Raw genomic sequence first — 113,130 nt, 5'->3', positions numbered from 1 at the left:
ACCTGCTCGGCGGCCTCCTCCGCGGCCGAGGCGGCGACGTCGATCGGGGTCTCCTTGGTGCGGCGGATGCCCAGGATGCTGATGAACAGCGCGGCGAACACCGTCTGAAGGCTCATGATGAGCGCGGTCGCCGAGGGCACCACCAGGCGCAGCGACTCGCGCGGGTCGAGTTCGCCGAAGCTGCGCACCTGCCAGTGGACCAGCGAGGCGACCAGGCCCGCCAGACCGGCCAGCGCCAGCAGGCCGCCGACCACCAGGCCGCGTTCCAGGGTGATCACATCGACCAGCCGTTTGATCCTGCGGTCTTCCGGCAGGAACCCCTCCTCGGCCGCGTACACCTTGGTGAACAAGGCGAACAGCACCGCCTGGAAGCCGATCACCACCATGGCCGACGCGCCGACCAGCGTGTCCACGTCGAAGGCCAGCTCGCCGATCCAGACCGGGCCGAACGCCAGCGCGGTGCCCGCCACCACGCCGAGCACCATCAGCGCGAGGCCGGGCAGGAAGAACAGCCAGCGCGGGCTGTAAAGGAGCAGGAAGCGCAGGTGGCGCCAGCCGTCCCGCCAGGAGCGCAGGTGCGGCGGGCGGGAGCGGCCGTCCGGGGACAGGGTGGTCGGCACCTCACGGACGTCGAGGCCCTGGAGGGTGGACTTGACGACCATCTCGCTGGCGAACTCCATGCCGCCGGTCTGGAGCCCCAGCCGGAGGATCGAGTCGCGGCGGAAGCCGCGCAGCCCGCAGTGGAAGTCACCGATCGCGGAGGGGAAGAACAGCCGCCCGACGAACGACAGCACCGGGTTGCCGAGGTAGCGGTGCAGCGGGGGCATCGCGCCGGGGGCGATGCCGCCCTTGAAGCGGTTGCCCATGACCAGGTCGGCTCCGTCGCGGAGCTGCTCCACAAAAGGGAGCAACGCGGTGAAGTCATAGGAGTCGTCGGCGTCACCCATGATCACGTAGCGCCCGCGTGCCGCCCGGATGCCGCCGATCAGCGCGTTGCCGTACCCCTTCTCCTCGACGTGGACGACACGCGCGCCCGCGTCTCTCGCAAGTTGCTGAGAACCGTCGGTACTGCCGTTGTCCGCGATCACGACCTCGCCGTCGATGTCGTGTTCGCGCATGCACGTCAGTGCTTTGCGTACGCAGGTCTCCACGGTCTCCGCCTCGTTCAGGCAGGGCATGACCACGGTCAGTTCCACGTCTCAACCCTTCGTTCGCGGCACGTGCAATTTCACTATGATGCCCTCTGACCGGCCGTGTCCGGGTCAAGACCGCCAAACGGCTGGCATCCTTTAACTCATGGTGGGCGTTGTTGAAAGGCCGCGGTTGAAGATGCCCGCGGTGGGCAGGGGCATGCGTCTGCTCGCCATACTGCGATGTCATCGATGGTTCGCGGCGGCGTTCGCGCTGGGCGGGCTGCTGCGCCTCGTCGCCATGCTCGGCTACCGGCCGGCGCTGTGGTTCAACGACTCCTACGAATATGTCTCGGTCGCGCTGCACCCCTACCGGCCGCACCCGATCCGCCCGAACGGCTACGGCTTCTACCTGATGGCGCTGGAGCCCGCGCACAGCTTCGGGTTCGTCGTCTTCACCCAGCACCTGATGGGGCTGGCCACCGCGGTGCTGGTCTACCTGTTGCTGCACCGCAGGTTCGGGCTGCCGGGCTGGGGGGCGACGCTGGCCGCGGTGCCGGTGCTCTTCGACGCGTACCAGATCCAGCTCGAACATCTGATCATGTCGGACGCGCTGTTCATCCTGCTGGTGGTCGGCGCGATCACGCTGGTGCTGTGGCACCGCCAGATGTCCTGGCGGATCGGCGCGGCGATCGGGCTGATGCTCGCGTTCACCGTGCTGACCCGCAGCATCGGGCTGGCCATCCTGGGCCTGGTCGTGGTCTACATGCTGATCAAGCGGGCCGGGTGGCGGCCGATCGCGGCCATGGTGCTGGCGTGCGCGGTGCCGGTGCTGGCCTACATGGGGTGGTTCGCGTCGACGTACGGCAAGTTCGGGATGACCAGCAGCGACGGGCCGATCCTCTACATGCGCACGGCGCTGTTCGCCGACTGCCACAAGATGGGCGTGGACAAGCGCGACCTCGATCTCGCGCTGCTGTGCATCGTCGTGCCGAAGGACAAACGAGGCATCTCCGGGCAGGGCTTCCTGTGGTGGAACCAGCAGGGGCAGAAGTTCCACATCTTCCCGGCGGGCAGCAAGTTCAGCGTCGAGATGAACGAGAACGCCAGCCGGTTCGCGATGCGCGCGATCACCTCGCAGCCCGGCGACTACCTGACGGTGGTGGCCCGCGACTTCTTCCGCGCGTTCCGCTGGGACCGCCCGGTCTACCCCGACGCCAACACCTACATGCAGTACGAGTTCCCCCGCGCCGAAAAACCGCTGCCCAACTGGGAGCTGTACCGCGGCCGGGCCGACTCCGACGCGTTCAAGTACGAGCACGGCTCGGCGGCCACCCGGATCGTCGCGCCGTGGGCCGACTTCATGCAGGGCTACCAGCGCGCGATCCATCTGCCCGGCATCGTGCTCGGCGCGGTCATGCTGATCGGCCTGTACGGCGCGGCGGTCCGCTGGCGCAAGCTGGGCGGCCCGGTCCTGCTGCCGTGGCTCGCCGCGGTGGGCCTGATCCTGGCCCCCGCGGCGAGCGCGGAGTTCGACTACCGCTACGTGCTGCCCGCCGTGCCGCTGGCGTTCCTGGCGGCGGGGATCACGCTGCGCCACGGCGTACGGCTGCCGCGCGCGCTGCGGCGGGCTAGTGGGCGACCCAGCTCTGCAACATCATCCGCGCCTGCCACTGCTGATACGTGATCAGCTCGCCGGTGAGCACCGGGTGCAGCCAGCCGAAGTTCACCACCACGAGCAGCGCGAACGCGCCGACCGCCGCCGCGCCGACGGCCTTGCGGCGGGGCGGCGCGTCCGCCGGGCCGATGATCAGGCCCGCGGCCAGCACCAGGGCCAGCACCATGAACGGCAGCATCGGGGCCATGTAGAAGTCGTACATCGTGCGGTTGTCGGCGACGGCGTAGTAGAACCACGGCAGCCACCCGGCGGCGAACGCGCCGAGCACCGCCCCGGCCCGCCAGTCCCGCGAGGCGACGTACCACGCGATCATGGCCAGCAGCGCGATGAGCGCGCCGAACCAGATGATCTGCGTCCCGGCCGCGTGGATGGCCTGCGAGCAGGGGCCCTCGCCGCACTTGCCGTCCGAGCCCTGGTAGTAGAACAGCACCGGGCGGATCAGCAGCGGCCACTCCCAGGGTTCGGAGGAGTAGTCGTGCTTGGTCTGAAGCCCGGTGTGGAAGTCGAGCACCGACATGTGGTAGCTCATCAGCGAGCGCACCGAGTCGAACAGCCAGTAGAACGGGCTGCCCTGCGAGGCGGCCTGCGCCCAGTTGCGGCCGTAGCCGTAGGGGGAGGCCAGCCAGCCGCTCCAGGTCATCAGGTAGGTGACGGCCGGGGCCAGCGCCATGGCGGTCAGCGCGGTCGGCACGTCGCGGCGCGCCACCCCCCGGTACGGCCGGCGCAGCCCGGCCGCCCGCCTGGCCCCCGCGTCCCACAGCAGCGACATGACCGCGAAGACGAGCAGGAACCAGATCCCCGACCATTTGACCGCGCAGGCCGCGCCCAGGCACAGCCCCGCCGCCAGCCGCCAGGGCCGCGGGCCCAGGTACGGCCCGTCCGGCGAGAGCGGGTTCGCGGCGCGCCAGGCGGCCAGTGCCTCCCTGGATCTGTCCCGATCGACCACCAGGCAGGCGAAACCGGCCAGCACCCAGAACATCAGGAAGATGTCCAGCAGCGCCGTGCGGCTGAGCACGAAGTGCATGCCGTCCAGGGACAGCAGCAGCCCGGCCAGGCAGCCGAGCAGCGTGGAGCGGGTCATCCGGCGGGCGACCCTGGCCAGGATGAAGATGGACAGCGCGCCGGCCAGCGCGGCGACGAACCGCCAGCCGAGCGGGGTCATCCCGTACAGTTGCTCGCCCGCGCCGATCATCCACTTGCCGAGCGGCGGGTGGGCCACGTACTCGGCGCACGGCGAGGCTTCGGGCGGCGTGCACCGCTCCCAGATGTTCAGGTCGCCACGCAGGATCATCTTGTCGGCGATGGGGTCGGTGACGGTGCCCAGTGCCTTGCGTTCGACGCCGAAGTTGACCAGGGCCCAGCCGCCCTTGGCGTAGTAGGTCTCGTCGAACATGAGCGAGTGCGGCAACGCGAGCCCGGCGAACCGCAGATAGGCGCCGAATAACGCGACACCGAGGGGGGCGATCCAGCCCCAGCGGTCGCCGCCCGGCAGGGGCGGTATGAGACGCCGGGGAGAGATGTGGGCGATAGACACGAAACGCACCCTATGTGGCGTTGATCGTTCAGGCACGGTGAACGACGTCGTAAAGCTCCCGTTTCGGGACGCCCGCCGCCTTGGCCACGTCGGCCACCGCCTGCTTGCGCGGCACGCCGGTCGCGGCCAGCCTGGCCACCTCGGCGGCGAGCGCGGCGAGGTCGGGCGGCCCGGCCGCGGCGGTGTGCCCGGCGACGACCAGGGTGATCTCGCCCTTGACGCCCGCCTGCGCCCATTCGGCCAGCTCGCCGAGCCCGCCCCGGCGTACCTCCTCGTAGGTCTTGGTCAGCTCCCGGCACACGGCGGCCGGGCGCTCCGGCCCGAACGCCTCCGCCATCGCGGCGAGCGTGGCCGCCAGCCGGTGCGGGGCCTCGAAGAACACCATCGTGCGCTCCTCGGCGGCCAGGGACGCAAGGCGCCTGGCCCGCTCCCCCGGCTTGCGCGGCGGGAAGCCCTCGAAGCAGAACCGGTCGCTGGGCAGCCCGGACACCGCCAGCGCGGTCGTCACCGCCGACGGGCCGGGCAGCGCCGTCACCGGTACGCCCGCCTCCACGGCGAGCCTGGTCAGCCGGTAGCCGGGGTCGGACACGCCCGGCATCCCCGCGTCGGTGATGACCAGCACGGTCGCGCCCGCGCGCAGCGACTCGACCAGCTCGGCGGCGCGTTCGGCCTCGTTGGCGTCGTAGTAGGACACCACCCGGCCGCCGATCTGCGCGCCCAGGTCGGCGGCGAGCCGGCGCAGCCGCCGGGTGTCCTCGGCTGCGACCACGTCGGCCCCGGCCAGCGCCTCGGCCAGGCGCGGCCCGACGTCTCCCACCCGCCCGATCGGCGCGCCGGCCAGCACCAGCTTCCCTAGCTCCGTCACGCCCCCTATCCTCGCAGGCCGTTCACCGCAGTCCGGAACGGACGAACGCGTCCAGCACCTGACGCTGCAACAGCACGTACACCACGAAGATCGGCAGGCAGGTCAGCCCGGCCGCGGCCATCAGCGCCCCCCAGTCGTCGCCCTCCGCGCCGAGGAAGGCGCGGATGCCGACCTGCACCACCGAGTCGGCGCGGCGCAGCACCAGGGCGGGCCAGAAGTACTCGTTCCAGGCGTTGACGAACATCAGGATCGCCAGCGCGGCCAGCGCGGGACGCAGATTGGGCACCACGACCGTCCACAGCGTCCCCCAGGAGGAGCGCCCGTCCATCCGGGCGGCGTCCAGCAGGTCCTTGGGGAAGGCGCGCATGTGCTGGTAGAGCATCAGCACGGCGAAGCCCCCGGTGACCTGCGGGACGATCACCGCGGCCAGCGTGTCCAGCCAGCCGAACTGGGACAGCGTGACGTAGTTGGGGATCATGCTGACCTGGATCGGCACCAGGAACGTGCAGGCGAACATCAGGAACACCAGCCGGTGCCCGGGAAAGCGCCAGCGGGTGAAGGCGTAGGCGGCGAACAGGCTGACCAGCAGTTGCCCCAGGGAGACCAGGGCGGCCATGACGAAGGTGTTGACCAGCATCCGGCCGATCGGGATGGTCTGCCACACGTATGCGTAGTTGCCGAAGGTCAGCGCGGCGGGCAGCGGCGACTGGTCGTACACGTCGGAGGCCGGGCGCAGCGAGGTGAGGTACATCCAGGCGATCGGGAAGACGCTCAGCGCGCTCACCACGGCCAGTACGGCATGGCCGGTCACCACCTGCCAGCGGGGCCGCCGTTCCAGCTTGTCCATCGGTGTCCCTAATCGTCGTAGAAGCTGAAGCGGTTGAGCAGGGCCAGGAACGCGGCGGCGACCACCCCGAACCCGGCGAAGAACAGCACCGCCGCCGCCGAGGCCACGCCGGTGTCGAAGTTGCGGAAGCCGAACTGCCACAGCAGGTAGTAGACATTGGTGGTGGCGGTGCCGGGCCCGCCCTGGGTGAACATGTCGATCAGCGGGAACGTCCACTGGGCCGACAGCAGCACCGTCATCAGCACCATGAACAGCAGCGACGGCGACAGCAGCGGCAGCGTGATCATCCGGGCGGCCTGCCAGCGGGAGGCCCCGTCCAGGGCCGCCGCCTGGCCGTACTCCGCGTTGATCCCGGCCAGGCCCGCCGACACGACCAGCATCGAAAAGCCGAGCAGTTGCCAACCGCTGATCAGGATCAGCGCGGCCAGCGCGGTGCCCGGCTGGCGGAACCAGTTCGGCCCGTCCGCCCCGAACACCCCGAAGAGCCGGTCCACCACGCCGCCCTCCGGGTGCAGCAGCCAGCGCCACACGGCGGCGGTGGCGACCGGCGCGACGAGCATCGGCACGAAGATCAGCGACCGGTACACGTCCCGGGCGCGGCCCCGCACGGCCCGGGTGAGCAGCGCGAACGCCACCGGCAGCAGCACTGAGAAGGGCAGCAGGCCGAGGGTGTACCAGAGCGTGTTCAGCAGCGCATCGCGCATCTCGGGCAGGCCGAGCACCTGGGCGTACTTGTCGAGGCCCGCCGGTACGGCGGGCGTCGTCGGCAACAGGTTCCAGTCGTAGAAGGAGAGCTGCACGGTCTGGGCGAGCGGCCGGTAGACCCACATCACCAGCCCGGCCACGGCGGGGACCAGGTAGAGGTAGGGCGGCAGCGCGCGGACCAGCCGCCGCGCCAGGCCCGGCCGGGCCGCCGCCACCGCCCCGGTGGTCCGGGGCGAGGCGGCGACCTCGACGAACATGCCGGTCAACACGGTCAACGCGGGTCAGCTCTGCGCGGCGGCGGCGGACTGGGCCATGTACTTCTCCAGTTGCTCGGCCGTGATCTCATAGAGCGGCTGCACGCTCTGCGGGCTCACCGGGACGACGGTGGCCACCGTGTGGTCCTCGTAGAGGTCCACACGGGTGAAGGTCGCGCCGGGCAGCCCGCGGAAGGCCCCCGCCGGGGCCAGGGTGTCGGAGCTGTAGGCGACGGCCCCCGCCACCCACACCGGCACCCCGGCCAGCGTGCCGGCGCTCGCGTGGTGGGCGTGCCCGGCCAGGATCATCCGGACGTCGCTGCCGCGCACGGCGTCGGCCAGTTCGGCGGCGCTGTTGAGGCCGACCATGTCGAGCAGCGCGAGCGGGGAGGGGATCGGCGGGTGGTGCAGCGCGACGATCGTTCCCGCGGGGGCGGGGGTGGCCAGCTCGGCGCGCAGCCAGTCGAGCTGGGCGGCGGACAGCTCGCCGTGGTGGTGGCCGGGGACGGTGCTGTCCAGCACGATGATCCGCAGGTCACCGGCCATGTGGACGTAATCGACCGCACCCTCTCCGGGCAGCAGCCCGGCCCGGAAGGCGATCCGCTCGTCGTGGTTGCCCATCGCGTAGAGGACCGGGCAGCCGATCCGCTCGGCGGCGGGCTCGACGAGTGCGCGCAGCCGCGCGTACGCCTCGGGCCGCCCGGTGTCGGCCAGGTCGCCGGTGAGCAGCAGGGCATCGGGCGAAAGGCCCGATTCCTGGAGGGCGGTCAGCACCGCGGCGACGTGCTGGATGGTGTCCTGGGAGCCGTGCAGCAGCTCCCCTTCGGGGACGATGTGGGTGTCACTGAGCTGGATGATCGTGTGCAGCGGGGTCGGCATGGCGCTTCCTTTCAGCGGTCGGTCAGGTGGGCGCGCAGGGTGGTGATCCGGTCGTCGGACACGCCGTGGTGGCGCAGGTAGCCGGGTACGTCGCCGTGGCGTTCCCGGATGCGGGCGAGGGTGCGGGTCATCTGCTCGGCCGGGCAGGCGAGGTGCAGTTTCATGACGGCCTCGTGCATGGCCCGCTCCAGGCCGAGCCCGGCGAGCCGCGTCCTGGCCTCCTCGGCGAACTCCTCGCCCAGGTAGTCGCCGGTCAGCGCGTAGTCCTCGGCGATCACCTCGTCCGGGACCCCGGCCACCGCCAGCGCGAGGGCGATGACCAGGCCGGTGCGGTCCTTGCCCGCGGTGCAGTGGACGAGGGCGGGCAGCGCGTCCGGACGGCCGAGCACGGCTATCGCGCGGGCCAGCGCCGCGCCGCGCTCGTCCACGATGTGGTCGTAGAGCGGGCCGAGTTCGACCTGCTCGGGGGGCGGGCCGCCGGCGAAGACGGGGATGTGCGCGACCTCCACGGAAAGGCCGTGCAGCGCGTCGGGGGCGGCCCGCCGTTCGCCGTCCTCGCGCAGGTCGATGACCGTGCGCAGGCCCGCGTCCGCGAGTTCGGCGGGGTCGGCGAGCCGGTGCAGGGCGTCGGCGCGGAACAGCGTACGCCAGCGGGTGACGCCGCCGCCGGCCGTCGGGTAGCCGCCGACGTCGCGCACGTTGTAGGTGCCGGCCAGCGGCAGGTGCCGGGAGTTCGTGATCGTCATGGCCGGCCCTTCGGGAGCAGTGCGGAGGCCCGGTCCTGCGCCTGGGCCATGGTGGCCTTGGGGTCCTTGCCGCGGTAGACGACCTCTTGGGCGGCCTTGTCCATCAGGTCGCGGATCTGGAGGTAGCTGGGGCCGGGGAAGGACACCCACGGCTCCAGCCGGTCGAGCTGGGCCAGGTTGGGGGCGAACAGCGGGTTCTTCTCGGCCCAGGACTTCAACCCCTTGGGGTCGTCGATCAGGCCGGTGCGCAGCGGCAGGTACCCGATCCTGCTGGAGATCAGCGTGTAGGCGCGGTCGCTGGTCAGGAACTTCATCAGCTCCCACGCGGCCCGTTGCTTGGCCGGGTCGGTGGCGAAGGTGAACAGCGCGGAGCCGGAGTTGGTCGGTACCGCCTCGCGGCCCTCGAAGCCCGGCATCGCGGCCGAGCCCAGCTTCCACTTGCCCGCGCTGGCCTGCTGCATCATCCCTTGCAGAGCGCTGGAGTTGAGCAGCATGCCGAGGTCGCCGCGGGCGAAGGACTCGGTGGCCTCGTTGGTGCCGAGGTCGGGGTGCGCGCCGGAGGTGACGAGGTCCTGCCACATCGCCAGCGCCTCGGTGGCCTGCGGGGCGGCGAACGTCAGCTCCTTGCCCGACTCCGCCAGCACCCGCCCGCCGTTGGAGCGGATGATCGCCTGGAGGCACCAGTCGGCCGCGCCCTGGCCGAGACAGCCGAGGTAGACGCCCTGTTTGCCGGACTTCTTCAGCGCCAGACCGGCCTCCTTGACCTCTTTCCAGGTCTTCGGGGGCTTGGCCGGGTCCAGCCCGGCCTTCTCGAACAGGTCGGCGTTGTAGAAGAGGGTGGGCGTGGAGAAGACGTACGGCACGCCGTAGGTCTTGCCGCCGAAGTCGGCCAGCGTCCGCGCCCGGGGGTGCATCGGGTGCCCGGCCTCGAAGTGCTCCTGCACGGCCTGCCTGCCGGCGACGTCCTCGATCGGCTTGGCGCGCAGGCCGTTGACGATGAAGTCCAGGTCGCCGAAGGTGAGCTGGGCCACGTCCGGCGGGGCGCCGGCCACGATCTGCTGCTGCACACCCGCGGTCAGGTTCTCGATCTGGCCTTGCGGGGGGCGCGCGGTGACGGTGATGTCCGGGTGCTGCTGCTGGAACTCCCTGACCAGTTGGGTGACCGTCTCGGTCCACACACCGGCCTGCATCAGGTTGTAGCTCTCGAAGGTGATCGACACCTTCTGTCCCGTCTTCAGCTCGGGCGCGGGGGCCCCGGCCGAGACCTGCTGCGCCGCCCCGGGCGGTCCGCCACAGGCGGCGAGCGTCGCCACGGCGAGCACGGCGAGCGTGCCTTTGATCCTTTTCACGGTGGTTCCTTCTTCCGAGGGGAGGTCAGGAGGCGAGGGCGGCCGGAACCGGTTCCTGGCGCCAGAGCAGGCGCTGGCCGCTCGCGCGGTCGAAGAGGTGGACGTGGGCGGCGTCGGCGGTCAGCGTGACCGGTTCGCCCGCGACGAACCCGGCGGGACGCGGGGCCCGTACGGCGACGCTCTGCCCGCCTGCCAGGCAGAGCGCGACCTCCTCGCTGCCCAGGTTCTCCACGGCGGTGATCGATCCGCGCAGGCCGGTCGCGCCGGGGCGCAGGTGCTCGGGGCGCACGCCGATCAGGACGTCGCGCGGCTCGGTCTCGCCCGGCCACAGCGGCAGTACGCCGCCGTCGGCGACGGCGCGCAGTTCCCCGGCGGCGCTCTCCACGCGGCCCGGGATGAGGTTCATCGGCGGCGAGCCGATGAAGGAGGCGACGAAGGACGTGGCGGGCCGGTCGTAGATCTCCTCGGGCGTACCGACCTGCTCGACCCGCCCGCCGTCCATCACCGCGATCCTGGTGGCCATGGTCATGGCCTCCACCTGGTCGTGGGTGACGTAGACGAAGGTCGCGCCGAGGCGGCGGTGCAGCGCGGCGAGTTCGGTCCTGGTCGCGGTGCGCAGCCGGGCGTCGAGGTTGGACAGCGGCTCGTCCATCAGGAACGCCTTGGGGTCGCGGACCAGCGCGCGGCCCACCGCGACGCGCTGGCGCTGACCGCCGGACAGTTCCTTGGGGCGGCGGGCGAGCAGCGGGGTCAGTTCCAGTTGCTCGGCGACCTCGGCGACGCGGCGGCGTACCGCCTCCTTGCGCACGCCGCGCACCCGCAGCGGGAAGCCGAGGTTCCTGGCGACGGACAGGTGCGGGTAGAGCGCGTAGCTCTGGAAGACCATCGCCACGTCGCGGCGTTTGGGCTGCTCGTAGGTGATGTCGGTGTCGTCGAGCAGGATGCGCCCGCCGCTCGGGGACAGCAGTCCCGCGATCATGCGCAGCAGCGTGGTCTTGCCACAGCCGCTCGGACCGAGCAGGACCAGGAACTCCCCGTGCTCGATGTCGAGCGTGACGTCGTCCACGGCGACGACGTCGCCGAAACGCCTGACCAGGCCGTCCAGCCGGATACGCGCCACGATGCCTCCACGTACTCTCGTTTCGGAGACATGACGATCTCCGTTACGTTGTTACATGGGGAGCGTGACGGAGCCAGGTGAACGCCTGGCGACACGATTTCGGTTGGACGCTAAACACATTCCGGACATAAGTCCGTTAGTGGGGCGGGATCAGCGCGGGCGGCGGGTCTCCACGACGTCGCCCAGCACCTCGTAGAGCGCGGCCTCCCTGGCGGCCTCCGCGCCGTCGCCCCCCTCACGGTGGCGGACCCGGCGGGCGACGGCCATCTCCAGCGCGTTGAGCAGCAGTACGTGCGCGATGCGGCTGGTCACGGCGTCCAGTTTGAGCGACAGATCGGGCAGCCCGACCACCAGGCTCACGTCCGCCAGGTCGCACAGCGGCGAACGCGCGAAGCTGGTCACCGCCACCACCGTGGCCCCCGCCGCCTTGGCCGCCGCGGCGGCGGCCAGCGACTGCTGGTTGACGCCGCTGTGGCTGACCACGACGCAGGCGTCGGCCGGGCTGAGCAGCCGGGCGGTCAGCGTCTGGGTGATCGCGTCGATCGGCGCCTCGGCCGGCCGCCCCGCGCACACGAACCGCAGCGCCGCGTCCTGCACCGGCGGATTGGACCCGCCGGCCCCGACCAGCAGCAGCCGCCGCGCGTCCGCGACGACCTCCACGGCGCGGTTCAGTTCGGACTCCTCCAGCGTCTCCAGCGCCGGTCCGAGCGAACCGGCCGCCGCCTTGAACACCGCGCTGACGATCCCGGCCGGCGCGTCCTCGGGCGGCTCGCTCGGCGCGCCGAGCTGCGCGGTGTCCCTGGCGAGCATCAGCCGCAGGTGCTGGAACCCCTTGAACCCCAGCGTCTTGCACGCCCGCACGACGGTCGCGGTGGACGTGCCCGCGGCGGCGGCCAGCTCGGCCACCGACCACTCGATCACCGCCGCCGGCCGTTCCAGGCACACCTCCGCGACCCGCCGCTCACTCGGCACCAGCGAAGGCAGCAGCGCCCGAATCCGCGCGGCGGCACCGCCGGGCACGAGTTCACCCTTGCTCACGCCTGGAAGCTACCGCACTCTTGTGCAATGAGTTCCGGGAAGGCATACGGCATGACGTTCTTCGGCGAACCTCCCTCCGGGAAGGACATCCCCGAGGACGAGATCCCCGGTCGGCTGCTGTTCGGCCGCACCCCCGCCCACGGCCCTCGGGCGGCGGTCTACGTGGACCAGATCAACGTCCACTCCACGGGGCTGGTGATCCACATGGAGTGCCGCACCCCCGGCGTGGAGGCCGATCTACAGCAGATGGTGCGCGGCGCGTTCCGCATCGGCGTCCGGGCGGGCGGACCGGCTCCGGTGATCGTGGAATACCGGGCGGCGGGCCGGGGAGACGCCCGTTCGATCGGTTACTGGGCGACGCCCCTGCCGGCCCCGGGCGAATGGCACCTGTTCGCGAGGTGGCCTGACCAGGGGATCGACCACTGCGAATGGCACATCCCCGCCGCCGCCTTCGAGGCGGCGAAACAGGAGATCCGGCCCCTTTGGGGGGCGTGAGCGTCAGGCGGTGAGCGTCAGGCGCTGTCCAGGGCGACGGCCTGGGTGATGTAGTCGCGCAGGGCGGCCGGGTCGATGTCCTCGGGCTTGGTGATCTTGACGTGGCGGGTGCGCTTGCCGACGCCCTTGAGCAGGCCGTGCGGGTCGGTGAACTCCGCGCCGCGGTCGAAGGCCAGCGTGAGGTGGGTCTTGGCGGCGCTGATGATCGCCAGGTTCCTGGTGCCCTTCCAGGCCAGGGAGCCGTAGGCGATCACTTCGCTGGCCTGCGGGGCGTGCTCGCGGACCAGGTCGCGCAGGGTCGCCACGAGGGGCCGGTGCTGCGGCTGGACCTTGGTCTGGACGTACTCCTCGATGGCGGCGGCACTCATGTCCTGTCCCTTCTCAGCTTCAAGAACTAGACGGTACAGTACTAGCGGCAGTACTAGACTGTCCAGTACCCACGCAGGGGCAGGTCAGATGGCCTGGGAGCGGGCGAGGCGGTGGAACAGCCCGTCCGGGCGGGCCAGCAGTTCGGCGGGGGTGCCGATCTCGGCGATCCGCCCCCCGGACATCACCACCACGCGGTCGGCCCGCAGCACGGTGGACAGGCGGTGCGCGATCACCACGCGGGTCGCGTTCAGCCGCCGGGTGCTCTCGGTGACGATCGCCTGCGTCTCGTTGTCCAGGGCGCTGGTCGCCTCGTCGAAGAAGAGGATCCTGGGCTGCCGGATCAGCGCCTGCGCGATCATGAGCCGCTGCCGCTGGCCGCCGGACAGCGTCGGCGCCCCGTCGGCGAGCGGCGTGTGCATGCCCATCGGCATCCGTTTGATGTCCTCTTCCAGCCCGGCCGCGCGGGCGGCGGCCCACGCCTCGTCCACCGAGTACGACTCCGCGCCGCAGATGTTGCTGAACATCGTCCCCGCGAACGGCTGCGCGTGTTGCAGCACGACACCGCACTGCCGCCGGACCTCGGCCAGGTCGAGCCGCCCGAGGTCGGCCCCGTCGTAGCGGACCGTGCCCGACGTCGGCCGCTCGAAGCCGATCAGCAGCCGCAGCAGCGTGGACTTGCCGCACCCGGTGGCGCCGACCACGGCGACGAACTCACCCGCGTTGATCTTCAGTGAGACGTCGTCCAGCACGAGCGGCCCTTGCTCGGAGTACCGGAACGAGACCCCGGCCACCTCGATGTCGCCGCCGAGCGCCTCCGGCACGACGCTCGCCGCCGCCACCTCGGGCGGTTCCACCAGCAGCGGGCGGACCTTCTCCAGCATCGGGTAGACCTCACCGGCCGAGGAGACCGCGGTCACCACCTGGGTCATCGCGGTCAGCATGGCGGTGAACGCCATCAGGAAGGTGACGAAGTCGCCGAGCGGCATGGACCGCGCGGCCGGGCCCGCCAGCAGCAGGAACAACAGGAACGTGCCGGCCGGCACGGACACCGCGTTGATCACCGTGATCACGATCTGGCTGCGTTCCAGCCGCCGGTACAGTTCGCGGCTCTCGGCGAACACCGCCGCCCACCGCGCGTACGCGTAGGTCTCCGCGCCCGCCACCCGCAGCTTGGGCAGCCCGCGCAGGGTGTGGAACACCTGGTCCGACAGCCCGTACTCCACTTCGACCAGCCTGCGCTGCCACCGCAGCCGCCGCACCGCGAGCCGCGCGAACACGGCGGCCTGCGCCCCCGCGAACGCCACCGCGAGGAGCCCCAGCGGACGGCTGTAGGAGATGAGCAGGCCCAGATTGACCAGCCCGAGCAGGGTGGCGTTCAGCACGACGGTGGCGATGCCGGTCAGCCGCGCCCGGATGGCGTTGATCCCGAGCGCCGCGCTCGCCAGCTCACCGGTGGAGTAACGGGCGAAGAAGGAGGTGGGCAGCCGCAGCAGCCGGTCCCACACCGCCGCCTGCACCGTGGCGTCCAACCGGCCTTCCAGCCGCAGCATGGCCACGGAGTTGACCGCCGCGAACGCGGTGGCCACGATCCCGGTCATGACCAGCGCCAGGCACGCCTGCACCACCAGGTCGGTACGGGCCGCCGGGACGTACTCGCCGATCACCCGCCCGGTCAGGACCGGGACCGCCAGGCTCAGCGCGAACGCCGCCAGCCCGCCGGCCAGCAGCCGGGCCAGGTCCGCCCCCGCGCCGCGCAGCCCGAACCACAACAGCCCCGCTCCCCCCACGCCCTCGTGCGGCAGCGAGCGGTAGAACATGACAGCGTCGGAACGCAGCGCCCGCGCGCCCTCCTCGGTGGCCCGCACCCGGCGGCCGTCCGGGCGCACGACGTCGTAACCGCCGCGCCGCCACAGCAGGGCGACGGGGCCGCCGCCGTCCGCCCGGTGGGCGAGCAGCGGCCCCGCGTCGGACCGCCACCAGTCCCCGGCCAGGCGGACCGGGCGGGTGCGGATGCCCGAGGCCACCGCGATCCTGGTCACCGCGTCCACCCGGCTGTGCGCCGCGCCGGGCGGCGGCGGCCGAACATCGGTGATCCCGGCCGCCCGGCCCACCATCCGGCACACGGCCAGGGCGGCGTCCACGTTCCCGTGCGGTACGGCGGGCCGGCGGGCGGGCGCGGTGTGCATGTCCCCGGCCGGTCGGGCGGGCGCGGCGTGGGCGACATCCCGCAATGCCGACACCGCCTCACGCATCGCGCCCTCGCCCGCGTGGCGTCCGGCCTGGAGGCGATGGTCATCGGCGCGGCGTTTGCGCTCGATCCAGCGGTCCACCGCGGCCATGTACTCCGCGTGGTGCCGGACCAGGAGTTCCCACACGACGCCCTTGGCCAGCAGGTCACCGGTCCGCCGCAGGACCACCTCGGCGTCGGTGACCGCGGTGATCAGGTCGCCGGGGGCCAGGACGACCAGCTCACCGGCCACCCGCTCCCCCGGACCACCCCGACCACCCGCACCACCTGGACCACCGGGACCACCGAGACCACCGAGACCACCGAGACCACCGAGACCACCGAGACCACCGAGACCACCTTGGCTACCCCGGCCTCCAGGACCACCTGGGCCACCGCGACCACCCTGGCCATCTGGGGCGCCGGGGCCACCGGGACCACCGTGACTACCCCGACCACCGGGGCCGCTCGCGTCGGGCGTGTCGGGCAGAAGTACCCGGCCGGAGTCGATCACACCCCAGGCCACGCCGTCCCCGGCGCGGGCGGCCTCGCCGGCCGCCAGGCGTATCGTCCGGCCTTCGGCGTTCATCGGCTCGGCTTCGGCGGCCTGCGGCCGGATGCCGTCGTGCAGCAGCGTGATCCCGTGGTCCACCGCCGCCGCCAGCGCGTCGCGCCGGTCGGCCGCCGGACCCGAACCAGGCGAGCGGCCGAGCCGCCACAGCGGCACCCGCCGTACCCGGCAGCCCGGCTCGGTGCGCAACACCAGCGCGTACCGGGTCGAGCGGGCCGCGCCAGGGATCACGGCGTCGGCCGTCACCCGGCCGACGAAGTGCCAGGCGCCCCGGCCGACGGGATCGACCGCGAACAGGTCGGCGGGCCCTCCGTCGATCACCCACAGGAAGTGGGCCCCGCCGAGCATGACGTGCCGGGCCGCGCCGACCTGCACCTCCTCGCCCAGCCCGGCCAGCAGTCCGGCCTCCCCGGTGGGAACGGCCTGGCGCTGGGGAGCGCGGATCCGCCGGGTTCCTCCAGGATCGTCGGACACGGTCAGCTCTCCCGGATCAGGGCCGCGTAGGCGCCGCCCAGGCGTACCAGGCGATCGTGCGTACCCCGTTCGACTACGCGTCCCGCGTCCAGGACGAGGATCTCGTCGCTGTCGCGGACCGTGCTGAGCCGGTGGGCGATCAGTACGCACGCGCAACCGCGCCGCCGCAGCCCCTCGATGATCCGGGCCTCGGTCTCCGCGTCCAGGGCGCTGGTCGCCTCGTCGAGTATCAGCAGGCCGGGCGAACGGACCAGGGCCCGCGCCAGTTCCAGGCGCTGCCGCTGCCCTCCGGAGAAGTTGCGTCCGTCCTGTTCCACGAGGCTGTGGATGCCGCCGGGCCGGGCCGCGACCACCTCGTCCAGCCGGGCGTCCCGCAGCGCCGCCAGGACGTCCTCGTCCGGGATCGACGGGTCCCACAGGGTGACGTTGTCGCGTACCGTGCCCTGGAACAGGTGGATCTCCTGATCGACGAACGCCACCGACGCGGTGAGCAGGTCGCGGCCCAGTTCCCCGCGCGGCCGGCCGTCGATGAGGATGCGGCCCTGCCAGGGTTCGCCGAAGCCCGCGACCAGCCTGCTGACGGTCGACTTGCCGCTGCCCGAGCCGCCCACCAGGGCGATCTGCTCTCCTGGACGCACCTCGAACGACAGCCCGTGCAACCTCGGCGGCGAGAGCCGGTCGTACCCGAAGGTGACCTCCTCGAAGCGCAGGTGGCCCGCCAGGCGGCCGGAACCGCCGTGGGCGGGCCGGTTGAAGACGGCGTCCTGCTCGGTGCTCTCGACGTCCCGGAGCCGGGCCAGGTGGGCGGCCGTGTCCTGCATCCTCGGCACCAGGCCGACCAGTTCGCCGACCGGCCGGTTGAAGCCCGCGAGGAGCGTCTGGGCCGCGACGAGGGCACCGATCGCGATCCGGCCCTCGATGGACGCCAGACCGCCGAGCAGCAGGACCGCAACCGCGGACAGCGTGGTCAGGAACATCCCGACCGCGGAGAGCACGGCGAGCGGCTGGGACACGCGTTGCTGTTCGGTGAGCAGGGCGGCCTGCCGGTCGCCCCAGCGGCGGAAGTAGCCGCGTTCGCCGCCGGTGGCCTTCATGGTCTCGATGAGCTGGAGGCCGCTGTACGCGACCGCGTACAGCTTGGCCCGTTCCACGTTCAGGCGGGCGACGGCGGTACGCCGCATCCGCAGCACGGTCCGGATCAAAAGGACGTTGAGCAGCGACACCGAGATCCCGGCGAGCGCGAGCAGCGGATCGTAGATCCACAGCAGCACGGCGTAGCAGCACACCATGATCACGCCGGTGACGGCGGGTGCGACGCTGCCGGTGAGCGCGGCGGCGACCGTGTGGTTCACGGCCAGCCGTTCGGCGAGGTCGGCCGGGCTGCGGTGGCTGAAGAAGCCGATGGGCAGCCGGAGCAGGTGCCGCATGAAACGGGCGCTCGACACGGTCGAGACGTACATCTCGACCTGGAGCAGCCCGGTCTGTTCGAGCTTCAGGAGTACGGCGGTCAGCAGCAGCGTTCCGGCCATGAAGGTGAAGAACGGCACGGCCTGGCCCGCGCCGCCGCCGCCGGCCATCATGACGGTGTCCACGAAGCCCCGGACCAGAGCCGGGGACACGACGCTGAGCGCGGCCAGCAGCAGGCTCGCCAGCAGTGCCGCCGCCAGGGCGGGATGAACGGCCCTGAGCCGGTCCCGGACGTCCGCCCAGACCGACGGGCGGCGGCCACCGGGCCGGAAGTCCGGCCCCGGGGTCATGGTCAGCACCACGCCGGTGAAGCCGTCGCCGAACTCCTGTTCCGTCAGCACCCGGCGGCCCTGGGCGGGGTCGTTCACGTACACCACCGGCCTGCCCCGGCGGCGTCCGTACCCCTCCCAGACCAGGTAGTGGTTGAACTCCCAGAACAGGATCGCGGGCGGGCGCAGCCGGGCGAGCGCGGCCGGGCTCATCTGCTTACCCGCCGCCACCAGGCCGAACGTACGGGCGGCCCGCAGGAGCTGACCGGCCTTGGAGCCCTCGCCGGAGACCGCGCACAGCACGCGCAGCCGCTGGAGATCGACGTGCCGGTGGTGGTGGGCCAGGACCATGCCGAGCGAGGCCGCCCCGCACTCCACGGCCTCCATCTGCAACACCGTCGGCGTCCGCACCGGCCGGTGTCCGGTGGAGCCGGTCACGGGAGTGTCCGGCCGACCAGCCGTACCGGGAGCCTGTGGAGCGCGGCCGGTCACAGGAGTGCCCGGCCGACCAGCCGTTCCAGGGGCCTGTGGACCGCGGCCGGTCACGGGAGGATCCAGTCGATCGGCCGCATCGCGGGGCCGTGGATCGCGCCGGTGACCGGGGTACGTGAGCGCGGCCCCGACGGCGGCCCCGAAGCCGTGGACCAGGCGTAGCCGCTCGCCGTGGCGGAGGACCGGGTCAGCTCCACCGTCACCCGCTGGACGGGACCGGGACCGGGACCGCCGACGAGCTGGGCCATGCCCTCATCGCCCACGAACGCCGCCACGTCCTTCAAGGTCCAGATGGCCGGATCGACGGCCTTGACCCGGCCGCGCAGCACCCCGTACCGCCCGGCAGCGGCGGCCGACTCCACCGTCAGATCGACCTGCCCGCCCACCCGGACACCGGCCGCCCTGGCGGCGGGCACGAACAGCGCCGCCACCAGCCGGTCATCGGGCCCGTCCGCGTACTCGGCCACGGCCAGCGTCTCGCCCGGCCGTACGACCTGCCCGTGGCGGACGGGTACCGAGAAGACCCGCCCCCGGGCGGGTGAGCGGACCTCGACCGTGACGCCGCCGCTGCGGACGGCGGCGATCCGGCCGTCCGGCGCTACCACGCCGCCCGGTTTCACGAAGACATCGGAGACCTGGCCGCCCTTGATCGCCTGGATCGGGAAGCTGCCCCGGGGCAGGGTCAGCAGGCCGCGGGCGTCCACGGACGTGCGGAGGGTGCCGGTGAAGGCCCAGACCGCGCCGACGATGACCACCAGGGCGAGGGCCGCCAGCACGAGCCAGGTGCGGGGGCTGGTCAGCCGGACGGGCTGATCGAGGACATCCGGGGCCTGGGCGCGCGCCACCGCCTCGCTACGAAACTGGATCATCGTTGGTGAGCCTTGCTACCGCCGGTCACCGTGCACGCGGACGGTGGACCCGGCACGGTGACCGAAGAACGGGTCCCTCAGCTCAGACGTAGTGCCGCAGATTGTCGTTCTGGACGCGAATCACGCGCGGGTCGATGACGTTGTTCTCGGCCACCTGCATCCCTGACCAGGCGCCGCTGACGTTGTCGAGTTCCTCGTCGGAGAGCGGCGCTTCCGCGATGTCGTCCTGCTTCGCCTGCTCCGGCATTGCCGACATGGCACGTTCCTTTCGTCACCGGCGAATTCATCGCCGGGCGTCTCACTCAGACAGGGCCGACAGTAGCCATGGAGCACATGTTGATCGTCAGGTGCGATCTGAGCCTGCCCTCAGGACCCCATCTCTTGCCCGAAAGTCTCTGTCTGCCGCCTTAATGGCAAACAATTCGATCAAGACGGCGTGCTCGTGGTAATGGGAGGGATGGGACGCGGCACCGCGATACCGGTGACGCAATACAGCAGGCTGGAGTTCTGACCTACCCCCCTGCCGTACATTTCCGGACCGGGGGGAGGATCGCGCCTGCGGGGTTGCGCGGTGCTGGATGATCTGCTTATGCAGACGTCACAGAGCGCTCGCCCGCAGGGTGCGGCAGGCGTGGGCGCGAAGCCGCTCCGCGTCGCCGTACGGGCCGACGACCCGCTCAGCCGGGCCGGCCTCAGGGCGCTGCTGCGCTCTCCCACTCCAGGGCACGAGGCCGTGCGGGTGATCGTGTTGCCGGACACGGCACCGGAACGTCCCGATGTGGCGGTGGTCGCCGCGACCGGGACCCAGGTGGAGCGCCGTGACGTGCTCGGCCGGGCCGCCCGGGAGCTGGGCGCCCCGATCGTGCTCATCGCCGACCTGCTTTCGCCGGAAGACCTGCTCATGGTGGTGCGCTACCAGGTCATGGGCGTCGTACCGCGCGCGAGCGTGAGCGCGGATCTGCTCGTGCGCGGCGTGGCGGCGGTGGCGGAGGGCAGCGGCCTGATGTCGCCCCGGCTGGCCGGCGGCCTGCTCGGCCGGCTGCACCGGTCGCAGCTCGCCCCCCGCGACCCCGCGCCGGACGCCGCCACCGGGTTCACCGAGCGCGAGATCGAGATCCTCCGGCTGCTCGCCGACGGCCGGGACACCGGCGAGATCGCCGAACGCCTCTGCTACTCCCCACGGACCGTCAAGAACATCATGTACGCGATCAACCGCCGCTTGAACCTGCGCAACCGTGCCCACGCGGTCGCGTACGCGATGCGGGCGGGTGTCATCTGACGGCGGATCGCCCCTCCAGCATCTCCAGGTAGTGCGGGTTGTACATGATCCCCAGCACGTTCCCGAACGGGTCCAGCACGGACGCCGTCGCGAACCCCGACTCCCAGGTGGTGATCGGCTGGTACTCCTTGGCCCCCATCTCCAGCAGCTTGGCGAGGGTGGCCTCGATGTCGTCCACGTGCCAGTACATGACGACCCCGCCCGGCTCGCGCGACGCGCCGGGAGGCCCGTAGCGGCGGTCCAGCAGCCCCAGTTCGGCCTGACTGTCGCCGATCCGGAACTCGATGTACGCGGGCGGCCCCTCGACCGGGCGCACGAAGTACGGCTCGACGCCCAGCAGCTCCTGGTACCACTGCCGCGCCGCGTCCATGTCGTCGGCCCAGTAGTTGATGGTGGTGAATCCTCGCAGCATCGGTGGTCCTTCTTCCCTCGTTCAGTGGGTTATGAGACCAGTCTGCGGATTAAAGTGCTCACCAACTGACTACTTTTATGGTGAAACTTGGAGACATGCGTGCCGATCGTCTCGTCGCCGCCCTGCTGCTCATGCAGTCCCGGGGCCGGGTGACCGCCGCCGAACTCGCGAAAGAGCTGGAAGTCTCCGTCGCCACCGCCCGCCGCGACCTGGAGGCGCTGTCCGCGGCGGGCGTCCCGGTGTATCCGCAGCCGGGGCGCGGCGGCGGCTGGTCGCTGCTCGGCGGGGCCCGTACCGACCTCAGCGGCCTGTCGGCGACCGAGGCGCAGGCGTTGTTCCTGCTCGCGGGCCCCGCCGCGGCCGTGTCCGATGAGATCAAGGCGGCGCTGCGCAAGCTGGTGCGGGCGCTGCCGCAGACCTTCCGGGCCGACGCCGAGGCCGCCGCCGGGGCCACCATGACCGACCCCACCCGCTGGGGCGAGCGAGATCGGCACCGCCCCGGCACGGTCGGCCTGCTCCAGACCGCCGTGATCCGCCGCCGCAAGGTCCGCCTGACGTACCAGGGCCGCGACCGGCAGCGTACCGAGCGGCTGATCGACCCGTGGGGCCTGGTGGACAAGGACGACATCTGGTACCTGATCGCCGGTACCGAACGCGGCAAGCGGACCTTCCGCATCGATCGGATCGTCCAGGCCGAGCCCACCGAACTGCCCGCGGACCGCCCCGACGACTTCGCCCTGGCCGCAGCCTGGCAGGAGGTCGTCGGCGAGGTCGAGCAACGCCGTTCCCGCACCTGGGCGACCGTGCTCATCGAGCCCAGGTACGTGCCGATCCTCGCCGACCAGTTCGGGCGGCACTGCGAGGTCGAGGCCACTGAAGACGACCGCGCCCGGGTCCGCCTCGCCGCGCCGACCGCGCTGGACATCGCCCGGCATCTGGCGGGCTGGGGCGCGCTGGTCGAGGTGGTCGAACCCTCGTCGGTCCAGGCCGAACTGGCCCGGATCGGCGCGGAACTCGCCGCCCGGTACGGGGCTACGGGGTGAAGACGATCCTGCCGAACACCTCGCCGGAGTCCATCTTGCGGTGCGCCTCCTGGGCCTGGTCCAGCGGCAGTACCTCATGCACCACCATGCGCAGCTCGCCCCGGCTCCCGGCGGCGAACTGCTCGGCCTGGACGGCACGCCAGTCGGCTTTGGCGACGGTGAAGGCGCTGAAGGTGGCGAACGACCGCGACTTCTGGAACTCCTTGAACAGTTCCATGCCGAAGTCCGCCGGGGGCGGGCCTGCGAGAAATCCGACGGCCACCAGCCGGCCGTTCGGGTTGAGCCTGGAGAAGAAGGACGGCATGTCCGGACCGGCCACGATGTCGATGATGACGTCGTACCCGGCGGGAGCATCCGTGCTCTTACCGGAGCGGTCCAGCACATGGGTCGCGCCCAGTTCGCGCAGCCGCTCGCCGCGCTCGGCCGACGACGTCGTGACCGCCACCGCGGCGGCCCCGGCCTGGGCCGCGAGCTGGATCGTCATGATCCCGATGCTGCCCGCCGCCCCGCGTACGAGTACCGACTCACCGGGCTTGAAGTGGGCATGGGCGAGGCCGAAGTGGGCCACCATCCCGGAGGAACCTATCGCCATCGCGTCAATCGCAGACAGGTCGGCAGGAAGAGGAACGATCGTCTCGACCGGGGCGACCGCCTGCTCGGCATAGCCGCCGCCCAACCCGGTGAACCCCCACACGCGCCGGCCGACCCACGACGGGTCCACACCGTCGCCGACCGCCGCCACGGTGCCCGCGACCTCCCCGCCGAGGACGTGCCCTTCCTTGAACCCGTACGCGGCCAGCTCACCACGCCGGACCAGGGCATCGGCACCGCCGATGCCGATCGCCTCCGTGGTGATCAGCACCTGTTCGGGGCCGGGAACCGGGTCGGGAAGGTCGATGACCGCGAGTCCCTCGGGACCTCCGAACGCCTTGATCGCGACTGCCTTCATGTCGTCTCCTTGATGGACGGTGACCAGCGGTTTCGGACACTAACCGCCGCCTCCGCCCGTCCACCTCAAGTGAGAACGACCCCAGCCCGTTTGCCTCACATCCCGCGCCCGCGCGCCAGCGATTCGTGCATCTGCCGTACCCCCAGCGCGGCGGGCGGAGGCAGCGGTTTTGCCTGACCTGCCTCGAATGCCTGAAGCAGGTACCCGACCAACCGGCGCGAGGCCGCGTACGACAGCGGCGCTGCCTCCTCGGCCAGCGCGCAGTTGGCGCGCAGCAGCAGGAAGACATCGGTGGGGTCGAAGTCGGGGCGCAGCCGCCCGGCCTGCTGCGCCCGCCGTACCAGGACCGCGATGTCCCGCTCCGCACGGGCCCGGACGCGCTCATGATCGAGCTGGGACGGGAACCGGGACATGAACGCGGCGGTGAAACCCCGGTCCGCGATCTGCATCTCGGCCACCTTCTCGATCAGCGAGCAGAACCCGCGCCACGGATCAGGGTCCGCCAGCGCATCGTCCAGCGTGGCCGCACACGCGGCGAACTGCTCCGCGAACGCCTCCGCAATCAACGAGGCCCGCGTCGGAAACCGCCGGTACAGCGTGGCCACCCCCACCCCGGCCCGCCGCGCGATGGCACTGATCGGTACGTCGATCCCCTGCGCGGCGTACGCCTCGCGGGCGGCTTTCAGAATGCGTTCGCGATTGTCGCGAGCATCGGCCCGCAGGCGGCCGGCCTTTACCGCGCCGTTCTGAGAAGCCTGAGCAGGCATCTCTCTCACTTCCCCTCAAGTGGAGGGCATCGTCCACTTAGCAAGCTAGCGTGAAACGGCGGATCGAGCGACAGAGAGGTTCGACAGCATGCAACGTCCCGATATGCGCGCGGCGCTCTTCGACGCCTACGGCGGCCCGGAGGTGCTGTACGAGGGCACGGTGCCCATTCCGTCGGTCGGCCCGGGCGAGGTACTGATCAAGGTCCACGCGGTCAGCGTCAACGGCGGCGAACTGGCCGGCCGCGCAGGCCGCCTCCGCCTGATCACCGGCCGCCGCTTCCCCAAACGAATCGGCATCGACTTCACCGGCGAAATCGCCGCCATCCACCCAAGCGTCGCCCCCACCGTACGCGCCCCAGGCAACCGGCTCACCACCGAGACCACCGCCGCTGACCCCGGCGTACGCGGCCCACGGGTGGGCGACCGGGTATGGGGGGCGCTGCCGCGCGGCCGGTTCGGCAGCGCCGCCGAGTACGTGGCCGTCCGCCCCCGCCAGATCGCCCGGAGCCCGGCGAGCCTCTCCCCGGCCGAGGCCGCCTCCCTGCTCGTGGGCACCACCGCGATCACCGCCCTGCGCGACAAGGCCCGCCTCCGTCCCGGCGAACGCCTCCTCGTACGCGGCGCCTCCGGCGGCGTCGGCAGCATCGCCGTCCAGTACGGCAAGGCCCTCGGCGCCCACGTCACCGGCCTCGCGGGCCCCCGCAACCTCGACTTCGTCCGGAGCCTCGGTGCCGACGAAGCCCTCGACTACACCACGACGCACCCTGCCGACCTAGGCTCCTTCGACGTCATCCTCGACACCGTAGGCACCGACCACCCGGCCTACCACCGCCTGCTACCCCGTGGCGGACGCATGGTCGCCATCGCCTTCGACCTCGCCAACCTCTGCCCCAGCATCGGCTACATCGCCGCCTCCACCCGCCACGGCCCCCGCCGCATCCGCTTCTTCAGCGGCAACCCCAACCACCCCGACTTCGCCGACCTCACCCGCTACGCCGAAGCCGGCCTCCTCCGCCCCGTCGTCGACACCATCCACCCTCTGTCCGCCATCGCCACCGCCCACCAAGCCCTCGAAGCGGGCGGCGTCCGCGGCAAACACATCATCCAAATCACCTAACCCACACCGGCAACCAAGCAGCCCCCGCCCACTCCCACAACCAGAACCCCAAGGACGCAGTACATCCCCCTCCGGGGCGATGCCCCCGCCCCCGGCGAAACCCCGCGCTCCACGCAAGAGCCCGCGCTCCCGCGCGAAGGGTCGCGCTCCGCGCGCACAAAGGGCCTCGCTCCGCTCGGACGATCTTCCCTAATGTCGGGCTCCGCCCGACGCTGGCCCCACCGGCTCACCCCCGTGACCTCCACTCAACAACGAACACACGCACCACCAGACCACCTCCGCGCACGCCGGGAGCGTCTGCGGAGCGCCGTCAAGACGGACCCGGGCCAGGGGCCATCCCCACGCGCGGACGTGTGCCTAGCCGCCCCGCCCCGCGCACGGGGAGCATCCTCAAGATCGGCGTGAGCCAGCGGAATCCCGGGGACCATTCCCGCGCGTGCGGGGAACATCAATCGCAGGTGTACCGGGAACGGGCGTGGCGAGGACCATCCCCGCGCGTGGGGGGAGCATATCAAGGCATCCCGGTCGGTCGGCCTGGAAGCGGGACCATCCCCGCGCGTGGGGGGAGCATACTTACTGACCTGCGGGTTCTTCTGGCCAGAGCGGCGATTTTGATGACTCTCGCGAGTACGGACATTTCGCCGGCAGTGGGTCTAGTTCAGCTTGTGGTCAGCGCGCGTAGCTCTTTGGCGGCCGGGGATGAGGCCGCCTGGGCAGGCAGGGCGGTGACGACCTGGCGCGTCCATCCCTTCACAGCCGTCGTCCGATGCTCGTCGGGCAGTGCCAGTGCCCCGTACGCCGCTGCGATCTCGGCCATATCCTGCCTCGTGTCGCCCGCCCACACCAGGCACAGCCCCCTGCTCATCTTGAGCGTGGCATGCATGCAGGGATCGAGCCTGCTCGGCCTTGATTGATCAGCAGATCATAGGTCTCCATGTCGCCCATGAGCACCCGCAGGCTGGTACGCGACTTCGCATGACGCCGATCGGACCACCCCAGTTGACCTTGTGGGCAGGCTCATCAAGCCCGCCAGCAGGCCCGCTCCGTGGCCGATGTCAACCTGCCTCACCAAGAGATCGGCTGAGCATCCCACCTATCCTGCCGAAGGACTCACATTCGGCAAAAGCGATCAAACGCGCCCGCATACAGCCGGGTGACGAACGCCCGCCAGGAATCCACCGTGGTCACCACTCGTCCAGGACGTTCCGGGTCGGCATCGCCCACCGTGACGACGATCAGTCGGCCATGCGCCACCGGTACCAAGTGCCCTGCCCGCACCTCCCTGACGAACTCCGCGAACGCCGGCCTGGACACCAGGACCCCTGAACTGGTCGTGTCGGCTCTCTCCCAGAACCGCAACCATCCACCGCCCAGCCCGGACGGCTCCACCTCCAGGCCCGCACAGTTCACACCGTCCATGTCGCCTTCTCCCTTCCCGCTCTCCCAAGAGCGCGACTACACGTGGTCGAAACGGCCGCGTCTGACCGCATCCTCGAACTCTCTCCAGTGGTCCCAGGTCGTCAGTACCGGCAGCCACACCCCCGGCACGGCGTCACCGACCCACACCGCGACCAGGTCCGTACCGCCGACCGCCACCTCCGGCACGACCCCGCCCGACTTCACCTGCGAGACGAACAGATCCCATCGGCCCCGGCTCACCCACACCGCCGTGCCCACCGGCGAGGTGTCGCCCACCAGCACCCAGGCGCCATCACCAGGCTCGGCCCACTCGACGGTGACCTCACCGTCAGACCACCAGCGACGCCACTGAACGGCGTCCGTCACGCCGGCCACTTCAGCTCCAGATCGGCCCAGACCGACCGGCCCGCCGCGATCTCCGCTACGCCCCACTTCGCCGCGTACTCGTTCACCAGGGCCAGACCCCGGCCATTTTCGCTGTCGCCGTCCGCATCACGAAGTTTCGGCAGACTCGCTCCCCCGCCATCATCAATCACAGTGACGTGCAGTACCGGGCCGACCAGCTCAAAGGCGACCCGCACCCGCCCGTCCGGCATCCGCCCGGAATCGGAGTGGTGGACCGAGTTGCCGACCAGTTCACTGACCACGAGCAGCACCGGGTAGCCGTCTTCGGTGAGCCCATGGACGGCCAGCAGTGCCTGAGCGAACGCCCGTGCCAGCGGTACCGACGTCTCGGCCCCGGGAAGCATCACCTGAGCGAGGAAGCGCGTCACCAGCCCACGTCCCTTCCGGCGGCCGACGACACCAGACGGCTGACCAGATCGGCGGGCTCGGGGGAGCCCGTGGTCATGGGCAGGTGGACCGGCCACCGCTCAGGGCGTGCCAGGTGCCGGTACTGCTCAAGATCGGGCATAGGGGAGTCACCCACCCTTTCTCTCTGCTCATTCATCGTCACTGTGTGTGTGCGAGCGCGAGACCAGTATGAGCAACTGCCATGCGGATGGCAACTGCCAGTATCGTGTCTCGTTAGATTTTCCGTTGACTGCCAGCTTGTGACTGGTGTGGCTGGTGTCGTGGGAAAATGACCCGGCCAAGGAAGAGGTGATGACGTGGCTCCAGGTCAGAGCCCTACCGTGCGCCGCCGCCGTCTGGCCGCTGACCTGCGGAGGCTCCGAGAAGAGCGCGAACTAACGATCGATCAAGTAGCACAGGCCACGTCCTGGCACCCCACCAAGGTCAGCCGCATCGAGACCGGCCGCCGTAGCGTCTCGCCAGGGGACGTACGCACCCTCGCCGACCTGTACAAGATCCCTGAAGACGACGCGCGATCACTTGTCCGCCTCGCCCGCGCGGCGCGAGAGCGAGGCTGGTGGGAGGCGTACCGAGACGTCCTTCCCCCGCGCTACAGCACGTACATCGGACTGGAGACAGATGCGTCCTCGCTCCAGGTGTACGAGGGCATCTTGATCCACGGACTGCTCCAGACAGAGCAGTACGCCCGGTCCGTCATCAGCGCAGAGCTTCACCAGGCATCAGACGACGAAGTGGATGCCCGGGTGGCTGTCAGACTCGAACGAACCTCCGTGCTCAGGTCCGGCCTCAATCTCGACGTGATCCTTGACGAGGCCGCCATCCGGCGACAGGTCGGCAATGCATCCATGCGCCAGAAACAAGCCCAGCACATCGCAGAATTGGCCGAACTTCCCAACGTCTCCGTCCGCGTGATCCCGTACACTGCCGGCGCTCACGCGGGCATGTCGGGAGCCTTTTCGATCCTCGATTTTCCAGGCGACCCCAAAGTGGTGTACGTCGAGTCCCCGGCCGGTGACATCTTCGTCGAACGAGAACCCGAGGTGAACCGCTTCGTGGGTTTGTTCGAGCGGCTTGCGGGGGTCACACTCTCTCCAGACCGATCTGTACGCCTTATCCTCGAAGCAGCGCGTGAGTGAAGGGACCAGCCATGTCCAACCCCGACTTGGGCCTCTCATCTGCTCAATGGAGGAAGAGCACGCGAAGCGGAGCCAACGGTTCGTGTGTCGAAGTCGCCATGCTGCGGGATCATGTGGCCGTCCGTGACAGTAAGGCTCCTCGTAGCGGCACACTGATCTTCACCGCTGCGGAATGGCGAGCATTTATCAAGGCGCTGGCCCATGGGACGCCTTCTGCACCATAGGCCCATGGGACCCTGACGATCAGATGTCCCGCCCACCCATCATTTTGCCGGAAGGACTTAAGCCCCTCAGCGGCAACAGGGAAAAGTGAACTTCCTCCTTCGTGCCCCTCACGCCGATGATTCGCCAGGGGAAGTCCTTCATCCTGGCCAACGCCGAAGCGGACAGGACAGGGTGATAGTTCACTTACGCCGCACCCGGGCCAACCGCTCCTCCCAGTCGGGAATCGCCTGCCCCATCGGCACGACCGCGCCCGTCCCCTGGGCGGCGTCCTCGGCTCGCTCGTCATAGGCAGGTAACGGCGGGAAACCGATCAAACGCCGCGATGGCCCTGGAAAGCCTGCCCTAGGAGTGGGTGGTGGAGCGGCGGGGTACCACGACACACGCGAAGCCCCGGGACGCAAGGGTTCAACTCAGCAGGTGAGGCGGCGAGCACCGCCTGTGCCGTACACAATCCAGCCCTCGACGCGGCAGACGATGTACGCGGGCGAACGTGCGCCATCCAGGTCACCTGCTCATAGCGTCCACGTGGTCGGCGAAGTCGGCCGCGTCCAAAGCGCCCGCCGCCGTGATGCCGGGGTAGTACTCGGTGATGTGCTCGGCGGGCACGCCGTCGCGGAGCAGTGTCGCGACCTCGTCGTAAGGCACTCGGGTGCCTTCGACCACTGGAATACCGCCCCTGATCGATGGATCTACGGTGACATGCCGGCGCGGCCGGAGGAGGTCCGGGATGTACCGGCCATCATGGCGGAAGGGTCGTAGCACGTCGATCAGGTCGTGGACGACTACGTTTGCCTTCCCCAGGGCAAGGTCCGCTGCCTGCCCCGACTCCGCCAAGTGGTGCTCGCGTTCCCGGAGTTCATCGGGGAGCTTGTCCAGCGCCTGCCGGATCCTCTGCACGAGGCATCGGTACGCAACCTCACGTATGCCCGTAGGGCCACGACATCACGGAACGAGTAGAGAATCGGGCGCTGGGAGATTTCGGGTATGAGTACCGCTTTACAGCTCGTGCCCATCCTGCGCCAGTGGGCAAGCTCGCACAGTGTCGCGCCTGAGAGGGCGACGGCAAGTTTGGGAGGATAGGTCATGAACTTCACCTCCCTCGGTTTACGGCGCAATCATGACTACGAGAGCCATCATCACAAGTCGCCGAGCATCCTCATGTTCAAGATCATCCCTGCGTATCCCCGCGTGCGCAGGGAGCACGACGGGCCACGCGAGCCGGTTGCCTGGGATGAGGGACCATCCCCGCGTGCGCGGGGAGCACCCTGATTGACCTGCGGGGTTACTCAGCATGGGTGGTGAAATCGAGCACTTTCTTGGAAACGGACATTTCGCCGACCCGCTGTGGGACTCCATGACGTGGCCGTTCTGGTCTCGGATGAAGAGTGACTGTATGGGGAGGAACGATAGCTCTCCGCCGCTCTGTGTGCCCTCCTGTTGGTGTCACGCCTTGGCCTGGTGGTGCGTGTGCTTGTTGTCGAGTGGAGGTCACGGCGTGAGCCGGTGGCGTCAGCGTCGGGCGGAGCCCGACATTAGGGAAGATCGTCCGAGCGAAGCGAGGCCCTTTGAGCGCGCGGGAGCGCGACCCCTTGCGCGGGAGCGCGGGGTTTCGCCGGAGGCGGGGGGTGCCGCCCCGGAGGGGCGGTGGGGGTGGTGGGTGGGTAACGGCGCGCAACTATCGAACGGCGCGGTGGTCAGACGGCGGGGTGGGCTGACGCCAGGACCGAGGTGGGGCCGGGGCTCCGGGACAGCTCAGGGGGTTGTCCGGTTTCGGACAGGGCATACCTGGGGGAGTCGGGGGCGCTGTCAGGAGTCCCGATGCCTGTCGGGGCACGCTGACCAGCCAAGACCCCCACCCGGCCGCACCCCCCAGCGGGTCTCCGAATTGTGACTTAGGTGGTGTTTCTTATCCGCGCGACACTGGCGGACCCGTAACATGGCCGGGTGGCGGTGACGGACTTTTCTTACCAGGCTGACGACCACCTCAAGCGGGCGTCCGGTGAGGACGTGCCGCAGCCGTCGCTGCGCGACCGGCTCGTGCCGCCCATGCCCGGCAACCCCATGTGGGGCTGGCTGGCCCCCCTCGCGGTGATGCTGTTCGGCGCCATCCTCCGGTTCAGCCACCTGGCCCGCCCCCGCGACATCGTCTTCGACGAGACCTACTACGCCAAGGGCGGCTGGTCCCTGGTCAACTTCTGGGTGGAGCGCAAGGCGCTGGGCACCGGCGAGAACCCGATCGCCGACAACATGCTCCGCAAGGGCCAGACCGACATCTGGGAGAAATGCACCCCCGCCACGGCCGCCCCCTGCCCCGACTACGTCGTGCATCCGCCGCTGGGCAAGTGGATGATCGGCCTGGGCGAGCAACTGTTCGGCATGACCCCGTACGGCTGGCGGTTCGCCGCAGCCCTGTTCGGCGCCCTGTCCATCTTCATCCTGGCCCGCGTCGCCCGCCGGATGACCCGCTCCACCCTCCTCGGCTGCCTGGCCGGCCTGCTGCTCGCCCTCGACGGCCTGCACTTCGTGCTCGCCCGTACCGCGCTTCTCGACATCTTCCTGATGTTCTGGGTACTCGCCGGCTTCGCCTGCCTGGTGGTCGATCGCGACCAGTCCAGAGCCAGGCTCGTCACCTGGTACGAGTCGGGCCCCGCCTCCCAAGAGGGCCCCTGGCTGGGCTGGCGGCCCTGGCGGATCGCCGCCGGGGTCTGTCTGGGCGCGGCCTGCGCGGTGAAGTGGTCGGGGATCTGGTTCCTGATCGCCTTCGCCGTCATGGCCCTGCTGTGGGACGCGGGGGCCCGCCGCGCGGTCGGCCTGCGCAGACCGTACGTCGGGACGTTCCGCCGCGACCTGCCCACTGCGCTGGGCGCGATGACGCTGGCCCCGGCCATCACCTACACGCTGTCCTGGACGGGCTGGTTCGCCTCCCCGCTCGGCTACGGCCGCAACTGGGACCAGGCCACCTCCAGCGGCCCGTTCTACTTCGTCTTCGACTCGATCCGCTCGTGGGTGTCCTACCAGCTCCAGGCCCTCAGCTTCCACAGCGGCCTGAAGTCCACCCACCCGTACCAGTCCGAGCCGTGGGAGTGGCCGCTGCTGCTGCGCCCGGTGGCGTTCTTCTACGAGTCGCCCAAGCGGACCTGCGGGGTGGAGAACTGCTCTCAGGCGATCCTCGGCGTCGGCACGCCGGTGATCTGGTTCGGCGCGCTGTTCGCGCTGGTCGGCATGATCGCCTGGTACGTCGCTTCGCGCGACTGGCGGGCCGGGGCGGTGCTGCTGACGTACGCGGCGGGCTGGCTCCCGTGGTTCTACTACGCGGTCATGCACAACCGCACGATGTTCATCTTCTACATGGCCCCGCTGATCCCCTTCATGGTGCTGGCCCTGGTACTGGCACTAGGCTTGATCATCGGCCCGGCCACGGCGTCGCAGCGGCGGCGCACGGTCGGGGCCGCCGTGGCGGGCGGGTTCGCCCTGCTCGCCCTGGCCAACTTCTGGTGGCTGCACCCGGTGCTGAGCGCCGAGGTCATCCCCTACACGGAGTGGGACGCCCGCATGCTGTTTGGGAAAGGCTGGATCTGACCTGAATACGTCGTCTTTATATAAGGGTTCCTAGGGTGGGCGGCGCGGGCGAGCCGATACGCACCGGTTTCGGTCATCGTCACGGCTGGGGTCCATACGGCAGACTTCGAGGCATGCCTGCACCGGACGTCGCCGCGCTCCTCACCGAGCTGGAGCGTTCCGCACCCGATGTCGTCGACGACGCCAGGACCGCCGTCGAGTGGCTGACCGGCGGTGAGCCGCTGGAGTCCGTCACTCAGCTCGACGTGTGCGAGTTCCTTTGGTACACGCTGCCGCTGAAGGTCAGCGGCGACGAGCGGGAGCACGCGGCGATAGCCGCCGCGCTCGGGCGGCTGCTCACGCTGGGCGGCCTGGACCGATATGCCGCGCTGTGCCGTTCGCACACCACCGCGCACATCCTGCGCACCTACGCCCGCGAGGGCGAGGAGGCGGGCGCGGCGGCCTACCAGACGGCGCTGGACGCGACGGGCGTACTCCCGCCGGACGTGTCGGAGCTGCGGTGGAGTTCGATCATGGGGCCGGAGGAGCTGGGCGCGCACCTGGCGTGTTCGGCGGCCCTTGAGCTGGCGATCGTGTCGGGTGAGCTGGAGCCCGCCGCGCCGACCTGGAAGGACCAGCGGGAGGCGCTGACCCGCCGCTGGCTGACCGAGCCGCGCGGCGACCTCGGCGGTGACTGCTGGCTGCACCGGGTCCACGGCGAGCGGCTGAACCGCTGGGTGCTGGGGCGCGGCGCGCAGCGGCGGGAGCTGGCCCAGCCGTTCGAGGTACGGCTGCACGCGCCGGTGCCGCTGCCGCCGGGCGACGTGCTCGGGCCGCTGCGCTGGCTGCTGACCCGCGCCGACGAGCCCGGCGGGCTGGCCCTGACCCGCAACCATCACCTGTCGCGGGCGCTGAGCGTGGAGGCGGCCGAGCGGTTCGGGTGGGCGGCGGGCGCGAAGGTCCGCGGCGAGTCCGACGTGCCGGTGCTGCCCACGCTGCGCGAGGCGGCCGAGCGTGAGCTGGGCGCGCTGTGCCGCAGCGGCCGGCGGCTGCTGCTCACGGCGGCGGGCCGGCGGCTGCTGGACGATCCGGCGCTGCTGTGGGAGGCCGCGGCGGCGGCGCTGCTCGCGCCCGCCAAGGGCGAGCACGACTTCGAGGTGTCGGCCCGGGAGGCGGCGCTCATGCTGCTCGCGGACGGCGACGCGGTCGGTACGACGGAGCTGCGCGAACTCGTGGCGAACGTGGTCAGCGGCGAGGGCTGGCAGCCCTCGTCGGGGCACGACCTGGGCCGTCCGCTCGCCGCGCTGCTGCGCCGGCTGGCCGCCTTCGGCCTGTCCCGGCCGGTCGGCGACGGCGAGAACGTCCAACTGGCGGGCTGGGGCCAGGCGGCAGCACTGGCCGCCCTGCGCGCCCACGCACTGCGGCCCCGCCAGTACGTCAACGTCGGCTGACCCACCCGCAGACCGGCCGGTACCTCAACGCCGGCCGGGCCCCGCCCACGCGCCCGCGGCCACGCCAGTACGTCAACGTCGGCCGGCCCCGCCCGCGGGCACCGCGTGGGCGAAGGCCACGATGTTGTCGAGGTATTCGCCGCGCGCGGAGTCGTACCGGCCGCCGCAGGTCACCAGGTGCAGGGTGGGCGTGCCGGTGGGCCCGTAGACGCGGCGGCCGGGGAAGTCGTCCTTGGCGTAGACGCGGACGGCGCTGACCTCGAACGCCGCGAGGCTGCCGTCCTCGCGGCGCACCCGGACCTCCGCGCCCCGCCGTAGTTCGCCGAGGCGGTAGAAGACGGCGGGGCCGGACGTGGCGGTGTCCACATGGCCCAGCAGGGTGGCCGCGCCGCGTTCGCCGGGGGTGGCGCCGTCCTCGTACCAGCCGACCAGGTTGGGTTCGTACACGGACGGTACCTCGACCGTGCCGTCCAGGCCGCGGCCGACCGCTTCGACGGGGGCCGACACGCCGATCGCGGGGATCTCCAGGCGCACCGGCACCGACCGGCGCAGCGCCGCCACCCGCGCCCGCGGGCCCGGTTCGGCCAGGGCCGCCTCCTGGTCGGGTAGGGGGGGCGGCGCGTAGTCCCGGTTGGCGTAAGCGTCCACGCCGACGGCCACGCCCGCCACGAAGCACAGGGACGCGGCGAGTTTGAACGCCGCCTCGCCGGGCGTCATCCCCGCCGGTCGGTGACCCGCCGCCTGCCGAGCCGTACCAGGGCCAGGAGCCCGGCGAGCGCGGCGACCACGCCGATCCCCACCCCGACGCTCATCGCGGGGCTCACCGGGCGCATCGCGGTCGCGCCGCCGCCGGTCGCCGGGCCGTAGTCGGGCCAGTGGTCGTAGTCGTCCTCTTCGTAGTCGCCATAATCGTCGTCATAGTCGCCGTGCCCGCCATAGCCGCCATGGTGACCGTCGTGGCCATGGTGACCGTGGTGACCGTGGTGACCGTGGCCGCCGCCGTAGTCGCCGAGACCGAACAGGCTGCGGAACCGATCCCCCGGCCCGCCGTACCCGCCGTGCCCGCCGCCGACGTTCAGCCAGGCGTCACCCGGCTCCCACTGGCCGTCCTCCTCGCACATGCCCTTGACGCGGTAGCGCCCGGGGGCGGCCGACACGGTGACGTCCACGCTCGGCTGGCCGTTGAAGTCGACCCTGCCGAATGCGTCGGAGGTGACGTAGGCGTTGGCGTAGTCGGAGCACCCCATGGTGACGGTCGCGACCCCGCCCTTGCCGACCGAACGGGGGCTCACGTGGAGTTCGTCGCCGGCCTTGGCCCCTCCCCCGGCATACGCCATCACCGCCAATGCCGCGATACCGCCCACGGCCACCCGAAACAATGCCACGACTACCGCCCCCGAGCCCCAGAGCCACCAAGCCACCCGATCAATGCATGCTCTGTTCCCGCCCGGCGGCCGGGGGATGTTCACGTCATCGCCAAAGATCACCGTGTGTTACCCCATGACCCCACAGGTGTGATATTTCGAGTATTCCGCTCATCGCACGATTAAATATGTCGGCATTGGGGCAATAGCCCGCAAAGGAGGTTGGTCCATGGTGACACTGGACGGCTGCCCCGGCCTTGAAATCCGGACAGAGCGCCACGGATGCTCACGAATTCTCTTCCTCACCGGCGAACTCGACCTCGCCGCGGTTCCCCTGGTCGAACTGCACGCATTTCCGGCCAGAGACACCGAAACCGCCCATGACCTGGTCATCGACCTCGAAGGCATCACCTTCTGCGACTCGTCAGGCGCGGCGGCGCTCATTCACGTACTCGAACGCACCAAACGCGCCCAGGGCAGCCTGACCCTGACCGGGATACCCCGGCAGATCAAGCGCCGGCTCGGGCAGATGGGCGTCATCGACCTGTTCCACACCGCCGAATCCATCCCCGAGGGCACAGCGGGAGGTAAGTGACCGGCATTATCGCCGGTTATGGATGGCATCGAACTAACCGGCGGAAACGTCAGCTAGGGAGTGGTCAGGGTCGGTGACACCGTCCGCCGGCCCGCCGGTCCGTGGACGTCCGCCGTACACGCGCTGCTCTCCCACCTTCACCAGGCGGGCTTCGAGGGCGCGCCGCGCCCGCTGGGGATCGACGAGCGGGGGCGGGAGGTGCTCACGTTCGCGCCGGGACGGCCGTGTGGCCGGACCGCTTCGGCCTGCTGGACCCGCCGCGCCGGCTCACGCCCACCGGGCCGAAGCTGCCGGAGTTCCATCCGCAGTTGCGCGGCGTGGGGTTCGGGAATCTGGACGATCCCGCCTATCCCGGGCAGATGTTCTGGTACAACCCTCAGACCGGCCAGTCGAAGATCGTCGAGACCGGGATCGAGTCCAACCCGATCCGGATGCGGTCCATCGGCATCGCCCCGGACGGACGGGTGATCACCGGCGGCACCGGCACCGGCACGGGTGCGGTCGCCCTCGCCGATCCGGACACGGGCGAGGCGCGTTCGCGTCGGATATCGGAGTTGATGGGGGTGGCGTCGTTCCGCGGGAAGATCTATCTCGGCGCGTATCCCCGTGCCCGTATTTACGAATACGACCCATCCCGCGAATGGCGTCTCGGCGTCAATCCCAAGGAGGTTTGGAACGGAAACGCGGTGCTCGGCGACCGGCTGGCCATCGGCACGGTGAACAAGAGTGGCTACCTCGGCGGGCAACTGCTCTTCCACAATCCGCGGGCCGGACGTAGGAGGTTTCTGACAAGCTGGTCAAGGACCAGAGCATCATGTCTCTGGCCTATCGCAACGGCGTTCTGTACGCGGGCACGTCCGTCTACGGCGGGTACGGCGCGGCGGAGACCCGGATCGACGCCCTGCTGATCGCCTGCGATGTCGAGAAGGGCCGCAAGCTGTAGGAGGAGACGCCGGTTCCGGGCGAGCGCACGGTCTCCTCGCTCTCCTTCGACCGGCAGGGCAGGCTGTGGGGAGCAACGGCTGGAGTGGTGTTCCGCTATGACCACGGCCGGTTCACCGGCAGGCGGTACACCCCGTACAACTGGCCCCAGGACGGCGGTTACGCACTGGCCGACCTGGCGTTCCGCAAGCGGGACGGCCACCTGTACGGCTCGATGCCCGGCGTCGGCCTGTACCGGGTCGACCCGCGCACCTGGAAGATGACCGTCATCACCGGCCGCCCGGTCTTCGGATGGCCCTGCACCCGGACGGGCGGCTGTTCACCTATGCCGGTGCCGAACTGCTCCGCCACACCCCGGCCCGCTGAACCCGGCCCCCTGAACCCGGCCCCCTGAACCTGGCCGCCGCACTCGCCCGTCGCCCGCGTACCCCGCCCACCAGGAGCGGACGCCGCGGCGGGCCCGCTCATTTCCGGCGGGGGCGTATATCGCGACACAGCAGGTATAATGCGTAACACTTTTGACGTTTACGTCGGCTGTCGCCGGTACCGCGGGCGCTTCAGCGCCATCGCGCAATACGATCCCTGCTTCCCGGTAGAGAATCGGGGGTTGGCATGAATATCTGCTAAAGGCTTGCGTTTCCCGGGAAACGTCAGCTTAAATTTAAACATTGGTCCACAGGGGGAACCGATGTACCGAGTCTTTTTCCGCCGGGGGGCGGGCGTGCCGCGGCGGCCGGGGAAGGGTTCGGCTCCAACCAGCCTTTGGGGGCACTGTGCGGGTTGTGACCATTGGGATTGGACGAGCGGGAAAATCCACGACTAACGCCTTTATCACCGGTGACCATCGATGTGCCGACGATCCGGGGAAGGCGGTGGAGTGGTGAGCGCGCGATTGGGGCTTTCTTCTGGGTCTGTTCCCCGGCTGCGGGCGTGTGACCTCGCCGTGCTGACCCGTGGTGGCGGCGGCACGGTCGTCGATCTGCGCGCGGGCAAGGGCCAGCGCTGGGAGCAGGACGGCATAGCGGCCCTGGCGGGGCTGCCGATCGCCTTCGTCGGCGTGTCGGTGACATTGGGGCAGATGGACACCGGCGAGGGGTTCGCCGCGGCCCGGCGCTTTCCGGGGCTGCCGGTCAAGGTGCTCGCCGCCGAGGGCGCGGCCGGGCGCAGGATGTGCGACGACCAGATCGCCGCCCTCACCCGCGACCGCGACGCCTCCGACATCCTCATCGAGACCCACCGGGGCGGGGCGAGCCCGGCGGAGCTGGCCGACCTGTGTCACCGGTACGGCTGCGCGCTGGTGATCGACAACCTCGGCCTGTACGAGACCTCCACCGACTTCGCGGGCGACGCGATGGCGCTGGCCCCGCTGGCGCGAGCCGTACAGGTCAAGGGGTTCACCCCCGCGCCGTACCCCGGCGAGCGCCCCAGGCACCGCCCGCTCACCGCGGACGATCTGGCCTGGCTCGACGTGTTCGCGGGGGCGAGCGTGGACATCACGGTCGAGTCGCGGGCGGGTGCCCCTGCCCAAGACCTGGCGGTCCTGGTCCGCACCTGGAAGGCGGTGGCGTGCGCCCTGCCCTGACCGATTCGCCCTACGGCTACGGCCTGCACCACGTCCAGCTCGCCATCCCGGCGGGCAGCGAGGACGAGTGCCGGGCGTTCTACGTCGGCGTGCTGGAGATGGTCGAGGTCGCCAAGCCACCGGTGCTGGCGGCCCGGGGCGGCCTGTGGGTACGCGCCGACACTCTGGAGATCCACCTCGGCGTGGAGGCCGATTTCCGCCCGGCCGCGAAGGCCCACCCGGGCATCCTGACCACCGGCCTCGACCGCCTCGCCACCCGCCTCACCGCCGCCGGATCCCCGATCACCTGGGACGATGCCTTCCCCGGCCACCGCCGCTTCTACACCCACGACCCCGTCGGCAACCGCCTGGAATTCCTCCAGCCCCACCCAACGGAGACCCCCCACCACACCTGACGCCCTGCAAGCGGCCCGCCGGTATGTACCGGCAGGCCACCAAAGGCCCCCCCGAGCAACGGACCGGCCCGCCCCAAGAGACCCCCGAACGCGCCGACCCACCAGACCCCGACCCGCCACCATGAACGACAGGCCGGTACCGGCAACCCAACCGCCCCAAGAGACCACCGAACGCGGCGCCTACCGGCAGGCAGGCCACCGAAAACACCCGCCCACCAGACCCGACATCACCCAGCCCCGGCCCGACCGCCGCCATGAACGCCACGACCGTACCGGCAGCCCAACCGCCCCAAGAAATCACCAAACGCGCCGACCCACCAGACCCCGACCCCGCCCCGACCTACCACCGTGAGCGACCCAAGAGACCAACGAACGCGGCGCTTACCAGCAGGCAGGCCACCGAAGGCCCGCCTACCAGGCCGGACATCACCCGCCCCCGGCCCGGCCCGCCGCCATGAGCGACCCGGCGGGCGGTTGTCCCAGGAGGTTGTGGAGTGCGCCGGTGCGCTGGGTGGCTGCGCCTTGGGCGTACTCGGTGGCGAAGGTGGCGGGGCCGAGCGCGGCCTTGGCCGTGGTCGTGACCCGGTCGACGTCGCCGCGTTCGGCCGGTGGCAGCGGGGCGCCGAACGACTCGCGCAGTGCCGCCGCCGCGCCGAGCAACCGCGCCGCCTCCACATGCCCACACGCGCTCCCCCGCACAAGCGGCGGTACACCCGCCGCCTTCTCCAACTCCAGCGCCCGCGCGCCACCCGCCCCCTCAGCACCCACCGACGGCACACGCGGCGACCCTTCCACCAGCTCCGACCACGCACCACCTGGCCCTTCAACCGCCGCCGACGGTTGCTCGCCTCGGGGCGGGAGGCGTTCGTGTCCGGGGTGCACGTGGTGGCCGTGACGGCCGTGGTGATCGTGGTGTCGCTGGCCGTACTGGCGCTGACCCGGCTGCGCGCCCGGTGACCCCCAGACGATTCCGGCGGTCAGGGCAGCGACGCGGTGACCTCCACCGCGGATACGCAGCCGGGCAACCTTTTAGGCAATCGAGCTTGCCTGGCAGGCAACGGGCTCATGAACGCACTAGAATTCCCGGAGTGACCACTCGTATACCGCGAGCCCAGCACGGCGCCCCCGACGGCGGGCGCGATGATCGAGCCGGCGATCCGGCGGCCGACCCCGAGCGGAGGGTCGCCGCGCGGCTCGCGGAGCTGCGCCGGGCGCACGGGCTCACGCTCACCGCGCTGGCCGAGTGGACCGGCATCTCCACCGCCCACCTGTCCCGGATGGAGAAGGGCGAGCGGCAGCCGTCCATAGGGTCGCTGATCCAGCTTTCGCGGGCGTACGGGATCTCGCTGAGCGAGCTGATCGGCGACGTGCGCTCCCGCGAGCACCACGTCGTGCGCGGCGCGAGCGCGCCGGTGCGCCAGGGCCAGGACGGGCCTTACGCGATCATGAGCGGGCTCGGCCCGCGTTCGGCCCTGGAGGCGGTACGGCTGGAGCTGACCACAGGGCGCCCGGAGCACACCGCCTCGCACCCGGGCGAGGAGTGGGTCTACGTCGTGCAGGGCCAGGTGGTCGCCGACATCGGCGGCGAGCTGATCACCCTGGCCGCCGGAGACGCGCTGCACTTCGACGCGGCGGCCACCCACTCGCTCCAGGCCGCCGACGGCCAGGCCACCGCGCTCATCGTCTCGGCCACGCCCCCGCCGGCCCGCCCGCCGCACGGCCCCGGCCAGGGTCTGGGCCCGGCTTTGGGCGCAGGTCCGGGTACGTCGTAGCGCGGGCGGGCCCGGCGGGGCGGGTCAGTCGGTGCCGGCCTCCATCGCGGCGCGGTCCAGCAGCGCTTCCTCGGCGGGAGCCTCCCCGCGCGAGGCGATGGCCTCCGCGCCACCCTCCGGCATCTCGCCGATGAGCCCGGTCGGGACCGCCTTCGGGACGTCGAGCAGCGCCGGGTGGTTGGTGCCGATCATGCCGAGCCCCGCGTACTGCTCCAGCTTGGCCCGCGAGTCGGCGATGTCCAGGTTGCGCATGGTGAGCTGGCCGATCCGGTCGGCGGGGCCGAACGCGGAGTCTTCCGTGCGCTCCATCGACAGCTTGTCGGGGTGGTAGCTGAAGGACGGGCCCGTGGTGTCCAGGATCGAGTAGTCCTCGCCGCGCCGCAGCCGCAGCGTCACCTCGCCGATGACCGCCCGGCCGACCCAGCGCTGCAACGACTCGCGCAGCATCAGCGCCTGCGGCTCCAGCCAGCGCCCCTCGTACATGAGCCGGCCGAGCCGCCGCCCCTCGGCCTGGTAGGTGGCCAGGGTGTCCTCGTTGTGGATGGCGTTGACCAGCCGCTCGTAGGCGATGTGCAGCAGCGCCATCCCCGGGGCCTCGTACACGCCCCGGCTCTTGGCCTCGATCACCCGGTTCTCGATCTGGTCGGACATGCCCAGGCCGTGCCGCCCGCCGATCGCGTTGGCCTCCATCACCAGCTCGACCGCGCCGGGGAACTCCTTGCCGTTGATCGTCACCGGGCGGCCCTGGTCGAAGCCGATGGTGACGTCCTCGGCGGCGATCTCCACCGATGGGTCCCAGAACCGGACGCCCATGATCGGGTTGACCGACTCGATGCCGGTGTCCAGTTGCTCCAAGGTCTTGGCCTCGTGGGTGGCGCCCCAGATGTTGGCGTCGGTGGAGTACGCCTTCTCGGCGCTGTCCCGGTACGGCAGGCCGTGCGCGAGCAGCCACTGCGACATCTCCTTGCGCCCGCCCAGCTCGGAGACGAACTCCGCGTCGAGCCACGGCTTGTAGATGCGCAGGTAGGGGTTGGCCAGCAGGCCGTACCGGTAGAACCGCTCGATGTCGTTGCCCTTGAACGTCGAGCCGTCGCCCCAGATCTGTACGCCGTCCTCCAGCATCGCCCGGACCAGCATCGTGCCGGTGACGGCGCGGCCGAGCGGCGTGGTGTTGAAGTAGGCGCGCCCGGCCGAGCGGATGTGGAAGGCCCCGCAGGTGAGCGCGACCAGGCCCTCCTCGACCAGCGCGGAACGGCAGTCGATCAGCCGCGCGAGCGCCGCGCCGTAGGTCCTGGCGCGACCGGGCACCGACTCGATGTCGGGCTCGTCGTACTGGCCGATATCTGCGGTGTAGGTGCACGGGACCGCACCCTTGTCCCGCATCCACGCGACGGCGACCGACGTGTCGAGGCCGCCGGAGAAGGCGATACCGACGCGCTCGCCGACGGGCAGGGAGGTGAGAACCTTGGACATAAGAAAGAGTATGCATCCTGACGTATGACCATGCAAAGCGCTGCGTGAAAAACTCTCGGCCTGCCCTTGTGAGGACAGGCCGAGAGGGTCCAGGGGTCAGACCTCCGCGCGCAGGACGCGGAGCTGGGCGGCCAGCAGGCCGTAGTACCCGACCAGCGTGATCAGGCCGAACACCCCGGCCTCGCCCAGCGGCTCCACGGCGGTGGCGAAGGTCTCGCCGTCCAGGTCGCCGGTGGCGAGCGGTTCCCTGGCCGCGAGCAGGACGGCGTTTTCGGCGGGGTCTGTGAACGGGGGCGCGGACCCGTCGCGCAGCGCGGCGAGTTCGGCGTCGGTCAGGCCCTCCAGGCGGGCGTCTGGCCAGCATCGTGGTCAGCGTCTGGGAACGCGACTTCGACCGCGAGCGCGCGCTGTCCGAACTGTCCGGCAAGCCGACCGCCGAGGCGGCCCGCGCGCGACCCCGCGGGGGTGACCCCGCGTACGCGTCCGGGATACAGTCGGGCAGGATCGGCTGAATGATGTCTGATATGTCGCATACGACCGGACTTGCGAGGGGTGCTGTGACGCGGGTGCCCGGCATGCGAATGCTGCTGGGCATGTCGACGCTCGGGTTCGCCAGCTTCGGCCTGCTGCTGCCGGCCGCCCCGCTGTGGGCCGCGGGCGGCGGTGCCGACGAGGCGGGCGCGGGCCTGGTGAACGCCGTGCTCATGCTCGCGACCGTGCTGACCCAGACCATGGTGCCCTGGGCGCTGCGCAGACTGGGCTGGCGGGTGACCATGGTCGCCGGGATGCCGCTGCTGGGCCTGCCCGCCCTGGCGCTCACGCTCACCGACCAGCTTCCGTGGGTGCTGGCGCTGTCCGTCGTACGCGGCATGGGGTTCGCGGTGCTCACCGTGTGCGGCGCGAGCGCGGTGGCCGAACTGGTCGACGCCGCCCGGCGCGGGCGCGCGATCGGCGTGTACGGGCTGTCCATCGCCGCGCCGCAGTTCGTGCTCGTGCCGAGCGCCGCGTGGATCGCCGAGACGTTCGACTTCCGCACGGTGTTCATCGCGGGCGCGGTGCCCGTGCTCGCCGTGCCGTTCGCCGCCGCCCTCGGGCGACGCCTGGACGGCATGGCCCGCGACGCCTCCGACGGCGACGGCCGGGCGGGCGGCGGGGCGCGGGTGCTGCTCGCGCTGATCGTGCCGACGCTGGGGCTGCTCGCCGTCACCACTCCGGGCGGGGCGCTGCTGACCTTCGCGCCGCAGTTCCCCTACGGCACGACCACCGCGATGCTGGGCCTGCTCGGGCTCACCGGGGCCGCCGCGCTGGCCCGCTGGCTGGTCGGCGGCCTCGCCGACCGGTACGGCCCGCAGCGGTTCATCGCGCCGCTGCTGATCCTGTGCGCCGGGGCCATGGCGCTGTGCGCCTGGTCGGTCGCGGACGGCGGCGCGGGGGCCGCGGTCCTGGTCACGGGCATGACGATCGCCGGCGTCGCGTACGGCAGCCTCCAGAACCTCACGCTGGTAGCGGCGTTCGCGGCCGTGCCCACCCGCGACCGGGGCACCGCCAGCGCGGTCTGGAACATCGGCTTCGACGTCGGCACCGGCCTCGGCGCGCTCGTCGTCGGGTTCATCGCGGCGGGCGCGAGCTTCACGGTGGGGCTGCTGACCACGGCCGGGCTGAGCGTGGCGGTCGCGCTGGTCACCCTCGTGTACGGCCGGCGGACGTACGCCTCCGGGGAGAAGACGGAAACGGGGTCCAGAACCCCGACGCCATAGGCCCCGCAGCCGGTATACCCTCAGCCGCCGGTTTTTGAGTCGGCGATGACTCAGGACGGCGGCGGCGGGCCCTCGCACACTCGGAGACGTCCGGGTCGTGGCGGGGGGAAATATGGGGCTGGGTGTGATCGTACGGCTGTTCGCGGCCGGGCTGGCCGCGGCGGTTTCGACCATGGCGGGGGCGGCGGCCGGGCCGGAGCCGGCACCCACCCCGCCCGACCTGTCGCCGACGTGGGGGTACGCGGGCGACAGCGTGGAGATCAGCGACGGCGGGCTGCACTGTCCTACGGCGACCGACGAAGACGCGTTGGACGGGCCGTTCAAGGTGTTGTGGGACGGCACCGTGATCTACGGCGGTACGACGAGCGTCGAGGGGCTGGCGGCGACGTTCCAGGTGCCCTCCGACGCCGCCCCCGGCGACCACGACGTCAGCGTCTACTGCCCGATGTCGGATGAGACCTCGCCGGAAGCGACGTTCAGGGTGATTCCGCACCTCAAGATCGATCTCTCCCCGGAATCCGCCCGGCCTGGTGCGCAGATCACGTTGCAGGTCTACGGCCTGTACTGCCGGATCGACGAGCCGCCGGGGCCGGGCGGCGACTACCGGGTGTCGATGTCGCAGGGCGGCACGGCGCTGTCGGACGATCCCATGGAGGCGGAGTCGGCCGAGTTCAGCGTTCCGCTGACCGTGCCGGAGAACGCGGACCCGCAGCGCACGACCGTCACCGTGTACTGCGCGGACGACTCCGACCGGCAGGCCGAGGCCACCTTCCGTGTCAGGCCGCTCCCAACGGTCACCCCGACGGTGACCGAGCCTGCGGAAACCCCGACGCGGCGCAGGGAATCCTCCTCGCCGCCACCCACCTCACCGCGCCCCACTGAGGAGCCCACTGAGGAGCCCACTGAGGAGCCCACTGAGGAGCCGACGCGGACGCTGCCGCCTCCGGCGACCACGCCGCCCGGACCTTCGCCCACGCCGACGGAAAGCCCGAGCCCGGCCCCGGGCCGGAACGCCCCGCGCGGGACCGGTACGCCCGCCCTGCTCCTCGATCCGCCGGCCGCCGGGCGGGGCCGGCCGGTGAGCCTGGAGGGCCGCGGCTTCCCGCCCGGGTGTACGGACACGCGCCTGACGCTCGACGGGAACGCGCTCGCGCCGGAGCGGCTGAGCGTGGGCGCCACGATCCGGGCGACGTTCACCGTACCGAGGGAGACCGCGCCGGGCCGCCACGTCGTCCGGCTGTCCTGCTCCACCCCGGCGCCCGCCGTCGCGCTGCGGGAAATGGGATCCGCCGAGCAGGGCGGCGCGGTCAGCGTGGCGCTGGCGGCGGGCGCAGAGGTCTCCGCAACCGCATTCTTGGAAATACAGTCACAAATCACACTACGGTTTAGCATTCCGGCATCTTTCGGTTCATTGGGTGACATGCAGTGGGATCCGGTCAAGGCGGGGATCTCGACCCTGCTCGTGATACTGGTGATATTGCTGGTGACCGCTCCCTTCTTCATCCTGCCGCTGCTCGGATTCCCCTCCGACGTGTTCAACAAAGCGGTGGAGGAGAGAGCCCGCCCGCCCCGGGGCACCCGTCTGTCGCCGCGTACCAAGTTCCTGCTGTTCACCGTTGCCGCCACCGCACTGCTCACGCTGGGCAACTCCGACCTGCGGCCGGACGGGGAATTCTCCCCGGCCAACATGCTGGCGCTCATCGTGGCGTTCTTCGTCGCCGTCCTGATCACCACGCTCACGTACGGCTGGCTCCCGCACGCCGTGTCCTTCACGGGGGCCAAGACCACGTTCATGCGCGTGCTCCCGGCGGCGCTGGGCGTGGCGGGGGTGTGCGCGGGGCTGTCGCTGGCGTTCGGGTTCGAGCCGGAGTACGTGTACGGCCTGGTCGCGGTCTTCAGCGTACGGCAGGCGTCCGGCGCGGCCGGCCCGCCCGAGGCCGCCGAGGCGGCCACCAAGGGCCGGGCGATCCTGGTCACCTCCGTGCTCACGCTGGCCGTGGCGGTGGCCATGTCCGCGGCCTGGACGCCCGGCGACCAGGCGATGGAGGCGGGCAGTTCGGCGGAGGTCACCCGGTTCGCCGACCTGCTGCTCGGCACCATGACGCTCACGGTGCTCAGCACGGTGGTGTTCGCCCTGCTGCCGATGCGCTTCCTGGACGGTTACCACCTGTTCCGGTGGAGCAAGGCGGCCTGGGCGGCGATCTTCGCCCCCACGGCGTTCTGTTTCGTCTATCTCACATTGATCGACACCGACCAGGCCCCGAAAGCCGACGAGATCCAGAAGATGATCGTGCTGTTCGTGATATTCGGCGCCATTTCCATGGCGACCTGGCTGTATGTGCTGTGGCGGGTCAAGCGGCAGGAGAATGCGGCGGCCCGCACCGCGGGAAACGGCGCACCGTAAGTCCGCATAACGGCGGCGCCGGGGCCATACTATTGGCCATGGGCGCAGGATGGCCGTTCGTGGGTCGCGAAAGCGAAATGAGCACGATCGTCGCGGCATTACGCCGACCGAAGCGCGCCGGCAACGGGCGGGCCGAGGAGGCTTACGCGGGGGTCGTGCTCGCCGGTCCGGCGGGCACCGGCAAGAGTGAGCTGATGCGCCACGCGCTCAACCGGCTGGCCAGAGGCGACCGGTCGGTCAAGGTGCTGCGCACGGTCGCGTACGCCTCCTCCGGTGACAAGATCCCGTTCCACGCCCTGCAACGCGTGCTCCCGCCCCGGGCCGAGCCGTTCTCCGCCTGGAACCCGGTGCAGGAGGCCGCCGAGTCGCTGCGGGCCGCCGCCGGGGGCCGGACCCTGGTGATCGGGGTCGATGACGCCCACCTCCTGGACGACCTCTCGGTGCTGCTGCTGGCCGACCTCGCCCGCTCCGGCGGGGCCCGCGTGGCGGTGACCGTGCGCGACGGCGAGCCCGCCCCTGCCACGCTGACCGCGCTGTGGAAAGAACGCGTGCTGCGCCGCGTCGACCTGCTCCCGCTGTCGGACGCGGAGGTGGAGTCCGCGCTGTCGGCGGCCCTGGACGGGCAGGTGGAGCGCTCCACCTTGGCCCGGTTGCAGGCGGCGGCCCGGGGTAACCCGCTGCTGCTGCGGGAGCTGGTGGAGTCCGGGCGCGAGGTGGCCGCGCTGGCCGAGGCGGAGGGCGTCTGGCTGTGGCGCGGCCCGTGGACGGCCTCGCCCCGGCTGCGCGAGCTGATCCGGGCCCGGATCGAACGGCTGGACGACGACCAGCGGCACGCGGTCGAGCTGCTGGCCTTCGCCGGTTCGCTCGGGCTGAACATGCTGACCGGCCTCACCTCGCCCGCGGCGGTCGAGGCCCTGGAACGCACCGGGCTGATCCGCGTCGATCGCGACGGCGACCGGCTCCAGACCGGTCTCGGCCATCCGCTGCACGGTGATCTGGTACGCGCCACGCTGCCGATGACCCTCGCCCGCACCCGGCAGGCCGAGCTGGCCGACGTGATCGCGCGCAAGGGCGCCCGCCGCCGCGGCGACACGCTGCGGATCGCGCTGTGGCGGCTGGAGAGCGGCACCCCGGCCACACCCGAGTCGCTGGTGGCGGCGGCCAGGCAGGCGTGGGCGGGCTCCGACCTCGCGCTGACCCGGCGGCTGCTCTCCGCCGCGGTCGCCGCAGGCAGCCACGAGGCCGTGCCGCTGCTCGGCGACCTGCTGGTGTTCAGCGGCGAGCCGGAACGCGCCGAGGAGTTCTACGCCGACCCGCCCGCCTGGGCGAGCGCCGAGGTGCGCGTCCGGCTCGACTTCGTGCGGAGCATCAACCTGCTGTGGGGCTTCGGCCGGGCGGAGGAGGGAATGCGGCTGATGAAACGGGCCGCGCCGGCGATGCTGGCCTCCCCGTGGCGCGATGACCTCGGGCCGGTGTACGCGGGCTGGCTCGCGTACTGCGGAGAGCTGACCGCCGCCCTCGACGTGGCCCGCGACCTCGCGGACATGCCGGTGCTCAGCGAGCCGGGCGAGACCGTGCGGTTGCTCACCCACGCGCTGGTCGCGGCGTTCACCGGCCGCACCGGCGAGGCGTGCGCGACCGGGCGGCGGGCGATGGCCCGGATGGACGCCCATGCGGCGGTCGTGCCCTGGCTGCGCGGCACCCCGGTGCTCGGGCCGATCTTCGCCCTCCAGTTCGCGGGCGCGTTCCAGGAGGCCGAGACCACGGCCAGGGACTGGCACGACACCATGATCGCCAACCCGACCGCCTGGACGTACGCCACGGGCGTGTCGGCCCTGGCCCTCGGCCGTTCGGCCCGGCTCACCGGCAGGGCCGCCGCCTCGGTACGCCACCTGCGCGACGCCCGGCGGCTCTTCCGCGAGGCCGACGCCCTCTCGCTGGCCCACATCGGCGCCGCCGAACTGGCCCACTCGCTGGTGCTGCTCGGCCGGCTGGACGACGCGCGGCGGCTGCTGGCCGAGGCCCGCACGGGTGAGGGCTTCACGCTGTTCGCCTTCGCCATGGACGCCGCGGCGGCGGCGCTCGCGGCAGCCGAGCACGACATCCCCGAGGCGGTGGCGATCTGCTCACGCGCGGCCGAGCGAGCCAGGCTCATGGGCGCGCCCTCGTGGGAGCTGTCCTTCCTGCACGACACGGTACGCCTGGGCGAGCCCGCGTCCGCCCTGCCCCGGCTCACCGCCCTGTCCGAAGGGGCGGCCGACGGGCCGCTGCCCGCCCTGTACCTGCGCCACGCCACCGCGCTGGCCGCCGGCGACGGGCCGGGGCTGGAAGGCGTGGCCGCGGAGTTCGCCGCGCTGGGCGCGATGCTGGCGGCGGCGGAGGCGGTCTCCCAGGCGAGCGCGGCCCACCTCGCCGTGGGCAAGAAGGGCTCCGCGCGCAGATGCGCCTGGCGGGCCGCCGAATGGGCGGCCCGCTGCGAGGGCGCCCGCACCCCTGCCCTGGACACCGGCCACGCCACCGCCCTCACCCGCCGCGAGTACCAGATCGCGCTGCGCGCCGCCCGCGGCGAGACCAACGCCCAGATCGCCGCCGCCCTGGGCATCGCCTCCCGCACGGTCGGCAACCACCTCTACCGCAGCTACGAAAAACTCGGCGTCAACAACCGCACCGAACTCTCCGACCTCTTCACCGGCCCCGGAAAAATCCCCACAAGCTGACCCCTGGGCATACGCCCCGGCCGCCGAGCACCCCCAACGCGGCGCGGCCCTCCGGGAGGTACACCCGGGCCGGCCTCACAAGATCGCCGGGGCGGCGGGTTTGTCGGTGCGGGTCGCTACTTTGGGCCTGCCCTTGAGCGCGCGCGGCGAGGGTTTCGGCATCACCGTGCCCGCGCACCACCTTGACCCCCCACTGCGAGGTATCGCATGACCATAGATCGGAAGCTGACGCATCCCGGCGGCGGCACGGCGAAGTTCTGGCAGGTGAGCCAGGACGGTGGCGAGCTGAAGATCCGGTACGGGCGGCTCGGCGCGGCCGGCCGCACCCAGGTCAAGGCGTTCGGTTCCGCCGCCGAAGCGACCGAGGCGGCCGACAAGCTGGTGGCCGAGAAGTTACGCAAGGGCTACGTCGAAGGCGACGCGCCCGCCGGGCAGGCCGCGCCCGCCGACGAGGATCGGTTCACGATGCCGCCCGCGTGGCTGCGCGAGCTGCACCCGCGCCGGGGCGGCACGCGGGTCGCCGCCGGGCGGCCCGACTCCGCCGCCCCGGCCAAGGTCGCGGCGGCGCTGGGCAGAGATCGGCAGGTGATCCTCGACTGCCTCGCGCTGTGCTCCGACCCGGAGATCGCCGCCGCGGGCCGGGCTTATCTCGCCGATGGTCTGGCGGGCACCCCGCTGGGGGCCGCGGTGGTCGCCGCGGTGGTGGCCACCTACCAGGACGCGCACGATCGGACGACGCTGGGCGCGTTCGCCGAGACCTGGCTGGCCGAGCGCGGCCTGGCGTTCGCGGCGGTGGCGGTGGCCGAGCTGAGTTCCCTGAAATGCTGGGGCGACCAGCCCTATTACGCCGGCCGGGAAACCGCCATGCCGGTCCGGCGGCGGGCCGCGACCGACGGTTCCGGCTCCTGGTTCTCCTGGAGCCGGATCGCGCTGCCCGCGCGGGTCCGGGCCGCCGTCGCGGCGGCGTCTGACGCCGACTACGCCGAGGCGGTCGCCGCGCTGGAGGCGTGCCGCGCGGAAGGTCCGCACCAGCGGGTGGCCGCGTCGTTCCTGGCGCCGACCGAGATCGCCTGGGTCGACGCCGACTGCGCTGAAATCGCCCAGATCAACCGTTATTACGCAGAAGTCCTGGTCGCCGCGATCAGCACACCGGAGCAGGCGGCGCTGATCGCGGACCAGGTGTGGGTCTACCGAGTGGCATGCTCACTGGATCTGCCGGCCACCATCGTCGACGGCATGGGCGAGGCGGCCACCCCGATACTGGCCCGCTGGCTCGACCTCGCCGAGGGCGCGGAGGAGGAACGGCGGCTGGCGGCGGTCCTCGTCGAGTTGCCGACCGACGCGGCGATGCAGGCGCTGATCGACCGGGCGAAGCACAAGTACGGCCGGCCGGCGCTGCTGCGGGCGGCGGCCCGTTACCCGCGCCGGGCGATGCGGCTGCTGGCCGCCGCGGACGGCAAGCTCGCGGGCGAGCTGCTGCGCGCGCATGTGCTGGCCCATCCCGGCCTGGTGACCGAGGTGTCGGCGCAGGTGGGCAGGGTCGCGGCGGAGCGGATCGGCGCGATCGTGAGCACCGCCGCCGCCGTCGAGACGGCACCACCCGAGGCGCTGCCGGAGGTGCTGCGCGATCCGCCGTGGACGCGGCGGCGTAAGGCCCGCGAGCCGGTGGTGGTGAGCGGCCTGACCTGCACCGACGAACCGGCCTTGGGATGGGCTCCCGGCGAGCGGGACGCCTGGCTTCCCGTCACGTCGGAGCAGCACTATTACCACCACCGGGATTGGAAGCGGATCGCCGGCGCGCCGGGCACTCACGGCTCGGATCTGATGGCCCTGTTCGCGATCGGCCCGGAGGAACTGGCCAGGCCGTTGGTCGAGACATGGCGTCCGGCCGAGGTGTGGGACGCCGCACACTGGATGCGGGGGGTGGTGGCCCGGTTCGAGCTGGCGGCGCTGCCCTTGGCACTGCACTGCGCCAGAAAGAGCCCCGTACAAATCGCCCGGGCGCTGCTGCCGTTCGCCGACCCGGAGGTGGCCGTGCTGATGGCCGATTGCCTGGCCCGGCTGAAGTCGGTGCGGGCCACGGCACTGGCCTGGCTGGACCGCCACCCCGACGCCGCCGCCCGGGCCCTGGTCCCGGCGGCGCTGGGCACGCTCGGCCCGGCCCGCAGGCAGGCCGAGGAGGCGCTGACGGCGCTGATCGCGGCCGGCCACCGCGATGCGGTGCGGCGGGCCGCCGACGGCCACGGCCCGGCCGCCGAGGCCGCGATCAGCGGCCTGCTCGACGCCGATCCCCTCGACACGCTCCCCGCCCGGATGCCGACACTGCCGGGCTGGGCCGACCCATCGATCCTGACCCCCCTCCACCTGCGCGACGGCGCGGGCGCGCTGCCGGTCGAGGCCGCCCGCCATATGATCATGATGCTGGCGATCTCCCGGCCCGGCGAGCCGTACCCCGGAGTCGCGCTGGTCAAAGAGTCCTGTGACCCGCGCAGCCTGGCCGAGTTCGGCTGGGCGTTGTTCCAGCGCTGGCAGGCGACCGGGCACCCGGCCAAGGAGAGCTGGATGTTCCACGCGCTCGGGCTGATCGGCGACGACGAGACCGTCCGCGGGCTGACGCCGCTGATCCGGGCCTGGCCCGGTGAGGGCGGGCACGCCCGCGCGGTGACGGGGCTCGACATCCTGGCCGCCATCGGGACCGACGTCGCGCTGATGCACCTGCACGGCATCGCCGAGCGGGTCAAGTTCGGCGGGCTCAAGGAGCGGGCCCGGCAGAAGCTGGCCGAGGTCGCCGCGCGGCTCGGCCTCACCTCCCACGAGCTGGCCGACCGGCTCGTGCCTGACTTCGGGCTGGCCGCCGACGGCAGCCTGACCCTCGATTACGGGCGCAGGCGGTTCGTCGTGGGCTTCGACGAGCAGCTCAAACCGTACATCACCGACGCCGCGGGCAAACGGCTGAAGACCCTCCCCAAGCCCGGGGCCGCAGACGACGCTGAGCTGGCGCCGGCGGCCTACCGGCGGTTCGCCGCGCTGAAGAAGGACGTCCGCACGGTGGCCGCCGACGCCATCAGCCGGCTGGAGCTGGCGATGGTCGAGCGGCGGCGGTGGAGCGGCGAGGAGTTCACCCGGCTGTTCGTCGGCCATCCGCTGCTGTGGCACATCGTGCGGCGGCTGGTGTGGGGGGTGTACGACGCGTCGGGTGACCCGATCGGCGCGCTGCGGGTGGCCGAGGACCGCGGCTTCGCCGACGTCGAGGACGAGGAACTGACGCTGCCCGCCGACGCCCTCATCGGTGTCGCGCATCCGCTGGACCTGCCGGAGACGCTGAGCGCCTGGGCCGAGGTGTTCGCCGACTACGAGATCCTTCAGCCGTTCCCGCAGCTCGGCCGGGAGGTCTATGCCGCCGACGCGGCCGAGGCGGCCCGGATGGAGAGCGCCAAGGTCCCCACCGGCCGGGTGATCGGCCTGGAGCGCCGTGGCTGGCGGCGCGGCGCGCCCCAGGACGCGGGCATCCAGTGCTGGCTCGAACGCGACGTGCCCGGCGGCGGGAGCATCACCATCGGCCTCAATCCCGGCATCGCGGTCGGCGACATCGAGTTCTGGGGGGAGCAGTCCCTGGTGGGCGTCCCGACAGGCACCGATGACCTCGACCCCATCACCCTCTCGGAGATCCTGCGCGACCTGCGGGAGATCACCCGATGAGCACCGGCCTCCAGCGGCCTCCGGCCGAGGTACGGTACGCCGAGGAGCTGGCCCGGCTGCGGGAGAGCGACGACGGGGAGCGTCCGCCGGGCTGGGCGCTGAGCCTGACGGCCGCCCGGAGCTTCGTCATCGGTGATGACAAGCTGGGCGTCAGCCGTAAGTTCGTCGGCGACCCCTCGCTGATCGACCGGGCCCTGGTGTCGCTGGCGACCGACCGCGGGCTGATGCTCGTGGGCGAGCCGGGCACCGCGAAGTCGCTGCTGTCGGAGCTGCTGGCGGCGGCGGTCAGCGGCATCTCGACCCTCACCATCCAGGGCGGCGCGGCGACCACCGAAGACCAGATCAAATACTCCTGGAACTACGCGCTGCTGGTCGCCGAGGGCCCGTCGCCGCGCTCGCTGGTGGCCGCGCCGCTGCTGCGCGGCATGGCCGAGGGCAAGGTGGTGCGGTTCGAGGAGATCACCCGGTGTCCGCTGGAGGTACAGGACTGCCTGCTGTCGCCGCTGTCGGACCGCGTGCTCGCGGTGCCGGAGCTGACCGGCCCGGAGTCGATGGTGTTCGCCCGGGAGGGTTTCACCGTCATCGCCACCGCCAACACCCGCGACCGGGGCGTCAACGAGATGAGCGCCGCGCTGAAGCGGCGGTTCAACTTCGAGACCGTGTTCCCGATCCCCGACCTCGACACCGAGCTGTCGCTGGTGGAGGCGGAGGCCACGGCCCTGCTGCGGCGCTCGGGGGTCGGCGCGCCGCCGCGACGCGACGTATTGGAGGTCCTGGTGACCGTGTTCCGGGAGCTGCGCCAGGGGCAGACGGCGCGGGGCGACGTCATGGACCGGCTGTCGGGGGTGATGAGCACGGCCGAGGCCGTGTCGGTGGCGCACGCCGTCGGACTGCGCGGCTGGTTCCTGCGCGGCGAGCCCGGCACAGCGGCCGACCTGGTGTCCTGCCTGGCGGGCACGGCCGCCAAGGACGCCCCGGAAGACCTGGCCAAGCTGCGCAGATACCTCGAACAGCAGACCGCCGGCCGCCCCGGCGCCCAGTGGCGCGCCCTCTACGAGTCCCGCCACCTCCTCCCAGGCTGAGGAGTCCGCCGCCATGACCCCCGCGATCCTGGATGCCCGCCCCCGTAACAGTGCCTTCGTACGTGCCGTACGAGCGCCGACCCCATCTCTGAGCACCCGACCGGCCACCGCCACAGCCGACCATCGCCGACGCCATCGCTGGGCCGCGACCGGCGTACGCACCGGGCGAGGGACCGCCGCAACGACCGCGACGGCCTCCGGCGGACGGCGTGTCGCCAACAGCACATTGACGCCGCAGCCGGCGTACGTACCGGGTGAAGGCCGGGCCTCATGACCGCTACCTTCATCGGGGTGCGGCACCATAGTCCGGCGTGTGCGCGGGTGGTGGTGGACACGATCACGACGTTGCGGCCGGCGTACGTGCTGGTCGAGGGACCGGCCGAGATGAATTCGCGGATCGGTGAGCTGCTACTGGGGCATGAGCCGCCGATCGCGATCTACACCGGATACCGGGATGCGGAGCGCAGGCACGGTTCGTGGGCACCGCTGTGCGACTACTCCCCAGAGTGGGCGGCGCTGACCACCGGCCATGCCGTCGGGGCCGAGCTGCGGTTCATCGACCTGCCCGCCTGGCACCCGACGCTGGCCGGCGTCCGCAACCGCTACGCCGACGCCGAGGCCCGGTACGCCGAGGTGACCCGGCGGCTGTGCCGCGCCTTCGCGGTCGACAACGTGGACGCGCTGTGGGACCACCTGTTCGAGATCGAGCCCCCCGACGAGATGGCCGAACGGCTGGTCGCCTACTTCGACCTGGTACGCGGCGACGCGCAGCCCGGCCCCGACGACGTGGCCCGCGAGGCGTACATGGCCCAGTGGGTGCGGGCCGCCGTCGCCGAGGCGGGCGAACGCCCGGTCGTCGTGGTCACCGGCGGCTTCCACCGTCCCGCGCTGGTCCGCCTGGCCGAGCACGGCGACCGCACCTGGCCTGACCTGCCCGAACCACCCCCGGGCGCAGTCGTCGGCAGCTACCTGGTGCCCTACTCCTTCCGCCGCCTGGACGCCTTCGACGGCTACCAGTCGGGCATGCCCTCCCCCGGCTACTACCAGCATGTGTGGGAGTCCGGCCCCGATGAGGCCGCCCGTTGGCTGACCGAGGCGGTCACGGTACGGCTGCGCGCCCGCCGTCTGCCGGTGTCCACCGCCGACCTGATCGCCGCCCGCGCCACCGCCGAAGGGCTGGCACGGGTACGCGGCCACCGGCAGCCCGCCCGGGTCGATGTGCTGGACGGCCTGGCCGCCGCGCTGGTCTCCGAGGCGCTGGAGGCGCCGCTGCCCTGGGCGGCGCGCGGCCCGTTGCGGACCGGCGGCCATCCGGTGATCGCAGAGATCGTCGCCGCGCTGAGCGGTGACCGCACCGGCCGGTTGCACGCCTCGACGCCGCTGCCGCCGCTGGTGCACACGGTCATGGAGCGCCTGCACGCGCACGGGCTGGACGGCTCCCGCGAGGTGTCCCTCGACCTCGGCACGGACGTCGATCGGGAGCGCAGCAGGCTGCTGCACCGGTTGCGGCTGCTGGCCGTGCCGGGGGTGATGCGCGAATCGGGGCCGCGTCCCGCAGGTGGCCCGGTGCTTTCCGAACGCTGGACGCTCACCGACTCCGACGACCGCCTCCCGGCGCTGATCGAGGCCGGAAGCTACGGAGTCGATCCGCAGGAGGCCGCCGCCGCCGCGCTCGCCGAGCGGATCGCCGCCGCCGGTGGAGACATGGACCTGCTGGCCGGGCTGCTGTTCGACGCGGCGCTGTGCGGCCTCGGCGAGCTGACCGGGCGGGTGCTGGAGGACCTGGCGCGGGCCGTCGGCGCGGCGGCCGATCTGGGGCCGTTGGGCGGCATGCTCGCCATCGTCCTCGCGATGTGGCGGCACGACGACCTGTTCGGTACCGGCCGCAGCGCCACGCTGGGCACGGTCATCGCGACCGCCACCCGGCGCGTGCTGTGGCTGGCCGAGGGAGTGCGCGGCGGTACGGCTCCCGCCGACCCCGGGCGGATCGGCGCGATGGTGGCCGTCCGCGACGCGCTGGCGCACGCCGCGACGCCGCTCGGGCTGGACATCCTTGCCGCGCTGGCGGTCGCCGACCGGGTCACCGCCTGCCGTACCGCGCCGCCCGACCTGCGCGGCGCGTCGTTCGGGCTGAGCTGGTCGCTGCGCGGCACGGCCGCCACCGAGCCCGCGCGGGCGGTACGCGGCGCGTTCACCCCGGCGTCGGCGGGCGACTGGCTGGCCGGGCTGTTCGCGCTCGCCCGCGAAGAGGTCCTGGACACTCCCGGCATGCTGGAGTTGCTCGACGCGCTGGTGGCGGCGATGAGCGGCCACGACTTCCTGGTGGCGCTGCCGGCGCTGCGTCAGGCGTTCGGTCACTTCCCGCCCCGCGAGCGGCACATCATCGCCACCCGCGTCGTCGGCCTGCGGGCCGGCGGCGGGTCCGGGCGCGCCCTGCTGCGGCTGGACACCGCGCCCGAGCTGGTCGCGGCGGGCATGGCACTGGACGAGCGGGTCGACGCGGCCTTGCGCCGAGAGGGGCTGATCACGTCATGACCGATCCCATCCTGGAACGCTGGCGGCTGCTGCTCGGCGAGCCCGGCGGCGCCTGCCTCGGCGGCGGGCCGCTCGGCCCGCAGGCCGCCGCCCGTGACGCGGCCATGGAGTGGCTCTACGGCCGCGACGAGGATCTACGGCGGCGCGGCGTACGGCGGGGCGGCACCGGCGGGTCGGTGCCGACCACCGTCGATTGGCTCGACGACATCACCCGGCTGTTCCCGAAGGAGACCGTCGAGCGGTTGCAGCGTGACGCGATCGAACGCTACGAGATCCACGACGTGGTGACCGACCCGGCCGTGCTGGAGCACATCGAGCCCAACCAGGCGCTGCTGCGCGCAGTGTTGCGCACCAAGCACCTGATGAGCCCGCACGTACTGCGGCTGGCCAGGCGGATCGTGGAGACGGTCGTCCGGCAGTTGATGGACCGGCTCGCCACCGAGGTGCGCACCGCGTTCTCCGGCGCGAAGGCGCGCCGCCCCGGCCGGCTGCGGCAGGCCCGCAACTTCGACGTCACCCGCACCCTGCGCGCCAACCTCGGCCGCTATCGGCCCGAAACCGGCAAGGTGGTGATCGAGACCCCGTACTTCTTCACCCGCACCCGCCGCCACCTCGAACAATGGCAGGTGATCCTGCTGGTGGACCAGTCCGGTTCGATGGCCGACTCGGTGATCCACTCGGCGGTCACCGCGGCCTGCCTGTGGGGGCTGCCCGGCGTACGCACCCACCTGGTCGCCTTCGACACCGAGGTGGTCGATCTGACCTCCGACGTCGATGACCCGGTGGAGCTGCTGATGAAGGTCCAGCTCGGCGGCGGCACCGACATCGCGCGGGCGGCGGCGTACGGCGCGGGCCTGATCGACCGGCCGCGGCGGGCGATCGTCGCGCTGATCTCCGACTTCTACGAGGGCGGCGATCCGCACCGGCTGGTACGCGTGGTGCGCGGCCTGGTCGAGCAGGGCACCAAGGTGCTGGGCCTGGCCGCCCTGGACGAGCGGGCCGAACCAGCCTACGACCGCGAGGTGGGGCAGCGGCTGGCCGACGCCGGGGCGTTCGTGGGCGCGATGACACCCGGCGAGCTGGCGTCCTTCGTCGCGGAGCACGTGGGCCGATGAGGACCGACCTGCTCGCGCTCACCCCTGACTCCCTCGCCGCGCTCACCAACCGCGGCCTGGTCAAACGCGCCGGCAAGGATCTCGAAGGCGGTGCGCCGGCGCTACGGACCGACGCCGACGGCACGGTGCACGGCGAGTTCGCCGGCGGCCCGACCGCCAGCCTGCCGCCCGGCGGCCTCGACGCCGGGCGGTGTACCTGCGGCGCGACCGGCATCTGCCGCCATCTGGTCGGCGTGGTCCTGGCCTACCAGCGCGCCGATCCGGAGCCTGCGAAACGCTTGGCCGAGCCCTGGTCGCCGGGGCGGGTGACCGACGACGAGCTGACCGCGAAGATCGGCGCGCGGCTGATGGCCGCCGCCCGCCGTACCGAAAAAGCGGGATATACCGCGCGGGTCCGCCGCGCGTCCGCCGCCGACCCGGTGCCGCAGGCCGAGCTCGACACCGCGACCGTACGCTTCCTGGTGCCCGGTGACCTGGGGTTCGTGCACACCGACACCGTCGCGGGCAGCCGCGACGACGTCATCGCGCTGGCGGTGTGGGCGTTCCGGGTGGCCGACCGGGAGCATCCCGGCGCGCCCGACGTGCGGATCACCGTCGGCGGCGGCGCCCTATCCGGTGAGGGGTCAGGGCTGGAGCGGGCGCTCGCCCTGACCGGCACGGTCCTTCAGGACGGCGTGACGCACCTCGGGCCGGGCCTGGACACGGTGATCGCGGGCGTGCGGCGGCACCTCGACGACGCCGGGCTGCGCTGGCCGCTGCTGGCGGTGGACGACATCGCCGGGCAACTGACCGCGTACCGCGAGCGCGCCGCCCACTACCGGCCCGAACTCCTGGCAGGCCACCTCGCCGAGCTGCACGCCCGCCACCGGGCGGCCGTGCGCGGCGGTGTGCCGAGCAGCGTGCTCGGCACCGGCGAGGCCGCCGAGACACCGCTGCGCCGAGCCCGCCTGGACGGCCTCGGCTGCCGGATCACGGCGGTCGGCGACCAGCGGGTCGCCGAGGTGTACTTCGCGCACCGCGCGGGCTCGATGGTGCTGGTGCTGCGGAGTCAGTGGGACGACGACGGCGCGGCGCTGCCGGAGCGGCGGATCGGTTCGACGACGCTGGCCGCGCTGGCCACCGGCAACCTGGTCACCGAGTCGGCGGTGCGCAGCGCCGGCCGTACGGTACGGCTGGCCGCGGGCCGGATCGCCAAGACCACGGTCAGCCCGTCGCAGGGCGCGTGGCACGACCTGCCGCCGTCCCTGCTGGTGACCGATTTCGCCGCTCTGTCCGGCGAACTCGACGCCCTGCCGCCCCGGCCGATCCGCCCGCGGGTCGCGGCGGAGCTGGTCCGGGTCGTCGCCGTGGCGCAGGTGGAGTACATCGGCTACGTGCCCGGCGACCAGCGTCTCGACGCGGTGATCACCGACCGCGCGGGGAACACCGCCACGGTCAGCGCCACCCACACCGGCGCGGCCCCCGGCCGCCTCGACGCGCTGGCGGCCGTGCTCACCGGCCAGGAGGGCGAGCCGCGTTTCGTCAGCGGCATCGTGCGCCGCGCGGCCGGAGACCTCGTCATCGACCCGATCGGCCTGGCGGCCGGGGACCGGCTCGTCGTACCGGACCTGCGGCCGGCGGCCGGGACGGGCGTCCCGGCGACCATGGACGACGAACCGCGCGAACCGCTGGCCATGGCCTTGATCGAGACCCGCGACCTGCTCGCGGGCGCGGCCCACCACGGCCTGTGCCACCTGCCGCCGACCTACGACGACCGGCTCGCCGCCATGGCGCGGCGTCTGACCATGCTCGGCCTGCACCGCGTCGCCCAGGCCGTCACGGGCCTCGCCGGCGCGCTGACCGGCGACCGTGACGAGGCGGCCGAGCACGCGTGGGTCGAGGCGTTTCTCCGTGTCGAGGTCGCGCTTGAGCTGTGCTCATAGGATCTCGTCGATCGTCTGGAGGATGATCTCGGGCTGCTCGTAGGGGATCTGGTGGGTGGCCCGCTCGGCGACGATGAGCCGTCCGTGCGGAGACCCGTCGGCGAGGGCCTGGTGGCTGGAGTTCAGGTGCGCGAGCTGCGCCTGGGGCATCCGGGGGCGCTTGCCCGCGGTGATCACGCGTACCGGGACGGGCGGCAGGGTGCGCCCCTCGAAGGCGTCGGCGACCTCGCGCATGTGGCGCGGCATGGCCTCCAAGGTGCCGGCGAGTTCGCGGATCGACCGGGAGTTCGCGGTGGGCAGCAGCAGCGCGCGCAGCCGCAGCACGCGTGAGACGAAGGCGAACGACAGGGTGCGCACCAGCGCCGAACCGGGCGGGGTACGGCCAGCGGTGGGGTCCACGAAGACCAGTCCGGCCACGTCGTCCGGGTAGCGCAGGGCGTAGAGCTGGACGACCAGCCCGCCGAAGGACCATCCGGCGAAAACCGCCGGTAACGGCAGGTTCAGGCCGCGCAGGAGGCGATGCAGGTCATCGGTCATGTCGGCGACGGTCCGCGCCTGCGGGCCGTCGGACCGGCCGACGCCCGCCCGGTCGTAGGTGACCAGGGTGGCCAGGGCGGCCAGGTCGTCTTCCAGGCCGGTCCCCCAGGTCCCGCCGACGCCCTGACCTGCGCCACCGCAGTCGAGCACCAGGGTGGGGCCGTGGCCGCGAACCTGGGCGCACATCCGGCGTCCGCCGATGTCGATCGAGGCGATGTCCATGGCGTCAACCTATGTTGACATTCGAGCAAGTGTCAACCTAGATTGACGCTTCCCCTGTTCCCCTGCTCCGGAACGACCCCCTTGGATAGGGTTTCGCCGTGATCGCATCAGCGGAGTTCACCGCCGCGGTGGAAGTGGGGATCGCCGCGCTGTGCGCGGGCGAGGAGCCGCCGAGCGACGAGGAGATCTGGGAGCGGCTGACCGGGGCCGGGGTCGAGCCCTGGCTGGCCGAGCGGCTGCTGATCTTCCTGCCGATGGCGTACACCCGGCGGCTGCTGCCGGACGTCCTGTACCCGGAGACGCTGACCACCCCTGGCGGGCAGGTGAGGCTCGCGGCCGAACCGGTGTTCGCGGCGGCCCTGGACCGTGCGCAGCGGGCCGGGCGCGCCGAGATCGAGCGGATCGCGCTGCGCAGCGCGGAGTTCGACGCGATCAACAACGCGCTGCACGCGGGGTCGCAGTTGTCGGACCTGGTGCTCGGCGAGAGCACCCTGGCCAAGGACCTGTCGCCGGCGGGGGACGGTGACGGCGGCGTACCCTCGCCGCGAGCGGTGTTCCTTGAACTCCTGCGGGCGCACGGTGTACCGCTCGACGGTGAGACGCAGGCCGGCGCCGAACTGTGCGTCCACCCCGCCCCGGACGGCCTGGCGATGGCCCAGGTGGACTTCGCCGTGTCGCACCCGGCCCTGGCCCGGCCCTGGCTGGTGGAGAGCTTCGCCGGGCACGGCACCACCTGGCGCGAGGCGATCGGCCGCGCGACGCGCATGTTCGAACGCGGCGCGCTGCACCCGATCGTCGAGGGCCTGCTACGCCCCGGCGCGGCCCCTGACCAGGTCGAACGGCAGCGGTACGAGCACCCGGGCGGCCCGTTCGAGGTCGTACTGGGCCCCCAGATCAACCTCTTCACCGACCGCCCGGTCCCATCGGCCGCCCCAGTGCTCGACCGCCTCCTCGACGCGCTGCGCGCCGAACCGCTCAGCCGTCAGGTCCACGGCCTGCGCCTGTTCACCGCCCACCACGACGGCCACCTCCAGACCAACGAGGTCCTGCTGGACAACGACCCGTGGCCCACCGGCGAGTCGGTCACCGCCCACGCCGAGTCCCCCCTCCCCGACGGCAACGTCGCCGTCCGCCTCTTCGCCCTGCTCGTCCCCTGTACCTAGTTGTGCGGGTTTCGTGGGGATCGTGTGCATCCGGCGGCCCGGGTAGGACGGTGGCTGTCATGATCTTGATGCCGCCTCACCGATGGGATCCGCGATGTCTCTCCGCTCACTCGCGTTACTGGCCGCCTCGCTCTGCACGGCCGGCCTCGCCGCCCTGGTGTACTTCCACGACTCCGACCTGGTGCTGGTACGCGACTACCTGTACCATCCGTTCGCCCTCGGCGTGCTGGCCTGCCTGCTGCTGGCGGGGGCCGCCACCGAACTGCGGTGGCTGTGGCTACGCGTCCTGATCGGCACCCTCGCCGGCCTCGGCCTGGCCGGCACGCTGCTCGTGGGCGGGGTCTTCCTGACGTTCGGCGACATCGAGGAGGCCGGCTACCTCGACGGCCCGGACCCGTACGGGATCCGGCTCCAGGAGTCGATGGCGGGCCTCGGGCCGGACATGGTGACCTGGCTCAGCCTCCGCAAGGAGAACGGCCTGCTCAGCAGGGAATGGGACCTCGGCTGCTTCAACGACGACGTCCCCGAGGACACCTTCGACTCGGTCAAGTGGACCGGCCCGAACACCCTCGAAATCCGCGTCTCCGACGGACGCACCTTCCCCATCCCCCTGGACCCCACCTCCGGCCGCCCCCGCACCACCGCCGCCCTCAACTGCTGACTCTGCCGGGCCCCGTATTCAGCGTTGGGCCGGGACCATGAACGAGGTGCCATCGAAGGTCCCGGACAGCGCGGGCCGCTCGTAGGCGCGAAACGCCTCCCATGCCAGGTCGATCCGGTGCGCCCGGACACTGAGCGAGGCGGTGGCCGTGCCGTCCGGCGCGAGCGAGATCCGCCCGCTGACCGGCACTCCCGGAACGAAAACGGCCTCGTCCAGCGTGATGGACCCATCCCCGAAGACGACACGCCCGCCGCGCAGCCCGGGCTGGTCGGTCAAGCGGCCGTGGTAGAGGTTGTAGGGGTTGCGGCGGGCTGCCGCATCGGCAGCGGTGGCGAAGACGGCCGCGAGCGTCCGCCGCCGTCCGGGGTCCAGCCCCGCGGCCGGTACCGGAGCGACCTCGCGCAGCGACCGGGGGAACGCCCCGATCGCGCGGTAGTTCTCCGCGGTGCAGCGCACCCGCGGCACCCGGTGATCGGTCACGAACGACCGCAGCGCCGCAGCCACGCAGTCGCCCGCCTCGCCGCCTCCCCGGGCGAGGCTGTGCGTGCCGAAGGGGACCCGTACGAACGTCGCGCCGGGGAAGACCCGCACCGCATCACGCACTTCCGCGGGTGTGTGCGTGTCGAAGTCGCCGCCGACCACCATGACCGGTACGTCGGGCAGGTCCGCGCCCGGCGGCAGCACCGGGCTGTGCCGCGGCGTCGGCCAGTTCACGCAGAACTCCACGCTCTTGCGCACGTCAAGCCCCAGGTCCGCGGGCCTGTACGGCGCCAGCGGCCGATTCCGCCGGTGGTACCGCTCAAGCTGGTCCAGCCGCACGGCCGGCTCGGCGTACCGATCGAAGGGGAAGCCGCCGTCGCCGCACCGGTAGGCCAGGTACCCGGCCCACTCCGCGCCCTCGATCGGCTGGGTCGGCGCGCCGGCGAGCACGCGGGCCAGCCGCCGCAGCGGCTCGGGATCGCCGCCTAGGTAGGAGGTCGCAGCGGAGTTCACCTCCCTGCCGAACACCGGCTCGCTCACCCGCTCCACGCTCGCGAGCGCGGTAAGCGGCACTTCGGGGTCGGGGTGCTGACGCAGGTGCGCCACCAGCCGATTGTGAGTACGGCGCGCGTCTCCCGGCAGTGACTGGCAGGCCCGTGACCGGTCGCAGACGAAGTCGAGCAGGTCGCCGCGGGACCGCAGCGGCCACAGCGCGTACCCGTCCGCCGAGGTGACCATCGTGCTGTCCAGGAACGCGGCGGCCAGCCCCTCCGGGTGCCGGGCGGCGTACGCCTGGGCGTAGACATTGCCATAAGAATTCCCATAGAAGGTGACCGGGCCCGCGCCGAGCGCCCGGCGTACCGCGTCCATGTCGTGCACCGCCTGGTCGGCTGTGAAGAACCGGACACGCGAGCCGAGGCGGGCGGCGCAGGCCGCGATCGTGTCCGGCTCGGTGAGCTTCAGGCCCGGGCAGAGCAGCGGGGAGGATTCGCCCAGTCCGCGCGGGTCCACGACGAGAAGGTTCTGGTGATCGAGGACGGAGCCGAGCGCCTGCCGGATGCGCGGCAGCGCGGGCAGCGCGGGCAGCGGGCCGCCGGGGTTGGCGAGGATAGTACCGGTCGCCCGTCCGGCGGCCGGTATCCAGGCGAAGGCGACCTCGATGCGCTCAGCGGAGGGATCACTCCAGTCCAGCGGCACCGTCAGCGTGCCATCGCACCGGGACACGGCGCGGGCGCATTCATGAATCGCCTGCGGTTCATGAGCCGCTTCCGGGGAGGAGCGAGCCTGGGCGGGCGAAGCGCCGACGGTCAGGAGCGTCGCGGACAAACCAAGGCTCGCGACCGCGGCCACGAGGGTTCTGATCACCATGTCTCCACCCTCGCCCGCGACGCTGGGAGAATCTTCCCCCCGCAGGAGGAAGGGCGACCAGGAACAGGCTCCCACCCCGTTGGGGGTAATTTCTCCCGCAGCGGTGATCGAGGGGGCGCTGAGGTCATTACCAGACGTGGATGATTCCCAAGCGCGGCTGACCGCGCTGTACGAGGAGCACTACCGCAGCGTGCTCAGTTACGCGCTGCTGCGGGCCGACCAGGGGGCGGCCGAGGACATCGCCGGCGAGACGTTCGTGATCGCGTGGCGGAAGCTCGACCGCCTGCCCGAGCCGCCGCTGCCGTGGCTGCTCGGTGTGGCTCGCAACCTGGCGCGGACGCAGCGCCGCACTGCGTTGCGCAGGCAGACCCTGCTCGCGCGGCTCGCCGAACTCGCCCCCGCCGCCGACGTGGCCGAGCAGGTGACCGAGCGCCAGGCGGCCCTGACGGCGCTCGCGGAGCTGTCCGAGCTCGATGCCGAGGCCATGCTCCTGGCCGGTTGGTACGGCCTCACCCCGGCCCAGGCCGCGCGGATCGCGGGCTGCTCGACCCGCGCCTTCACCGTACGGCTGCACCGCGCCCGACGCCGCCTCACCGATGCCCTCGACCTCACCCGCCCCACGTTCCTGGAGCAGTCATGAACGACCTCAACGGCCTGATCACCTCCCTGCGCCCGAACACCGAGGACGCCTACCGGCGCCGACGCGACACCGACCTCGCCCGCGTCTTCGCCACCCAGCGCCGCCGCTTCTCCCTCCGGTGGCGGCTCCTGGCCGCGGCCACCCCTGTCGCCCTCGCCGGCATCGTGGCCGCGTACGCACTGACGCCCGACGCCGCCCCGCCACCGGCGCAGAGTGTCAGCGCGTCGAGCTTGCACCAGTACGTCCTGATGAGCTGGGAAGGGCCGGGAATCAAGGTCTTTCTATGCGAGCAGAACGACCCGTGGACCCCATGCGGCGGAACGACGACCGAACCGGCCGGCGGCGGCACAGCGATCACCGAACAGGAACGAGCGGACCTCGAGCGAACGCTGCGCGAACTACCAGGGGTCGAGAGCGTCACCTTCGAGGATCGGGCCACTGCATACGCCAAATTCCGGGAAATCTTCAAGGACTCCCCAGAGGCTTCGAAACACCTTCAGGCAGTCAGAATGATGGACATGCCCGAGTCGTACACGGTCACCATGGAGCCCGGCGCAGACCGGAACTCAGTGATCGGAAAAGCGAAGAGCATGCCAGGAGTCGCCCACGTCTTCGACCCGGGACGCGCTCGCTGACCCGCTGAAGGTCCGGTGGCGGCAAGATGTGGGTATGCGCCGCGAGCGTTGGTGAGCTGGGGCGTGTTTCTCGGCCTCACCGGCTACGCCGAGGTGGTGCCGCGGTTGTTCGCGTGGGCGGACGTGAGCGTGCACGAAAAGACCTACGACGACGCGGAGTACGACGAATACGAAGCCGGGTGTGTCACCTACGACAACGAGGGAGACCGCATCGCGACCGAGGAATTCGGCGAATGACGCAGCAGCAGGCCGGCACGGGGCCTGCGGCCCTACGCCAACGCCGCCGGCGAGGTGGACCACTGGCGGCTGGAGCTGACGCTCAACGAACTGGGCAAGGCATTCCTGGTGGTCGATGAGTTCGGGGCGGAGGGCGGGTGGTTACTGACCTGAATGCCGAGGGGTCGTCGGTCAAGCGATCCGGTAGCCCACTCCTCGCGCCGTCGCGATGACCGGCGGGTCGCCGAGCTTGCGCCGTAGCCGGCCCACCGTGACCGTGACGGTGTTGGTGAAACTGTCGGCGTTTTCATCCCACACCTGTTCAAGCAGGGTTTCGGCGCTCAGGAAGCCCGGACTCGCCCGCAGCAGTGCGTCGAGCACGGCGAACTCCTTCACTGAGAGGTCGAGTTGCCGCCCGTCGCGGACGGCGGTGCGGCGTACCGGGTCCAGGGTGATCCCGGCCACGTGCAGGACGCGGGGCCGTGCGTCCGGTCTGCGGCGGGCCAGCGCGCGGATGCGCAGGATCAGCTCCGGAAAGTGGAAAGGCTTGGCGAGATAGTCGTCCGCGCCCAGGGTCAGCCCGCTGACCCGGTCGCCGGGCGCGCTGGCCGCGGTCAGCATCAGCACCATCGGCCGGTCCGCCCGCCCGGTGATCATCTGGCACAGGGTGTCGCCGTGCAGGCCGGGCAGATCCCGGTCCAGCACCACCACGTCATACGCGGTGAGATCCAGTTTGGCGGCGGCGGCAAGCCCGTCGTACGCCAGGTCGACGGCCATCCCCTGGTCGCGCAGCCCTTCGGCGACGACCTCGGCGAGGGCGTCGTCGTCTTCGGTCACCAGGATCCTCACGCCCCCACCGCCACCTTCGCGGCCGGAAGGGTGATCGATACGCGGAGGCCGCCTTCCGGCCGGGCGAGCAGGGCGAGCCGGCCGCCGTGGGCGACGGCCACGGCGGCCACGATCGACAGGCCCAGCCCCGAGGAGCCGGTACGTTCGCCGCCGAGCCGCTCGAAGGGCCGGGTCAGCCGGTCGACCTCCCGCTGGTCGAGTACGGCCCCGCCGGTCTCGACGATCAGCGCCGTCTCCCGCGCGTTCACCCAGCCGGAGATCTCGATCCAGCCGTCGTTCTCGTTGTGGGTCACGGCGTTGTCGACGATGTTGCCCACCAGCCGCGCCAGCAGCGCCGGGCTGCCCACGGTCGCCGTGGCCGGCGGCACGTCCACCGTCACGCTCAGCCCCTTGCGCCGCACGTCCGTGGACCTTTCCCGCAGTGCGGCGTCGATGAGGTCCCCGAGGTCGACCGGCGCGGCGTCGGCCAGCGCGCCGTGCTGCGCCCGGGACAGCACGAGGAACCCGTCGAGCAGATGATCGACCCGGTCGAGTTGCCGGCACAGCCGGGCCGCGAGCGCCACCGTCGAGGCGGCCGGGTCGGGCTTGGCGACCGCGACGTCCAGCGACGCTCGCATCGTCGCCAGCGGCGTGCGCAGCTCATGGGAGGCGTTGGCGACGAAACGCCGCTGCGCGGTGAACGATGCCTCAAGGCGTCCGAGCAGCTCGTCGATGGTGTCGGCGAGGTCCTTCACCTCGTCCGCCGGACCGGTGACGCCCAGTCGCTGACCCAGGCTGTCGGCGGAGATGCGCCGCGTGACGTCCGTGATGAGCCGCAACGGCCGCAGGACGCGCGTGGCCAGTACCCGGCCGAGCAGCAACGAGACGACCGTCATCACGATCAGCGCCAGCAGCGAGCCGGCCAGCAGTTGGCGGGACTGCTGCGCGTGTACCGCGGCCAGTTGGTCCTCCAACTCGCGGACGCGCTGTCGCGCCGCGGTGACGCCGCCCTGGCCGGGGAGGTCTCCAGCCGGGACCACATCGCTCAGGCCACCGCCGCCGGAGAGCAGGAAGGCCAGAGCCAGCAGCCCGGCCCCCGACAGGAGGAACACAACGGCGTACAACATCGTGAACCGTGCTCCCACGGTCCCATTACGCAGCCCGACCATGCTGCCAGCATGCCTTGGGAAACCTAACACCAGCGTGACAGTGCCGGTTCGGACCGTGTTACGCACCGATCCGTACAACCGACGGCATGTCGACCACCGAACTCCTCCGCCGGGAATGGACGGCGTTCCGCCGCCCAGGACGCCTGATCGCCCTGGCCGCCGCGGCACTCGCCATCATCGCACCGGGTCTGCTGTTCACCCTCAACACCCACTCGTCCTGCCCGGGTCCATGCCCCGCCGTGCCCGTCGCCGGTGACGGCTCCGTCGTCAGTGATCAGTTCTGGTTCCTGCATCGTGACCTGGGCCGCGAGGGCGGCATCACCGTCCGGATGACCTCGATGACCGGGACGATCACCTATCCACCGCCGGAACACGACCAGATCGTGTCCGGGCTGGTGCCGTGGGCGAAGGCCGGGATCATCGTCAAGGACGGCACCCGTCAGGGGTCGCGGTACGCGGCACTCATGATGACCGGCGGCCACGGCGTCCGCTTCCAGCACGACTACCGGCACGACGTCGCCGGCGGCGCGGGAGGCGTCTCGGCGCGGTCTCCCCGTTGGCTGCGCCTGACCCGCTCGGGCGACGTGATCACCGGATCCGAGTCCGCCGACGGCGCCCAGTGGCGCACCGTCGCGACCGCGACGCTCGCCGGGCTGCCGGACACCGTGCAGGTCGGCCTCTTCGCCACCTCACCAGGCGACCTCACGCTCCGCGAGATCGGCCTCGGCGGCGCGATCGAGGAGGTCCGGTTCACCCAGGCCGTCGGCGTCTTCGACAACGTCACCGTCGAGGGCGGTACCACCGGCAAGTGGGACAGCGACTCCGTCGGGGAGATGAACCACACCGACTGGGAGAAATACCACAACGCATCGGGAGCCGTGGAGAAGGACGGCGTCATCACGATCAGCGGAACCGGCGACATCGGGCCGCTGGGTGAGGAGGGCACGCGTACCGTCGAGAACACGCTGTCCGGCCTGCCGGTCGCACTGATCATCGTGGTCGTCGTCGCGGCCCGCCACGGCGCCCGCACGACCGGTGCGGCGGCATCCCGGCGAGTGATCCTCACCCGGGCACTTGTCGTCGCGGGGGCCACCTTCGTCACCGGTCTGGTCGCGGCCGGCATCGTCCTCCCGGCGGGCATGGCGAGCCTGGCGGGCAACGGGATCGTGGTGCCGTCGCTGCCGGTGCCGACCGGTGTTCGGGTGATCGTCGGGCTCGCGACAGTGCTCGCGCTCTGCGCCGCCGTCGCGTACGCGCTCGGCGTACGACTGCACCGCGGCTGGTCGGCGACCCTCGCGGGAGTGTCGCTGATCGCTCTACCCTCTGCTGTCACGGCGTTCCCGCTGCTTCCCGACGCGGTCTCCGACTGGCTGCTGCGGCTCACGCCGGCCGCCGGTTTCGCGGTCAAGCAGACGATGGCGGAGTATCCGCAGGTGACGGCACACTACGCGCCGTCGGCCGGGTACTTCCCGCTCCCGGGCTGGGCCGGGCTCACCGTGCTCTGCGCATACGCGGTGATCACCATGCTGATCGCCATCGGCCGTAAGCAGGCCGAAAGGCCCGACCGCCCGCGCTGACCGGCACGCGCGAGCGAGGCCGAACTGCTCACCGGCCACCCCGGGGCGAATTCCGGCTGTTCAGCGCATTCCGCAGCAGGCCGTCACCGCGACCGGCGCGGCCGAGACCGCGCCGCCCGCAGTGCCCCCCTCACACGCCCTCTTCCAGTCAGGAGGCCCAGATGGTCCACCAGCGACTGAAGTACTTGCCGCCGGGGTGGTAGGCGGTCGACAGCGCACCGTTGCTGGCCCAGTTACCCAGGACCGTGTCGCAGTTGAAGCCGGAGCTGCACCACTGTGCTCCAACGCGATACGGGATGGAGTTTTCGGCGGCGCACGTTATGACGACCTTGGTGTCGGTCCTCTCAAGGGACTTGCACCACCGCGCGGCGGCGCTGCCGGTGCTGCTGGCGTCGGCGGCTCCAAAGCCGGCGGTGGTGAGGACGGTGGCCAGGGCCGCGACGGCGGCGGCCTTGGGCAGGAACCTGGTGCGAAGGGCGGGCAGGAAGCGCGGGACTTGCATGAGCATCTCCTTCGATTCTGGTGCCGATCGCGGACAGGGCCGGGCCGGCCATGTCTCCATCGATCTGTGAGGACCCGCGGCGGGGAGCCGGTACGTCCGGTGCGGAGTCACCCGCCCCGGCGTGAACAGGTCCATGGCCACGATCTTGGCGGGCCACGCTCACCGCGCCCTCACCACGACCTCACCACGCCCTCACCGCGCCCCTCGATGACCCGGCGTGGAAGGTCAGGTGCGCTCGGCGTTCTGCTGCGTGGACCAGGTGCCCTGGCCACGGTGTGGATCTCGGCCGGCGCCGGCGCGGCCAAGGGAGCGATGCAGGGCTGTCGTGATCTCGGCGGCCGATGGGCGGATCAGCACCGCCGCGATGTGCGCGTCCGGCCGGACGATCCACAGCTCGCCCGGCCGCGCGGCGAGGGCCTGTCTCACCGTGCCGGTGTGGTCGACGTCGCCGAGGCGCAGCAGCCGGACCGGCGCCGGCGTGGCCTGGTGCGCGGCGCGCAGGACCGCACCCTCGTCCGCGCCCTCGTCCGAGCTGTCGTCCGAGCTGTCGTCCGCGCTGTCGTTCATGAGCAGTAGGAAGCCGTCTCTGGCCAGTTCGCGCAGCCGGGTGACGCGCGTGCCGGTGACGGATATCGGGGCGTCCGGGACGATCACGCCGGGCGCGGCCGGAGGCACGGCCCCGCGTGGCGGCCGGCCGGCGAACGGGCGCGACGGGTCCGGCGTGATCAGGGGCGAGTTCACGTACCAGAACGGCTCGGCGAGCCGGCCGGAGTCGACCGCCGCCCGCGCCTCCGGGTCGGTGGCCGCCGCCGCAAGCGTCGATTCCCGCACCCGGCGCTCCTCCTCGTTCCCGGGCACCAGGAAGCGCATGGTGGCAGCGGTGACGTCGAGGTTCTCCAGGGCGGCGGCGTGCCGCTCCGCGTGGTAGCCGTCGAGCAGTTCTTCGCCGGCCCAGCCGTTGAGCACGAACGCGAGCTTCCAGGCCGCGTTCTCGGCGTCCTGGACGCCCGAGTTGAGCCCGCGGGCGCCGAACGGTGAGACCAGGTGCGCGACGTCCCCGGCGAGCAGCACCCGGCCTGCCCGCATACGGTCCACGATCCGGGAGTGGAAGCGGTAGACCGAGCTCCACACCACCTCGTACGGCCGCTCCCCGATGACGGCGCGGATGCGCGCGTCGCGTCCGCCCGAGGCTACCTCCCGCCGGTCGTCGTGATCGGAAGGCACCTGCCAGTCGATGCGGAACGTCGAGCCGGGGCACGGATGGATGAGCACCTGGCGGCCGGGGTTCCACGGCGGGTCGAAGTAGAAGCGCCGCTCCGAGGCCCAGCCGGGCAGGTCGGCGCGGATGTCGCAGATGAGGAACCGGTCGTCGAAGGAGTGCCCGTCGAAGCGCAGGCCGAGCATCTCGCGTACGCGGTCGCCCTTCGCGCCCGCGCACGCCAGCACGTACGCCGCCCGCACGGCCACCTCGCCACCGGAGGTGCGGCAGGTCAGCGTCACCCCGCCCGCGTCCTGGGAGAGGCCGGTCACCTCATGGTCCCAGCGCACGTCGATCAACGGCGCACCGGCGATTCGCGCATCGAGCAGCTCCTCGGTACGCGACTGCGAGAGGTTGACGAACGGCGGGAACGCGGGCCGCCCGGCCTCGGCGAACGTGTAGCTGAACAACTCCCGTTCCCGATGGAACGTGCGGGCCGTGGTCCAGGTCAGCCCCTCGGCGGCGACCTGCCGCCCCACGCCCACCGACTCCCACACGTCGAGCACGTCCCGCTGCTGCACGATCGCCTTGGAGCCGACCGCGTCCCGGAAGGGACGCGCGTCCAGCAGCACGGTCGGCACACCCCAGCGGGCCAGCAGCAAGGCGGCGGTCTGCCCCACGGGGCCGTTGCCCAGCACGGCGACCGGCGTCTCGATGATCGCCATTCCTCAGCCCTGTAGTTCGGCCCAGACCTGACGGTCACGCTCGGCCGTCCAGATCACCGGCCGCTCGACGCCGGACAGCTCGTCCCACAGCCGCGACACGTCGAAGGGCAGGCAGTGCTCGAAGATCGGCCACCCGCCGTAGCGGCCGACGAGGGCGGCGTGGGCGGCCTCGAACGCCTCCTTCAGCGTCCCGCCGCGCTCGTGCGCCGCGCCCACCTCGCGCAGCATCACCTCCAGGAAGTGCCGGGTCTGCGCGATCGCGGCAGCCACGGCGTCGCGCCCGCGCGCCACCGCCCCGCGCCCGCCGATCAGCACCTCCGCCTCGAATGAGGCCACCCGGTCGAGCGTGGCCGCCGCCCACTCACGGTGGAAGGCGTCGCCGGTGTAGAGGGCGGCCCGCGACTCGACCAGGTCGCCGGCGAACAGCACCTTGTGCCTGGGCAGCCAGGCCACGATGTCGCCCTCGGTGTGGCCGCGCCCGCAGTACGCCAGGACCAGCTCGCCCCGGTCGCCGCCGAGGTCGATCGTGAAGCGGTCGGAGAACGTGGCGGTGGGCCGGGTCAGCCCGGGGATGGAGGCGGGCTCCTTGAACAGGCGCGGCATCCGCCCGTACTCCGACTCCCAGTCCTGCCGGCCGCGTTCGGCGATGAGCGCCCGGGTGTTGTCGTGCGCGACGATCACCTCGGCGTCGAAGGCGCTCGCGCCGAGCACCCGCACCGCGTGGTAGTGCGACAGGACCAGGAATTTGACCGGTTTGTCGGTGTGCTCCCGCAGCCTGGCCAGCCACTCGCGGGCGGCCACGGGCGTGGCCATGGCCTCGAAGCAGACGAGGAAGTCCTCGCCCTCCACGGCGCCCACGTTGGGGTCGCCGTCGGCGGTCAGCGCGTAGACGCCGTCGGCGAGCACCTCCAGGGTCTGCTGCTTGTCGTCGAGGTCGGCGGACGAGGCGAACGCCTTCGGCGTCATGGCGCAGCTCCAGATTTAATCAAAGGTTTTTTTATTCGGCGCCAGGCGGCACATGCTCGAACCGGGTCCTCCAGCCGACGGCGAGCCGCGCACCGACAACTGCCGCCTTGTGACGCCTACGGCTTGGCCGACGAGGTGATCGGCGATCCGGCCGGGGCTGCGGAGTCCGGCACCCCCGCGTAATCGGGCAGCTCGATGCCGTTGATCGCGCGCCCGACCAGTTCGGTGAACCATTCGCCGGCGAAATCGGGGCCCGGCTCGGCGTCTGGCCCGGGGACGTCGCGGCTGCGGGCGTTCAACCGGCCGATCTCCTGGTTGGCCTCGACGCACGAGCGCATCCGCGCCTCGTAGCGGGCGAACCCGGCGGCAGGGTCCCATCCGGCGGCGGCCAGCTCTCCGGCCAGCAGGTAGGCGCCGACCAGCGCCAGCCCGGTGCCCTGCCCGGACATCGGCGAGGAGCTGAACGCCGCGTCCCCGAGCAGCCCCACCCGTCCACTCGACCAGCGGTCCATCACCACCTGGGCGACCTGGTCGAGGTAGAAGTCCGGGGTGTCGTCCAGGTGCGCGAGGATGTCCGGGGTCAACCAGCCCAGGCCCGCCATCCGCTCACGCAGCAGGACCTTCTGGGCCGCGACGTCACGGTAGTCGACGTCGAAGTCGGCCGAGGCGAAGTAGAACATGGCCATCGCCCGGGTGGCGTCCTGGATGGGCCGCAGCAGGGCGGAGCGCCCGGACTCCTGGTCCTGGTGTTCGAGCAGCCAGCGGTCCAGCCCGAACTCGTTGGGCACACTGTAGAAGGCCAGCACGTGCCCGAGGTGGCGGAGGAACCGCTCATGCGGCCCGAAGACCATCGCTCGCAGCGCCGAGTGCAGCCCGTCGGCCCCGATCACCAGGTCGAAGCGCCGCCGGCTGCCGCCCGCGAAGACCACGTCGACCCCGTCCGCGTCCTGGGTGAGCCCGGCGATTCGGTCGCCGAAGACGTACTCGACGCCGTCGCGGGTGTCGTCATAGAGCACCTGCGACAGGTCCCCACGCAGGATCTCGATGTCCGCGATGAACCCGTCGCCACCGTCATCGTCGGCATGGAAGGTCTCCAGCACGTGCCCGTCCGCGTCCACGGTGTGCGCGCCGGCGGTGTCGGTACACGCCGCGCGCACCGCCGCGTCCAGCCCCATGCACCTGATGACCTCCTTGGCGACCCCGCGCGCGTCCACCGCCTGCCCGCCGGGACGCAGCTCAGGAGCCCGCTCCACCACGGTCACCTCGGCCCCCCGCCGGCGCAGCCAATGGGCCAGCGCGGGTCCCGCGATACTCGCCCCCGCCACCAACACCCTGGGACCGCTCACCCGCGTCCCCTGCCCGCCAGTCCGGATGGAGTGCTCCTGCTCGGAGTCGTCGACGCTCATCACTGCCTCCACATGCTTCCCCCCGCGCCGGAACGTTCTTGGCGCAGGCCCACCGCTGTCGGTGTGTCCAGCCTCACATCAGCCCAGACCGGGGCAGACCAGCGACCCAGGCCGTCAGCCAGGCCGCCACCAGACAATTTGTCCGGTCCCATTATTCAGGTGAACGCGGGGAGCCTCTGACCAGGGAACTGACATCCTGGCCTGCTCCTAACCTGGGCGCTGTCACTTCGATAGGTGTCGAAATATCAGCGCTCGCGCGTTCTTGGTCCATCCTGCGGAAGAGTCCGGATCGTACATCGCGAAGACCAACTGGCGATCTTGCGATAGGTGGCGCGCCCGGGTGTGACCATTGCGCCGATCGCCAGGTCGCACACCCGCCGGCCTGGTGAGTCGTCGCCGGTCTCGTCAGCGGGCGTTACGCAGGCGCAGGAGATGCCCGGTGATGTGGTCACGGGCCGCGGTGACAGCGCGGCCTGCGTGATCGTCGATGCCTTGTGGCGGGCGGGTGCCCTTGAAGAGCAGCGTGGCGTAGCCGTGCGTGGTGGACAGGTGCACGTAGACGAAATCGGCGGTGTCGGCCCAGGAGGTGTCGGCGGGCAGCACGTCCGCGGCCAGGCGCATGAGGGCGGCCGTGAGGTGGCGGCTCTGCTCCTGGACGGTCGGACGGTGGGGCTCGGCGAAGTCATAGGAGTAGACGAGGTCGAGGCCGGCGCGGTGCTCCAGGACGAAGCGGGTGTAGGCACCCGCGGTGGCAGCGAGCCGGTCCACGGGATCGGGCCCCGCTCGCTCGGCCGCCTCGACGAGAACGCCGGTGATGTCGCTGATGATGGCCGCCGCGCAGGCGGCGAGCAGTGCCTCCCGATCGGGGAAGTGACGGTACGGCGCGGCCGATGACACGCCGACGCGTGCGGCGACCTTCGCCACGGAGAAACCGGTGACGCCCGATTCGGCCAGGAGCGCGAGACCCTCGCGGATCAGCTCGGAACGCAGGTCGCCGTGGTGGTAGCCGCGTTTCGGCGGCGTGGGTCTGCTCACGGCGAACGATTCTCCCTCCCTTTCCAATGTTAGAGTACTCTTACTTAATGTTAGAGTACTCTTACATCTGCGGGAATGAGAACGCATCATGGAGCAACGGACCCTCGGACGGCAGGGGCTGGCGGCGTCGGCGCTGGGATACGGCGCGATGGGCATCTCCCTGGCCTATGGGCCGTCGGATGAGAACGAGGGGATCGCGACGATCCGCCGGGCCCACGAGCTGGGCGTGACGTTCTTCGACACGGCCGAGCTGTACGGGCAGGGCGAGAACGAGCGGATCGTCGGCGCCGCGCTCGCCCCGATACGCGACGAGGTCGTCATCGCGACCAAGTTCGGCTTCGACTTCACCGGCACCAGAGAGGAGGGTGTCGACAGCCGTCCCGAGCACATCCGCGAGGTCGTCGACAACAGCCTGCGTCACCTCGGCGTCGACGTCATCGACGTGCTCTACCAGCACCGCGTCGACCCCAACGTACCAATCGAGGACGTGGCCGGGACGGTCAAGGAGTTCATCGACGCCGGCAAGGTCCGCTACTTCGGGCTGAGCGAGGCGGGGACGAACACCATCCGTCGCGCGCACGCCGTACAGCCCGTCTCGGTCCTGCAAACCGAATACTCCCTGTTCGAGCGGGACGCCGAGATCCTCTTCCCCCTCCTGCGCGAGCTCGGGATCGGGTTCGTCGCCTACTCGCCGCTCGGCCGGGGCTTCCTCACCGGGCAGGCCAAGCCCGGCGCCGAGTACGACCCCACCGACATGCGCACCTGGGACGCCCGCTTCCAGCCCGGCAACTACGAGAAGAATCTGGAGGCCACCCAGCGGCTCGCCGACCTGGCCGCGACCAAGGACGCCACCGTTGCCCAGCTCGCCCTGGCCTGGCTCCTGACCCAGGGCGACGACATCGTTCCCATACCCGGCACCCGCAGCATCCAGCGGCTGGAGGAGAACGTGGCCGCCGCCGACCTCGCCCTCGACGACACCGACCTGAAGCGCATCGCCGAGATCCTCCCGACCGGCGGCTTCGGCGCCCGCTACCCCGAGGGCATGCTCCCCACGTGGGACTGACCCCGCTGACCGGGCACGACCTTCTATGAAGCAGCGGGCCGTCCGCAGCCGCGCCCGCGCCACCCGGCACGGCGATGCCCGATAAGGACACCAGATAGACCGGGCGCAGCCGCGACCCGCTCAGCGGTCGCCAGCACTTTCGCGTCGTTCAACCGCTGAGACCGGCCATCCTGAATGAGAACCAGATCACCCCAAAGGATGCACCGGGCTGTGCTGGCAGTCCAAACCTCATGAGTGGCCGAGCGGCGCAACAACGATCAGGAACGTCGGTGGACGCCGCTAGCGTGGACATCCGCATCGTCGAACACAGCCCATCACCGATCGAGCGAGGCTATCTGTGACACGTGCCACAGCACAGGATTTCCTGTGGTTGGAGGATTTTCAAAGCAGCCTAGCGGCGCTGGCGCTGGCCGAACGTTGTACTGGCATCCGGCTGACACCTGAGCATGTGCGCGGCCCGCTGCCGTACACAGCCTCCGTCGCACATCTGTATGAGGGGCGGGACGGGCAGCCTCCCGCGCTGGCCTGCTGATCGCACCTGTCGGCGGTTACAGGGTGCGCACGACGCACCGGACCCTGGCGATCTCGCCGCAGAGGCCGGTTGAGCTTGCCACTTTGCACGCTGAGGTTTGCGCATCTGGCCGACACCTGGACGGACAGCGGCTCGTCTTCATGACCAGGACCGGTCCAGCCGGTCGAACGGCGCAACTTCAATTGCAGCTTCGCCGCCGCGGTCAAGAGAGCGGAAGTGCCGTCCATCCCCGTCCACTGAAGCAGTTGCCGGTGATGGCTCGGGCGGGACGTTCTTTCTCTGCGGGGACGCAGCCGGACAACGGCCCGTGCTGTATGCCGACTCCGAAGGGCAGGCCGGACTGATCGGCCGCGATCTGGCCACCGCGGTCCAGCTGATCGTGAGAGTCCCGTACTGGAGGGACTGCCTGGCACGCGCCTCCGGTGGTCTGGAGGCGATGTGCTCAGTGGTTCCGGAGCTGGAGCAGGAGTACGGCGACAACGGTATCGATCTTGAGGCGTGCCGTACCTCGGTGGCCGAGTTGCTCGCATTGCCTCTTCCGCCGACGGCGGACGTGCTGGCCGATCTCCTGGAGACGGTGACGCTTCCCGCCTTCGTCCTGCTCACCGAATGGGGCGATGCTTACGAATCGATCAGCAGATGACCTGTCGGGCTCCGCTGGTGACCGATCGGCCGGACGCTGCATCGGTAAGTTCGGCTGCCTTCAACAATCGGCAGGGCCTGGCGTTGACGCGTCAAAGGTGAACAACGCTCGGGCGCGCGTCGGCGCGGCCATAGGCGAGGATGCGCCGCAACGCGCTCCGAAACTCCTCGATCGCTTCATCGTCTGCCTCGATGATCGCCTCGATTCCGGGATCGGGCAGGCCCAGCGCCTCCAGATCGTCCGGATCGAGCACGATGCGTAGCACGTTGCCGTGCAGGGTGAGTTCGTTGACGGCGCCGTAGGCGGTGCCTTGGTTCGCGGTGACCACGCAATGGGTGTCCCAGCCCAGGGCAATGTCTTGCTCGTCGGGCTCGTACAAGGAGCACTGGAAGTCGAACATCATGCCGGCGCCGTCCTCGGTCTCGGCGATACCGGCCGACAGGCAATCGTCGGCCCCATCCTCGACTCCGACCACTCGGGCGATGAACCTGATCGTCATATCGCGGGAGAGTAGCGGCATATCGGTCCGGCAGAGGAGAAACCGCTACGGGGTCATGACCGGCAGCTCTCCGGCTTGCCGCTGGCCGCGCTGCGGTACACCGCGTCCAGGATCTCGACGGTGCGCGCGCCCAGTTCTCCGGGCGATCGGTTGGGCACGTCGCGCCCCTGGGCGAGGGCGACCAGGGTGTCGATCGGTCCCTTGCAGTCGTATCTGCCGTCCTCGGGTTGGACCGGCAGCCGGATGTCGGTGTCCTGGCGCCACAGCCAGGCGTACTCGCGTTCGACGTCCAGGTGGATCTGGCCGTCGCTGCCGATGGCGCGTACCTCGAGCTGGTGCTTGTTGTCTCCCGCGCCGGTGTGGCAGGAGCCGCCGGCCACGGACCCGACGGCACCGTTGCCGAAGCGCAGGGCGATCGCGTCGTGCAGTTCGACAGGTGCGTCCAGTGGGGCGGCGGTGAAGGCGAAGGCCTGTGCGCCGCGCAGTCCGGTGAGCCAGAGCGCGAGTCCGAGGGCGTGGGAGAGCTGGGCCTGGGCGTACCCGCCGCCGGACAGCTTCGGGTCGGTCCAGGTGTCCGGCTCGGGAACGGTGTCCTCGGCGGATCCCGCGTAGGCGCCTCGGCGTGAGAGCAGTTCGCGCGTGACCGACGCCATGTGGACGGACAAATGCTCGACGGTTCCGATGCCGTGGCGGTCGAGCAGTTCCTTGAACTCGGCGACCATGGGCCGATAGTTCCAGCCGAACGCGATGAGCAGGTGCCGGTCGTGCCGCCGCGCCGTGTCGACGAGGTCCCAGGCGTCGGCGGGGTCGATGGTCATCGGCTTTTCCAGCAGCACGTGCGCACCGGCCTGTAGGGCGGCCTTTGCGTGTTCGTGATGGTGCCCTGTTGGGCTGGCGACGACGCAGAGGTCGACGCCGGCGTCGAGGACGTCGCGGTAGTCCTCGAAGGCGTGGGCGAATCCGAAGCGCTGCCGGATGCGGTCGAGGGTGTCGGCGCCCCGCCGGTTGACGGCGGTGAACTCGATCTCGTCGGCGTGTTCGAGCAGGGCGGGCAGGTGCGAGGCGACCGTCCACGAGCCGGCGCCGATCACTCCTAGTCGCGGCTTGGCCATGGGAACCTCCGGGGTCGTGATCAGATGACGATGGCTGGCAGTTTGAGATGTCCGGCGACGCGCTGCACGTGCTCGGCGTGGTCTCCGGGGGTGGCGGCGGCGTGGTGGTTGACGCCGCTGCGGCACCACGCCTCCCACGCGTGCTCGGGCGGCGTCCGGTCGAACGCAAAAGCGGCGTTGCTGGTACCGACACCGGGGAACTTCCGGGCGGTGAAACGGCCGCGGGCCGCGATGAGCCTGTGGCCGCCCGGCGGATCGAGCTGGGCGAACCCGATGAGTGTGGCGGGTCCCGGCCGGGGGGTGAGCACCGCGCAGAGCCCGGTGGGCCACCACGGGTTGGTGCGCAGCTCGGCTGGTCCTGGCCCGAAGGCGAGGTCGTGCTCGCCGGAGTTGGCGATCACGAATTCGCCGCTGTCGGGGTCGAGGGCTTCGAGCTCGTGGTAGAGGGCGGCCCCGGACAGTGCCTTGGCGGTGAGCATGGCGATCGCGGTCACGACGTCGCCGGTGCACGTCCACGGAACACCGAGAGAGGTGCAGTGGCCGAGTGCGAAGCAGGGCGCGTAGCCGATGGCCGGACCCCGTCGGATCTGCGGCACGTGGCAGTTGAACGCGCCCGCGTCCAGACGATGCGCCTCGCCGAGTTCCCGTAGCGCGACGGCCGCGCGAACCGCGTCGGCCACCTGTCCGGCCACCGGCTCGCCCACCTCGGCCGCGGGAGCCGCCCCGGCCTTCCACCCAGGCAGGGCGGTCGTCGGGTGGTACAGATGACGTGTCTCGGCCCAGGTCCGCTCCACGACCGCCGCGTCCACGGCCTGGTAGCGGGCGAGGAATTCCGCCGCGGGCACCTCGATCACTCGCGCCCCCACCTCGTCGGCGAGGCGTGGCGCGTCGGCGTCGACGCACGTGTACCCGGGCAGCGAGCCGCCCACCCGGCCGATCCGAGCGGTACGGAGCAGGACCGCCGCCGCGGCTGAACGGACCGCGTCGTGGACGCGGGAGAGTCCATCGGGGTCGTCCAGCGCCGCCATGACGACGTCGAACGGACGTGACGCACGCGCGAGCAGGCTCGCGAGCTGCGGCGCCCCCACGGTCGCGCCGTCCACGGTGATGTCCTGGTGGGTGTACGGCTCGGCCATGGCCCGGCCCCGGCGCGCAGCCCAGAGCACCACGGGCAACTCCGGGAAGGCGTCCACGACCCGAAGCGCCGCCGCCGGCGGCGACGCCATGGTGGCGGCCAGCACCAGCAGGTCAGGGCGGGCCCCGCGGACGGCCTCGATCGTCGCCGCGACCGGAACGTCAGGGTCGATGGTCGTAGCGATCACCACGTCGGCGTGCGCGGCCAGCCCTGTACGGATGTCCCGGAGCAGCGCGGCCCTGTCCGTGGCGAGGTCTCCCCTCGCACTGGTGGCGAAGAAGTCCCAGTACGGCGCCAGGACGGCCACGCGCGCCCGCCGCATCGCCGCGATCACAGGTGCCAGACCTCGGCGGCGCGCAGGAGACCGCCATCGGCGTAGCCGACGACGGTCGAACCCCGCCGGAACAGCGTGTAGTTCGTGTAGCCGGCGGCGGACACCGCCCGCCGCATTTCAGGCCAGATCTCGTCGTGCCGCCGGTCGTACTCGGCCTCGGAGCCCGGCACCAGTTCGATGAGGAAACACAGTCGTTCCATCGCTCACTCCTCCCTCCCGGGCACGCCGCCGCAGGCATCGGAGCCGATCTGGTCCGGCCGGGCACGGCCGACGCGGGTGTAGTACTCCTCGGGCACGCGAGTGGGATCCTTGAACATCGTCCAGGAACACTTGGCGTCCGCCGTAGCGGGGTAGCGGGGCGGGTCCACGGCGCGGACCGGGTAGCCGAACGCGTCGATCGGCATGATCTCGGTGAGCACGATGCAGTGCGCGCAGTACACGCACACGCCCGGCTGCCCGTGGTTCCACGGCGCGGGCTCGCGCGTGACGGGCCACTCGTACGGCGCTTCCATCCGCGGGAGCGTGCCCTCGATCGGCTCACCCCGCACGCTCCGGCCCCCGGAACCGCAGGGGTCGAAACGCAGCACGTACCGGTCGGGCAGTTCCTCGAACTCGACGTCGCCACGCCGCCCGGGGCCGCACATGTGCCCGCGCATGGCCTCGAACGCGACCATCATGTTCAGGGTCAGCGCCCGCGCCCACGGGTGCTTGTCGACGTCGAAGAGCGAATAGCGCGCGTTGAACCAGGGCAGCAGGAGGTGGTCGTACATCGGCCCGATGGCCGCCTCGCCGTACTGCGTCACGACCTCGTTCATCAGCCCGCAGATATGGTCCACGTCCCGGTCATGGCCGCGTCGCCACGTCTCCACGAACGTCTCCAGCAGTTCCCCCGCGGTCCGCGCGGATCCATCCGACGCGGCCACCGCGAACCGCTCGACCTGTTCCCCGAGCAGCGCCCACTGCCGCTCCGGATCCCACGCACTGCCGTCGGGCAGGACGAGCAGGCCCGCGATCCGATCCTCTGCGGCGGCCAGGTCTGCCTCGGCGGTGCCCTGGTCCAGCAGGAAGACCCGCAGGTCGGCGAGCCACTGCCGGTATAGCCGGTAGCAGACCTCGGCCTCGACCACGAAGTAGCGGGCCAGCGCGGTGGCGTCGTCCCACCGCTCCTCCCCGAGCGCCGCCCCGATCTTCCGGTAGGTCGCGACCCCTTGGTCGGCCCAGTCTCCGCCACGGATCCGGCGTCCCAGCACCGGGTCGTCGACCAGCAGGCCGGCGGGTGGTTCGACGCCGATCACGCGATCCTCCCCCCCGGGTGCCGGACCGGCACCTCCGGCTCGTACAGCGGGATGACCACGTCCGCCTCGGCCCGCAGCCGGGCGTAGGTGGCCATGGCCTCGGGGTAGCTCTCCCCGATGCCGAGATGGACGTTCTGCTCGACGTTGCGGTAGGAGAACGCGGCGTCCGTGGCCGCGACGGAGCCCGCGGCGGTGTCGAAGCACACCGCGAGCGAGGAGCGGTGGTGCACACCCGCCTCCCAGACCCGCAGGCCAGGCACGATCTCTTCCTCGTGCACCAGTCGTACTCGCGCACGAGCGTCGAACAACAGGTACGACATCACGTCGTCGGGGAGGAAGATCTCCCGCGGCACGTGAACAGGGTATGGCGGCGCGAAGACGTCCTCGATCCAGCCACGCCGGGAGATCACGTACTGGGCGTTGGGGAACAGCGGCAGGTTGCCGACGGTGTAGGCGACGAGCGGCGTGAGCACCACGTGCGTCACCTCGGCGGGGTCCACGCCTATGGCGGCCAGGGCCGCCGCGGGCCGTTCCGACTCCTCGCGGTGGAACTGCACGCGGCCCGACGGGTGGAATCCCTTCCACAACGCGTTGAGCGGCCCCAGCTCGGCGGGCGGGCCGGTGTTGACCACCACCGTGTGCTCCTCGCTACGGGCGACGACCATCCAGAACCGGGCGTCGAACCACTCGTCCCAGCCGCTCATCCAGAACACCTCGGGCGCCGGCATCGGCATGCCGCCGGCGCTGACCACCTGGACCGTGAATGTCATCGGAGAAACCTCCACATCGTGATGGATATCGGGGTCATCGGCTGTCCGCCGGGGTGAGTCGCTGCCGGAGCCGGTCGAATGAGACCGCGAGGATCAGCAGCGTGCCGCGGGCGACGTCCTGCCAGAACGAGGTGACGTTCATCAGGATGAGCCCGTTGTTCAGTACGCCGATTATGACCAGTCCGACCGCCGTGCCCGCGATGCCGCCGCGTCCGCCGGACAGGCTGGCCCCACCGAGCACGATCGCGGTGACGACGGACAGCTCCAGGCCGGAGGCAGCGGTCGGGGACGCGGCCGACAACTGGGAGGTGAGAATGAGCCCGGCGAGGGCGAACGACAGCCCCGACAGGGCGAACGCGGCCACCAGCAGCAGCCGGGCCCGGATGCCGACCAGCCGCGCGGCGGCCGGGTTGGCGCCGATGGCGTACAGCGATCGGCCGAAGACCGTGTACCGCATCGCCAGCGCCGCGAGCAGGAACACGGCGAGCAGGATCAGCACGGGCAGCGGTACGTTCAGGAAAGGGCGGACGGTGCCCAGCGCGTCGAACCCATTGAGCAGCACGGTCTGTCCGTCGCCGAGGAGCTGCGCGGCACCGCGGAACACGGCGAGCGTGGCCAGTGTGGTGATGAGCGCGTTGATCCCGACCACGGTGACCAGCAGACCGTTGAGCAGCCCGATCGCGAGGCCGGCGGCGAGCGCCGCCGCCACGCCCGCGGCCAGGCCGTGACCGGTGCCGGCGAGCGCCGCGACGATGCCGCCGAACGCCGCGCCCGACCCGACGGACAGGTCGAACTGCCCGGCCACCAGCAGCATGGTGCCGGGGACGGCGATGATCCCGGTCACCGCCAGCGTGGTGAGGATGTTCAGCAGGTTGTCGCCGTTGAGGAGGAATGGGCTGCGCCAGCTGAAGACGGCGACCAGCACCACGAGCACCACGAGCAGGGCGCCGAGCTCGGGTGTGCGGTTCCACCAGGTACGGCGGGCGGCCGAGGACGTTTCGGGGATGACCTGCGCGTTCATGCTTCACCCGCCCGCTGCGTCGGTGAGGGCGGCGGTCGTGATGCCGTCGCCGGACAGGTCCGCGACCACGCGTCCCCGCGACATCACCAGGGCGCGGTCGGCGAGTTGGACGACTTCTTCGTAGTCGCTGGTCGCGACGAGGATGGCCACCCCGTCGCGGCCGGCGAGCCGACGCAGGGCGAGGTAGATCTCCTCCCGGGCACCGATGTCCACGCCGCGGGTGAGCTCGACCAGCACGAGCAGCCGCGAGTCCCGCGCGAGCCAGCGGGCGAGCAGCACCTTCTGCTGGTTGCCGCCGGAGAGGGTGGCGATGGGGCTGCCGGGGTCGTCAAGGATCCGCCGGGCGCGTCCGCGGACGGCCGCCCAGTCGATCAGTGCGCGGCGGCGTGGCCAGCGGCCCAGCGAGATGTTCTCGGCGACGGTCAACGCCGGGGCGTCGGAGAGTTCCTGGTGGACGGTCCGGATGCCGAGCCGGCGGGCCCGCAGCGGATCGAGCGCGCCGACGGCCTGCCCGTCGATGAGGATCTGGCCGCTGTCGGGCCGATGGTCCCCGGCAATGATCTTGACCAGGGTGGATTTGCCGGCGCCGTTCTCACCGAGCAACGCCAGCACCCGGCCCGGTCGCAGGTCGAGGTCGACGCCGTGCAGGACGGTCACGCCGCCGAAGGACTTCCTGATGGCCCGGGCGGCCAGGACGGCATCGGCGCGCGGCGTCATCGGGCTCAGCAGTTCCGCCCTGGGGCGCGACGGGCGGCGGGGTGGCACCGGTGGGCTTGCCGTTCGCGGTGTTCGCCGTGGGGGTGGCGGTGCCACACCCGGAGAGGAGCAGGGCGGCGGCGACGGCCACAGCGCCGCCGGTCACCGGCCATCTGGTGTGCTGAGCCATGAGCCTTCCTCACTTACGCTGGCCCATCGGAATCGATTCTGGAACCGTATCCAATACATGAAGTATGGCTGTGTCAAGGGTTCATGTGGGAGCTTGTGACGTTCTAGATGGCCGACGTATGGTGTACTGGAATCGTTCCCAGAAGGTGGATTCAGATGGGGAGGGGCGCATGCAGCCGACCGTCGACCTGACCGTGGCACCCGCCGCGAGCGGCGACGACCTGCGTATCAGCCGTATCGAGACCGTGCTGGTCCGGGCTCGGCTGCCGCGCGAGTTTCGCGGCAGCTTCTACCGGATGGCCAACCGGGCCACGATGATCACACGGGTTCACACGGCCGACGGCATCGTCGGAGAGGCCTACACCGGCGACGAGGACACCACGCTGGCCGAGATCGAGGCCATCGTGCACAGGGAGATCGAGCCGGCCGTCGCCGGGTTGTCGGCCCTGGACACCGAGCGGTGCTGGCAGGCCGCCTACCCCTCCACGTACGACATCCTGCGGGATCGGCGCCTCGGCCTGGTCGCGCTGGCCGCGGTGGACACCGCGATCTGGGACGCGGTCGGCAAAGCGCTGCGCCAGCCCCTGTGGCGGCTGTGGGGCGGCTTCCGCGACCACGTGCAGATCATCGCGATCGGCGGCTACTACCACGAGCCGCTCGGCGCGATCGCCGACGAGATCGCCGCCTACCGCGAGTGGGGCCTGGCCGGGATCAAGTTCAAGGTCGGTGGCAGGACCCCCGCCGAGGACGCGGACCGGGTCGTGGCCGCGCGGCAGGCGGCGGGCGATGACTTCGTGCTGGCCATCGACGCCAACCAGGGCTACACGGTGACCGAGGCGGTCGAGCTCTGCCAGCGCCTCGACGGCGTCGGCGTACGCTGGTTCGAGGAGCCGGTGCACTGGCACAACGACCGTCGCTCCCTGCGGGACGTGCGTTCGCGGACCACGATCCCGATATGCGCCGGACAGACGGAGCTGTCACCGAGCGGCTGCCGCGACCTGATGGAGACCGGTTCGATCGACGTGTGCAACTTCGACGCCTCCTGGTCCGGCGGGCCGACCGCGTGGCGGCGCGCGGCGGCGGTGGCCCACGTCTACGACGTGGAAATGGGACACCACGAGGAGCCGCAGGTCGCCAGCCATCTCATCGCCAGCCAGTCACACGGCACCTACGCCGAGTGCTTCCACCCAGACCGCGACCCGTTCTGGTGGAAACTGATCGCCAACCGGCCCGAGATCAGCGAAGGCACTCTCACCCTTTCCGATGCCCCCGGCCTGGGCTGGGAACTGGACTGGGACTACATCGCCGCCCACCGGGTGGACGGATGAGCCGCGGCCGACAGCACGCCGGCGGCCCAGCCTCCACCTGGCGGCGACTCACGGCACACTAAGCCCATGCCGACTGACTCAACACCGCCACACGTGAACCTCCGCCCCGGGGCCAGCATGCGCGAGGTGGCCGAGCGCGCGGGGGTGGCCCTCAGCTCCGTCTCCCGCGTGCTGTCCGGACACCCCGACGTGAGCGCGGTGATGCGCAACCGCGTGCTCGACGCCGCCGCCGCGCTCGGCTACGAACCCAACCTGCTCGCCAAGGGGCTGCGCAGTGGCGCGACCCGCACCGTGGGGTTCGTCGTGGGCGACATCAGCAACCCGCTGCTCGCGCAGATCGTGCTCGGCGCGGAGACGGCGCTTCGCAAGGCCGGGTACGCGATGCTGCTCACCGCCGACAACGACCCCGGTATGGACAGCTCGCACATCACGCTGCTGCGCCAACGGCAGGTGGACGGGCTGCTGTTGTCGCTCGCCGACGACACGGCCGAGCCGACCGCGGCGGCGCTGCGCAACGCCGGTGTGCCGTACGTGCTGATCGACCGTGAGGTGGCGGGGACGGGCAGCGCGGTGCTGTCCGCGCACGACAACGGCATGGCCGCCGCCGTGACCCACCTGGTCGGGCTCGGTCACGAGCGGATCGCGCTGATAAACGGTCCGAGTCAGGTTCGTCCGTCGCGGGAGCGGGCCAAGGCGCTGCGTCGCGAATGCCGTGCCACCGGCGCGATCGCACTGGTCAGGTCTGGGCCCTTCACCGCCGACTACGGCGCGGGCGCCACCCGTTCGCTACTGGCACTGCCCGAGCCGCCGACCGCGATCATCGCCGGCAGCAACCAGATCCTCGCGGGCGTGCTGGACGTACTACGCCGCGACGGCATCCGGGTGCCCGCCGACGTGTCACTGGTGAGCTGCGACGACGTGCCGCTGACGCGGTTCGTCGACCCGCCCCTGGCAATGATCACCCGCGACCCGCCCGAGATGGGACGCGTCGCCGCCGAACTGCTCCTCGACCTCCTCGGCGGCGGCCAGGGGCGGGACGAGGTGCTACCGACCGACTTCAGGGCCGCGGGCAGTTGCGCCCCGCCACCGGCGGCGGCCACCGAACGGGCCGCCGACCAAGAGAGGTAACGACTGATGACACCCACCTTGCCGTCGCTGTCCGACGGCCGTCCTGGCGACGCCGAAGACCTACTGCGTGACATGCTGCGGATCCGGCTGTTCGAGGACGCCGTCCGCGACCTGTTCACCAAGAACCTGATGCGCGGCTCCACCCACCTGTGCCAGGGCCAGGAGGCCGTGACCGTCGGGGTGTGCGCCGCGCTCACCGACGGCGACACCATGACGTGCACGTATCGCGGTCACGGAGCGGTGATCGCCATGGGGGCGCCGCTTGATCGGTGCTTCGGCGAGTTGCTCGGCAGGGCCGGCGGACTGTGCGGCGGCAAGGGCGGCTCCATGCACCTGGCCGATATCAGCGTCGGCGCGCTCGGCTCGAACGCCATCGTCGGCGCGCACCTGCCGATGAGCTGCGGCGCCGCCCTGGCCGCGCAGTACCGTGGGGAAACGGCGGTGAGCGTCGCCTTCTTCGGCGACGGGGCCACCAACATCGGCACGTTCCACGAGTCGGTGAACCTGGCCGCGATCTGGAAGCTGCCGGTGCTGTTCGTCATCGAGAACAACCAGTACGGCGAGTACAGCCCGCTGGCGGCCACGACCCCGATCGGCCGGCTGGCCGACCGGGCCGGCTCGTACGGCATTCCCGGCGTCCACGTGGACGGCAACGACGTGGTCTCGGTACGGCACGTGGCCGCCGAGGCCGTCGCGCGTGCCAGGGCCGGCGACGGCCCCACTCTCATCGAGGCCGACACCTACCGCCACCTGGGCCACTCCCGCTCCGACCCGGCCACCTATCGGCCGACCGGTGAGCTGGAGCGCTGGCTCGCCCGCGACCCGATCACCCTTCTCGAACGGGCGATGGGCGAGACCGCCGCCGGCCCGGTCCGCGCAGAGGTCGACGAGGAGGTCACCGCGGCCCTCGACCGGGCGCTCGCCTGGCCCTGCCCGAGTCCCGAGGAACTCACCAAGGATGTGTACGCATGAGCGACCAGATGAACTACCGGGCCGCGATCTCCCGCGCGCTCGCCGACGCCATGGCGGCCGACGACCGCGTCATCCTCATCGGCGAAGACGTCGGAGCCGCCGGCGGGGCGTTCAAGTCCACCGCCGGGCTCTTCGACCGCTTCGGCCCGGAGCGGGTGCGCGACACGCCCATCTCGGAACAGGCGATCGTCGGCACGGCCTTCGGCGCCGCGGTGATGGGCCTGAGACCGGTGGCGGAGATCATGTTCGCCGACTTCGCCGGCGTGTGCTTCGACCAGATAGCCAACCAGGTGGCCAAGCACCGCTACATGACGGGCGGCCAGGTGACCGTGCCGCTGACCATCCGCATGGCCAACGGGGCCGGGAGCGGGTTCGCCGCTCAGCACTCCCAGGCGGCGGAGAACTGGTTTCTCAACATCCCCGGCCTCAAGATCGCGGTCCCCGCCACGGTGGAGGACCTCTACGGCCTGACGCGCTCGGCCATCGAGGACGACAATCCGGTCCTGGTGTTCGAGCACAAGAACCTGTTCTCGATCAAGGGGACGGTCAACCCCGGCGCCCCGCCTGTACCGCTCGGTTCGGCGGCCGTGGTCCGCGACGGGGCGGACGTGACCGTGGTCGCCACGCAGCAGATGCGCCACCGCGGTGTCCAGGCGGCGGAGCGGCTGGCCGCCGAGGGCATCGACGTCGCCCTGATCGACCCGCGCACGCTGGTGCCGTTCGACCACGCGACCGTGATCGACAGCCTGCGCCGAACCTCCCGGCTCGTCGTCGTGCAGGAAGCGCCCGAGGCCGGCGGTTGGGGCGCCTCGCTGATCAGCAAGATCACCCGGGAGCACTGGGACCTGCTCGACGCGCCGCCGGTGCTCGTGGCCACTCCCGACACGCCGGTGCCCTACGCCGGCGAGCTCGAAGCCGCCTGGCTGCCCGACGCCGAAGGGATCGCGGCGGAGATCCGCAAGGTCGTCGCGTACTGAGGGCGGCTCTTGCCGGCCTCGGGGGCTCTCAGTAGACGAGCTGACCGCCGCTGACGTTCAGCGTCGTGCCGGTGATGTAGCCGGAGGCATCGGAGGCGAGGAACACGGCCGCGTGGGCCTGTTCCTCGGGCCGGCTCATGCGCCCGAGAGGCACCTGCGTCAGGAAACTCTCGCGGGCGCCCGCGTCGAGGCCCTCATTCATCATCGCGGTGTCGACCGCGCCGGGAGCGATCGCGTTGACCCGGATGCCGCGTGGCGCGAGGGTACGGGCGAGCCCTCTGGTCAGTGCGACGACGCCGGCCTTGGTCGCGCTGTAGGCCACGGATCCGCCGTATCCGCCGGTCCACCAGCCCTGGGAGGAGAAGTTCACGATGCTGCCCGGGCCGCGCATCAGGCGGGCCGCCTCCCGATTGAGAAAGAACACGGCCTTGAGGTTGACCGCGTACTGAAGGTCCCAGTCGTCCTCGGTGACCTCGTCAAGGTCGCCACGGCGCACGATGACGCCGGCGACGCAGGCCAGCGAGTCGAGGCCGCCGAGCGCCCGCGCCGCGTCGCCGCACAGCCGCGAGATCTCCCCGGCGGCACGTAGGTCGAAGACCCCCACGGCGTGGCCGGCGTCGTCGCCGAGCAGGCGGCGCGTCTCGTCAAGCTCGTCGGCCCGCGTGTCGGTGCCGTACACGCGGGCGCCTGCGCGGCCGGCGGCCAGTGCCACCGCACGCCCGATGCCACGCGCCGCCCCCGTCACGAGCATCCTCTTCCCGTCCAGCCGGTACGCGTCCACGCTCATCTCCCGTCATCCCGGTATCGTTTCCAGGCCATTGGCATTCCCTGATGTTAACAGGTACTGGTATCGTTTCCAGATGCATGGAATCAAGGTGGTTGGGCCACGGGACAGAGTGGCGTTGGTGACCGGTGGTGGGCGCGGCATCGGCCGTTGCATCGCCGAAACCCTGGCCCTGCAGGGCGCTCGGGTGGCCGTCGGCGACCTCGAACCGCCCGACGTCCCCGGCCTGACAGGCGTGCGGATGGACGTCACCGACGAGGGCGGCGTCGCCGAGGCGGTCCGGGAGGTCGAGCACGCCCTTGGCCCGGTCGAGATACTGGTGTGCAACGCCGGCATCTACCGGACCGAGCCGCTCGCCGAGACCACGTTGCGGTCCTGGGAGCAGAGCCTCGCGGTGAACTTGACGGGCGTTTTCCTGTCCGCCAGGCAGGTGGTTCCCGGGATGGCCGAGCGCGGCTACGGCCGGGTCGTCATCATGGGTTCGAGCGCCGGCAAGACGGGCGGCGCGCGCGACACGCTCGCCTACGCCGCGGCCAAGGCCGGCGCCATGGCTCTGGCGAAGGGCCTGGCCAAGGAGTTCGCCGGCGCCGGCGTCACGGTCAACGCGCTGGCGCCCGCGCTGGTCGACACCGACATGATCTCCGAGATGCGGGAGCTGGTGGAGAGGATCCCGGTCGGCCGTCTCGGCACTCCGCAAGATGTCGCGGACCTCGTGGCCTTTCTCGTCTCCGACCACGCGTCGTTCATCACGGGCGAGGTCGTGGACATCAACGGGGGGTTCCTCATTGACTGAGATCTCAGGGGCGCCGGCCGGGCCGTCGAGAGCGGCCGTGCTGGAACGGCGGGGCGCCCCGCCCGTTCTCGTGACGCGCCCGGCCCCTGTGCCCGGGGCCGGCGAGGCGCTGGTGCGGATGCTGGCCTGCGGGCTGTGCGGGTCAGACCTGTTCTTGCAGGACGGCGGCTTCGGCGAGGTGTTCCCGGTGGTCCCCGGGCACGAGGCGGCCGGCCGGGTGGTGGCCGTCGGGCCTGGTGTGACGCGCGTGTCGCCGGGTGACCTGGTCGCGCTGTACTACATCGACAACGACCCCGGTGCCGTCTGGCCCAACCTCGGCCCCGGGGTGCGCCGGATGGGGGTGGATGTCGACGGCGCGCTCGCCGACCACGTCGTCCGCCCGGAACGCACGCTGGTGCCGGCTCCTTGCGGGATCGCGCCGGTGGAACTGGCCCTGCTCACCGACGCTGTCGCGACGCCGTACCACGCGCTGACCACGGTGGCGGACGTGCGTGCCGGGGAGACGGTCGTGGTCATCGGCGTCGGCGGGATCGGTAGCAACGCCGTCCAGCTGGCTCGGCTGCTGGGCGCGGAGGTGTACGCGGTGGGCCGTAGCCGACGCAGCCTGGATCTCGCCCTGCGGCTCGGGGCCACGCGGGCGATCACCCCGGCGGAGGCCGAACGTGCCCTGCCCCGCGGCGCCGACGTCGTGCTCGTGTGCGCGGACGGGCCCGGCCTCGACGAACTCGCGGTCCGGCTGGCCGGCTCCCGGGCCAGAATCGTGCTGGTCGCGGCATCTCGCCGGCCCCTCGCTGTCAGCGGCGTGGACCTCATCTGGCGGGAGTGCGTGCTGCTCGGGTCGCGAGGGTTCACGCCGCAGGACATCGCCGCGGTACATGATCTGTACCTGCGCGGCGACCTCGTCATGGACCACCTGGTCGGTGACATCCGGCCGCTGGCGGACGTGGCCGCCGCCTTCCACGACCTACGGCACGGCGGGACGACCCGCATCGTGATCGTCCCCTAGATCGTTGATGTGAAATCAGTGGTCGTAGGCGGTCAGGGACCGTTTCACTGGCGCGCCGGTGTGGCCGACCTCGTTTGCGAGGCAGTTCCCGCGAAGGCATCACCTGATCGTCCAGGTGGACATAGTGTGCCGTCAGAAGGGCGTCCACCTCGGTCTTCACAAACCGATCTTGGACGCCCTTCGCTGTGCCCGCAGACGATCAGCGAATTTCACATCAACGATCTAGCGTCCGGCTGGTTCGGAAACCGATCCAGGAAGACGGATCAGCCTCGGGAGTGACGTCGCGCATCCGTGGATCGCGGTCACTGGGCATGCGTGATCGCGGTCGCCACCGCACGCCGCCGATGCGTCACGCTGGATTCGTCCTTCATATCGCTCACCTGGTCCTGTCATCGCCGGTCAACGAGTCGGACTCCTCGACCATGATCTGGCGGCTCTCGTTGAGGAAAACGTGGATGACGTCGAGTTGTTCGGCGGTGAATCGGCTCATAAGGCGGCGACTGCGCGCGTCCACACCGACATAGAGCGCAGCGATCTTGCCGAGCGACTCGGGCACGGCCTCGACCACGACTCTGCGACGGTCTTCCGGATCCGGCTTGCGCCGGACATACCCCGCTCTCTCCAGCCGGTCGATCATCTGGGTGATGGCACCAGTCGTCCTGCCGAGGCGCGCGCTGAGTGTGCCCGCGGTGCTGGACCCCTCCCTGCCGAGGGTGTGCAGGCACAGCAGGTCCGAGGTCCCGACCCCGATCCGCTGCGCGACCAGGTCGTTCAGTCGCCCCATGGCGCCCGCCAGATCGGTCATCGCGAGCGCGATCCGGTCGGGGAGCGTGCCTTCCTCCTCGTTACGCGGCTTGACACTCATCCGTCCTCCAGATTATCTTAGTCGATAAGATGCTTTATTGCTAAGGCAAATATGCTATCCCGTCAACCGACGACCCGAGGGCATCGGTGTCCATCGAGACATCCAACCCGACCCTCACGGACCACACCCACGCGATCACGCCCGTCGTGATCTCGCCAACCAGCATCGCGGACTTGCTCGACCGTCACCATCCCGGACGTCGCCATGCTCCCGATCAGGGCCGACCTCGGCGCGCGGCTCGTAAACGTGCATTGACCTCTATTCAAACAAACGTGCGACACGACATTCGGAAAGGATCGATCCGTATGTGCAGCGTTTCAGAGCTGACCACCAACTTCACCGAGGGCCCCATCGGCATCGACGATCGCGTTCCCGCTCTTGGGTGGCGGCTCGATTCGACTCGGCAGGCGGTCCGACAGGTCGCCTACCAGATCAGGGCGGCGTCCACGGGTGGACTTCTCAACCAGGAGCAGCCCGATCTGTGGGACACCGGGAAGATCGAATCCGACCGCCAACTCGACATCGTCTACGAGGGCCGGCCGCTGTCCTCGCGAGACCAGGCGTTCTGGCAGGTTCGGGTATGGACCGACGACGGCGTCCTGTCTGACTGGAGCCCGGTCGGATATTGGGAGATGGGCCTGCTGGAGGTGGCCGACTGGACCGCGGAATGGATCGTCGACCCGGCTCCGGCGGGCCCCATGCCCCTCTTCGCCGCGCCCTTCGTGGTGGACCCTGACCGTCCGGTTGCCAAGGCACGGCTGTATGTCGGCGGACTGGGGCTGTTCGAGGCCCGCCTCAATGGCGTCAAGGTGAGTGATGATCTCTTGACGCCGAGTGCCACGGCTTACGACAGGCGAGCGCTCTACCGGACCTACGATGTCACCGGCGGGCTGAGCGCCGGGGAGAATCGGCTCGGTGTGATCGTCGGCAACGGGCTGTTCAACGTGCCGGAGAAGAAGGATCGCTATTGGGCCTCGGTCACCTGGGAGACGGGGGTGGAGAAGGGCGATCCGATCCGCCTCAGTGGCGAGCCGAAGGTGATCGCGCAGTTGGAGATCAGCTATGCGGACGGCGGCGTCGAACATATCTCAAGCGGCCCTTCGTGGCGGGTGATCGAGGGGCCGATCGAGTTCTCTGGCTACTACGGCGGCGAGGACTACGACGCCCGCAGGTGGCCGATCGACTGGGATCTGCCGACCGGCGACCTGTCATCATGGCGGTACGCCGAGGTCGCAGGTTCCGCGCCGGCCATGCTGAGCGCTCAATTCGAGCCCCCGATCCGCGCCCAGGAACGACTGGAACCCGTGTCCATCCACGAGGTCGCACCTGGCGTGTACGTCTTCGACTTCGGAACCAACCTCGTCGGCTGGCCCGAGATCCGGGTCAGTGGGCCCGCGGGGCAACGTGTGGCCCTCTATCCCGGCTGGTATCTCAACAGCGACGGAACGGTCGATCAGAATGGCATGATCGGCTGGACCTCGACCGGCAAGGTCGCCGATCACTACACGCTTTCCGGTGTCGGCGAGGAAGTGTGGCATCCTCGTTTCAGCTATCACGGATTCCGTTACCTGGAGGTTCACGGCCTCGCGGATCAACCGGTCCAGCAGACCATCACAGGGGTCGTCCTGCATGCGGCGAACCTGCGGACCGGATTCTTTCGCTCATCCAGTCAGCTGCTCAACGACATTCACCGGATCGCGAACCGGAGCGTGCGCAGCAGCATGCTCGGTCCGGCCATGCCGTCAGATCCGAATCGGGAGAAGGCAGGCTGGGCCGTATCGGTGCATTTCGAGTGGTATGCCCGCAATTACGGCCTTGCCTCATATGCCCAAGCGGTGGCGCGCGACATCACCGATGCCCAGCGGGCAGACGGCGATCTGCCAGGGGTCGTTCCCAATCCAACCGACTTCTGGTACGTAGGTGACCCCAACTGGAGCGGCGCCCTGCTCCTGCAGGCGGATCAAGCTCTTGCCCACTACGGTGACACCACGACACCCCGCCGGCACTTCGCCGCCATGGAACGTTACTTCCGTTACCTGGAATCCCGGGAGACCGACGGCATCTATCCCGGCGGCACATTCGCGGAGGGCTACTTCGGCGACTGGCTCTATCCCGGCCAGCACTGGCAGAACCCTTTCGACCCCGACAAGGAGCATTTCACGCCGGCCAGTCTGACAGCCACGTGGGGATACTGGCGCAGCGCCGTGGCGATGGCCAGGATCGCCGAGGCGCTGGGCCGCGAGGACGAGGCAGGGCACTACCGGAACAAGGCGCGTTCAATCGTCGAAGCCTTCAATCGAGCCTTCTACCGGCCCGGCGAGTTCACCTACGCAACCGGTTCTCAGGCCGCCGACGCGCTCGCACTCGACATGCAGGCACCGCCCGGCGATGAGCGTGACCGCGTACTGGAGCACTTGACCACGAGTATCCGCCGTGCCGACGGTCACCTCACCGTGGGCATGATCGCCCTGCCGGCCGTGATCCGCGTCCTCGCCGCCGCCGGACGCGACGACCTGCTCTACGACGCCGTTACGCGGACTACCTACCCCGGTTATGGACATTGGCTCAGCAAGGGCGCCACCTCGATACCGGAATCTTGGGACTGGTCGGGCACCGAAGGGGTGCCGGATCTGAACATCCTGGGTGACATCGACGCCTGGTTCACGAGCAGCCTCGCGGGCATCCAGGCGGCCCCGGGCACGTCCGCCTTCGAAGAGATCATCATCGCTCCAGCCGTGGTGGGGACTCTGGACGAGGTGGAAGGTCGCCTGCGGACGGTACGCGGTGAGATCACAAGTCATTGGGTACGGCAGGCGCGTCGCGGAGCGAGTTCCGAGGTGGACGAGGAGGAGTTCACCTTGGCGGTGACCATCCCGGTCAACACGATCGCCACTGTCGTCCTACCGCTGCACCACCCTGCCGCGGCGGTAACGGCCCCCGAAGCGTCCAGCTTCCTGGACCGCGACCACATCAGCGCCAGATACCGGGTCGGATCCGGATCTTGGACTTTCACCGCCCGTTAGGACCGAGGTCATCCGCTCGACCTCGGCCCGCGTACTGACACGCGCCGATCGATGGAGGCCGTACGCGGACGGGCGGCGTGGCCGAAGACCGACTCTGGAGGTCAGGGGCCGCATGCGGAAGATCACGAAGAAGGGGACACGCCGAGGGCGCAACCGGCGTTACGCGGCGCGAGGTCCCGCACCAACTCTCGCACCGCACCCGCACCCGCACCCGCACCCGCACTCGTACCCGCACTCGTACCCGCACCCGCACTCGTACCCGTACCGGCCTGGCCCGGCGACCGACTGCTCGGTCTCGCCGGGCGCGGTCCGATGCCGGTTCACCCGGTTGCCCCGGGTCCTGGCGTTGATCCCGAACTCCCGCGGCCACCGACGCGACCATCGGCCAAGCGGATGGCTTCACGCGGGAGGCGATCCGCACGCCCACCGGCCGGTCAACCCCGCGCCACTCGCGGAAACTTCCCGCAGCTGGCGCTCGGCGTGACCGTCGACACCCCGCACAAGCGCATCGGCGCGAACGCGATCACCGCCTTGCAGGGCTTCCTCCCACTCGGCCTGCCGGTCGGTGTCCTCGCCGTCGACCGCGCCCACACCGACCAGACCGCCGATCACTTCGCCCGCCCAGCCCGCGCCCTGGGCTACAAGCTGGTTCTCGACTACAAGCTGGAGCGGCGCGGCGTCCAAGGAGAGATCCATGGCGCGCTGCTCATCGACGGCAACCTGGCCTGCCCGCTGATGCCCGAGCGGCTGGCCCGCGCCACCACCGGCCTGGACGACCAGACCGTCCGCACCCCGCCCGAGCAGCTCATCCGGCTGATCGCCGTCCGCGAACCCTACTGGCTCAAGCTCAAGCAAGGCGCCGACGCCCACGGGCGCATCCGGCTGCAATGCCCAGCCGCCGGCACCTCCCCCTCGGTGACCTGCCCCGCTTCAACCGCCATCCCCGTAGACCTGACCAACCCCGCCAACGCGCCGCCAAGCCGACCATCCTCCTGCCCGCCGGCGAACCCATCCGGCCCTCCAGAGGCAAGGGCGACCCAGCGCACATCTGCACGCGGACCACCATCGCCCTGCACCCCGACGACCTCGGCGCCAAGGACAAGCTCCGCCAAGACCCGCACTACCTGACGCCGGCCTGGCAAGACGCCTACAAGCCCATCCGGGCCGACACCGAAGGCATCAACGGCCGCGTTAAGGGCCACCACATCGATCTCGGCGACCCCAAGAACCGCCTCGCCCACGGCCGCGTGGCCCGGACCCTGCTCACCGCGATCATGGTCGCCATCACCAACGAGCTCATCCTGCTCGCCTGGCGGCAAGCCCACGGCCACCGCGAACCTCCGCCTGAGGACACCTACGCATTCACTGAACAAGACACCGACCCGGACCCGCGGGCAGCTTCCGGAAGACCACCACCAGACGCGTGATCCGCTGAGCTGATAACCGGACAGCACTACTCCGACCGACCTGTCCCGCACGCCCGGCCGCCAGTCCTCCACGTGCTTCCAGCGGCTCAACACCACCAGCGCCCCTCGCCTCGAACGCCACATGAGCCGGAACCGACCCGCCCAACGATCCGAAGGCCTCGGAAAACACGAAATCCCGTCCGATTCAGGTGATCGGACGGGATCCCGTCAATCTCAGTCCAGCCGTTTCAAGAACGGCCTTTGGGTGGGGCGTTCACGAGAGGGTGTGATCTGCGGAAATGCTGGCCTTGGAAGATCGCTTCCCGAACCCGACGTGATCGTTTCCCGTTGTTCCCGTCCGCGATTCGCGGAGCCTGTCACGGTCACGGACGCGACGCCGGCCATGGCTGAGCGCGCCGCTCCGCCGTAGCTGTTGAGTGAGAGGTACGGCGCGGCGGCCTCAGGCGGCTTCCAAGGAGTCGAGCCAGGCGAGCAGGCGGGCGCCCTCTCGGTCCATGACAGCCGGGTCCCGCAGGGCGTTGGCCATCAGGGACATGCCCTGATAGGCGCTCACCAGCGTTAGCGCCAGGCCGTCGGGTTCCGGCTGGCCCAGCTCGCGGAACTGGTGTTCCACCCAGGCGAGCAGCAGCCGGATGACCCTGCCCGCCTCGACATCCAAGCCACCCTCGTCGCGTTTGTCCAGCTCGACGGCGAGCGTGCCGGTCGGGCAGCCGTACCGGGCGGCGAGGTCGCGCTGGCCCACCCATGCCTCGATCAAGCCCTTGAGGCGCTCGCGGGAGTCAGGGAGCCGGTCCAGGTGGTCGGTGAGCAGCTGCAGTTGCCGCGCGTGCTCCGACAGCGCGGCGGCGACGAGCTCGTCCTTGGTCTTGAAGTAGTAGTAAACGTTGCCCACGGGGACATCTGCCACGCGCGCGATGTCGGCGATGGTGGTGCGCTCGGCTCCCTGCCGGTGTACGACTTCGGCGGCGGCCCGCATGAGCCGCTGCCGCTTGGCGCCAGCCGTACGGCTCCGGGTGGATCCCTGAGAGTCAGTCACCTGACTAACTATATGTCGCGATTCTGTGCTACGTTCCTTTTCAGTCAGCCAACTAACTAAGAAGGAACGTCTGATGATCGTTGTTACGGGCGCCACCGGAAACGTCGGCCGCACGCTGGTCCGCATCCTCGCCGAGCAGGGCCACGAGGTGGCCGCCGTCTCCCGCCGCATCGCCCAGACCGATGTGCCATCCGGCGTACGCGTGATCGCCGCCGACCTCGCACAGCCGTTCGCCGGCTTCCCCTCCGCGGCGAACGCGGTCTTCCTGCTGGTCGGCGGAGACCTGGCGATGACTGGCGACCCCGCTCGAGTCGTCGCCCCGCTCGCCGCCGCGGGCAAGATCGTCCTGCTCTCTTCGCAGGGGGTGGCCACCCGCCCGGACTCCGTGTCCCACGGCCAGGTCGGCGCTGCCTTCGAGCAGGCGGTCATGGACTCCGGTGCCGAGTGGACCATCCTGCGTCCCGGCGGCTTCGCCTCCAACGCCTACGCCTGGGCGCCGTCCATCAAGGCGAATCGCACGACCGCCGCGCCCTTCGGCGAAGTAGGACTCCCGGTGATCGATCCCGATGACATCGCCGCCGTGGCCGCCGCCGTCCTGACTCAGCAGGGCCACGCGAAAGCGATCTACGAACTGACCGGCCCCATGCTGACCACCCCACGCCAGCGCGCAGCCGCCCTCGGTGAGGCCATCGGCGAGCCCGTCACCTTCATCGACCAGACCCCAGAGGAGGCCCGCGCCCAGATGCTCACCTTCATGCCTGCCCCGGTGGCCGACACCACCCTGGACATTCTCGGCACCCCAACCCTCCGCGAACAGACCGTCAGCCCCGATGTCGAGAAGATCCTCGGCCGCGCACCCGGCACCTTCGCCGACTGGGCCAAGCGCAACGTCGCTGCCTTCCGCTGACGCCACCGCCTGCCACGCTGTCCGCCCGCGACCTCACCGACCCGGAAACGATGAGATCCCGCCTGATCGCGATGATCAGACGGGATCCCGTCAACTTCAGTCCAGCCGTTTCAAGAACGGCCCTGGGTGGGGCGTTCACGAGTGTGGTTGAGCAGCGACGATGACGCCCTGACAAAGATCGCTTCCCTCGTTTCCCAGCCGAGCGCTCAGGGGTTCAGTGTGCCGCGTCGGGCATGCGGACTGTTATGTACGGGTGTGGTTGTGCCAGCCACTCGCCGGTCAGTCTTGCCCCTGTGGTCTGGTCGATGACCGCGAGCATGGCGGCCTGCCAGTCGTAGTGCTGGTCGCGTTCCTCGAAGTCGACGAAGAAGTCCGTCATCGCCTGCAGTTCAGGCCATCGGCCGATACCGGCATGATCTTCCGGGCGGCCGGGGAAGAGCGCGTCGATTGCCAGGATGAGCTCGCCTCCGGCTGCGAAGCTCAGCCGATTGTGGGCGTTGACACTCCACCAGGCGCTGTATGCCCGGGCTCGCCGGCTGAGCCGCCGCAGTACGGCGGGGGTAGATCCGAGGTAGTCCTGCTCCAGGAGCATGGTGGCCGGACCGCACCGATCGACGAGCACGGGATAGTCGGTGTCGTAGGGGAGCATGACGGCACGGGGTAGTGCCGGCTCGTGGAGCTGGTGTGGCGCGTCCCCGCCGAGCTGGGCGGCGGTCTGGTCCCAGACTGAATGCTCGTCCGCTGTCCGGAACCACTACCGTCCAGCACATGGCCACGTCCAGCCATACGTGGCTGGAGTGGAGTTGCCGGTAGTGCTCATGCAACCGCAGCCCCTACGGGGCCGAGCGGCTGCTGCACGCCACCGCCCGGCTGGCCCTGTGGTGTCACCGCACCGGCCTGCCGGATGACCCGGAAGTCTGGTTGCGGCACGAGACCATCGACGCCTTCGTCCTCACCGGCTGCACCGACCTGGCTCCCCGCTCGGCACAGACCTACCGGGCCTGGCTGCGGCACATGCGCGCCACCCTGGCCTGGCTGGAACGCGGCGAACAGCAACCCCCGCCGATGAAGGCCCCGGCCGGCGTGTCGGCCCCGTACTCGCCGGGGCATCTGGCCGCCCTGCGCGCCTGGGCCGAACAACTGACCGGTCAAACCCGTGCCGACGCACTGACGTTCATGGCGTTGGCGGGCGGTTGTGGGCTGTCCCCCGGCGAGCTGGCCGCCGCCCGCGGCCATCACCTGCGCCGCCTGCCCTCCGGCGCGGTCGTCATCGCGGTTCCCGCCGCGGACCGGCTGGTCGTCGCTCGCGCCGCCTGGGAGCAGCACCTGGCTGAGGCGGCCCAGACCGCGGGCGAAGCGTTCCTGTTCCGGCCCCACCGCACTACGCCCGCGGCCAAGAACCTGCTCAACGCCTGGACCGCCCGGCATCGACCCACCGGTGGCCTGCCCGCTCTGTCGGCCCGCAGGCTGCGCGCCTGCTGGATCGTCGACCTGCTCAGCGCGCGGATCGACGCCGGCCTGGTCGCCGCCGCGGCCGGGCTCAGCCCATCCGCGCTGGCCCGCTACCAGCATTTCGTCCCCGCCCTCGATGAGCAGGCCGCCATCGCGCTGCTGCGCGGCCAAGCGCAGTGAGTACACCGCGCCGCCCTACCCGGCGCGCCCGTCGCACAGCCTGGCGCCCGCGCACCGGCCGGGCAAGGTCGGCCCGGCCCAAGCCACCCGCCCGGCAGGCGTTGCGCATCCCGGACGCGGTCGCCGACCACTACGCGCGCCTGCTGGACGACTCCGGCATCTTTCCGCTCATCGACACCGAACTCGGCGTCCGGCCAGGCCCAGCGGGGCTGCCCATCCGCGCAGCCCTGACCTGCCTGCTTTTGTTGATCCACTACACCGGCAAGGCCGTCCTCGGTGACGCCTGGCAGATCGCCGCCTTCTCCCTCTCCCCTGCCGCCCGCCACCATCTCGGAATGGACCCGGCCGACATCGACGCCGATGATCCGCACGCCTGCCTGGCCGCCTCCCGGCGCTTCTATCGCGCGTTCGACCGGCTCACCACCATCCTGGATCCAGCCCGCCACGGCCGGCGCGCCCGCCTGCCCCAGCACCAGGCCGACCACCTCGCCACGGCCTGGGAGGACGACGATGTCGGCCACGCCCGCAAGCGCCAGGTGCTGCAGCAGATCGTCACCGCGCTCGTCCTTACCCCTGTCCGCCGGGCCAAAGGCCGCGGCTACCTGCGCAGCTTCGCCGGAGACATCGGCATCGACACCACCGCGGCGCCGACCCTGACCCGTCCGCCCCGCCTGAACAAGGGCCTGGCATCCACCGAGATCACCGCCGGCTGGCACTACTCGGCCGGAGAGGGCCCTCCGCAGTTCGGCCACAGCGCCACCCTCACCGTCGCCGCCCGCCCCCGCGCCCTCACCGCCGCCTTCCCCCAGCTCGCACTCGGCCTGGTGGTCGACACCCCGCACAAAGGCATCGGCGCCAACGCCATCACCACCCTGACCTCGCTGGCCGGCCTCGGCCTGCCGGCCCGGTTCGCCGCGGTGGACCGCGCCTACACCGACCAAGCCGCCGATCACTTCGCCCGGCCCGCCCGCGCCCTGGGCTACCAACTCGTCCTGGACTACAAGCAAGACCAGCGCGGCATCCAGGGCAGCGCCCACGGCGCCCTGCTCATCGACGGCACCCTGGCCTGCCCACTGATTCCCGACCGGCTCGCACAAGCCACCACAGGCCTGAACGACGCAGCCGCCCGCACCCCCGACGACGAGCTGAGCGCCCTGATCGCCGCGCGCCAGCCCTACTTTCTCCACCACAAGCAAGGCCCCAACGCCCAGCAGGCGATCCGGCTCCAATGCCCGGCCGCAGGCACCTCGCCCTCGATCACCTGCCCTCGCTTCGAACGGCTCCACCACCGCCAGAGCAGCCGACCGGCGGCCATCGATCTGGCCGACGCCCGCCGGCGGGCCGCCCACCCCTCGGCCAAACCCCGCACCCTGCCCCCACTCCGCGACCAGCGTCCTGGAGATCAGCCCAAGGTCTGCCGCCAGCAGACCATCACCCTGCACCCCGGCGATCTCGGCCACCTGGACAAGTTCCGTCAGGACCTGCCCTACCTGACCCCGGCCTGGGCCGGAACCTACCGCGCCGTCCGCGCCAATACCGAAGGGATCAACGGGCGGCTCAAAAGCTTCGATCTCGACCTGGGCGAGCCCAAGAACCGGCCCGCACACGGCCGCGTCGCCCAGACGCTGCTCATCGCGCTCATCGTCACCGTCGCCAACGACAACTTTCTCGACGCCTGGCGGCACACCCACCAACCCGAACCCGCTCCAAGCGACATCACAACCGAACTCGGCAGCCAAGAGGTCGCCGACCCGCCGATCCCGGCAGGGAAACCGCCACCCGGACCTTAGGCAACAAATCGGAAAGTCAGCACACAGCATCTCGCCAGCCACAGGCTTCGCCATGTCCAGCGGCGCGATTCTTGTGCTCCTCCAGCGGCCTGACACCACCCGAGCCTTCCGCGGCACCCACCACACCGGCCCCAAAGACGCCCGAACGCAACTTGGAACCCTCTGAAACGACGAGATCCCGCCCGATCACCAAGATCAGACGGGATCCCGTCAACTTCAACTCCGCCATTTCAAGAACGGCCCTGGGTGGAGCTGAGGGGATTTGAACCCCTGACCCCCTCGATGCGAACGAGGTGCGCTACCGGACTGCGCTACAGCCCCAAAGACTCGACTAGGTTAGCAAACACTTGGGGTTTCTCGCGCCATCGGCCCGATGATGCACGGGTGGAGCCGAGATCAGTCGCCCACGGCGCGGCGGGGTGGGTCGGCGTACTGGTCGAAGATCTCGTCGGTTTGGTGGGCCGTGAGGTCGATGATCTCGGCCTGGGGTTGCTGGGCGGCGAGGTCGAGGGCGCGGCGGCGGGCGTGGGCGCGTCTGGCGCGGGCCTCGGCGGCGTGGCGGGCGTGTTCTCTGTCCAGTCGTACGGCGGTGCGGAGTACGGCCAGGTAGCCCAGCGTGAGCAGGGCGGACGGGGCGACCCCCCACCATGGGATGACCCGGACCGCCGCGGTGATCACCGAGGCGAGGATGAGCAGGGCGCACCAGAACAGCCGCCGGCGGCGGGTGGCGACCACGATGGCGCGGCGGCGCTGGGCGGCGCGGCGCAGGTCGGCGGCCGGTGGCGGCTCGACGGCGGTGTCCGCCTCGACCGGGGCGTCAGAAGTCTCAGCGGCCTCATCGGCCTCGCCGGCCTCAAGCGACTCAGCGGAATCGAGCGACTCCGCAGCGGCGGGCGCGGTCATGATCGGGCCGGTGTACTCCTCACCGGCGCCGTCGTGAACGCCCAGGTCACGCGGCTCCACCAGGTCGCCCTTGTCGCGGCGCAGCCACATCGGGATCAGTACGCCCAGCCACATGAGCACGATGGCGACATAAAGGAGGGCGCTGCTCACGTCCACCCCCGGGCAGCATGAAGACGCCTGGGGACTCTTGGCGTCTTCGATGTGCTCACGTCACGCACCGTAAGACCGCGTGTCACTAATTGACGAGCATTCGGTGCGGTGTGTCGCGAGATCGTCAAACCTCTTCATGGGGAGGGCCACCATGCGCGGCCGACTCCCTGGCTCTCCTCCACTGGACCAGAAGCCCTCTGGGGGCGTCCTCGACGGTGATCGCGTAGCAGATGTGATCCCGCCAGGCGCCGTCGATGTGGAGCTGACGGCGGCGGATGCCCTCCTCGCGGAATCCGAGCTTCTCCACGACCCGCCGGCTGGCCTGGTTCTCCGGGCGGATGTTGGCCTCCAGCCGGTGCAGGCCCGAGGTGAAGAAACAATGATCGACGGCCATCGCCAACGCCGTGGGAATGATCCCGCGCCCGGCGAGGGCCCCGTCGATCCAGTAGCCGACCTGGGCGGAACGCGCCGAACCCCACACGATCGCCCCGATGGTGAGTTGTCCGGCAAAGGCCCCCTGATAGGTCACCACCCACGGCATCGCCAGCGCCTGCCTGGCCTCCCTGCGCAGCGTGGAGGTCATCGAGATATAAGGACCCAGACCGGTGCGAAACAGCGGCGTCTCCGGGTTGCTCGGCTCCCACGGGCGCAGCCAGTCGGCATTGCGCAAGCGCGTCTCCCGCCAGGCCCGCACGTCGCGCAGGCGCAACGGCCGGAGCCCCACCGGCCCTTCGGTCAGGACTGCCGGCCAGCCGCGAAGTCGATCCACATCACCATCATCCCCCCTAGCGGCACGAGGCCGCATCCCCGCTCATGCCGGACCAGTCACCTCATGTCGCCGGTGGTCGCCGGTGGTCGCCGGTGGTCGCCGCCGTGCATCTGCTCGACGGCGTGCCGCAGGATCGGGGCCAGTACGGCCATGCCGTCCCGGACGCCTCCCGACGAACCAGGAAGATTCACCACAAGAGTGCGCCCGGCTTGCCCAGCGAGCCCACGCGAGAGCACGGATGCAGGCACTTTGTCGCGATTTGCCTGCCGTACGGCTTCCGCGATGCCCGGAACCTCGCGGTCGAGGACGCGCCGGGTCATCTCGGGCGTGAGGTCCGTCGGGGTCAGCCCGGTGCCCCCAGTGGTGACGATCACGTCGTAGCCCTCCGCCAGGCCCGCCCGCAGGGCCGCCTCGACGGGCTCTCCGTCGGGCACCACGCGGGGGCCGTCGACCGTGTCACAGCCGGCGTCGCCGGCGAGCAGGGACGCCAGCAGCGGACCGGATTTGTCCGGATAAACCCCGGCGGCGGCCCGGTTCGACACGGTGATCACCAGGGCCTTCAGCAGGGTCTTCATGGGCGGGTCCAGACGCCGGTCTTGCCGCCGGTCTTCTCCTCCACCCGGACGTCGCTGATCACGGCGGCCGGATCGACGGCCTTGACCATGTCGATCAGCGCCAGCGCGGCCACCGAGACGGCGGTGAGCGCCTCCATCTCGACCCCGGTGCGGTCGGCGGTCTTGACGGTCGCGACGATCTCCACGCCCTCGTCGACGACGGTGAGCGAAACCTCGACCCCGTGGACGGCGATCGGATGGCAGAGCGGAATGAGGTCGGGTGTCCGTTTCACCCCCATGATCCCGGCGATCCTGGCCACACCGAGCGCGTCGCCCTTCGGCACCTCACCCGCCCGCAGGATCGCGACGGCCTCGGCGGACAGCAGTACCCGGCCGGCCGCGCGGGCCGTACGGGCGCTGACGTCCTTCGCCGAGACGTCGACCATGCGGGCCGCGCCCGAATCGTCCAGATGTGTCAGCTTGCTCACAGCGGGATCACCTCCACGGCCGCGCCCTCGGGAAGGTCGGTGACGTCTTCAGGGACCACCACGAGCGCGTTGGCGGCGGCGAGGGCGGCGAGCTGGTGGGAGCCCTGGCCCCGCACCGGGGAGGCCACCGCGGCGCCGTCGGGGCTCCAGGCGAGCGTGGCGCGCAGGAACGAGCGCTTGCCCGGAGGCGAGCGCAGGGCGGTCGCGGTGGTGGCCCGCACGGTCGCGGTCTCCGGCGGCAGGCCCTGCATCTTGCGCAGCGCCGGCCGTACGAAAAGGACGAACGAGACGAACGACGAGACCGGATTGCCGGGCAACGCGAAGATCGGCACCTCGTCGTCACCGACCACCCCGAAGCCCTGCGGCATGCCCGGCTGCATCGCCACCCGCTGGAACCCGACCGTGCCGAGCGGGCCCAGGGCCTCCTTGACCGGCTCGTACGCGCCCATCGAGACCCCGCCGCTGGTGATCACCGCATCGGCCCTGACGAGCTGCGCGTCGAGCTGGTCGAGGAACACCGCGGCGTCATCGGGCACGACCCCGGCGCGGAAGCCGTCCGCGCCCGCCTCACGGACGGCGGCGGTGAGCGTGAAACTGTTGGAGTCCCAGATCTGGCCCGCGCCGAGCATCGAACCCGGCTCCACCAGCTCGGCGCCCGTGGACAGCACGACGACCCGCGGACGCGGCCGTACCAGCGCCCTGCGCCGCCCCACGCCCGCCAGGATGCCGAGCTGGGCCGCGCCGATGTGCATGCCCGCGCGCAGCACCACCTCGCCCTTGTGAACGTCTTCGCCCGCCCGGCGGATCGCGTGCCCCGCGGGCGCGGGCCGGGTGATCGCGACCGAGGTCTTGCCACCGTCGGTCCACTCCACCGGCACGACGGCGTCGGCGCCCGCGGGCATCGGGGCGCCGGTCATGATCCGCACGGCGTGGCCCGGCCCCACCGCGTAGAGCGCGCCGTCGCCCGCGGCCACGTCATCGATCACGGGCAACGTGACCGGGCTCTCCTGGGCGGCCCGCCGGACGTCCTCGGAGCGCACGGCGTAGCCGTCCATGGCGGAGTTGTCGAAGGGCGGCAACTCCACCGGTGTCGTGACATCTTCCGCCAAAGTGGTGCCGAGCGACCGCTCCAGCTCCACTTCGAGCGGCGCGAGGGTGCGTACGGTCGCCAGGATCTCGGCGAGGTGCTCGTCCACCGATCTCATGCCGGCCGTCCTTCCCCTTGATCGTTCAGCGGTCTCGGAGGAACTCACGAAGCCAGGGTACGAACTCTGGGGCGAGGTCGGGACGCTCAGCGGCGAACTGCACCACCGTGCGCAGATAGTCGAGTTTGTTCCCGGTGTCGTACCGCCGCCCCCTGAACAGGACGCCGTGCACGGGCCCGCCCTCGGACCTGTCGCGCCGGGCGAGTTCCTGAAGGGCGTCGGTGATCTGGATCTCCCCGCCGCGTCCCGGAGGGGTCTTCTCCAGGACCGGGAACACCGTCGGGTCGAGCACATAGCGGCCGATGATGATCCAGTTGGACGGGGCCTCGTCCACCGGCGGCTTCTCCACCAGGTCGGTGACCTTGACGACGTCGTCCTCGTCCGTGGGCGCGATGGAGACCACGCCGTACATGGACACCTGCTCCCTCGGCACCTCCATCAGGGCGATCACGCTGCCGCCGTACTCGCTGCGGACCTGGAGCATCCGCTCGAGCAGCTTGTCGCGCTCGTCGATCATGTCGTCGCCGAGCAGTACGGCGAACGGATGCTCGCCCACGTGCTGCTTCGCGCAAAGGATGGCATGCCCGAGCCCCAGGGCCGTCCCCTGGCGCACGTAGTGGATCGCCGCGAGATCGTCGGACTGACGGATCAGCGCGAGCTTCTCCTTGTCGCCCTTGGCCTCCAGAGCGCCTTCAAGTTCGATCGCACGGTCGAAGTGGTCCTCCAGCGGACGCTTGGTACGGCCTGTCACCATGAGCACGTCGCTCAACCCTGCGGACACCGCTTCCTCGACGACATACTGGATCACTGGCTTGTCGACGATGGGCAGCAGTTCCTTGGGCGTGGCCTTGGTAGCCGGAAGGAACCTGGTTCCCAGGCCCGCCGCGGGGACGACGGCCCTCGTCACGACGTCACCTGCGGCGTCGTGGTCGGCCTTGCCCGCGTTGGCGGCGATGTCAGTGGCAATGTCAGCGTTGGTGGCGATGTCAGCCTTGTCAGCGATGTCAGCCATGGAGGAAACCCTAGTGGAGGAGCTGTGGACAAACGGATGCTGCGGCGCACCATCGTCGCGGCGCGTCGGTCCATGTCCGAAACCGGACGCCGCGCCGGTGCGGCGGCCGTCCGCGAGAGCCTGATGGACCGCCCGTGGGTGCAGATGGCGGGCCTGGTGGCCTGCTACTGGTCCACCGGCGAGGAGCCGCAGACGCACGGGCTGGTGTTCGCGCTGTGGAAGCACGGCGCGACGGTGATCCTGCCGGTCCTGCGTGCCGACCACGACCTCGACTGGGCCGTGTACGACGGGCCCGACTCCCTGGAGCCCGGCCGCTACGGGATCATGCAGCCGGTCGACGTGCGGCGCGGGGTGGACGCGATACGTACGGCCGCGCTCGTCATAGTGCCCGCCCTGGCGGTGGACAAGAAGACAGGTGTACGGCTGGGCAGAGGCGGGGGATCTTACGACAGGGCCCTCGCGCGGGTAGGACCCAACGTGCCCACTGTCGCGCTGCTGCACGATGGGGAGCTGATCGAGGGCGTGCCCGCGGAGTCACATGACCAACGCGTACGGTACGCGGCCATGCCGTCCGGGATCATCGCACTCAGGTGATTTCCGGCCTCATAGGGCACAATATTCCCACCAGTGAATAGGAGGCGCGGGGCCGAGAGGGGAGCCAGGTGGAGCTCGATATCTGGCTGCTTCTCGGGGCCGGCGTGGTCATCGCGGCGATCGTCGCGGTACGCATCGTCCACCGCAGCGGCCTGCCCAGCCTGCTGATCTTCCTCGGCCTCGGCCTGCTGCTCGGCGAATCCGGCGTGCTCGGCATCCCGTTCGAGAACGCCGAACTCGCCCAGCAGGTCGGCCTGTCCGCACTGGCGCTGATCCTGGCCGAGGGCGGGCTGACGACGTCCTGGAGCCACGTACGTCGTGCCGTGCCGCTGGCCGCGGTACTGGCGACCGTGGGCGTGACGGTGAGCATCGTGGTGCTCGCGCTGGCCATCCGGGGGGCGCTGGACACCGACTGGCGTACGGCGCTGCTCCTGGGCGCCATCCTGGCCTCCACGGACGCCGCCGCGGTCTTCTCCGTACTGCGCCGCCTGCCGCTGCCGCCGCGCCTGGCCGGGATCCTGGAGGCCGAGTCCGGCTTCAACGACGCGCCCTGCGTGATCGCGGTGGCACTCCTCAGCGTCGCCAAGGTGCCCACTCCGGGGCTGTGGGAGTTCATCGGGGAGGCGACCTACGAACTGGGCGTCGGAGTCGCCGTGGGCCTCCTGGTCGGGCCCGTGGGGTCGTACGCCCTGCGGCGCATCGCCCTGCCCGCCTCCGGCCTCTACCCCATCGCGGTACTGGCCCTGGCCCTCGTCGCCTACAGCGGCGCGGCGATCCAGCACGGCAGCGGATTCCTGGCCGTGTACCTGGCGGCGCTCATCCTCGGCAACACCCGCCTCCCGCACCGCTCGGCCACCCGCGGCTTCGCGGAAGGCGCGGCCTGGCTGGCCCAAATCGGCCTGTTCGTCATGCTCGGCCTGCTGGCCAGCCCGACCGAGATGCCCTCCGCGATCGTCCCCGGCCTGGTGGCCGGCGTGGCCCTGCTCCTGGTGGCGCGGCCGGCGTCGGTGGTGGTGTCGGCGGCTCTGGTACGGCTGGCCGGGATCGACCGGCTGAGCTGGCGCGAGCAGGTGTTCCTGTCCTGGGCCGGACTGCGGGGCGCGGTGCCCATCGTCCTCGCCACCATCCCGTGGGCGGCGGCGGTGACCGAGGCCGAGGCGGTGTTCAACGAGGTCTTCATCATCGTGATCGTCCTGACGCTGGTCCAGGGGCCGACCCTGCCGCTGGTGGCCCGGCTGCTGAAGGTGAGCGCCCCCGCCGAGGCCCTCGACCTCGAAGTCGAGGCAGCCCCGCTCGAAGAACTCAACGCCGACCTGTTGCAGATCAAGGTGCCGCCGACGTCGCTGCTGCAGGGTGTGGAGATCTTTGAACTACGCCTGCCGTCCGGGGCGGCTGTGACCCTGATCGTCCGGGAGGGGCGCAGCTTCGTACCGTCCGCCACGACCCGCATCCGCCAGGACGACCAGTTGCTCGTCGTCACCACCGCCGCCTGCCGGGACGCCGTCGAACGCCGCCTCCGCGCGGTCAACCGCCGCGGCAAACTCGCCGGTTGGTTCGGGGAAAGTGGCGCCTCCTGAGTACCTGGTCACGGGGCGAAGTCGGTCAAGTCACCCGGAATTGCGCGCCGCCAAGTGGCGTTTAAGCTTGTCGGCTGCGTACCATTAGCAGTCGCGTCGGCAGAGTGCCAACCGATGCGGATCACAGAGGAGGAGCGCGTGCCCACCTACCAGTACGCCTGCACCGCCTGCCAAGAGCAGTTCGAGGTCGTGCAGAAGTTCACCGACTCCGCACTCACGGAGTGCCCCACCTGCAACGGCGCACTGCGCAAGGTGTTCTCCGCGGTCGGCATCGTGTTCAAGGGCTCGGGGTTCTACCGCACCGACAGCCGCTCTTCGAGCACCTCCAGTACGGCTCCCGCGTCGTCTTCGAAGTCGGGGTCCGAGGGCAAGAGCGAGGGCGGCTCCAGCTCGGACAAGTCGTCGTCCGACAGCGGTTCCACCAAGAGCGCCGACACCCCCAAGCCCAGCACCCCGGTGACGGCCACCAGTTCCTCCTAGCGGCCCACGCCGCCTCCTCGACCCCGAGGCGACGTAGCCGCCCTGCGCTGAGCCCACGGCGAGGCCGCCGTCTGCCACCATCCCGCGTCGCCTCCCAGGCACCTGAGGCGACACCAAAGCCGGAGCGCCCTACGGCGACTGCCCGCCGACCAGCACCTCGGCCCCCATGCTCCTGAACACCGGGTGGCCCACTACTCCGCGCCCCAAGACGGCCTTCCACAGGGCCACGGCGACACAGCGTCTCCAGCCCAAACCGGGCAAACCCCTTGCCTGCGCGCCCCCCGAAACCCATCGGCCCCTGGTGGTGAACAGCCGCGATAGCAGCAATCTGTCGCCGCCCCATCCAGCAGAACGGCCCGGGGCCACTGCCACTGCCACGCATGTCGCCTCCCTGCCGCCCTACCTCTCCTTCCCTGTCCCCCCAGCAGCAGCCGCGAGTTTTCCACAGGCCACCGCCCCAGCCGGCTCCGCCTTATCCACAGAACGGCGTTCGGCCCCCTGCGCCCGCGAGCCAACGGGCTAATGTCGCCGCATGGTCAATCGAGCACAGATCGGCGTAATCGGCGGCTCCGGTTTCTACTCGCTCTTCGACCGCAGCGACGCGGAAGAAGTCGAGGTGACGACCCCCTACGGCCCACCGAGTGATGTCGTGACCGTCGGCAAGATCGGTTCCCGCACGGTCGCCTTCCTGCCCCGCCACGGCCGCGGTCACCGCTTCCCGCCGCACCGCATCCCCTACCGTGCCAACCTGTGGGCGCTACGCTCCCTCGGCGTCCGCCAGATCGTGGCCCCCAGCGCCGTCGGTTCGCTCCGGGCCGAGCACGGCCCAGGCGTCGTGGTCATCCCCGACCAGCTCGTGGATCGCACGACCACCCGCGAGCAGACCTACTACGACACCGGAGGCGCCGTCCACGTCCCCTTCGCCGACCCCTACTGCCCCACCGGCCGCTCGGCCGCCGTCGACTGCGCCAAAGCCTCCGGCTGGGATTCCGTCGACGGAGGCACCCTCGTCGTCATCGAAGGCCCCCGGTTCTCCACCCGCGCCGAGTCCCGCTGGTTCGCCGCCAACGGCTGGACCATCGTCGGCATGACCGGCCACCCCGAGGCCATTCTCGCCCGCGAGCTCGCCCTCTGCTACACCTCGGTCTCGCTCGTCACCGACCACGACGCCGGGGTGCAGACCGGCCAGGGCGTCACCCAGGCAGAGGTCTTCGCCGTCTTCGCGGCCAACATCGCCCGCATGCGTTCCCTGGTCGCCGACACCGTTCGCGCCCTCCCCGACGACCGCGCCTGCCCCTGCGGCCACGCCCTCGACGGCATCAAGCTCCCCTTCGAGCTGCCCTGAAGCCCCACCTCACCCCACCCACCCATCGCCTGGAGAGTTCTCCGATGCCCCCCGTGATCCGCGCGCTCGTACGACGCCGGCGCCTCGTGGCCAGTTCCCTGGTCGCCGTGGCGGTCACGTGCGCCCTCACCGTGCTCGCCCCGACGCCTCCCGAGACCGTGCGCGTCCTCGCCGCCGCCCGCGACCTCCAAAGCGGCCCCCTCGCTCCAGGCGACCTGACCCCACTCGCCCTCCCCGCCGAAGCCGTCCCCACGGGGGTCATCCACCCTCCCGCCGCCGCGACCGGCAAGATCCTCGCCTCCCCCATGCGCAAAGGCGAGCCCTTGACCGACGTCCGCCTGGTCGGCCCCGCCCTCGTAGCAGCCCACCCGCCGGGCACCGTCGCGACTCCGGTCCGCATCGCCGACGCCGACGCGGCCGCCCTGCTGGCCCCCGGCGACACGATCGACGTCCTCGCCGCCGGCACCGGCTGGGGACAGGACGGCACGGCCACCGCCTCACCGGCCCAGACGGTCGCCGACGACGTCCGCGTGATCACCACCCACAAGCGCGCCGCCACCTCATCGGCCAACTCGGGCGGCGGAGCGCTGATCGTGCTCGCCACCACTTCGGCACAAGCCGCCGAGCTCGCGGCGGCCCAGAGCGGCGGGCGTCTCTCCATCACGATCGGGCCACGGCGGCGCCCATGAGGCGATCACGCAAATACGGAGAGTAATATACTGCGCCCCGCCCAACCAACACTCAGTCAACCGGGAGGCCACATGAGCGGGTTCAAGAAGTTCCTGATGCGCGGCAACGTCATCGAGCTCGCCGTCGCCGTGGTGATCGGCGCCGCTTTCACCTCGATCGTCAACTCGTTCGTCGAAGACCTGCTCACCCCGCTGATCTCCGCCTTCGGCGGCCTGCCCGACTTCAAGGGCCTCACCCTCACGGTCGGCGAGTCCGTCTTCCGCTACGGCGAGTTCATCAACGCCCTGATCTCGTTCGCCATCGTCGCCGCCGTGGTCTACTTCCTGGTGGTCTCACCGTACGAACGGCTCAGCGCCCGCTTCCGCCGCGCCGAGGTCAGCACCACCCGCGAATGCCCCGAATGCCGTTCGGAGGTGCCCAAAGCCGCCACCCGCTGCGCCTTCTGCACAGTCCAGCTCACCCCGGCCGACTGACGGCCCCAACCCGGCCCCCCATCCACTACAGCACCGACCCCACCTTGGGGTCGTACTCCCAGTGCCACGGCTCGAACGGGCTGCTGTACGCCCACTTAGGGTGAATCCACCCATACTGCTTCCCGTTCGCCTCCAGCCACCTGAACTGCGCCGACCCCGAGATCTGCACCCCACCGCACAGGTCCACCGCCAGCCCGAGGCCGTGGTTGCTGCGCCCCGGCACCGCCGCGAACCCCGGCCGCCGATAGTAGATCGACTGCTGCTCGGCCAGATTCCGGTAACTGTCGGTGACACAGATCGGCTTGCCGAACTGCCTGCGGTACGCCTCACTCAAACTGACGAACGCGATCGCCGCGTCCGCCCGCAACTCCTGCCCCTTCTGCTGCAACGGGCAGAGGTACGCGCCCGGAATCAGCCCGTTGGGGAAGTCGTCCGTTGACTTGATCTTCGTCGGGTCACAGGCCAGCGCCGCCCGCCCAACCTTGTCGATCTTGATGCCCAGCTTCACCAGCGCCTGCGTCAGCGACTTCACGACCTTGTCGGACCGCTTGCGCAGTACGTCGATCTCCACCGCCATCTGCGCCTCGCCGAGCAGCTTGTCCGACCGCAGTTCCTGCGCCTCGGCCGCCAGCCGTTGCCGCCCTTCGAGCAGTCGCCCCGTATCCGCGACCACCTGATCCCGCTGCGCCACAAGCTGCGACACACTGGACATCGCACGCAGGCTCGCCTCATCCGACCGCCCGCTAACGAACGGCGCGATCTCCCCGCCGCTCGCCTGCTGGTAAAGGAGCTGCACCAGATCCGACAGCGGCTGCCGTACCTCCGCCAGCGCACGATCCGCCCGATGCAGTTCGCGCAGCTTCGCCGTCAGCCCTTTGTCCGCCTCCTTGACCTGCGCCCGCCGCGTTTCCAGCGCCTTCGTGGCCTCCTCCAGATCCCGCGCGGCCAGCTCCGCCTGTTTGCGCAGCTCGGCGAGATTCTTCGGATCCGGCCGTAACGCGGACCCCGGCACCGTACGGCCGGCAGGACCGGCCACCTCCACCTGCAACTGATCGCCGACCTTGATCGAGACCCCCGGCGTGGCACTCTCCTCCGGAAGCGGTTCCTTCACCGCAGCCTGGCCGGTCGCCCCAGGCAACAGCGAAATCAACACCGCGAACGCCACGATCAGGCCCGCCGATCGAGGAGATGGCACCTTCGACTCCTCCATTTGCGAACTTGTGACCTGAGCCAGGCACGCACGTTACTACAGCTCGACGGGTGCCCGGGGCGGAGTCGCCCCAGCGGTAATGCTCCGGAAAGATCCCCCTGCCGGGTTCACGCGCTTTACCCCACAACCCACACCCCCACCCCGAACAGCACATCTATCCCAAATCCACCCCCTGCACCCCCTCCAAACATGCCTCCCACATCCACGTATCCCGCCACTCCTCAGGACACCCGTCCACCCCCACCCCACCGTCGACCACCATCTCCTCCCCACTCACACTCCGCCCCTCCCCGACGTCCCGCTTCTCCTCTGCCTTACCAACCTCATCGGCCCCCCTACGGACCACAACAGCCGGCACCGAACCCCCCACCCCCCGACGCCGATCCACCACAACCCGCACCTTCCGCGCCACCACCCGCCCCGGTACCCGCCGCCCATACCTCAACTCCGCATGCACCGGCGCCCCCACCAACACCGGCCCCACCCCCACAACC

106 protein-coding genes and 1 tRNA gene (1 of these 107 only partly in view) are annotated in these 113,130 nt (G+C 70.9%); 49 read left to right on the top strand and 58 right to left on the bottom strand.

Going from position 1 to position 113,130, the window contains the following annotated elements:
* A protein-coding gene (locus ACH34R_RS38180) for a glycosyltransferase (RefSeq protein WP_397566471.1) crosses the window boundary here: on the bottom strand, nucleotides 1–1,196 show its 5' portion. The gene continues 100 nt to the left of window position 1, outside the view; only the first 1,196 of its 1,296 coding nucleotides appear in the window; the start codon lies at nucleotides 1,194–1,196; its stop codon lies beyond the left edge, outside the window.
* A gap of 100 nt (nucleotides 1,197–1,296) precedes the next feature.
* Here ACH34R_RS38180 and ACH34R_RS38175 point away from each other — a divergent pair, with 100 nt between their 5' ends.
* Nucleotides 1,297–2,817 (top strand): hypothetical protein, encoded by a 1,521-nt coding sequence (locus ACH34R_RS38175; protein WP_397566470.1) that lies wholly within the window; start codon nucleotides 1,297–1,299, stop codon nucleotides 2,815–2,817.
* On the opposite strand, the gene ACH34R_RS38170 is transcribed toward ACH34R_RS38175, so the two are convergent.
* From ACH34R_RS38170 to ACH34R_RS38130, 9 genes are all read right to left on the bottom strand, one after another.
* Nucleotides 2,762–4,342, bottom strand: a complete 1,581-nt coding sequence (locus ACH34R_RS38170; RefSeq protein ID WP_397566469.1) for a dolichyl-phosphate-mannose--protein mannosyltransferase — start codon at nucleotides 4,340–4,342, stop codon at nucleotides 2,762–2,764. The two genes, ACH34R_RS38175 and ACH34R_RS38170, sit on opposite strands and share 56 nt — an antisense overlap.
* Nucleotides 4,343–4,370: 28 nt before the next feature.
* Nucleotides 4,371–5,207 (bottom strand): 16S rRNA (cytidine(1402)-2'-O)-methyltransferase, encoded by an 837-nt coding sequence (rsmI, locus tag ACH34R_RS38165; RefSeq protein ID WP_111168712.1) that lies wholly within the window; start codon nucleotides 5,205–5,207, stop codon nucleotides 4,371–4,373.
* A 22-nt stretch (nucleotides 5,208–5,229) separates the two neighbouring features.
* Nucleotides 5,230–6,054: a carbohydrate ABC transporter permease gene (locus ACH34R_RS38160; RefSeq protein ID WP_397566468.1), complete on the bottom strand. Its 825-nt coding sequence runs from the start codon at nucleotides 6,052–6,054 to the stop codon at nucleotides 5,230–5,232.
* Nucleotides 6,055–6,062: 8 nt separating this feature from the next.
* Nucleotides 6,063–7,028 carry a carbohydrate ABC transporter permease gene (locus ACH34R_RS38155; RefSeq protein WP_397566518.1) on the bottom strand — a complete coding sequence of 322 codons (966 nt, stop codon included), beginning with the start codon at nucleotides 7,026–7,028 and terminating at the stop codon, nucleotides 6,063–6,065.
* 12 nt (nucleotides 7,029–7,040) lie between these two features.
* A complete protein-coding gene (locus tag ACH34R_RS38150; RefSeq protein WP_397566467.1) occupies nucleotides 7,041–7,892 on the bottom strand; it encodes a metallophosphoesterase in 852 nt (283 codons plus the stop codon).
* Nucleotides 7,893–7,903: 11 nt separating this feature from the next.
* The gene (locus ACH34R_RS38145) at nucleotides 7,904–8,638 is read right to left on the bottom strand and encodes a tyrosine-protein phosphatase (protein WP_397566466.1); all 735 of its coding nucleotides are present in this window, start codon (nucleotides 8,636–8,638) and stop codon (nucleotides 7,904–7,906) included.
* Nucleotides 8,635–9,987 carry an ABC transporter substrate-binding protein gene (locus tag ACH34R_RS38140; RefSeq protein WP_397566465.1) on the bottom strand — a complete coding sequence of 451 codons (1,353 nt, stop codon included), beginning with the start codon at nucleotides 9,985–9,987 and terminating at the stop codon, nucleotides 8,635–8,637. Before ACH34R_RS38140 ends, ACH34R_RS38145 begins: the two co-directional genes overlap by 4 nt.
* Nucleotides 9,988–10,012: 25 nt before the next feature.
* Entirely contained in the window at nucleotides 10,013–11,107 is a 1,095-nt protein-coding gene (locus tag ACH34R_RS38135; protein ID WP_397566464.1) for an ABC transporter ATP-binding protein, read from the bottom strand.
* Nucleotides 11,108–11,257: 150 nt separating this feature from the next.
* The gene (locus ACH34R_RS38130) at nucleotides 11,258–12,145 is read right to left on the bottom strand and encodes a MurR/RpiR family transcriptional regulator (RefSeq protein ID WP_397566463.1); all 888 of its coding nucleotides are present in this window, start codon (nucleotides 12,143–12,145) and stop codon (nucleotides 11,258–11,260) included.
* A gap of 27 nt (nucleotides 12,146–12,172) precedes the next feature.
* Here ACH34R_RS38130 and ACH34R_RS38125 point away from each other — a divergent pair, with 27 nt between their 5' ends.
* Nucleotides 12,173–12,640 (top strand): hypothetical protein, encoded by a 468-nt coding sequence (locus ACH34R_RS38125; protein ID WP_397566462.1) that lies wholly within the window; start codon nucleotides 12,173–12,175, stop codon nucleotides 12,638–12,640.
* A 17-nt stretch (nucleotides 12,641–12,657) separates the two neighbouring features.
* On the opposite strand, the gene ACH34R_RS38120 is transcribed toward ACH34R_RS38125, so the two are convergent.
* The 5 genes from ACH34R_RS38120 to ACH34R_RS38100 all read right to left on the bottom strand — a co-directional run bounded on the left by ACH34R_RS38120 (nucleotide 12,658) and on the right by ACH34R_RS38100 (nucleotide 19,634).
* Nucleotides 12,658–13,008, bottom strand: coding sequence for a DUF1801 domain-containing protein (locus ACH34R_RS38120; protein ID WP_397566461.1), 351 nt, complete (start codon nucleotides 13,006–13,008; stop codon nucleotides 12,658–12,660).
* Between the two features lie 84 nt (nucleotides 13,009–13,092).
* Nucleotides 13,093–16,281, bottom strand: coding sequence for an NHLP bacteriocin export ABC transporter permease/ATPase subunit (locus ACH34R_RS38115; protein ID WP_397566460.1), 3,189 nt, complete (start codon nucleotides 16,279–16,281; stop codon nucleotides 13,093–13,095).
* A gap of 2 nt (nucleotides 16,282–16,283) precedes the next feature.
* On the bottom strand, nucleotides 16,284–18,455 hold the full coding sequence (locus ACH34R_RS38110) for an NHLP family bacteriocin export ABC transporter peptidase/permease/ATPase subunit (RefSeq protein WP_397566459.1): 2,172 nt from the start codon (nucleotides 18,453–18,455) through the stop codon (nucleotides 16,284–16,286).
* Between the two features lie 104 nt (nucleotides 18,456–18,559).
* Nucleotides 18,560–19,378: an HlyD family efflux transporter periplasmic adaptor subunit gene (locus ACH34R_RS38105; RefSeq protein ID WP_397566458.1), complete on the bottom strand. Its 819-nt coding sequence runs from the start codon at nucleotides 19,376–19,378 to the stop codon at nucleotides 18,560–18,562.
* 82 nt (nucleotides 19,379–19,460) lie between these two features.
* On the bottom strand, nucleotides 19,461–19,634 hold the full coding sequence (locus tag ACH34R_RS38100; protein ID WP_397566457.1) for a hypothetical protein: 174 nt from the start codon (nucleotides 19,632–19,634) through the stop codon (nucleotides 19,461–19,463).
* 375 nt (nucleotides 19,635–20,009) lie between these two features.
* On the opposite strand from ACH34R_RS38100, the gene ACH34R_RS38095 reads away from it, so the two are divergent.
* Entirely contained in the window at nucleotides 20,010–20,657 is a 648-nt protein-coding gene (locus ACH34R_RS38095; RefSeq protein WP_397566456.1) for a LuxR C-terminal-related transcriptional regulator, read from the top strand.
* Here ACH34R_RS38095 and ACH34R_RS38090 read toward each other — a convergent pair.
* A complete protein-coding gene (locus tag ACH34R_RS38090; RefSeq protein WP_397566455.1) occupies nucleotides 20,650–21,069 on the bottom strand; it encodes a VOC family protein in 420 nt (139 codons plus the stop codon). The two genes, ACH34R_RS38095 and ACH34R_RS38090, sit on opposite strands and share 8 nt — an antisense overlap.
* 95 nt (nucleotides 21,070–21,164) lie before the next feature.
* Here ACH34R_RS38090 and ACH34R_RS38085 point away from each other — a divergent pair, with 95 nt between their 5' ends.
* The gene (locus ACH34R_RS38085; RefSeq protein WP_397566454.1) at nucleotides 21,165–22,112 is read left to right on the top strand and encodes a helix-turn-helix transcriptional regulator; all 948 of its coding nucleotides are present in this window, start codon (nucleotides 21,165–21,167) and stop codon (nucleotides 22,110–22,112) included.
* Here ACH34R_RS38085 and ACH34R_RS38080 read toward each other — a convergent pair.
* Nucleotides 22,102–23,061 (bottom strand): zinc-dependent alcohol dehydrogenase family protein, encoded by a 960-nt coding sequence (locus ACH34R_RS38080; RefSeq protein WP_397566453.1) that lies wholly within the window; start codon nucleotides 23,059–23,061, stop codon nucleotides 22,102–22,104. The genes ACH34R_RS38085 and ACH34R_RS38080 overlap by 11 nt on opposite strands.
* A gap of 95 nt (nucleotides 23,062–23,156) precedes the next feature.
* On the bottom strand, nucleotides 23,157–23,828 hold the full coding sequence (locus ACH34R_RS38075; protein ID WP_397566452.1) for a TetR/AcrR family transcriptional regulator: 672 nt from the start codon (nucleotides 23,826–23,828) through the stop codon (nucleotides 23,157–23,159).
* Nucleotides 23,829–23,916: 88 nt separating this feature from the next.
* Here ACH34R_RS38075 and ACH34R_RS38070 point away from each other — a divergent pair, with 88 nt between their 5' ends.
* Nucleotides 23,917–24,945, top strand: a complete 1,029-nt coding sequence (locus ACH34R_RS38070; protein WP_397566451.1) for an NAD(P)-dependent alcohol dehydrogenase — start codon at nucleotides 23,917–23,919, stop codon at nucleotides 24,943–24,945.
* Nucleotides 24,946–25,603: 658 nt separating this feature from the next.
* Here ACH34R_RS38070 and ACH34R_RS38065 read toward each other — a convergent pair.
* The 5 genes from ACH34R_RS38065 to ACH34R_RS38045 form a co-directional block, all read right to left on the bottom strand.
* Nucleotides 25,604–25,828, bottom strand: coding sequence for a hypothetical protein (locus ACH34R_RS38065; protein WP_397566450.1), 225 nt, complete (start codon nucleotides 25,826–25,828; stop codon nucleotides 25,604–25,606).
* Between the two features lie 227 nt (nucleotides 25,829–26,055).
* Nucleotides 26,056–26,364 (bottom strand): hypothetical protein, encoded by a 309-nt coding sequence (locus ACH34R_RS38060; RefSeq protein WP_397566449.1) that lies wholly within the window; start codon nucleotides 26,362–26,364, stop codon nucleotides 26,056–26,058.
* Nucleotides 26,365–26,400: 36 nt separating this feature from the next.
* Complete coding sequence (locus ACH34R_RS38055; protein ID WP_397566448.1) at nucleotides 26,401–26,730, bottom strand: hypothetical protein; 330 nt, start codon at nucleotides 26,728–26,730, stop codon at nucleotides 26,401–26,403.
* Nucleotides 26,727–27,137: an ATP-binding protein gene (locus ACH34R_RS38050; RefSeq protein WP_397566447.1), complete on the bottom strand. Its 411-nt coding sequence runs from the start codon at nucleotides 27,135–27,137 to the stop codon at nucleotides 26,727–26,729. Before ACH34R_RS38050 ends, ACH34R_RS38055 begins: the two co-directional genes overlap by 4 nt.
* On the bottom strand, nucleotides 27,134–27,292 hold the full coding sequence (locus ACH34R_RS38045; protein ID WP_397566446.1) for a hypothetical protein: 159 nt from the start codon (nucleotides 27,290–27,292) through the stop codon (nucleotides 27,134–27,136). Before ACH34R_RS38045 ends, ACH34R_RS38050 begins: the two co-directional genes overlap by 4 nt.
* A 181-nt stretch (nucleotides 27,293–27,473) precedes the next feature.
* Here ACH34R_RS38045 and ACH34R_RS38040 point away from each other — a divergent pair, with 181 nt between their 5' ends.
* Nucleotides 27,474–28,313, top strand: coding sequence for a helix-turn-helix domain-containing protein (locus ACH34R_RS38040; protein ID WP_397566445.1), 840 nt, complete (start codon nucleotides 27,474–27,476; stop codon nucleotides 28,311–28,313).
* A gap of 11 nt (nucleotides 28,314–28,324) precedes the next feature.
* Nucleotides 28,325–28,537 (top strand): DUF397 domain-containing protein, encoded by a 213-nt coding sequence (locus ACH34R_RS38035; protein ID WP_397566444.1) that lies wholly within the window; start codon nucleotides 28,325–28,327, stop codon nucleotides 28,535–28,537.
* Between the two features lie 505 nt (nucleotides 28,538–29,042).
* Here ACH34R_RS38035 and ACH34R_RS38030 read toward each other — a convergent pair.
* Nucleotides 29,043–29,435, bottom strand: a complete 393-nt coding sequence (locus tag ACH34R_RS38030; protein ID WP_397566443.1) for a DUF433 domain-containing protein — start codon at nucleotides 29,433–29,435, stop codon at nucleotides 29,043–29,045.
* A gap of 1,149 nt (nucleotides 29,436–30,584) precedes the next feature.
* Here ACH34R_RS38030 and ACH34R_RS38025 point away from each other — a divergent pair.
* Together ACH34R_RS38025 and ACH34R_RS38020 are read left to right on the top strand one after the other, a co-directional pair.
* Nucleotides 30,585–32,117 carry a dolichyl-phosphate-mannose--protein mannosyltransferase gene (locus tag ACH34R_RS38025; RefSeq protein ID WP_397566517.1) on the top strand — a complete coding sequence of 511 codons (1,533 nt, stop codon included), beginning with the start codon at nucleotides 30,585–30,587 and terminating at the stop codon, nucleotides 32,115–32,117.
* Between the two features lie 113 nt (nucleotides 32,118–32,230).
* Nucleotides 32,231–33,547: a hypothetical protein gene (locus tag ACH34R_RS38020; protein ID WP_397566442.1), complete on the top strand. Its 1,317-nt coding sequence runs from the start codon at nucleotides 32,231–32,233 to the stop codon at nucleotides 33,545–33,547.
* Nucleotides 33,548–33,619: 72 nt separating this feature from the next.
* Here ACH34R_RS38020 and ACH34R_RS38015 read toward each other — a convergent pair whose 3' ends face one another.
* Together ACH34R_RS38015 and ACH34R_RS38010 are read right to left on the bottom strand one after the other, a co-directional pair.
* Complete coding sequence (locus ACH34R_RS38015) at nucleotides 33,620–34,264, bottom strand: class F sortase (protein ID WP_397566441.1); 645 nt, start codon at nucleotides 34,262–34,264, stop codon at nucleotides 33,620–33,622.
* Nucleotides 34,261–34,932 (bottom strand): hypothetical protein, encoded by a 672-nt coding sequence (locus ACH34R_RS38010; protein WP_397566440.1) that lies wholly within the window; start codon nucleotides 34,930–34,932, stop codon nucleotides 34,261–34,263. The genes ACH34R_RS38015 and ACH34R_RS38010 overlap by 4 nt, the downstream gene beginning before the upstream one ends.
* 208 nt (nucleotides 34,933–35,140) lie before the next feature.
* On the opposite strand from ACH34R_RS38010, the gene ACH34R_RS38005 reads away from it, so the two are divergent.
* The 5 genes from ACH34R_RS38005 to ACH34R_RS37985 all read left to right on the top strand — a co-directional run bounded on the left by ACH34R_RS38005 (nucleotide 35,141) and on the right by ACH34R_RS37985 (nucleotide 38,425).
* Nucleotides 35,141–35,506, top strand: coding sequence for an STAS domain-containing protein (locus ACH34R_RS38005; protein WP_397566439.1), 366 nt, complete (start codon nucleotides 35,141–35,143; stop codon nucleotides 35,504–35,506).
* Nucleotides 35,507–35,814: 308 nt separating this feature from the next.
* Nucleotides 35,815–36,414 (top strand): hypothetical protein, encoded by a 600-nt coding sequence (locus ACH34R_RS38000; RefSeq protein ID WP_397566438.1) that lies wholly within the window; start codon nucleotides 35,815–35,817, stop codon nucleotides 36,412–36,414.
* A gap of 122 nt (nucleotides 36,415–36,536) precedes the next feature.
* Nucleotides 36,537–36,842, top strand: coding sequence for a hypothetical protein (locus tag ACH34R_RS37995; RefSeq protein ID WP_397566437.1), 306 nt, complete (start codon nucleotides 36,537–36,539; stop codon nucleotides 36,840–36,842).
* Nucleotides 36,843–37,328: 486 nt separating this feature from the next.
* On the top strand, nucleotides 37,329–38,030 hold the full coding sequence (locus tag ACH34R_RS37990) for a hypothetical protein (RefSeq protein WP_397566436.1): 702 nt from the start codon (nucleotides 37,329–37,331) through the stop codon (nucleotides 38,028–38,030).
* A complete protein-coding gene (locus tag ACH34R_RS37985; RefSeq protein ID WP_397566435.1) occupies nucleotides 38,015–38,425 on the top strand; it encodes a glyoxalase in 411 nt (136 codons plus the stop codon). The genes ACH34R_RS37990 and ACH34R_RS37985 overlap by 16 nt, the downstream gene beginning before the upstream one ends.
* Nucleotides 38,426–38,851: 426 nt before the next feature.
* Here the strand turns inward: ACH34R_RS37985 and ACH34R_RS37980 are convergent, their stop codons facing one another.
* Nucleotides 38,852–39,193 carry a hypothetical protein gene (locus ACH34R_RS37980; protein ID WP_397566434.1) on the bottom strand — a complete coding sequence of 114 codons (342 nt, stop codon included), beginning with the start codon at nucleotides 39,191–39,193 and terminating at the stop codon, nucleotides 38,852–38,854.
* Nucleotides 39,194–39,513: 320 nt separating this feature from the next.
* Between ACH34R_RS37980 and ACH34R_RS37975 the strand changes: the two genes are divergently transcribed.
* Nucleotides 39,514–40,197 (top strand): helix-turn-helix domain-containing protein, encoded by a 684-nt coding sequence (locus tag ACH34R_RS37975; RefSeq protein ID WP_397566433.1) that lies wholly within the window; start codon nucleotides 39,514–39,516, stop codon nucleotides 40,195–40,197.
* Nucleotides 40,198–40,221: 24 nt separating this feature from the next.
* Here the strand turns inward: ACH34R_RS37975 and argG are convergent, their stop codons facing one another.
* Entirely contained in the window at nucleotides 40,222–41,670 is a 1,449-nt protein-coding gene (gene argG, locus ACH34R_RS37970) for an argininosuccinate synthase (RefSeq protein ID WP_397566432.1), read from the bottom strand.
* A 365-nt stretch (nucleotides 41,671–42,035) separates the two neighbouring features.
* On the opposite strand from argG, the gene ACH34R_RS37965 reads away from it, so the two are divergent.
* The 9 genes from ACH34R_RS37965 (at nucleotide 42,036) to ACH34R_RS37925 (ending at nucleotide 58,901) form a co-directional block, all read left to right on the top strand.
* The gene (locus ACH34R_RS37965) at nucleotides 42,036–42,182 is read left to right on the top strand and encodes a hypothetical protein (RefSeq protein ID WP_397566431.1); all 147 of its coding nucleotides are present in this window, start codon (nucleotides 42,036–42,038) and stop codon (nucleotides 42,180–42,182) included.
* Between the two features lie 63 nt (nucleotides 42,183–42,245).
* Nucleotides 42,246–43,427 (top strand): MFS transporter, encoded by a 1,182-nt coding sequence (locus ACH34R_RS37960; RefSeq protein WP_397566430.1) that lies wholly within the window; start codon nucleotides 42,246–42,248, stop codon nucleotides 43,425–43,427.
* 124 nt (nucleotides 43,428–43,551) lie between these two features.
* Nucleotides 43,552–45,831: an FGLLP motif-containing membrane protein gene (locus ACH34R_RS37955; RefSeq protein ID WP_397566429.1), complete on the top strand. Its 2,280-nt coding sequence runs from the start codon at nucleotides 43,552–43,554 to the stop codon at nucleotides 45,829–45,831.
* 38 nt (nucleotides 45,832–45,869) lie between these two features.
* Nucleotides 45,870–48,548: a LuxR C-terminal-related transcriptional regulator gene (locus tag ACH34R_RS37950; RefSeq protein ID WP_397566428.1), complete on the top strand. Its 2,679-nt coding sequence runs from the start codon at nucleotides 45,870–45,872 to the stop codon at nucleotides 48,546–48,548.
* 207 nt (nucleotides 48,549–48,755) lie between these two features.
* Complete coding sequence (locus ACH34R_RS37945) at nucleotides 48,756–52,247, top strand: WGR and DUF4132 domain-containing protein (protein ID WP_397566427.1); 3,492 nt, start codon at nucleotides 48,756–48,758, stop codon at nucleotides 52,245–52,247.
* Nucleotides 52,244–53,329, top strand: a complete 1,086-nt coding sequence (locus ACH34R_RS37940) for an AAA family ATPase (protein WP_397566426.1) — start codon at nucleotides 52,244–52,246, stop codon at nucleotides 53,327–53,329. The genes ACH34R_RS37945 and ACH34R_RS37940 overlap by 4 nt, the downstream gene beginning before the upstream one ends.
* 270 nt (nucleotides 53,330–53,599) lie before the next feature.
* The gene (locus ACH34R_RS37935) at nucleotides 53,600–55,864 is read left to right on the top strand and encodes a DUF5682 family protein (RefSeq protein WP_397566425.1); all 2,265 of its coding nucleotides are present in this window, start codon (nucleotides 53,600–53,602) and stop codon (nucleotides 55,862–55,864) included.
* A complete protein-coding gene (locus ACH34R_RS37930; protein ID WP_397566424.1) occupies nucleotides 55,861–56,979 on the top strand; it encodes a VWA domain-containing protein in 1,119 nt (372 codons plus the stop codon). The genes ACH34R_RS37935 and ACH34R_RS37930 overlap by 4 nt, the downstream gene beginning before the upstream one ends.
* Nucleotides 56,976–58,901, top strand: a complete 1,926-nt coding sequence (locus ACH34R_RS37925; protein WP_397566423.1) for a hypothetical protein — start codon at nucleotides 56,976–56,978, stop codon at nucleotides 58,899–58,901. Before ACH34R_RS37930 ends, ACH34R_RS37925 begins: the two co-directional genes overlap by 4 nt.
* Here ACH34R_RS37925 and ACH34R_RS37920 read toward each other — a convergent pair.
* Nucleotides 58,896–59,660: an alpha/beta fold hydrolase gene (locus tag ACH34R_RS37920; RefSeq protein ID WP_397566422.1), complete on the bottom strand. Its 765-nt coding sequence runs from the start codon at nucleotides 59,658–59,660 to the stop codon at nucleotides 58,896–58,898. The genes ACH34R_RS37925 and ACH34R_RS37920 overlap by 6 nt on opposite strands.
* Before the next feature lie 98 nt (nucleotides 59,661–59,758).
* Between ACH34R_RS37920 and ACH34R_RS37915 the strand changes: the two genes are divergently transcribed.
* Nucleotides 59,759–60,823: a DUF6348 family protein gene (locus ACH34R_RS37915; protein WP_397566421.1), complete on the top strand. Its 1,065-nt coding sequence runs from the start codon at nucleotides 59,759–59,761 to the stop codon at nucleotides 60,821–60,823.
* 94 nt (nucleotides 60,824–60,917) lie between these two features.
* Nucleotides 60,918–61,484, top strand: a complete 567-nt coding sequence (locus ACH34R_RS37910; RefSeq protein WP_397566420.1) for a hypothetical protein — start codon at nucleotides 60,918–60,920, stop codon at nucleotides 61,482–61,484.
* Nucleotides 61,485–61,502: 18 nt separating this feature from the next.
* Here the strand turns inward: ACH34R_RS37910 and ACH34R_RS37905 are convergent, their stop codons facing one another.
* Complete coding sequence (locus tag ACH34R_RS37905) at nucleotides 61,503–63,188, bottom strand: alpha/beta fold hydrolase (RefSeq protein ID WP_397566419.1); 1,686 nt, start codon at nucleotides 63,186–63,188, stop codon at nucleotides 61,503–61,505.
* Between the two features lie 280 nt (nucleotides 63,189–63,468).
* Between ACH34R_RS37905 and ACH34R_RS37900 the strand changes: the two genes are divergently transcribed.
* The 3 genes from ACH34R_RS37900 to ACH34R_RS37890 are packed head-to-tail and all read left to right on the top strand — an operon-like array spanning nucleotide 63,469 to nucleotide 64,844.
* Nucleotides 63,469–63,972, top strand: coding sequence for an RNA polymerase sigma factor (locus tag ACH34R_RS37900; protein ID WP_397566418.1), 504 nt, complete (start codon nucleotides 63,469–63,471; stop codon nucleotides 63,970–63,972).
* Nucleotides 63,969–64,607 carry a permease-like cell division protein FtsX gene (locus ACH34R_RS37895; protein WP_397566417.1) on the top strand — a complete coding sequence of 213 codons (639 nt, stop codon included), beginning with the start codon at nucleotides 63,969–63,971 and terminating at the stop codon, nucleotides 64,605–64,607. The genes ACH34R_RS37900 and ACH34R_RS37895 overlap by 4 nt, the downstream gene beginning before the upstream one ends.
* 51 nt (nucleotides 64,608–64,658) lie before the next feature.
* A complete protein-coding gene (locus ACH34R_RS37890; RefSeq protein ID WP_397566416.1) occupies nucleotides 64,659–64,844 on the top strand; it encodes a hypothetical protein in 186 nt (61 codons plus the stop codon).
* A 171-nt stretch (nucleotides 64,845–65,015) separates the two neighbouring features.
* On the opposite strand, the gene ACH34R_RS37885 is transcribed toward ACH34R_RS37890, so the two are convergent.
* Together ACH34R_RS37885 and ACH34R_RS37880 are read right to left on the bottom strand one after the other, a co-directional pair.
* Nucleotides 65,016–65,672: a response regulator transcription factor gene (locus ACH34R_RS37885; RefSeq protein WP_397566415.1), complete on the bottom strand. Its 657-nt coding sequence runs from the start codon at nucleotides 65,670–65,672 to the stop codon at nucleotides 65,016–65,018.
* Nucleotides 65,669–66,778 carry a sensor histidine kinase gene (locus ACH34R_RS37880; protein WP_397566414.1) on the bottom strand — a complete coding sequence of 370 codons (1,110 nt, stop codon included), beginning with the start codon at nucleotides 66,776–66,778 and terminating at the stop codon, nucleotides 65,669–65,671. Before ACH34R_RS37880 ends, ACH34R_RS37885 begins: the two co-directional genes overlap by 4 nt.
* Nucleotides 66,779–66,906: 128 nt before the next feature.
* On the opposite strand from ACH34R_RS37880, the gene ACH34R_RS37875 reads away from it, so the two are divergent.
* Complete coding sequence (locus ACH34R_RS37875; RefSeq protein ID WP_397566413.1) at nucleotides 66,907–68,397, top strand: hypothetical protein; 1,491 nt, start codon at nucleotides 66,907–66,909, stop codon at nucleotides 68,395–68,397.
* 148 nt (nucleotides 68,398–68,545) lie between these two features.
* On the opposite strand, the gene ACH34R_RS37870 is transcribed toward ACH34R_RS37875, so the two are convergent.
* From ACH34R_RS37870 to ACH34R_RS37850, 5 genes are all read right to left on the bottom strand, one after another.
* Entirely contained in the window at nucleotides 68,546–68,899 is a 354-nt protein-coding gene (locus tag ACH34R_RS37870; RefSeq protein WP_397566412.1) for a hypothetical protein, read from the bottom strand.
* Nucleotides 68,900–69,124: 225 nt separating this feature from the next.
* Nucleotides 69,125–70,822, bottom strand: a complete 1,698-nt coding sequence (locus tag ACH34R_RS37865; protein WP_397566411.1) for an FAD-dependent monooxygenase — start codon at nucleotides 70,820–70,822, stop codon at nucleotides 69,125–69,127.
* A gap of 3 nt (nucleotides 70,823–70,825) precedes the next feature.
* Entirely contained in the window at nucleotides 70,826–71,788 is a 963-nt protein-coding gene (locus ACH34R_RS37860) for an MBL fold metallo-hydrolase (protein WP_397566410.1), read from the bottom strand.
* A gap of 116 nt (nucleotides 71,789–71,904) precedes the next feature.
* Nucleotides 71,905–73,194: an FAD-dependent monooxygenase gene (locus ACH34R_RS37855; protein ID WP_397566409.1), complete on the bottom strand. Its 1,290-nt coding sequence runs from the start codon at nucleotides 73,192–73,194 to the stop codon at nucleotides 71,905–71,907.
* A 405-nt stretch (nucleotides 73,195–73,599) separates the two neighbouring features.
* Complete coding sequence (locus tag ACH34R_RS37850; protein ID WP_397566408.1) at nucleotides 73,600–74,229, bottom strand: TetR/AcrR family transcriptional regulator; 630 nt, start codon at nucleotides 74,227–74,229, stop codon at nucleotides 73,600–73,602.
* A gap of 88 nt (nucleotides 74,230–74,317) precedes the next feature.
* Between ACH34R_RS37850 and ACH34R_RS37845 the strand changes: the two genes are divergently transcribed.
* Complete coding sequence (locus tag ACH34R_RS37845) at nucleotides 74,318–75,292, top strand: aldo/keto reductase (protein WP_397566407.1); 975 nt, start codon at nucleotides 74,318–74,320, stop codon at nucleotides 75,290–75,292.
* A gap of 839 nt (nucleotides 75,293–76,131) precedes the next feature.
* Nucleotides 76,132–76,467, top strand: coding sequence for a hypothetical protein (locus ACH34R_RS37840; protein WP_397566406.1), 336 nt, complete (start codon nucleotides 76,132–76,134; stop codon nucleotides 76,465–76,467).
* 91 nt (nucleotides 76,468–76,558) lie between these two features.
* Here ACH34R_RS37840 and ACH34R_RS37835 read toward each other — a convergent pair whose 3' ends face one another.
* The 8 genes from ACH34R_RS37835 to ACH34R_RS37800 are packed head-to-tail and all read right to left on the bottom strand — an operon-like array spanning nucleotide 76,559 to nucleotide 83,350.
* A complete protein-coding gene (locus ACH34R_RS37835; RefSeq protein WP_397566405.1) occupies nucleotides 76,559–76,966 on the bottom strand; it encodes an Imm10 family immunity protein in 408 nt (135 codons plus the stop codon).
* Between the two features lie 53 nt (nucleotides 76,967–77,019).
* Nucleotides 77,020–78,078, bottom strand: coding sequence for a Gfo/Idh/MocA family protein (locus ACH34R_RS37830; RefSeq protein ID WP_397566404.1), 1,059 nt, complete (start codon nucleotides 78,076–78,078; stop codon nucleotides 77,020–77,022).
* Between the two features lie 20 nt (nucleotides 78,079–78,098).
* Entirely contained in the window at nucleotides 78,099–79,535 is a 1,437-nt protein-coding gene (locus tag ACH34R_RS37825; RefSeq protein ID WP_397566403.1) for a hypothetical protein, read from the bottom strand.
* A gap of 8 nt (nucleotides 79,536–79,543) precedes the next feature.
* Nucleotides 79,544–79,747, bottom strand: coding sequence for an L-rhamnose mutarotase (locus ACH34R_RS37820; protein WP_397566402.1), 204 nt, complete (start codon nucleotides 79,745–79,747; stop codon nucleotides 79,544–79,546).
* Nucleotides 79,748–79,750: 3 nt separating this feature from the next.
* On the bottom strand, nucleotides 79,751–80,842 hold the full coding sequence (locus ACH34R_RS37815; protein ID WP_397566401.1) for a hypothetical protein: 1,092 nt from the start codon (nucleotides 80,840–80,842) through the stop codon (nucleotides 79,751–79,753).
* Nucleotides 80,839–81,612, bottom strand: coding sequence for a hypothetical protein (locus tag ACH34R_RS37810; protein WP_397566400.1), 774 nt, complete (start codon nucleotides 81,610–81,612; stop codon nucleotides 80,839–80,841). Before ACH34R_RS37810 ends, ACH34R_RS37815 begins: the two co-directional genes overlap by 4 nt.
* Before the next feature lie 34 nt (nucleotides 81,613–81,646).
* On the bottom strand, nucleotides 81,647–82,633 hold the full coding sequence (locus ACH34R_RS37805) for an ABC transporter permease (RefSeq protein WP_397566399.1): 987 nt from the start codon (nucleotides 82,631–82,633) through the stop codon (nucleotides 81,647–81,649).
* Between the two features lie 3 nt (nucleotides 82,634–82,636).
* Nucleotides 82,637–83,350, bottom strand: coding sequence for an ATP-binding cassette domain-containing protein (locus tag ACH34R_RS37800; protein WP_397566398.1), 714 nt, complete (start codon nucleotides 83,348–83,350; stop codon nucleotides 82,637–82,639).
* A 338-nt stretch (nucleotides 83,351–83,688) separates the two neighbouring features.
* On the opposite strand from ACH34R_RS37800, the gene ACH34R_RS37795 reads away from it, so the two are divergent.
* The 4 genes from ACH34R_RS37795 to ACH34R_RS37780 all read left to right on the top strand — a co-directional run bounded on the left by ACH34R_RS37795 (nucleotide 83,689) and on the right by ACH34R_RS37780 (nucleotide 87,923).
* Complete coding sequence (locus tag ACH34R_RS37795; RefSeq protein WP_397566397.1) at nucleotides 83,689–84,846, top strand: mandelate racemase/muconate lactonizing enzyme family protein; 1,158 nt, start codon at nucleotides 83,689–83,691, stop codon at nucleotides 84,844–84,846.
* A gap of 66 nt (nucleotides 84,847–84,912) precedes the next feature.
* Entirely contained in the window at nucleotides 84,913–85,974 is a 1,062-nt protein-coding gene (locus ACH34R_RS37790) for a LacI family DNA-binding transcriptional regulator (protein ID WP_397566396.1), read from the top strand.
* A 6-nt stretch (nucleotides 85,975–85,980) separates the two neighbouring features.
* Complete coding sequence (locus ACH34R_RS37785; RefSeq protein WP_397566395.1) at nucleotides 85,981–86,946, top strand: thiamine pyrophosphate-dependent dehydrogenase E1 component subunit alpha; 966 nt, start codon at nucleotides 85,981–85,983, stop codon at nucleotides 86,944–86,946.
* Nucleotides 86,943–87,923, top strand: a complete 981-nt coding sequence (locus ACH34R_RS37780; RefSeq protein ID WP_397566394.1) for an alpha-ketoacid dehydrogenase subunit beta — start codon at nucleotides 86,943–86,945, stop codon at nucleotides 87,921–87,923. Before ACH34R_RS37785 ends, ACH34R_RS37780 begins: the two co-directional genes overlap by 4 nt.
* Nucleotides 87,924–87,951: 28 nt before the next feature.
* Here ACH34R_RS37780 and ACH34R_RS37775 read toward each other — a convergent pair whose 3' ends face one another.
* Nucleotides 87,952–88,710: an SDR family NAD(P)-dependent oxidoreductase gene (locus ACH34R_RS37775; RefSeq protein WP_397566393.1), complete on the bottom strand. Its 759-nt coding sequence runs from the start codon at nucleotides 88,708–88,710 to the stop codon at nucleotides 87,952–87,954.
* A 118-nt stretch (nucleotides 88,711–88,828) separates the two neighbouring features.
* On the opposite strand from ACH34R_RS37775, the gene ACH34R_RS37770 reads away from it, so the two are divergent.
* Together ACH34R_RS37770 and ACH34R_RS37765 are read left to right on the top strand one after the other, a co-directional pair.
* Nucleotides 88,829–89,500: an SDR family NAD(P)-dependent oxidoreductase gene (locus tag ACH34R_RS37770; protein WP_397566392.1), complete on the top strand. Its 672-nt coding sequence runs from the start codon at nucleotides 88,829–88,831 to the stop codon at nucleotides 89,498–89,500.
* Entirely contained in the window at nucleotides 89,493–90,506 is a 1,014-nt protein-coding gene (locus tag ACH34R_RS37765) for an alcohol dehydrogenase catalytic domain-containing protein (protein ID WP_397566391.1), read from the top strand. The genes ACH34R_RS37770 and ACH34R_RS37765 overlap by 8 nt, the downstream gene beginning before the upstream one ends.
* A 376-nt stretch (nucleotides 90,507–90,882) precedes the next feature.
* Here ACH34R_RS37765 and ACH34R_RS37760 read toward each other — a convergent pair whose 3' ends face one another.
* Entirely contained in the window at nucleotides 90,883–91,371 is a 489-nt protein-coding gene (locus ACH34R_RS37760) for a MarR family winged helix-turn-helix transcriptional regulator (RefSeq protein WP_397566390.1), read from the bottom strand.
* An 86-nt stretch (nucleotides 91,372–91,457) separates the two neighbouring features.
* On the opposite strand from ACH34R_RS37760, the gene ACH34R_RS37755 reads away from it, so the two are divergent.
* Nucleotides 91,458–94,394 (top strand): family 78 glycoside hydrolase catalytic domain, encoded by a 2,937-nt coding sequence (locus ACH34R_RS37755; RefSeq protein ID WP_397566389.1) that lies wholly within the window; start codon nucleotides 91,458–91,460, stop codon nucleotides 94,392–94,394.
* A gap of 399 nt (nucleotides 94,395–94,793) precedes the next feature.
* Here the strand turns inward: ACH34R_RS37755 and ACH34R_RS37750 are convergent, their stop codons facing one another.
* The gene (locus tag ACH34R_RS37750) at nucleotides 94,794–95,264 is read right to left on the bottom strand and encodes a hypothetical protein (RefSeq protein WP_397566388.1); all 471 of its coding nucleotides are present in this window, start codon (nucleotides 95,262–95,264) and stop codon (nucleotides 94,794–94,796) included.
* A 17-nt stretch (nucleotides 95,265–95,281) separates the two neighbouring features.
* Here ACH34R_RS37750 and ACH34R_RS37745 point away from each other — a divergent pair, with 17 nt between their 5' ends.
* The gene (locus ACH34R_RS37745) at nucleotides 95,282–95,821 is read left to right on the top strand and encodes a hypothetical protein (RefSeq protein ID WP_397566387.1); all 540 of its coding nucleotides are present in this window, start codon (nucleotides 95,282–95,284) and stop codon (nucleotides 95,819–95,821) included.
* Nucleotides 95,822–96,260: 439 nt separating this feature from the next.
* Here ACH34R_RS37745 and ACH34R_RS37740 read toward each other — a convergent pair whose 3' ends face one another.
* Nucleotides 96,261–96,857, bottom strand: coding sequence for a TetR/AcrR family transcriptional regulator (locus tag ACH34R_RS37740; protein ID WP_397566386.1), 597 nt, complete (start codon nucleotides 96,855–96,857; stop codon nucleotides 96,261–96,263).
* Between the two features lie 73 nt (nucleotides 96,858–96,930).
* Here ACH34R_RS37740 and ACH34R_RS37735 point away from each other — a divergent pair, with 73 nt between their 5' ends.
* Nucleotides 96,931–97,764, top strand: coding sequence for an NAD(P)H-binding protein (locus ACH34R_RS37735; RefSeq protein WP_397566385.1), 834 nt, complete (start codon nucleotides 96,931–96,933; stop codon nucleotides 97,762–97,764).
* Between the two features lie 214 nt (nucleotides 97,765–97,978).
* On the opposite strand, the gene ACH34R_RS37730 is transcribed toward ACH34R_RS37735, so the two are convergent.
* Nucleotides 97,979–98,413 (bottom strand): DUF6461 domain-containing protein, encoded by a 435-nt coding sequence (locus ACH34R_RS37730; RefSeq protein WP_397566384.1) that lies wholly within the window; start codon nucleotides 98,411–98,413, stop codon nucleotides 97,979–97,981.
* Nucleotides 98,414–98,685: 272 nt separating this feature from the next.
* On the opposite strand from ACH34R_RS37730, the gene ACH34R_RS37725 reads away from it, so the two are divergent.
* The gene (locus tag ACH34R_RS37725; protein WP_397566383.1) at nucleotides 98,686–99,396 is read left to right on the top strand and encodes a hypothetical protein; all 711 of its coding nucleotides are present in this window, start codon (nucleotides 98,686–98,688) and stop codon (nucleotides 99,394–99,396) included.
* A gap of 101 nt (nucleotides 99,397–99,497) precedes the next feature.
* On the top strand, nucleotides 99,498–101,186 hold the full coding sequence (locus ACH34R_RS37720) for a hypothetical protein (protein WP_397566382.1): 1,689 nt from the start codon (nucleotides 99,498–99,500) through the stop codon (nucleotides 101,184–101,186).
* Between the two features lie 247 nt (nucleotides 101,187–101,433).
* Here ACH34R_RS37720 and ACH34R_RS37715 read toward each other — a convergent pair.
* The 7 genes from ACH34R_RS37715 to galU form a co-directional block, all read right to left on the bottom strand.
* Nucleotides 101,434–101,507: transfer RNA gene (locus ACH34R_RS37715), tRNA-Ala, on the bottom strand.
* A gap of 75 nt (nucleotides 101,508–101,582) precedes the next feature.
* Entirely contained in the window at nucleotides 101,583–102,245 is a 663-nt protein-coding gene (locus ACH34R_RS37710; RefSeq protein ID WP_397566381.1) for a hypothetical protein, read from the bottom strand.
* A gap of 118 nt (nucleotides 102,246–102,363) precedes the next feature.
* On the bottom strand, nucleotides 102,364–103,008 hold the full coding sequence (locus tag ACH34R_RS37705) for a GNAT family N-acetyltransferase (RefSeq protein ID WP_397566380.1): 645 nt from the start codon (nucleotides 103,006–103,008) through the stop codon (nucleotides 102,364–102,366).
* Between the two features lie 56 nt (nucleotides 103,009–103,064).
* A complete protein-coding gene (locus tag ACH34R_RS37700; RefSeq protein WP_397566379.1) occupies nucleotides 103,065–103,583 on the bottom strand; it encodes a molybdenum cofactor biosynthesis protein B in 519 nt (172 codons plus the stop codon).
* Nucleotides 103,580–104,050 (bottom strand): cyclic pyranopterin monophosphate synthase MoaC, encoded by a 471-nt coding sequence (moaC, locus tag ACH34R_RS37695; RefSeq protein ID WP_397566378.1) that lies wholly within the window; start codon nucleotides 104,048–104,050, stop codon nucleotides 103,580–103,582. The genes ACH34R_RS37700 and moaC overlap by 4 nt, the downstream gene beginning before the upstream one ends.
* On the bottom strand, nucleotides 104,047–105,255 hold the full coding sequence (gene glp / locus ACH34R_RS37690) for a gephyrin-like molybdotransferase Glp (protein ID WP_397566377.1): 1,209 nt from the start codon (nucleotides 105,253–105,255) through the stop codon (nucleotides 104,047–104,049). The genes moaC and glp overlap by 4 nt, the downstream gene beginning before the upstream one ends.
* A gap of 25 nt (nucleotides 105,256–105,280) precedes the next feature.
* Complete coding sequence (gene galU / locus ACH34R_RS37685; RefSeq protein ID WP_397566376.1) at nucleotides 105,281–106,267, bottom strand: UTP--glucose-1-phosphate uridylyltransferase GalU; 987 nt, start codon at nucleotides 106,265–106,267, stop codon at nucleotides 105,281–105,283.
* A gap of 24 nt (nucleotides 106,268–106,291) precedes the next feature.
* Between galU and ACH34R_RS37680 the strand changes: the two genes are divergently transcribed.
* The 6 genes from ACH34R_RS37680 to mscL all read left to right on the top strand — a co-directional run bounded on the left by ACH34R_RS37680 (nucleotide 106,292) and on the right by mscL (nucleotide 111,426).
* Nucleotides 106,292–106,861, top strand: a complete 570-nt coding sequence (locus ACH34R_RS37680) for a 5-formyltetrahydrofolate cyclo-ligase (RefSeq protein ID WP_397566375.1) — start codon at nucleotides 106,292–106,294, stop codon at nucleotides 106,859–106,861.
* Nucleotides 106,862–106,929: 68 nt separating this feature from the next.
* Nucleotides 106,930–108,438 carry a potassium/proton antiporter gene (locus ACH34R_RS37675; RefSeq protein ID WP_397566374.1) on the top strand — a complete coding sequence of 503 codons (1,509 nt, stop codon included), beginning with the start codon at nucleotides 106,930–106,932 and terminating at the stop codon, nucleotides 108,436–108,438.
* Between the two features lie 138 nt (nucleotides 108,439–108,576).
* A complete protein-coding gene (locus ACH34R_RS37670; RefSeq protein ID WP_397566516.1) occupies nucleotides 108,577–108,918 on the top strand; it encodes an FmdB family zinc ribbon protein in 342 nt (113 codons plus the stop codon).
* A 532-nt stretch (nucleotides 108,919–109,450) separates the two neighbouring features.
* The gene (locus ACH34R_RS37665; RefSeq protein ID WP_397566373.1) at nucleotides 109,451–110,263 is read left to right on the top strand and encodes an S-methyl-5'-thioadenosine phosphorylase; all 813 of its coding nucleotides are present in this window, start codon (nucleotides 109,451–109,453) and stop codon (nucleotides 110,261–110,263) included.
* A gap of 44 nt (nucleotides 110,264–110,307) precedes the next feature.
* Nucleotides 110,308–110,952 (top strand): Flp pilus assembly protein CpaB, encoded by a 645-nt coding sequence (gene cpaB, locus ACH34R_RS37660; protein ID WP_397566372.1) that lies wholly within the window; start codon nucleotides 110,308–110,310, stop codon nucleotides 110,950–110,952.
* Nucleotides 110,953–111,024: 72 nt separating this feature from the next.
* Nucleotides 111,025–111,426, top strand: coding sequence for a large conductance mechanosensitive channel protein MscL (gene mscL, locus ACH34R_RS37655; RefSeq protein ID WP_397566371.1), 402 nt, complete (start codon nucleotides 111,025–111,027; stop codon nucleotides 111,424–111,426).
* Nucleotides 111,427–111,451: 25 nt separating this feature from the next.
* On the opposite strand, the gene ACH34R_RS37650 is transcribed toward mscL, so the two are convergent.
* Nucleotides 111,452–112,636, bottom strand: a complete 1,185-nt coding sequence (locus ACH34R_RS37650) for a D-alanyl-D-alanine carboxypeptidase family protein (RefSeq protein WP_397566370.1) — start codon at nucleotides 112,634–112,636, stop codon at nucleotides 111,452–111,454.
* Nucleotides 112,637–113,130: the final 494 nt, after the last annotated feature.

It is taken from the genome of Spongiactinospora sp. 9N601, from assembly GCF_044326295.1.
GTDB lineage: Bacteria > Actinomycetota > Actinomycetes > Streptosporangiales > Streptosporangiaceae > Spongiactinospora > Spongiactinospora gelatinilytica.
Note: the sequence above shows the minus strand (reverse complement) of the source record. Positions and strands in the feature narration are given on the sequence as shown.

What these genes read in the sequence shown, in the direction of transcription:
- ACH34R_RS38175 (WP_397566470.1), top strand. Translation starts at nt 1,297, where the DNA reads ATGGTGGGCGTTGTTGAAAGGCCGCGGTTGAAGATGCCCGCGGTGGGC.
- ACH34R_RS38160 (WP_397566468.1), bottom strand. Translation starts at nt 6,054, where the DNA reads ATGGACAAGCTGGAACGGCGGCCCCGCTGGCAGGTGGTGACCGGCCAT.
- ACH34R_RS38150 (WP_397566467.1), bottom strand. Translation starts at nt 7,892, where the DNA reads ATGCCGACCCCGCTGCACACGATCATCCAGCTCAGTGACACCCACATC.
- ACH34R_RS38145 (WP_397566466.1), bottom strand. Translation starts at nt 8,638, where the DNA reads ATGACGATCACGAACTCCCGGCACCTGCCGCTGGCCGGCACCTACAAC.
- ACH34R_RS38125 (WP_397566462.1), top strand. Translation starts at nt 12,173, where the DNA reads ATGAGTTCCGGGAAGGCATACGGCATGACGTTCTTCGGCGAACCTCCC.
- ACH34R_RS38120 (WP_397566461.1), bottom strand. Translation starts at nt 13,008, where the DNA reads ATGAGTGCCGCCGCCATCGAGGAGTACGTCCAGACCAAGGTCCAGCCG.
- ACH34R_RS38105 (WP_397566458.1), bottom strand. Translation starts at nt 19,378, where the DNA reads ATGATCCAGTTTCGTAGCGAGGCGGTGGCGCGCGCCCAGGCCCCGGAT.
- ACH34R_RS38100 (WP_397566457.1), bottom strand. Translation starts at nt 19,634, where the DNA reads ATGTCGGCAATGCCGGAGCAGGCGAAGCAGGACGACATCGCGGAAGCG.
- ACH34R_RS38090 (WP_397566455.1), bottom strand. Translation starts at nt 21,069, where the DNA reads ATGCTGCGAGGATTCACCACCATCAACTACTGGGCCGACGACATGGAC.
- ACH34R_RS38085 (WP_397566454.1), top strand. Translation starts at nt 21,165, where the DNA reads ATGCGTGCCGATCGTCTCGTCGCCGCCCTGCTGCTCATGCAGTCCCGG.
- ACH34R_RS38080 (WP_397566453.1), bottom strand. Translation starts at nt 23,061, where the DNA reads ATGAAGGCAGTCGCGATCAAGGCGTTCGGAGGTCCCGAGGGACTCGCG.
- ACH34R_RS38075 (WP_397566452.1), bottom strand. Translation starts at nt 23,828, where the DNA reads ATGCCTGCTCAGGCTTCTCAGAACGGCGCGGTAAAGGCCGGCCGCCTG.
- ACH34R_RS38070 (WP_397566451.1), top strand. Translation starts at nt 23,917, where the DNA reads ATGCAACGTCCCGATATGCGCGCGGCGCTCTTCGACGCCTACGGCGGC.
- ACH34R_RS38065 (WP_397566450.1), bottom strand. Translation starts at nt 25,828, where the DNA reads ATGCATGCCACGCTCAAGATGAGCAGGGGGCTGTGCCTGGTGTGGGCG.
- ACH34R_RS38060 (WP_397566449.1), bottom strand. Translation starts at nt 26,364, where the DNA reads ATGGACGGTGTGAACTGTGCGGGCCTGGAGGTGGAGCCGTCCGGGCTG.
- ACH34R_RS38035 (WP_397566444.1), top strand. Translation starts at nt 28,325, where the DNA reads ATGTCCAACCCCGACTTGGGCCTCTCATCTGCTCAATGGAGGAAGAGC.
- ACH34R_RS38025 (WP_397566517.1), top strand. Translation starts at nt 30,585, where the DNA reads ATGCCCGGCAACCCCATGTGGGGCTGGCTGGCCCCCCTCGCGGTGATG.
- ACH34R_RS38020 (WP_397566442.1), top strand. Translation starts at nt 32,231, where the DNA reads ATGCCTGCACCGGACGTCGCCGCGCTCCTCACCGAGCTGGAGCGTTCC.
- ACH34R_RS38015 (WP_397566441.1), bottom strand. Translation starts at nt 34,264, where the DNA reads ATGACGCCCGGCGAGGCGGCGTTCAAACTCGCCGCGTCCCTGTGCTTC.
- ACH34R_RS38005 (WP_397566439.1), top strand. Translation starts at nt 35,141, where the DNA reads ATGGTGACACTGGACGGCTGCCCCGGCCTTGAAATCCGGACAGAGCGC.
- argG (WP_397566432.1), bottom strand. Translation starts at nt 41,670, where the DNA reads ATGTCCAAGGTTCTCACCTCCCTGCCCGTCGGCGAGCGCGTCGGTATC.
- ACH34R_RS37960 (WP_397566430.1), top strand. Translation starts at nt 42,246, where the DNA reads ATGCGAATGCTGCTGGGCATGTCGACGCTCGGGTTCGCCAGCTTCGGC.
- ACH34R_RS37950 (WP_397566428.1), top strand. Translation starts at nt 45,870, where the DNA reads ATGGGCGCAGGATGGCCGTTCGTGGGTCGCGAAAGCGAAATGAGCACG.
- ACH34R_RS37945 (WP_397566427.1), top strand. Translation starts at nt 48,756, where the DNA reads ATGACCATAGATCGGAAGCTGACGCATCCCGGCGGCGGCACGGCGAAG.
- ACH34R_RS37940 (WP_397566426.1), top strand. Translation starts at nt 52,244, where the DNA reads ATGAGCACCGGCCTCCAGCGGCCTCCGGCCGAGGTACGGTACGCCGAG.
- ACH34R_RS37935 (WP_397566425.1), top strand. Translation starts at nt 53,600, where the DNA reads ATGACCGCTACCTTCATCGGGGTGCGGCACCATAGTCCGGCGTGTGCG.
- ACH34R_RS37930 (WP_397566424.1), top strand. Translation starts at nt 55,861, where the DNA reads ATGACCGATCCCATCCTGGAACGCTGGCGGCTGCTGCTCGGCGAGCCC.
- ACH34R_RS37925 (WP_397566423.1), top strand. Translation starts at nt 56,976, where the DNA reads ATGAGGACCGACCTGCTCGCGCTCACCCCTGACTCCCTCGCCGCGCTC.
- ACH34R_RS37920 (WP_397566422.1), bottom strand. Translation starts at nt 59,660, where the DNA reads ATGGACATCGCCTCGATCGACATCGGCGGACGCCGGATGTGCGCCCAG.
- ACH34R_RS37910 (WP_397566420.1), top strand. Translation starts at nt 60,918, where the DNA reads ATGTCTCTCCGCTCACTCGCGTTACTGGCCGCCTCGCTCTGCACGGCC.
- ACH34R_RS37895 (WP_397566417.1), top strand. Translation starts at nt 63,969, where the DNA reads ATGAACGACCTCAACGGCCTGATCACCTCCCTGCGCCCGAACACCGAG.
- ACH34R_RS37880 (WP_397566414.1), bottom strand. Translation starts at nt 66,778, where the DNA reads ATGTTGTACGCCGTTGTGTTCCTCCTGTCGGGGGCCGGGCTGCTGGCT.
- ACH34R_RS37875 (WP_397566413.1), top strand. Translation starts at nt 66,907, where the DNA reads ATGTCGACCACCGAACTCCTCCGCCGGGAATGGACGGCGTTCCGCCGC.
- ACH34R_RS37870 (WP_397566412.1), bottom strand. Translation starts at nt 68,899, where the DNA reads ATGCAAGTCCCGCGCTTCCTGCCCGCCCTTCGCACCAGGTTCCTGCCC.
- ACH34R_RS37865 (WP_397566411.1), bottom strand. Translation starts at nt 70,822, where the DNA reads ATGGCGATCATCGAGACGCCGGTCGCCGTGCTGGGCAACGGCCCCGTG.
- ACH34R_RS37860 (WP_397566410.1), bottom strand. Translation starts at nt 71,788, where the DNA reads ATGACGCCGAAGGCGTTCGCCTCGTCCGCCGACCTCGACGACAAGCAG.
- ACH34R_RS37855 (WP_397566409.1), bottom strand. Translation starts at nt 73,194, where the DNA reads ATGAGCGTCGACGACTCCGAGCAGGAGCACTCCATCCGGACTGGCGGG.
- ACH34R_RS37845 (WP_397566407.1), top strand. Translation starts at nt 74,318, where the DNA reads ATGGAGCAACGGACCCTCGGACGGCAGGGGCTGGCGGCGTCGGCGCTG.
- ACH34R_RS37835 (WP_397566405.1), bottom strand. Translation starts at nt 76,966, where the DNA reads ATGACGATCAGGTTCATCGCCCGAGTGGTCGGAGTCGAGGATGGGGCC.
- ACH34R_RS37830 (WP_397566404.1), bottom strand. Translation starts at nt 78,078, where the DNA reads ATGGCCAAGCCGCGACTAGGAGTGATCGGCGCCGGCTCGTGGACGGTC.
- ACH34R_RS37825 (WP_397566403.1), bottom strand. Translation starts at nt 79,535, where the DNA reads ATGCGGCGGGCGCGCGTGGCCGTCCTGGCGCCGTACTGGGACTTCTTC.
- ACH34R_RS37820 (WP_397566402.1), bottom strand. Translation starts at nt 79,747, where the DNA reads ATGGAACGACTGTGTTTCCTCATCGAACTGGTGCCGGGCTCCGAGGCC.
- ACH34R_RS37810 (WP_397566400.1), bottom strand. Translation starts at nt 81,612, where the DNA reads ATGACATTCACGGTCCAGGTGGTCAGCGCCGGCGGCATGCCGATGCCG.
- ACH34R_RS37805 (WP_397566399.1), bottom strand. Translation starts at nt 82,633, where the DNA reads ATGAACGCGCAGGTCATCCCCGAAACGTCCTCGGCCGCCCGCCGTACC.
- ACH34R_RS37800 (WP_397566398.1), bottom strand. Translation starts at nt 83,350, where the DNA reads ATGACGCCGCGCGCCGATGCCGTCCTGGCCGCCCGGGCCATCAGGAAG.
- ACH34R_RS37795 (WP_397566397.1), top strand. Translation starts at nt 83,689, where the DNA reads ATGCAGCCGACCGTCGACCTGACCGTGGCACCCGCCGCGAGCGGCGAC.
- ACH34R_RS37790 (WP_397566396.1), top strand. Translation starts at nt 84,913, where the DNA reads ATGCCGACTGACTCAACACCGCCACACGTGAACCTCCGCCCCGGGGCC.
- ACH34R_RS37785 (WP_397566395.1), top strand. Translation starts at nt 85,981, where the DNA reads ATGACACCCACCTTGCCGTCGCTGTCCGACGGCCGTCCTGGCGACGCC.
- ACH34R_RS37780 (WP_397566394.1), top strand. Translation starts at nt 86,943, where the DNA reads ATGAGCGACCAGATGAACTACCGGGCCGCGATCTCCCGCGCGCTCGCC.
- ACH34R_RS37775 (WP_397566393.1), bottom strand. Translation starts at nt 88,710, where the DNA reads ATGAGCGTGGACGCGTACCGGCTGGACGGGAAGAGGATGCTCGTGACG.
- ACH34R_RS37760 (WP_397566390.1), bottom strand. Translation starts at nt 91,371, where the DNA reads ATGAGTGTCAAGCCGCGTAACGAGGAGGAAGGCACGCTCCCCGACCGG.
- ACH34R_RS37745 (WP_397566387.1), top strand. Translation starts at nt 95,282, where the DNA reads ATGCCCAGCCGCCGGCACCTCCCCCTCGGTGACCTGCCCCGCTTCAAC.
- ACH34R_RS37735 (WP_397566385.1), top strand. Translation starts at nt 96,931, where the DNA reads ATGATCGTTGTTACGGGCGCCACCGGAAACGTCGGCCGCACGCTGGTC.
- ACH34R_RS37730 (WP_397566384.1), bottom strand. Translation starts at nt 98,413, where the DNA reads ATGCTCCCCTACGACACCGACTATCCCGTGCTCGTCGATCGGTGCGGT.
- ACH34R_RS37700 (WP_397566379.1), bottom strand. Translation starts at nt 103,583, where the DNA reads ATGAAGACCCTGCTGAAGGCCCTGGTGATCACCGTGTCGAACCGGGCC.
- glp (WP_397566377.1), bottom strand. Translation starts at nt 105,255, where the DNA reads ATGAGATCGGTGGACGAGCACCTCGCCGAGATCCTGGCGACCGTACGC.
- galU (WP_397566376.1), bottom strand. Translation starts at nt 106,267, where the DNA reads ATGGCTGACATCGCTGACAAGGCTGACATCGCCACCAACGCTGACATT.
- ACH34R_RS37665 (WP_397566373.1), top strand. Translation starts at nt 109,451, where the DNA reads ATGGTCAATCGAGCACAGATCGGCGTAATCGGCGGCTCCGGTTTCTAC.
- cpaB (WP_397566372.1), top strand. Translation starts at nt 110,308, where the DNA reads ATGCCCCCCGTGATCCGCGCGCTCGTACGACGCCGGCGCCTCGTGGCC.
- mscL (WP_397566371.1), top strand. Translation starts at nt 111,025, where the DNA reads ATGAGCGGGTTCAAGAAGTTCCTGATGCGCGGCAACGTCATCGAGCTC.
- ACH34R_RS37650 (WP_397566370.1), bottom strand. Translation starts at nt 112,636, where the DNA reads ATGGAGGAGTCGAAGGTGCCATCTCCTCGATCGGCGGGCCTGATCGTG.